This is a genomic window from Streptomyces sp. NPDC088197 (genome assembly GCF_044741185.1).
Taxonomy (GTDB): domain Bacteria; phylum Actinomycetota; class Actinomycetes; order Streptomycetales; family Streptomycetaceae; genus Actinacidiphila.
On record NZ_JBIUSD010000016.1, the window covers coordinates 1 to 115,343 of the forward strand.

Sequence of the window (115,343 nt, forward strand, 5' to 3'; positions counted from 1 at the left end):
GACTTTTGGCACGCTGTTGAGTTCTCAAGGAACGGAAGCTTCCTTCAGACCGTTTCACCGGCCCTCCGGGCTTTCCCTTCGTCGTGTCTCCGACTTTAGCAGAAGTTCACTGGTCGGAATTACCACTCGCGTTTCGGAGACACGGATGCCCGAACTGAGATTTCTCTCGGCTTGGGTGGTGTGTCTTCGTCGAGCGAAGCGACATGGATCCTAGTTGGTCACCAGCGGACCTGTCCAGCTCGTGACAACCGTTCTAACCTACCTCCCCGCCAACCTTGAGTCAACGGTTCACGGTGAGGAACTTTCAGGCGGCCTCACGCGAAGGTCGACGGAGGGGTCTCCAGGTCTTCCAGCTCGATGCCGGGGGCCGCGAGGACCACGTCCCCGGCGATGTGGACGTCGTGCTGATCGCCGGTCGCGAGGTCGTTGACCTGGTATTCGTCCACAGCCAGCGGCCCGTTGTCAGTGGGGTGTGCTGTCCTGGTGATCAAGGACCAGGACTGGTCCACGGTGAGGGGCGCGAGCACGGGGGGCCGGAATGACACGAGACGTACGCGGGTGGCGGGGCCGCCGGGTTCCAGGCGGAGCAGTCGCGCGGTGGCGATCAGGAACGCGGGCGAGGCACCGGTGAAGGCATGGGCGGCGGCGTTGCCCTCCTGGGCGTGTTCGCCGGTGGGGTCGGTACGGACCCAGGTGACGCCGTCGAGCGCGGCTCCGCGTACCTGCCAGGCGGACGCGTGGAGTTCGAGGCGGATGGGGCGGCCGAGCTGGTCGAGGGTGAGGTCGACCGAGCCCGCGTGATCGCCGCCGGGGGTGGTGGTCTGCGCGGTGTAGCGCCAGCCGGAGGGGCCGGTTGCGCAGTGGAAGTGTTCTGCACCGAGGGGGGTGTGGTCGTGTGTGTCGTGGAACGAGTAACGGCCTCGGGGCATGGTGGGGTCTCGGTGTCTTTCGGTGTGCCGGTGACGTGCGAGGCCCCCGCCTCGGACGGGAGACGGGGGCCAGCGCGCGGTGGATCAGTAGCGGTAGTGGTCGGACTTGTAGGGGCCTTCGACCTTCACGCCGATGTAGGCGGCCTGCTCCGGGCGGAGCGTGGTGAGCTTGACGCCCAGCGCGTCCAGGTGGAGACGGGCGACCTTCTCGTCCAGGTGCTTGGGGAGCACGTAGACGCCGATCGGGTACTCCTCCGGCTTGGTGAACAGCTCGATCTGGGCCAGGGTCTGGTCCGCGAAGGAGTTGGACATCACGAAGGAGGGGTGGCCGGTCGCGTTGCCCAGGTTGAGCAGGCGGCCCTCGGACAGCACGATCAACGTCTTGCCATCGGGGAAGGTCCAGGTGTGGACCTGCGGCTTGACCTCGTCCTTGACGATGCCGGGGATCTTCGCGAGGCCGGCCATGTCGATCTCGTTGTCGAAGTGGCCGATGTTCCCGACGATGGCCTGGTGCTTCATCTTGGCCATGTCGGAGGCCAGGATGATGTCCTTGTTGCCGGTCGTGGTGACGAAGATGTCGGCGATGCCGACGACGTCGTCGAGGGTGGCGACCTGGTAGCCGTCCATCGCCGCCTGGAGCGCGCAGATCGGGTCGATCTCGGTGATGACGACGCGGGCGCCCTGGCCGCGCAGCGACTCCGCGCAGCCCTTGCCGACGTCGCCGTAGCCGCAGACCACGGCGACCTTGCCGCCGATGAGGACGTCGGTGGCGCGGTTGATGCCGTCGATCAGGGAGTGGCGGCAGCCGTACTTGTTGTCGAACTTCGACTTGGTGACCGCGTCGTTGACGTTGATCGCCGGGAAGAGCAGCGAGCCGTCCTGCTGCATCTCGTAGAGGCGGTGGACGCCGGTGGTGGTCTCCTCGGTGACGCCGCGGATCTCGGACGCGAGCTGCGTCCACTTCTGCGGGTTCTCCCCGAGGGTGCGGTTGAGGAGGCGGAGAACGAACTGCTCCTCCTCGCTCTCCGCGGTGGCCGGGTCCGGGGCGGCGCCGGCCTTCTCGAACTCGACGCCCTTGTGGACCAGGAGCGTGGCGTCGCCGCCGTCGTCCAGGATCATGTTGGGGCCGCCGGTGGCAGTGTTCGGCCAGGTCAGGGCCTGCTCCGTGCACCACCAGTACTCTTCGAGCGTCTCGCCCTTCCAGGCGAAGACGGGGATGCCCTGCGGGTTCTCCTCGGTGCCGTTCGGGCCGACGGCGATGGCCGCGGCCGCGTGGTCCTGGGTGGAGAAGATGTTGCAGGACGCCCAGCGGACCTCGGCGCCGAGGGCGACGAGGGTCTCGATCAGGACGGCGGTCTGCACGGTCATGTGCAGCGAGCCGGTGATCCGCGAGCCGGCCAGCGGCTGCGCGGCGGCGTACTCGTTGCGGATGGACATCAGGCCGGGCATCTCGTGCTCGGCGAGGGTGATCTCCTTGCGGCCGTAGGCGGCAAGCGAGAGGTCCGCGACCTTGAAGTCGGTGGCGGTGGTGGTCATATGAAGTGCTCCTCGGTGCTGCGGTCGAGGCGGACGTGGATACGGCGCGGCCACGGGGCGTGTACGGGGGTGCCCTCGTGCGGACACACCCGTCCCCTAGCGGCAGCGCAATCCGTCGGAGGCCCTCTCTCCCTCGGCCGGGCATCGCGAGATGACCCGCCCGACCGCCATCAGCAGCGACGTCTGGCTACGACAAAGCTACACCGGACGGGCGGTCCGCCCCAGTGCGCTTCCGGTCACCGGCCGCCAGGAGTCTGGTCCGGGTCGGGGCCCGCGGCGGCGGCCTGCTCGCTGTAGATGTCGGGTTCCAGGTAGACGACGCGGACGAAGGGTTCCGCGGCGCGGATGCGTTCTTCGGCGGCGTCGATGGCGCGGGCGACCTCGGCGGCGGTGTCGTCGTGCTGCACGGCGATCTTGGCGGCGACGAGGAGTTCTTCGGGGCCGAGGTGCAGGGTGCGCATGTGGATGACGCCGGTGACGGTGTCGCCGTCGACGACGGCGGCGCGGATCCTGGCCAGCGAGTCGGGTCCCGCGCCTTCGCCGATCAGCAGCGACTTGGTCTCGGCCGCGAGGACGAGGGCGATGGTGATGAGCAGCAGGCCGATGCAGAGGGTGCCGATGCCGTCCCAGACGCCGTCGCCGGTGGCGAGGGCGATGCCGACGCCGATCAGGGCGAGGACGAGGCCGATGAGGGCGCCGAAGTCCTCCAGGAGGACGACGGGGAGTTCGGGTGCCTTGGCGCGGCGGATGAACTCGGCCCAGGACTGCTTGCCGCGGGTGTGGTTGGACTCCTTGATGGCGGTGCGGAAGGAGTAGCCCTCGGCGATGATCGCGAAGACGAGGACGCCGACCGGCCAGTACCAGTGCTCGATCTCGTGCGGGTGGCGGATCTTCTCGTAGCCCTCGTAGAGCGCGAACATGCCGCCGACGGAGAACAGCACGATCGAGACGAGGAAGGCGTAGACGTAGCGTTCCCTGCCGTAGCCGAAGGGGTGCTCGTCGTTGGCGGCGCGCTTGGCCTTCTTGCCGCCGATCAGGAGAAGCGCCTGGTTGCCGGAGTCGGCGATGGAGTGCACGCCTTCGGCGAGCATCGAGGACGAGCCGCTGAACGCGAAGGCCACGAACTTGGCCACGGCGATGGCCAGGTTGGCGCTCAGCGCCGCGACGATCGCCCGTGTTCCGCCTGACGCGCTCATAGGTGTTGGGGTCCCTTTCGTCGGCCCGGGGTCTGTGTCTTGTCGTACCGGGCGTTGCGGACGCACATTGTTGCAGCCCGTCGGGCTTTTGGTGCGTCAGGCGGCCACGGTGGCCCGGAAGACGGTGCCTTCGCCGGTCAGGGTGGTGCGCTCTCTCGCGGGGACGTACGCCGACTCGCCGGGGGCCAGCGTCAAGGTGGTGCCGTCGCCGTCGCGCAGTTCGGCCCGGCCCGCGGTGCAGAGCAGGATCTGCGGGGTGCCGGAGTCGAGGGTGCGGGCCTGCGCGCCGGGGGCCAGGACGTAGCGGGAGAGCCGGAATTCGTCGATCGGCGCCGCGTACAGCTCTTCGCCGTCGGGGGCGGCCTCGGGGCGCAGGACGCCGGGGTCGCCGGCCTCGAAGCGGACGACGCGCAGGAGTTCGGGGACGTCGATGTGCTTGGGGGTGAGGCCGCAGCGCAGGACGTTGTCGGAGTTGGCCATGATCTCCACGCCGAGGCCGTCGAGGTAGGCGTGCGGGACGCCCGCGCCGAGGTAGAGGGCTTCGCCGGGTTGCAGGCGTACGTAGTTGAGCAGCATCGCGGCGATGACGCCGCGGTCGCCGGGGAAGCTGTGGGCGGCCTGGGCGTAGGCGGCGTAGTCCGCGGCGTAGGGGCTGTCGGTGATGGACAGCCGAGCGGCGGCCTCGGCCGCGGCGGTGACGGACTCGGCCATCGCCTCGGGTTCCGCGGTGAGGACGGCGGCGAGGACTTCGCGCAGCGCCTTGTCCTCGGGGTGGGCGCGGAGGATGTCGGCGTAGGGCGCGAGGGCGGGGACGCCGAGGCCGTCGATGAGGTCGGCGGCGTCGGTGGGGCGGCGGAAGCCGCACAGTCCGTCGAACGGGGAGAGCGCCACGAGCATTTCGGGCTTGTGGTTGGCGTCCTTGTAGTTGCGGTCGGGGGCGTCGGTCGGGATGCCGCGGGCTTCCTCGTCGGCGAATCCGGCCTTGGCCTGCGCGAGGTCGGGGTGGACCTGGACGGAGAGCGGCGCGCCCGCGGCCAGCACCTTGAACAGGAAGGGCAGCCGGGGGCCGAAGCGCTTGACGGTGGTGTCGCCGAGTTCGGCGCGGGGGTCGGCCGCGATCACCGTGTCGAGTGCGACGGAGCCTTCGCCGCGGTCGATCCGGGAGGGCGCGCCGGGGTGGGCGCCCATCCACAGTTCGGCCTGGGGTTCGCCGGTCGGCGGTGTGCCGAGCAGTTCGGGGATGGCGGTGGTGGATCCCCAGGCGTAGGGGCGGATCGTGTTGGTGAGGCGGTTCATGCGGTCATGATCTCTCAGCCGAGGCGACGGTCAGGTAGACGGTGGCGAAATCCGCGAGGGCGATCAGTTCGGCCGCGGTGTCGAGCGGGCCGCCGGGGGCGGCGGCGATCTCGCTGAGCGGGGTGTCGTGGGCGTACGCCTGCTCGCGGGCGGCGGGGGTGGCGGGTCCGGGCTGCTCGGAGTTCTCCTGGAGGAGCACGATCCGCAGGCGCAGTCCCCCGGGTTCTTCGACGCGGTCGCGGAAGAAGTCCTCGGGGTCGGCGGCCAGGGCGAGGGCGCTGGCCTGGAGGGGGCCGTGGACGGTGAGCGCGGCGGGCAGTTCCGCGGTGAGCGCGGGCTGGCCCGCGCGGGTGCCGAGCACGGTCGCGAAGCGGCGGGCGGCGGTGGCGGAGAGCCGGCCCTGGCTCCACAACAGCGGGAGGGCGTCGGCCAGTTCGGCCGCGAGGGTCTTGGCCGGGTTGGTGTACGTGGCGATGGCGGGGCCGCAGCGGGCGGCGACCTCGTCGAGCCGGTCGGCGACGCCGTACAGCGCCTGGGCGGGTGCGCTCAGCAGGCCGATCCGGTCGGCGAGGGCGAGCAGCGGGGCGAGGAGCGCCCAGAAGGCGCCCGCGTCGTTGGCGGGGTCCTCGTCCGCGGGGTCCGCGCCGTTGCCGAAGGGCGCGGCGAACGGCAGGGCCATGCCGTGCACCTGTTCCACGGCTTCGGCGAGCGGTGCCTTGACCGGGGTGACGGCGGCGGCGGTGCAGCCGCGGCGGTATGCCTGTTCCACGAGGTCGGTCAGGCCCTGCTCGCTGCCCTGCGGGGTGATGAGCAGCAGCAGGTCGAGCGGTCCCGCCCAGCCGGGCAGTGTCCAGCGGGACTGTTGCGGGGTGGGTCCTGTGGGCGGCAGCACCTCGACGGGGCAGGTCCCGGAGCCGAGGGCGACCAGCAGGTCGGCGACCGCGGCGGCGTCGGGTCCGCTGGCCGCGAGCAGGACGGTCCGGGGGCGGCCGTCGGGCCGCAGCGCGGTGACTCCGGCCTCTTCGGCCAGGCGCAGCGCGGTGCGTACGCGGGCACCGGCAGCGGCGACGCCCAGCAGCAGTCCGCGGCTGTCCGCGCGGGCCAGCGCTTCGGGGTCCTCAAGCAGCGACTCGTCGAACAACGCGACCTCCCGGTCGGAAGCGGCCTGGTCAGGGTCGGCGGATGGATGGGGCTGACGGACGGTCCGGCGGTCGTGCGGGGGTGTCAGCGGGGGCGGCGGGCCTCGTCAACGAGGAGTACGGGGATGTCGTCGCGTACGGGGTAGGCGAGGCCGCACGTGTCGGAGGTGCAGACCAGCTCGTTCGCGTCGGCGTCCTCGCGGAGCGGGGCGTGGCACGCCGGGCAGGCGAGGATTTCCAGGAGGCTGGGTTCAACGAGCGGCATGGTGGGGTCCTCCGTGCTGGGTGCGGCGAGCGGCGAGGTGCCACCGCGCGCGGGACTGCGGTCGGGATACGGCGGGCGCGTGCTCCGAGCGGTACGGTCCCGGGCCGGGCCGACGGCTCCCGCCGCGTACGTTCTCAGCCTATAGCCGTAGCGCCCGGCCCCGAGTGCGGCCTGTGGATAACTCCGGGCGCGCCCATGCGGTGACCGCGCCCGTACGGTGACCGCGCCCATGCGGTGACCGCGCCCGTACGACGACCGGACCCGTACGACACCAGGCGCGTACGACGGCCGGCCCGCGTAGGCCCCACCCCGCGTCGGGCCCGCGAGACCACGCGGGCTCAGGTCCTGACGATCGCCAGGACCTGGTCCCTGACGCGGGCCACGCCCTCCGCGTCGCGCGCCTCGACGTTCAGCCGCAGCAGCGGCTCGGTGTTGGAGGCGCGGAGGTTGAACCACCAGTCGGCGGAGGTGACGGTGAGCCCGTCCAGCTCGTCGAAGGTGACGCCGTCCTGGCCGGCGAAGGCGGCGCGGACCGCCGCGGTGCTCGCGGCCTGGTCGGCGACGGTGCTGTTGATCTCGCCGGAGCCCGCGTAGCGGTCGTAGGCGGCGACGAGGGCGGACAGCGGGCCGTCCTGGGCGCCGAGGGCGGCCAGCAGGTGGAGGGCGGCGAGCATGCCGGTGTCGGCGTTCCAGAACTCGCGGAAGTAGTAGTGCGCGGAGTGCTCGCCGCCGAAGACGGCGCCGGAGTCGGCCATTTCCTGCTTGATGAAGGAGTGGCCGACACGGGTGCGCACCGGGACGCCGCCGTGTTCCCTGACCACCTCGGGCACCGACCACGACGTGATCAGATTGTGGATGATCGTGGCGCCGGGGTGCTTGGCCAGTTCGCGGGCGGCGACCAGGGCGGTCACCGCGGACGGGGAGACGGGTTCGCCGCGCTCGTCCACCGCGAAGCAGCGGTCGGCGTCGCCGTCGAAGGCCAGGCCGATGTCGGCGCCGGTCTCGCGGACCCGCGCCTGGAGGTCGACCAGATTCTTCGGGTCGAGCGGGTTGGCCTCGTGGTTGGGGAAGGTGCCGTCCAGTTCGAAGTACATCGGCACCAGGTCGACGGGCAGCCCGTCGAGGACGGTGGGCACGGTGTGGCCGCCCATGCCGTTGCCCGCGTCCACGACCACCTTGAGCGGCCGGATTCCGGAGAGGTCGACCAGCGAGCGCAGATAGGCGGCGTAGTCGCCGAGCACATCGCGCCGCACCAGGGTGCCGGTTTCCACGTCGACGGCGGGGACGCCGTTCTCCAGCCACTTCTCCGCGAGCCCGCGGATGTCGGCGAGGCCGGTGTCCTGGCCGATGGGGGCGGCGCCAGCGCGGCACATCTTGATGCCGTTGTACCGCGCCGGGTTGTGACTGGCCGTGAACATGGCGCCGGGCAGGTCGAGTTGCCCGCTGGCGAAGTACAGCTCGTCGGTGGAGCACAGGCCGATCCCGGTGACGTCCGCGCCGCGGGAGGCGGCACCGCGCGCGAAGGCGGCGGACAGGCCGGGGGACGAGGGCCGCATGTCGTGTCCGACGACGATCGCCGTGGCGTCGGTGACCGTGGCGAAGGCGGCGCCGAAGATCTCGGCGAGCGGCTCGTCCCACTGGTCGGGTACGACTCCGCGTACGTCGTAGGCCTTGACGAGCTGCGACAAATCGGCCACTGCACACCTCTGGTGAACTCTGGTGAAGGGTCGGAACGGCGCCGGTGGGCGGCGCGGTGGAGTTTCCAGCACAACCTACCCCGATGGGGTGAGCGGAGTTTTTCGCCGCCGCCGCGACGCGAGGGGTGGCGTCACGGGAGCCCCGAAAGGGTCAACGGGACGGCGCGAGGGGCGGCTTGCGCGAGGTGGGGACCGCGGGGTGGGGACGGGAGGTGAGGCCGGCTGCTACTGCTCGGGCGAGCGGAGCACGCGCAGATGGCCGCGGCGGGCCACTTCGAGCGGGTCGATGTCGCGCGGGCCAGGGCCCTGCTGGCGGCGCTCCTGGGGGCGGGCCGCCTCGCGCACCGCGTTGGCGAGCGCTTCGAGGTCGTCGCCGCTGGGCCCGACGGGACCGGTGTCCGTCGCCAGGCGGACGACTTCCCAGCCACGGGGCGCGGTCAGCCGCTCGGAGTGCTCGGAGCACAGGTCGTAGCAGTGCGGTTCCGCGTACGTGGCGAGCGGTCCGAGAACGGCGGTGGAGTCCGCGTAGACGTACGTCAGCGTCGCGACGGCGGGACGGCCGCATGCGGTGCGCGAACAGCGACGTACAAGGCTCACGAGGTTGGACGGTACCGCACTCTTGAGCGGGCCGCGACGACTCTCCGCCAGCTCACCCGGTCGTGTCGTCACGTGCCCCCGGAATCGTGCCGTGTGACGGCCGCCGCGCTGACCTGCGCGGACGGAAAACACATGGCAGGCGCGGGGCGGCGGTGCGGGAGAAGTACGACACGCGGTCACGGCCGTGACAGGCGGCGGCTGGCGCATATGCGTCTGATCTATGGCCAGATGCTGACTGCGTGGTGTCCGTCCTGTGCGCACCCGGCGGGAGGGCTAGGCTCATCGCTGATGGAAAGCTCGGCACCTCCTCCTTCCGCACCCCGTCCGCGCCACCGCGACCGCCACGGACGTGGGATGCGCGGGCCCATCGCGCCCCCGCAGGTGCCGCTGGCGCTCAGCCGCGCCGACGCCTTCGACGACCTGGTGCGCGACGCCGCCGACCGGCTGGAAAGGCGCTGGCCGCAGCTCGCCGACGTCGAATTCGCCGTCCAGGAGGTGCCCTGGCCGCAGGACACCCCGCCGGCGGACGACGACACGGTGCCGCTGGGCCGTCTCATCGGCGCGGGCAAGGACCGGCCGAGCCGCATCGTGGTCTACCGGCGCCCGGTGGAGATCCGCGCCAAGACCCGCGACGAGCGGGCGCTCCTGGTGCACGAGATCGTCGTGGAGCAGGTCGCGGAGCTGCTCGGCCTGTCCCCCGAGAACGTCGACCCGAAGTACGGCGAGGACTGACACGGCCCGGCGCGGCCCCGACGCGGACCGCCCGCATATGGTGCGGCCCGCGAGGACCGCACCATATGCGGGAAAACGCTCTAGTGGTTGAGAATCCCCAGGTCGGCGCGGGCGGCGGGAACATCCACCATGCCGTGGTCGTCGGACATCGGCTGGATCGTGAACATCGGCACCCCGTCCAGCGGGAGCGCCAGCGTCCGTGAGGCGTAGACGCTTCCGCCGGAGACGCGCTCGACGGTCACGGCGAACGTGCCCTTGCCGGACGCGGGCAGCGGCGGCGGGACGGCGACGGTCGTCCCTGCCTTGACGCTGACCGTCTTCGACACCGGCTCGCCGCCGGAGGATCCGGCCGACGCGGTGATCTTCACACTGGCGTCCTGGCCGACGGCGACCAGCGACAAGGTGGAGCCCTTGGTGCGGTTGTCGGCGACGGTGGAGCGGGTCTCGATCGCCGGGGTGGCGGGCAGGAACGCCATCTCCTGCTTGGCGCCCTTGCCGCGCGTCACCCGCAGGCCCGCCACCACGGGGACCGCCGCGTGGACCTGGCTGGAGGTGATGACCAGCGAACCCGCCTCGCCCTTGGTGAGGTCACCGAGGTCGACCGCGCTGGTCATACCGCTCTTGACGTGCAGCGTCTCGTGTCCCGCCGGGGTGATCGAGCCGGTCGGCGTCGCCAGCTTCAGCGTGAGGTCGGCGTCGTCGGAACCGGCCGCGTACACCACCAGGCGCACGGTCGCGGCGTCGGCGGGGATGCCGGGCAGCACCAGGCTGGTGGCGGGTTCGGCGGCCGGGGTCAGCCAGTCGCTGCCGAGCTTCTTGTCGATGGCCTGAACGGCCGCGCCGACCCGGCCGCTGCGCGCCACGACGTGCACGGTGAGGTCCTGCGCCTTGTCCGCGACCAGGGTGGACAGCAGCACCGGCTTGGCGGACTTGCCCGCCACGGTGACGCCGTCGCCGGTGGACGCCTTCAGCAGGCCGTCCTTGCCGTACAGCTCGATGTCGACGACCGCCGGGGTGTCGTCGGGGTTCACCAGGTGCAGGAAGTCCTGCCGGTCGGGTCCCGTGCTGGCGCCCGCGAACCAGAATTCGCTGTCCGGCGCCACGCAGGACGCGCCGAGCAGGCCGCGGCCCGCCCCGGTGTCCACGACGGTGGTCTGCTGGACGGTCCAGCCGGGCGCGAGCGGCCCGTCGGCCGTACCGATCAGCGCGGGCGCGTCGGGCTTGTCGGTGGAGCTGGTGGCGGGCTTGCCCGCGGCCTTCAGCGGGGTGAGCGCCTTGCCCTTGGGCGTCGCGGGGACCAGTTGCGCGCTGCCGGAGCCGGTCGCGCCCGCCGTCCCCTGCGGGGTGAACGAGGTGTAGGTGGTGTTGGCGAATTCCGACGAGGACGGCGCCGGGCACAGCAGATTGCTGCGCTGTACGGGCAGCCGGGCCGCGGAGGCCACCGGCGCGGTGTCCCGGTCGCCGCCGCCGGACACCACGGCGGCGCCGGTCAGTACGGCCAGGGCGGCGACGGCGCCCGCCAGGGAGATCGTGCTGCGGTTCACTGGTGGTCGCTCCCGTCGCGGCGCTGGTCGTCTTCGGCGTAGTACGGGGCAGCCGGGTCGGGGTACGCGGCCGGGTCGTAGGGCTGCTGTCCGCCGTACGGCGCCTGCCCGTCGTACTGCTGCTGCGGCGGCTGCTGCTGGTCGTAACCCGCCGTCTCGTCGTAACCGGCCGCCTCTTCGTGGCCGGTCGTCGCGTACGGGTCGTAGGGCGGCGGGGGCTGCTGCGGGTAGCCGTACTGGTCGGTGTAGCCGACCTGCTGCTGCTCGTACGTGCCCGGCTCCGCCGCGTACTGCTGCTGCCCGTCCCACTGCTGCTGGGCGGGGTCGGTGCCGTAGCCGGGGTCTTGCCGCGGGTAGCCGTAGAACTGCTCGCCGGTGTCGGGGGCAGGTACCGCGTACGGGTCGTAACCGCCCTCAGAGGGGTCGTACGGGGTCTGCGGCGGTGCGTCGGGGCCCGCGGGCCCGTCCTGGCCCTGCCGGCCGTGGTGGGCCTGCTGGGCCGCGTAGGCCGCCTGCTCCTGGCCCTCGGCCTCCGCGGTGTCGGGATCGGCCGCGGCGGCCTCGGCGTCGGCCGCCGCCTGGAGGCGGCGGGCGCGACGGCCCTCGCCCGCACCTTGTACGGGAATCTGGACGGCGCTGGGCGCGTCGGCCTCCGGCAGGTCGTCGTCGATCTCGCGTCGGCGGCCCGGCAGGGCCAGCACGATGACCACGAGCAGCAGCAGTCCCTGCGCGCCCAGCCAGAAGGTGTGGGTGAACGGCTCCTCATAGGTGACGTCCAGACGGCCGCCGGTGGCGGGCAGCTGGAAGCCCTGCGCCCAGCCGTCGACGGTCGTTCTGGGCAGCGCGGATCCGTTCAGGGTGGCCTGCCAGCCGGGCGCGGCGGAGTCCGCCAGGCGCAATACGCGGCCTTCGGGACCGGCGGGCACCGTGGTGTGCGCCTCGACCTTGCCTGCCGCGACGGCGACGGGCTGCGCGCCCTTGCTGGTGATCGCGATCCTGGAGACCGCGTCGTTGACGCGCCACAATTCGCTGCCGTCCGCCTGGCTCACCCGGGACAGGCCGGGGGTGCTGTCCAGGACGCGGCCCACCGAGCGCGGCGCGCCCTTCTGCGCCAGTACGTAGCGGATGGCGTATCCGGTGAGGCGGCTGCCCTGGTCGGCGCCGGAACCCGCCACCAGGTTGGCGACGACGGTGTCGAGTTCGCTGTCGCGGGACGCCTCCGCGGCCAGTTCGGCGTCGCCGATCCGCGCGCCCGCGCCGCGCACCAGGGAGTACGAGATGCGGCCCGCGGTGCCGTTGAGCACCAGGGTGCGGGCCTGGTCGCGGGAGGTGCTCTCCTCGGCGACGAAGGCGGGCACCTGCTGCGGGTCCTGGCGCTTGATGGGGCCGTTCGCGCCGTCGGCGACCCAGGTGAACGCGGCCAGCAGCGGCGCGAGGGCCGCGGCCAGCGCGATCAGGCCCGCGACAGGCTGGCGCCAGCCGAAGCCGCTGGCGGCGATCCGCTCCTTGGCGCCTTCCGCGCCGATCGCGGCGGCGGCCAGCAGGGCGAGACCGTAGACGAGGGTGGCGGGGCCCGCCCACGCCTTGGTGTTCTCTATGACGGCGAAGAGCAGTCCGGTCGCGGCGGCGGCCCAGGCGGCGACGATCGCCGGGCGGCGGGTGTCGCGCATCAGGGCGGCGAGCGCGGCCAGGACGACGCCGATCAGCAGGAAGGCGGCGCCCGCCTTGGGTCCGCCGGGGCTGAGCATCAGCAGGTCGATGCCGGAGACGCCCTTGTCGCCGTACGGCAGTCCCGCCTCGTGCAGCAGGCGTCCGGGGTGCGCGAGCAGCGTCAGCGACCAGGGGGCGAGCAGCACGATCGGGGTGATCAGCAGGGCCGCGAAGCGCAGGAGCTGCGGGACCAGGAGCTGCTGCTGGCCGCGGGCCATGCGCCAGCCGAGGGTGGCGGCGGCCAGCGTCAGGGCGATCGGCCAGGTGACCGGGGTGAAGGCGGTGGTGAAGGTGAGCATCAGCGCCAGCGCCCAGGTGGAGCGCCAGCCGGGCCGTGCGCCGCGCTCGATCGCGCCGTCGCCGAGCTGGAGGCCCGCGGCGCCGACGGCGGCGCGCGCCATCAGCGGCAGCAGGATGGCCAGGACGGCGGTGCCGAGCCGTCCGGTGGCCAGCGCCCCGGTGGCGGCGGGCAGGAAGGCGTACGCGACCGACGCCCAGGCGCGCAGCAGGCGCGACTCGACGAGCGGGCGGGAGGCGAAGTAGGCGGTGATCCCGGCCAGCGGCACGGAGGCCACCAGCAGCAGGGTGAGGGTGAGTCCCGTGGAGCCGAAGAGCACGGTCGCGAAGAGCGCGAGGACCGCGATGTACGGGGGCGCGGCCTGGGTGCCGCCGGTGCCCAGCGCGTGCCAGGAACCCGTGTAGGTGCCCCACAGGTCGGAGGCGCCGGGGTCGGCGGGCAGCAGGGCGCCGCCGAAGAGGGCTCCGCCGCCGAGCAGTGAGCGGCAGGCGGCGAGCGAGACGACGAGCAGGACGGCGAAGAGCACGGGGCCCGGCTTGCGGGCGACGCGCTTGAGCCGCGCGAATTGCTCGACTTCCAGGAAGTCGCCGTCCTCGTCGCCCGGTCCGGACTCGACGGAGCCGCCGTGGCGTCCCGCGGCGGCGGACGCGGCGTCCGCGCGGCCCGCGATGTTGCTGACGACCTGGTCGACGGTGGCGCGTACGGTCGCGCCGGGCGGCGGGAAGAGCGGTCGCAGTTCGGAGGGCGGTACGGTGCCGCGGCCTCTTCTGCGTCTGGCGGCCAGCACCCGTCCGGGGCGCAGCAGGACGCCGAGCAGTCCGACGATCTCGTCGACGGCCTGTCCCGGCACCTTGCCGACGAGATAGGCGAGCGTGCGCAATATGGTGCCGACGGCGATCCGCAGCATCACATAGGGCAGCAGCGGGCCGCGGGTGTTGGCCAGCAGGGTGTAGACGGCGCCGGCCTTGTCGACGCGGTGCGGGTTGACCGAGGAGCGGCCCGCGCAGTCGACCGGACGGCGCTCGCGGGAGGCGGCCTCGGCGTGCCACATGACGGCGTCGGGGGCGACCAGCACGGTGTGGCCCGCCGCTTGGGCGCGCCAGCAGAAGTCGACGTCGTCGCGCATCAGGGGCAGCCTGCGGTCGAATCCGCCCAGCTCCTCCCACACGTCGCGGCGCACCAGCATGCCCGCGGACGACACGGCGAGCACCGGGCGGGTCTGGTCGTGCTGGCCCTGGTCCTGCTCGCGGCGTTCGAGCGCGGTCCAACGGCGACCGCTGCGGGCGATGCTGACGCCGACTTCGAGGAGCTGCCTGCGGTCGAACCAGCTCCGCAGCTTGGGGCCGATGATCGAGGCGGACGGCGAGGCGTCCGCGGTGCGCAGCAGGGCGGCGAGCGCTCCGGGGTCGGGCTCGCAGTCGTCGTGCAGCAGCCACAGCCACTGGACGGGGTCGCCGTGCGGCTGCTCGGGCTCGTCGTACGCGTCGTCGTTCCAACTGCGGCTGACCGGGTCCCAGCCGCTGCGGCGTCCCAGGTACGGCAACTGCTCGGCGCTGAGCGGCGCGGCGACCCTGGCGGCCTCCTCGACGGCGGCGCCGAAGCCGGTGCGGCGGGCCAGGTGCAGGACGCGCTGGTCGCCGAGGGAGTCGGCGAGCAGCCGCGCGGAGTCGTCCGCGCTGCCGGTGTCGGCGGCGATCACGTCCTGGACAGGGCGGTCCTGGGAGAGCAGGCCGGCGAGGGCTTTGGGCAGCCAGCGCGCGCCGTCGTGCGCGACGAGCACGGCGGTGACGACGTGGCGCGGGAACTCAGGGATGCCGGCCGGGAAGAAGGCCGGTGCTGGGCTGTTCACGGACATCGAGGTTCGGGCCCCGGTTCGCTGGACTGCGGTTGACGCATCGGCCGCCGGCGGCGGGGAACGTCTCGGACGGGCCCCCACACTAACGGCTTACACCGGGGGCTCCGTCCGAGTGTGAGAACAACGGCAGCCCGCCTCCCGTGCCGGTGGGCGCGGAAAGCGGGCTGTACGCGGGCTGGAAGCGGGGTGTGCGGGAGCTGTGATCGGGCCGGTGCGCGGTGCCGCGCGAGGGGTCGGGGGCGCGGTCAGGGCTCGGTCGGCGCCCTGCCGCGGACCCGGTCCTCGGACCGGTCGTCGGCCCGGTCGCGTGGTTCAGACGACGCCCTTCTTCAGGCGGCGGCGCTCCCGCTCGGACAGGCCGCCCCAGATGCCGAAGCGTTCGTCGTTGGCCAGGGCGTACTCCAGGCAGTCGGAACGGACTTCACAGGCGAGGCAGACTTTCTTCGCCTCACGCGTGGAACCGCCCTTTTCCGGGAAGAACGACTCGGGGTCGGTCTGCGCACACAGCGCGCGCTCCTGCCAGCCGAGTTCCTCGTCGGCCTCTTCGGCCAGCAGCAACTGGAACTGCTCGGTCATGCGCGCCCCTCGTCTGTCGTGCTTCCCCGTGATGTTGCCGTCACCATGAGCGGCCTAACGACACGAGTGAAATTACAAGTGTGCCGATCCGGGCCAGTCAAGCCGAGATCTGCTATTGGGCCCGTTATTCACTCCGCTGAACCAAGAGGTGACAGAAAGTGTTGATATCGGCCTAAAATCCGGTATCCGTCAACCATGGTCCCGCCGATCCACCGTTCACACCTCGTCAGACGCCTTGGCGACGCGCCACGTTCCGCCATTCGGGTGAAGCGTTGTGGATCACATTCCGATCACAGAAGCACAACAGCACAACGTGCTCTTCATGCGGTTGGGCACCACATATCCGCACACTTCTGCGCACAAACCTTTCACCAACCGTTCCAGCCGGATCAGGTGAAAGATTCGCGACATTCCGGACATCCGGTTGACAAGGTACGGGCGGGACCGGTCTCCTTGACGGCATGCCTGCTGAGCACCACGCGCCTACCCGGACTCGCCGTCGCGAGTCCCGCTGCGTCGCGCTCGCCCAGAGCTGTTGTCGTTCCTGTTGTTGCCGCTGAGCCCCCTGCCCAGGACCTGTCACGGACCTGGCACCGCCTAGCCACTCGCGCATCACGAGGAACACACCTTCATGTACAGCGATGTCTCGATCGCCGGTGACCCGCTCGCCCTTCCCCACCTGCTCCCCCCGGTGCCGCAACACCCACGCACCGTTGCGGAGTTCGCCGGGCTCGCCCGCTCCATCGCCGCCGACCGCGAGCGATGGGCCCCCCAGGTGCGCTACGACGCCACCACCCGCTGGTACGCGCGGCTGCGCCGCGGACCCGGCTACGAGGTGTGGCTGCTGAGCTGGCTGCCCGGTCAGAGCAGCGGGCTGCACGACCACGGCCTGTCGTCCGGTGTGCTCACCGTGCTCCAAGGCGCACTGCGCGAGCGGGCGCTGCCGGATGCGAGCACGGGGGCCTCGGGCGGCGTCGGCCGCGAGGTCAACCGGGTGCTGTCGGCGGGCGCGCAGCGTGCCTTCGCGCCCGGTTACGTCCACGAGGTCGTCAACGACGCGCTGGAACCCGCGGTGAGCCTGCACGTCTACTTCCCCGGCCTCACCAAGATGACCCCGTACGCCTGCACGTCCGCCGTCCCGCGGGCCGATACCTCACGGGCCGCCGCGGCGGGCTGACAGACTGGGAACCATGCGAATCGTGGTTCTGGCCGGAGGTATTGGAGGGGCGCGCTTTCTGCGCGGCCTGAAGGCAGCGGCGCCGGAGGCGGAGATCACCGTCATCGGCAACACCGGAGACGACATCCATCTGTTCGGTTTGAAGGTCTGCCCCGACCTCGACACCGTGATGTACACCCTCGGCGGCGGCATCCACGAGGAGCAGGGCTGGGGGCGGGCCGAGGAGACCTTCGCGGTCAAGGAGGAACTCGCCGCGTACGGCGTGGGCCCCGAGTGGTTCGGTCTCGGCGACCGGGACTTCGCCACCCACATCGTGCGCACACAGATGATCGGCGCGGGCTACCCGCTCAGCGCCGTCACCGAAGCGCTGTGCGCCCGCTGGAAGCCCGGCGTGCGGCTCATCCCGATGTCCGACGACCGGATCGAGACCCACGTGCTGGTCGAGATCGACGGCGAGCGCAAGGCCGTTCACTTCCAGGAGTACTGGGTACGGCTGCGCGCCTCCGTCCCCGCGCACGCCGTCGTGCCGGTCGGCGCGGAGGGCGCCAAGCCCGCGCCCGGCGTCCTGGAGGCGATCGGCGAGGCGGACGTCATCGTCTTCCCGCCGTCCAACCCCGTCGTCAGCATCGGCACCATCCTCGCCGTGCCCGGCATCCGCGAGGCCATCGCCGAGGCCGGGGTGCCGGTCGTCGGCCTCTCCCCCCTCATCGGCGACGCCCCCGTGCGCGGCATGGCCGACAAGGTGCTGGCCGCCGTCGGGGTCGAGTCGACGGCCGCGGCCGTCGCCGCGCACTACGGCTCCGGGCTGCTCGACGGCTGGCTGGTCGACACCGTGGACGCCGCCGCCGTCCCCGAGGTCGAGGCCGCCGGAATCCGCTGCCGGGCCATCCCGCTGCTCATGGACGGCCCCGAGGCCACGGCCCAGATGGCCAGGGAGGCGCTGACGCTCGCCGAGGAGGTACGGGCATGAACGCGCCCCGCTACGAGGTGTTCGCCGTCCCCGGCATCGGCGAGGTGCAGCCGGGCGCCGACATCGCCAAGCTCATCGCCGCCACCGGGACCGAACTCGCCGACGGCGATGTCCTGCTGGTCACCTCCAAGATCGTCAGCAAGGCCGAGGGCCGGATCGTCAACGCCGACGACCGCGAGGCCGCCATCGACGCCGAGGCCGTACGCCTCGTCGCCCGCCGCGGACCCACCCGCATCGTCGAGACCCGGCACGGCTTCGTCATGGCCGCGGCGGGCGTCGACGCCTCCAACACCGCGGCGGGAACCATCCTTCTGCTCCCCGAGGACCCCGACGCCTCCGCCCGGCGCGTCCGGGACGGCCTCCGCGAGATCCTCGGCGTACGCGTCGGCGTCATCGTCACCGACACCTTCGGGCGGCCCTGGCGCGAAGGTCTCACCGACGTCGCCATCGGCGCCGCCGGGGTCCGCGTCCTGGACGACCTCCGCGGCGGTCTCGACAGCCACGGCAACCTCATGTCCGTGACGGTGACCGCCACCGGGGACGAGTTGGCCGCCGCCGGGGACCTGGTCAAGGGGAAGGTCGGGGGGTTGCCGGTGGCCGTCGTACGGGGGCTCGGCGAGGTCGTCGCCGCCGAGGGCGCTCTCGCCGACGGCGACGATTCCGGCGCGCGGCCTCTTGTGCGGGCCGCCGCCAACGACATGTTCCGGCTCGGCACCTCCGAGGCCGTACGCGAGGCCGTCTCGCTGCGGCGGACGGTACGGGAGTTCACCGACGACGCGGTCGACCCCGCCGCCGTTCGACGTGCCGTCGCGCTCGCCGTCACCGCGCCCGCCCCCCACCACACCACTCCGTGGCGGTTCGTTCTCCTGGAGTCGGCCGAGACACGGGAGCGGTTGCTCGACGCCATGCGGGACGCCTGGGCGGCGGACCTGCGGCGCGACGGTTTCTCCGAGGAGTCCGTGGCACGGCGGCTTCGGCGGGGGGACGTGCTGCGGCGCGCTCCTTATCTCGTCGTGCCGTGCCTTGTCGCCGACGGGGCTCACGCCTATCCGGATGCGCGGCGGGGGGCCGCGGAGCGGGAGATGTTCGTGGTGGCGGTGGGGGCGGCCGTCGAGAACTTTCTTGTGGCGCTTGCCGGGGAGGGGCTTGGCTCCGCGTGGGTTTCCTCGACGATGTTCTGCCGTGACGTCGTCCGCGACGTCCTTCGGCTTCCCGCCGATTGGGATCCCATGGGGGCCGTGGCCATTGGGCGGCCGGCCGCCGCGCCGGCCGTTCGGCCGGCTCGCGATTCCGCCGCCTTCATCGCCGTTCGCTGAGCCCCCTCCGGGGGGGTGTCTTTGCCCGCCCGCCCACCCGTGCGGGTGTGTTGTCGTCTGCGGGTGCCGCTTGTGCCTGGGTCGGTGCCGGTCCGGGGCACCTCCTCGAAATGCGGCTACCTGGCCTTGCTCATTCGGCACCCTTCTTGTCACCGCATTTCTGCGGGGGCACCCCGGCCCGTCCCCTCCCGATACGTCGGCGTCCACCCGCCGGTGGGGGTGGCCGGGAGAGGGGGGTGGGCCGAGGTGCGGGGACGGCCGACGGTCCGCCGTGGTGCCGGGGCGGGCGTGGGTGGGCTCCGGTACGTCGGCGTCCGACGGTCCGGTGAGGGTGCTGGCGGGGGGGCTCCGGTACGTCGGCGTCCGGCCGCCGGTGGGGGTGCTGGGAGGGGGGTGGGAGCCCCGGCCCCTGCACGCCCGACGTCCAGCCGGGGACGAAAGGATTCGGGTTGGGGCCCGGGCGTCTCCGCCAGCGGCCGTCCGGGCGGGTGGGCTGGACAGGGGGGCCGGGGGGTGGGCCATGCACCGCCCGGCTCCTCGTTCGGGTGAAGGGGGCGGGGCCCGGGTCTTGCGGGGTTTGACGGTTCGGCTCGGGCCCGCAACCTGACGGCCGCCGGAGGGGGTGGGGGGGCTGGGGGGTTAAGCGGTCACCTGGTCCTCAGGGCGGGTGTGGGGCTCGCCGCAGGGGTTTTGTGGGGCTCTTGGAGGAAGGGCCCGAGCATTCCGACTCACCGGGAGGGGGCACCGGCGCAGGGCGGCACGCCGGAAAGACCCCTTACCCTCCCCGGCAACCCCCACCGGCGGGCGGACGCCGACGGACCGGGAGGGGACGGGCCGGGGTGCCCCCGCAGAAATGCGGTGACAAGAAGGGCACCGGATACAGGAGACCAGGTAGCCGCATTTCGAGGAGGTGCCCCGGACCGGCACCGACCAGGCACAAGCGGCACCCGCAGACGACAAAACACCCGCACGGGTGGGCGGGCGGGAAAAGACAAAGGGCAAGAGGGCTAGCGGCCAGGAGGGTTGGGGGCCAGGCGGGGGGCGCGGCGGGGCGGGGCGGGAGAGTTGAGGAGGATGAGGCGGGCGGCACGGTGCCGCTGCCCCGCGTAGGGGGCGAGAAGACCGAGCATGACCTCATCGGAAGAGCGGCGCTCCCCCGTGAGGGCGTACCCGACCCGATGCGGCAGGTGCAGGTCCCCGACCGTCACGGCATCGGCGGCCCCATGACTGCGCTGAAGCGTCTCGGCAGCCGTCCAGGGCCCGATCCCGGGCACCGTCTGGAGCCGCGTGGCCGCCTCGCCGGGTGGAAGGGCGGTGAGCCCTTCGAGCGAGGAGGCGGCCCGGACGGCCCGCAGGACGGTGGAGGCGCGCTTGTTGTCGACCCCCGCCCGGTGCCAGTCCCAGGACGGGACCAGGGCCCACCCCCGCGCGTCGGGCATGACGCGCATGCGCTCGGCGCCCGCCGGCCCCGGCGCGGCCTCCCCGTGGCGGTGGAGCAGAAGCCGCCAGGCCCAGTACGCCTCGGTGGTGGTGACCTTCTGTTCCAGGATGGAGGGGATCAGCGATTCGAGGACGAGCCCGGTACGGGTCAGCCGCAGACCGGGGTGGCGCCGGTGCGCGGCGTGCACGAGCCGGTGCCGGGGCGTGAACGCGGCCGGATCGTCGTCGGCGCCGAGCAGCGCGGGCAGCGCGTCGAGCAGCCACTGGCCGCCGGGTCCCCACGCGTGGGCCTCGATCGTGGCGGGACTTCCGGTCAGGCGGAGGGTGCCCGCGCCGTCGGGCGTGCGGCTGGCCCGCCAGACGGTGCCGTCCGGGTCGATCCGGAAGGCGGGGTCGCCGTAACCGCGGCAGAGCGGGTTGAGGGTGAGCCGGATGTCGAGCGGCCCGGAAGGCGACCAGGACCGGGTACGCGGAGCCGCGGGAGCCGCCGATGACACCGACGCCGCGCAAGCGGCGGTGGCGGTGGTGGAGGCGGGTCGGGGTCGCGGGAAAGGCACCCGGCGAGCGTATCCGCCCCCTCCGACGCACCCGCCGCCCCGCCCCCGTAAAGCCGAGCACCCCGCCCTACTGGTCCGACGAGAACCGCACCGCGCCCGCCGGAATGCGGGCTCCGCACCAGATCCGGACGCCGTCGCGCAGTTCGTTGTCGGGGCCGATGTGCGCGCCGTCGCCCACGACGGCGCCGTCGAGGACCGTGCGGGCGCCGATGACGGCGCCGATGCCGACGAGCGAGTCGCGAACGACGGCGCCGGGCTCGACGGTGGCGCCGGACAGCACGGTGCTGCCGTCGACGCGGGCGCCGGCCCCGATGACGGCGCCCGTGGAGACACAGGTGCCGCCGGAGAGCTTGGCGTCGGCGGCGACATGGGCGCCGGTCAGGACGAGGTGGTCGCCGCCGAGGCCCGCGACGGCGGGGGACGGCGCGTGGCCGAGCACGAGGTCGGCGGAGCCGCGGACGAACGCCTGCGGGGTGCCGAGGTCGAGCCAGTAGGTGGAGTCGACCATGCCCTGGAGGTGGGCGCCGGCGGCGAGCAGGTCGGGGAAGGTCTCGCGTTCGACGGAGACCGGCCGCCCGGCCGGAATGGTGTCGATGACCGAGCGGGTGAAGACGTAACACCCCGCGTTGATCTGGTCGGTGACGATCTCCTCCGGCGTCTGCGGCTTCTCCAGGAAGGCCGTGACGCGGCCGTCGGCGTCGGTGGGGACGAGGCCGAAGGCGCGCGGGTCGGCGACCTTGGTCAGGTGCAGCGAGATGTCGGCGCCGGTGGCGCGGTGGGTGCCGACGAGGGCGGGGAAGTCGAGGCCGGTGAGGATGTCGCCGTTGAGGACCAGGACGGGGTCGCCGGGCGCGGAGCGCAGCCGGTGGGCGACGTTGCGGATGGCTCCGCCGGTGCCCAGCGGCTCGGTCTCGGTGACGTATTCGAGGTGCAGGCCGAGCGCCGAGCCGTCGCCGAAGTGCGGTTCGAAGACCTCGGCGAGGTAGGAGGTGGCGAGCACCACGTGCTCGACCCCGGCGGCCCTGGCGCGCGCGAGCTGGTGGGTGAGGAACGGGACTCCGGCCGCCGGGACCATCGGCTTCGGGGTGTGCACGGTCAGCGGCCTGAGCCGGGTGCCCTTGCCCCCGACCAGGAGGATCGCTTCGGTTGCCGCAGGGCTCTCCACGGGGCTCTCCACGGGGCGCTCCGCGCTGACGGCGGAGGCGGGGTGTGCTCGCATGGCAAGCATAGTGACATAAGCCGTAAAGATGAGTATTCACGAACTGACGGACAGTCGGCCGCGCCGCCACACTGACACCCGTACGGACGAGCCGAGTCGGACGGGCCGACTCGGACGAGCCGAGTCGGGCGGGGACGCCACCCGCGACGGCCGCACGGGGAACCGGCCCCCGTACCCGTACGGGCACAGGCCGTCGTGATCGCTGGGGGTAGCCTGACACGCGTGACGCCGACCGCCAACACGCCCGACACGCCCCGCACGCCCCAGGGCCCCGCGACTCCCGCCGGGCTGCTCGACGCCGCGCTGCGCGGTGATCCGGGCCGCCCGCTGGTCACCTTCTACGACGACGCGACGGGTGAACGCGTCGAGTTGTCGGTGGCGACCTTCGGGAACTGGGTGGCGAAGACCGCGAATCTGCTCCAGGACGAGTTGGGCGCGCAGCCCGGCGACCGGCTGGCGCTGCTGCTGCCCGCGCACTGGCAGACGGCCGTGTGGGTGCTGGCCGGTTTCTCGGCGGGCGTCGTCGTGGCGCCCGGCGGCGATCCGGCCGGTGCCGACCTGGTGGTCAGCGGCCCGGACACCCTGGACGCGGCGCGGGCCTGCGGCGGCGAGCGGGTCGCGCTCGCGCTCCGGCCGCTGGGCGGACGCTTCCCGCAGCCGCCCGCGGGCTTCGTCGACTACGCGGTGGAGGTGCCGAGCCAGGGCGACCGTTTCGCGCCCTACGCGCCGGTCGGCCCGGACGCGCCCGCGCTCGTACTGCCGGACGGCGGGGGTGTGCTGACCGCGTCCGAGGTCGTCGCCAAGGCGCGCGCGTCGGCCGCCGCGCTCGGGCTCGGCCGCGGCGGACGGCTGCTGTCGCCGCTGTCCTTCGACACGTGGGACGGGCTCGCGGCCGGGCTGCTCGCGCCGCTCGCCGCCGACGCCTCCGTGGTGCTCTGCCGCCACCTCGACCGGCTGCCCGAGGAGCAGTTGGCCAAGCGGAAGGACGCCGAGCGCGTCACCGTATCTCTGTAGCGGTCACGTGCCCCGGCCTCGCCGGACGCCCCTGTCGTCACTTCCGTCACAGCTCGTCAACAGCTGTCTGTGGATTTCGGGTACCCAGGCAACCAACCACCGTATTCGGCTGTCTGAACGAATGCCGGGCGGGTAATCGCAAGCCTGTCCCCGGTAACCGGCGACTTCCGAGAGACGGGCCCCGACGTGACCACGCCAGCAGAGCCTCCGCAGGGTGACTCCGTTCCCCCCGCCTCCGACGGCTCCGACGACGCGTCCGGCACACAGAAGGCGCGGTCGGACGAGCCCGCCGAGCCGACGACCGAAGCGGAAGCAGAACCAGAGGCAGAGGCCGAGACCGAGACCGAAGCCGAGGCTGAGGCAGAACCAGAGGCCGAGACCGAAGCGGACGCGGACGCGGGGACGGAACCGGGCGCCGATACGGAAAAGGCCGCGGAGCCGGCTGCCGATACGGAGACGGATACGCCGCCGGTCGAAGGCCCCGCCGCCGCCCCGGCGGAGGAGCCCGCCAACCCCAAGAACTGGCGCTGGCTGAAGGTCGTCGCCCTGTGCACCGCCGTACTCGTACTGGCCTGCGCGGGCACCGGCTGGTACCTCTACCAGCGGCTCAACGGCAACATCACGACCGACACCGCGACCGAGAACGACCTGAAGGTGCACGCCTCCGAGCGCCCCACGCAGGGCCCGACGGAGGCCCAGAACATCCTGCTGATCGGCTCGGACAACCGCGGGAACGGCAACAGCAAGTACGGCCAGGACAGCGGCACTCAGCGCTCGGACACCACGATCCTGCTGCACATATCCGCCGACCGGAAGAGCGCCACCGCCGTCAGCCTCCCGCGTGACCTGATGACGCACGTGCCGCGTTGCACCCTGCCGAGCGGCAAGGAGGACCACGAGCGGTTCGAGCAGTTCAACTGGGCGTTCGAGTCGGGCGGCGCGGCCTGCACCATCCGTACGGTCGAGAAGATGACCGGCATCCGCGTCGACCATCACCTGATCGTGGACTTCAACGGCTTCAAGAAGATGGTCGGGGCGGTGAACGGTGTCGATGTGTGCCTGGCCGAGCCGGTGCACGACACGTACGCGCACCTCGACCTGCCCGCGGGACGGCAGACGCTCAACGGCGAGCAGGCGCTGGGATACGTACGCGCCCGGCACGGCATCGGCGACGGCAGCGACACCATGCGGATGGACCGCCAACAGGCGTTCCTCGCCTCGCTGTTGAAGAAGGTGAGCAGCAACGGCGTGCTGCTGAACCCGACCAAGCTCTACCCGCTGCTGTCGGCCGCCACCTCGTCGCTGACCGCCGACCCCGGCCTGGACTCGCTGAGCGAGCTGTACACCCTCGCGCACAGCCTCCAGCAGATACCGACCGGGAACGTGCACTTCCTGACCGTGCCGCGCGAGCAGTACGTCAACGACATCAACCGCGACCAGCTCGTCCAGCCCGCCGCCGACACCCTCTTCAAGACGCTGCGCGACGACCGGCCGGTGAACGTGTCGGACAAGGCACCGGACAGCGGAGACGGCGGCGGTGACAGCGCGGGCGGTACGCGTACGCCCGGCACCCCGTCCGCGGGCTCGACCTCTACGGCCACGCCCACGACCACCCCCACGGGCCCCACGTACCGCGGGACGACCGCGGACCGCGACATCTGTGGCAAGAGCGGGTGAAATCCCGCTAAAGAGTCCACCTGGTCGGCAGGCGGGATCGGCAGCTTTGTCCGGTTGTAGGGGCGCTCGATTTGTCACGGGCGCGCATCGGCGCTGAACTGTGGGGCTAGTGTGAGCGATCCGGCCGATCCCGGATGGAGGACCCGAGCGACCGTGGACACGCAAGGCCGTAGGAACATCGACCCGGCGGACCAGTGGGTCCTGGACCCGGCGACCGGTACGTACCAGTTGCGGCTGGAGCCGGACGCGGCGCCGAGGCCCACCGTGCCGGGGCAGAGCGGTCATCGCGACGCCTCCCCCGCACCGCGGGACGCCGGGCGCGGCCAAGGGCGCGACTCAGCTCCTACCGCAGGGGACGACGACGCGACCGGGGCCGGGACCGGCCCGACGGACAGCCCCGCCCCGCCCCCCGGCGGCCGGCGCGCGGCCCGCCTCGCGGCCAGGACCGGTGCCACGACCTCCACCACCGGCTCGGCGCGACTGGGGGGCGGCTCGGCCGACGTGTCCACGCCGACCAGCCGTCGCAAGGCGAGGACCAAGAAGTCCCGTAAGAAGAAGGTCCTGTTGTGGACCGCGGGCACGGTGAGCTTCGTGCTGGTGGCGGTCGGCGTCGGCGGCTACCTCGTCTACCAGCACTTCAACAACAACATCACGACGGTGGACGTCGGCAACGCGGGCAGCAAGGACGTCACGCACACCGGTCCGATGAACGTCCTGGTGATCGGCACGGACAGCCGGGTCGGCCTCGGCAAGAAGTACGGCGACGCGGGCAGCGTCGGCCACGCGGACACCACGATCCTCTTCCATGTGTCTGCCGACCGCAGCAACGCGACCGCGATGAGCATCCCCCGCGACATCGTCACCTCCATCCCCGACTGCCCGACGAAGCAGAAGGACGGCAGCACCAAGACGGTTCCGGGCACGCCCGCGCAGCTCACCACGCCCAAGTTCAACGAGAGCCTGGGCGTGGACGGCCGCGACCCCGGCTGCACCATGCGCGCGGTGACGGCGATGACGGGGCTGCCGATCGACCACTTCATGATGGTCAACTTCGAGGCGGTGAAGGCCCTGTCGACGGCCGTCGGCGGTGTCGACGTCTGCCTCGCCCGGCCGCTGGTCGACCCGAAGTCCCATCTGAACCTGAGCGCGGGACCGCACAACATCCAGGGCGAGACGGCGCTGGAGTTCGTAAGGACCCGGCACGCGCTCAAGAACCAGAGCGACCTGGACCGGATCAAGCTCCAGCAGAACTTCCTGAGCGCGATGATCCGGAAGATCAAGTCGAGCGGCACGCTGACCAACCCGAAGAAGCTGTTCACGCTGGCGGACGCGGCCACCAAGGCGCTCACCGTGGACAGCGCGATCGGCAGCGTGAGCAAGCTCACCAGCCTGGCCAAGGACCTCAGCGAGGTGGACGAGAAGCACATCAGCTTCACCACCCTGCCGGTGCTCGACAACCCGAACGAGAAGGTGCACGCCACCGTCGTCGTCGACCCGGTCAAGGCCCCGCAGCTCTTCGCGCTGATCAAGAACGACGTGTCGCTGACCGCGGTGAAGAAGCCGTCCGCCACGCCCGACCCCCGGCTGAACGGGCCGAAGGCGACCCCGCACGACACCCGCGTCAATGTGCTCAACGGCAGCGGGACCTTCGGCGCGGCGCAGAGCACCGTCAACTGGCTCCAGAACACCCAGGGCGTCAACCGCTCGGCGAACGGCGGCAACGCGCCCGCCACCGCCAGGACCGTCCTGGAGTACGCGCCGAACCAGGCCGACCAGGCGCGTTCGCTGGCCGCGATGATGGGGCTGCCCGCCTCCGCGCTGAAGCAGGGCACGACGGACGCGGCGCCGCTCGCGTACATGAAGCTGACCCTCGGCAAGGACTTCACGGCGCCCGGCACCCCGATCGGCCCGCCCACCGCGGCTCCCTCGGACCTCCCGAAGACCGAGGCCGCCGACACGGCGTGCGTGAAGTGAGGTCACGGATGTCGCACACGCGATGAACGCGGTGAATACCGTAAACGCGGTGAATGCGGTCAATACGGCGAATGCGGTGACCGCCGTGACCTCCGTCACCCTCTGACGTGATCCGGGCGGGCGCCGGAGTCCCGGCGTCCGCTAATTGACGATCTCCGGGTGCAACTCCTCGCCGCTCACAGCCGTCTGACAGTGGGGCGACCCAGTATGACCCGGGTAGGGCGGCGCGTCGGCGTGCACCGTCCGTACACCCCGCGCGAAGGCGCGCGGCCGGTCACCGTGATGACGATGCGCGCCACAGGGAGGTTCGGGATGCGCGACGGGACAGTGGGAGGGAACGGCTTCGGTACGGCACCCAACCCGGACCACCGGGGATGGGACGAGAGCCTGTACCGGGACGACGCCCGCGCCTACGCGCCCGGCGCGCCATCAGGTACGGACTCCGGCGGCGACGACGGCGCGGGCTCCGGCGCGGGACCGGACGCCGACCCCGCCTCTTCCGACGGCGGGCAGGAGCCACCCGAGCGAATACCGGGCCAGCGCGGCGCGGCGGGCGGTGGCGGTCACCGGCGCGGCGGCTCACGGCGGCGCACGAAGAGCCGTAAGCGCAGGGTCCTGAAGTGGGTGTCCATCGGCGCGGCGGTCGCGGTGCTCGGCTCGGCGGGCGCGGCCTACGGCTACTACGAGTACCTGGCGGGCAAGATCCGCAAGGGCGAGCGCGTCAGCGGCAGCTCGACCGTGGCGAAGACGAAGGCCAACGCCGCCGGCAAGACGGCGATGAACATCCTCATCCTGGGCTCCGACAGCCGCAACGACCCCGAGGATTTGAAGCTCGGCGGCGCCAAGAACACCGTGGGCGACGCCGCCCGCGCCGACGTGATCATGATCGCGCACCTGTCCGCGGACCGCAGCAACATGTCCGTGGTCAGCATCCCGCGCGACACCCGCGTCAACATCCCGGCGTGCACCGACCCCAAGACGCACGAGAAGTTCGCGCCGGTCAACGACATCATCAACGCGTCGCTCGGCCGCGGCGGCGCGGGCTGCACTCTGGCCACCGTGCAGAATCTGACCGGCGTCTACATCGACCACTGGCTGACCATCGACTTCTCCGGTGTGGTGAAGATGGCCGACGTCGTCGGCGGCGTCGAGGTCTGCGTGAAGCAGAATGTGGACGACCACTCGACCCCGGCCCAGCCCGGCGGCTCGCACCTGCACCTCAAGGCGGGCAAGCAGAAGATCTACGGCGAGACCGCGCTGAAGTGGCTGCGGACCCGGCACGCCTGGGGCAGCGACGCCGCGCGGGCCAAGGCGCAGCACATGTACATGAGCGCGCTGATCCGGCAGTTGCGCAGCCAGAACCTCTTCACCGACCCGGGCAAGCTCAACAAGATCGCGACCACCGCGATGGAGGCGTTCGAGGTCTCCAAGGAGATCGGCACCCCGAAGAAGCTGTACGACCTGGGCATGCAGCTCAAGACCGTGCCGTCGGACCGCATCACGATGCTGACGATGCCGCACGACGCGGACCCGAAGGCCCCGCTGGCGCACTACATCCCGTCGGCGGACGCGCCCCAGGTCTGGTCGCTGCTGCGCAACGACGTGGCGATGGACGGCAACGGCAAGGCGAAGACCCCGGCGAGCGGGGCGCCCGCCACGACACCGGCCACGACCGCGCCGCAGGGCCCGGCCGCCGCGGCCTCCGACACCATCGCGGTCTCCGTGGTCAACGGCACCGCGGGCACCTCGGACGGCGTGGCCACGCCGAACCGCGCGGGCGGTATCGCCACCACGCTCAAGACCGCGGGCTTCACCAAGGCGGAGGCGAGCCAGCAGACCAAGCCGAGCCCCGGCACCTCCCTGACGTATCCGACGAGCAGCGGTGACCAGGGCAAGGCCGACGCCACGGCGGTGGGCAAGGCGCTGAAGATCCCGGCGGGCAATGTGAAGGCGTCCGCGGACGTCGACACCATCACCTTGACCATCGGCGCGGACTGGAAGACCGGTACGGACTTCAGCAAGACGCTGCCGAAGAGCGGTTCCGTGCCGACGACGGCGGAGGCGGTGAACGGCGCGGACACGACCGGCTGCATGGAGGTGCTGCCGATCTACCGCTGGTAGGACGCGGGTGGGAGAGGGCGGGACCGGCAGGCGGTACGACCGGCCCGCGCGGGGAGCGGCTCACGCCTCCGCGCGGGCCGTCTCCGTCTGCTGGCCGTCCTGCTGGCCCTGCCCGTCCTGCTGGCCCTGGTGTCCGTCGTGCTGTCCCGGCTGGCGCGGCTCCCCGTCGCGCACCGCGGGGCGGCGGCTGGCGATCACCCGGCGGGCCAGCGAGCGCGGGCTGGTGAGGAAGCCGTAGCCCCAGCACATGTGCATGGTGGCCAGGGCGAGCGGGATACGCAGCCGGGCGCCGAAGGACAGGCCGCGGCCCGCCGGGAGCGAGCCGACGGTGATGGCGGCCACGTACGCGGCGGGCACCAGCAGCGCCCACGGGGTGACGGCCGCGCCGACGACGATGCCCGCCGCGTTGGCGAACAGGGCGACGGGGGCGGCCAGGTAGCGCAGGTTGACCGAGCCGCGGTGGTAGCGGGTGACGACGCGGCGCCAGCGGCCGTAGTCCTTGTACTGCTTGGCGAGCGCGCGCACAGTGGGGCGCGGCCGGTAGGAGACGCGCAGTTCGGGCGAGAACCAGATGAGGTGGCCGGCCTCGCGGATGCGGTAGTTCAGCTCCCAGTCCTGGGCGCGGATGAACTCCACGTTGTAGCCGTCCTGCCGCTCCAGCACCTCGCGGCGGAAGACGCCGAGGTAGACAGTGTCGGCGGGGGCGGCGGCGCCTCCGGTGTGGAAGGCCGCGTTGCCGACGCCGATCTTCGACGTCATGGCGGCGGCGACCGCGCGCTCCCAGTCGTTCTCGCCCTCGGCGTGCATGATGCCGCCGACGTTCGCCGCGCCCGTCTCGTCGAGGAGGCGGACGGCGGTGGCGATGTAGTCGGGCGAGAGCATGCCGTGCCCGTCGACGCGTACGACGACCGGGTGCCGGGACGCCTTGATCGCCGCGTTGAGCGCGGCGGGGGTGCGGCCGGTGGGGTTGGGCACCGTGTGGACCCGCGGGTCGGCGGCGGTCAGCTCGGCGGCGATCGCGTCCGTACCGTCCGTGGACGGGCCCAGCGCGATGACGACCTCCAGCTCGCCCGGATAGTCCTGCTCCAGGATGTGCCGCACCGAGTCGCGCAGATGGCGCTCCTCGTTGAGCACCGGCATGATCACGGAGACTGCCGGGGGCGCGGGGTTCTGCGGCGCGGCGGCACGGGTGGCGGGGTCAGGAGCGGCGGCGTTCATCGCGGCAAACGTTACCGCTAATGGGGGACCCCAGCGCGTGGGGTCAAGACCTACTGTCCTATTTGTCCCTAGCCTGAACGGGTCCGCACGCCCCTGTCACCGCACGGAGGGATTCCCTGTGCCGCCCACCCGTGTGCCGCCCACCCGAGTGCCCCCCGCGCGCCGACGTCCGCCGATCCGCTGGAGCACCCGGATCATCGGCGGCCTGGCCCTGCTGATCATCACCGCGAGCGGGGTGGGCCACGCCGTGCTGAACGGGGTCAGCGGCGCGATCGACCGGGTGGACGCCTTCGGCGGGATGGAGGGGCGTCCCGACGGGTCCAAGGGCACCAACTTCCTGCTGGTCGGCACGGACGGCCGCGACGGCCTGGACCCGGCGACGAGGAAGGCGTACCACCTGGGCGGCGCGCCCTGTCACTGCACCGACACGATCATGCTGGTGCACCTGTCGGAGGACCGTTCGCACGCGAGCATCGTGAGCATCCCGCGCGATACGTACGTACGTCTGCCGGACCAGCCGTCGGCGGACGCGTCGTCCTCCGGGTCCCCTCCGGCGAGCGCGTCACCGCCCGGCACGCCGTCCGCCACGCCCCCGGCCACGCCGTCCGGCACGGCCTCCGGTACGGCGGGTGCCGCGCCCGCCGCCGAGGTCCAGGCGGACACCCACCCGGCGAAGATCAACCAGGCGTACGCGGACGGCGGCCCGAAGCTGACCGTCCGTACCGTCGAGCAGATCACCGGTGTGCACATCGACCACTACCTGGAGGTCGACTTCACGAGCTTCATGAAGACGGTCGACGTCATCGGCGGCGTCCCGGTCTGCACGACGCGCCCGCTGAAGGACTCTTACACCGGCCTCGACCTGCCGGTCGGCACCACGAAGCTGGACGGCGGACAGGCGCTCCAGTACGTACGCGCCCGGCATCTGGACGCGGCGGCGGATCTGGGGCGGATGCAGCGGCAGCAGCGGTTCGTGGCCCAGGTCATCCACAAGATCACCAGCGGCGGGACGCTGGCCAACCCGCTGGAGCTGAGCCGGGTCGCCTCGACCGTGCTCGGGTCGGTGCGCGCCGACCAGAACCTCAAGGCGGGTGACCTGATCGCGCTCGCGGAGGGCATGAAGGGCCTCACGGCCAGCTCGTCGGAGTTCGGCTCCGTGCCGCTGAGCGACACGGACTACTCCGTCCCGGGCGTCGGCTCCACCGTGAAGTGGGACACCGCCAAGGCCGGGAAGATGTGGGCGGCGATCCGCGCGGACCGGCCGCTGGCGGTGCACCACAAGACGGCCAGGAAGCACAAGGGCGTCAAGGTGGACGTGGACCCCGCGACCATCAGGGTCTCGGTCCAGAACGGCACCGACACCAGCGGGCTGGCCGCCGCCGCGCAGAAGGCGCTGGCCGCCACCGGTTTCGCGACCGTCGGCACCCCCGGGACGTCCGAGCACCCCAGCGCGCGGACCGTGATCCGCTACGACCCCCGTTGGGACCGCTCCGCGCAGTCCCTCGCCACCGCGCTGCCCGGCTCCGAGCTGGTGGCCGTGCCCGGCCAGGGCAAGACGATGAAGGTGGTCCTCGGCTCCGACTACAAGGCGGTCACGCCGGTGACGGCGGACGACGGCGGGGCGTCGGGGACGATGGACTCCGCGCTGACGGGTGACGAGGTCGGGTGCTGACCGGAGGAGGTGCCGATCGGACCGGGCGCTGACCGGATGAGGCGCTGACCGGACCTGACGCTGATCGGATGGGGTGCTGATCGGACCGGTTGCTCAACTGACCGGCTGCTCAACTGATCCGCTGCTGACCGGATCGGCTGCTCAACGGCCTGAGGGCCGGACGGCCGGGGGTCTCGGGGTGCGTCCCCGGGGCCCCCGGCCGTCTTTCCGAACCGTTCAGGACACGCCCTGGTCGTCCAGGCCCTCGGCCGCGCGGCGGCGGCGCAGCTCCACGATCGCGCGGCGGCGGGCCAGGCGGTGGGTGCGGCGGATCTGGGCCTCCTGCCAGCGGCGGCGGTCGCGGTCGGTCTCGGGCAGGACGGGCGGTACGTGCCGGGGCTTGCCCTCGACGTCGACCGCGACGAAGACGAGGTAGGCGCTGGCGACCTGCTTGGCGACGCCCGACTCGTTCCAGCGCTCGGCCATGACGCGGACGCCGACCTCCATGGAGGTGCGGCCGGTCCAGTTGACCTGGGCCTTCACGGCGAGGAGGTCACCGACCCTGACCGGTTCGAGGAAGATCATCTCGTCCATCGCGCCAGTGACGGCGGGGCCGCCCGAGTGCCGTCCCGCGACGGCGCCCGCCGCGTCGTCCACCAGCTTCATGACGACGCCGCCGTGGACGGTGCCCAGCAGATTGGTGTCGTGCGCGCTCATGATGTGCGAGAGCGTGATGCGGGACGCCGAGGTCGGCTTGCCCGGGAGCGCCGCGCCGTCGGGAGCGGGGACGTCGGACGTGGCCAGGGCCTCAGGTGCCCCCAGGGCCTCAGGCGCCGCCAGGGCCTCAGGCATGGCCGGGGTTTCGGGGGCGGCTGGGCTCTCGGGGACTGCCGGGCTCTCGGGGGTGGGGCGATCGATCATGACAGCAACCTTATGTCCGTTGCGAAACGGTCGCGGCCGGTGGCCGAATGCATCGGGTCTGCTACAGAACCGCCGTGGATTCCCGGTCGTCGCCCGAGGCCGGGCACACTTTCCACCATGAACGGTTGGAGCGATGACACCGAGCAGCGCCGCGGCGCCGAGCCGCCGCTGCCCCCTGAACTGTCGCCGCGCCGGGCCGCCGCCGCGGCGGGCGGGGTACCGCCGCAGCCCGTCCGACGTCCCGGCCCCGCGGGACCCGCGGGCCCCGGCCGAGGCGGCCAGGGCGGAGGCGGCTTCGGCCCGCCCCCGCCCGGCGGGACCGCCACCGGCCCCCGCAGGCCCCGCTGGAGCACCCGCAAGAAGATCGGCATCACGGCGCTCGGTCTGGTCGTGGCGCTGCTGGTGGTGTCCGTCTCCACGTACTTCTGGGCCGACTCCAAGGTGCGCCGCGAGGTCGACCTGAGCAAGGTCGAGGACCGCCCGCCGACGGGCAAGGGCACCAACTATCTGATCGTCGGTTCGGACAGCCGTGAGGGGCTGACCAAGCAGGACGAGAAGGACCTGCACACCGGCGCCGCGGACGGCCAGCGCACCGACTCCATGATGATCCTGCACACCGGCGGCAACGGGACCACCATGATGAGCCTGCCGCGCGACTCGTACGTCACGATCCCGGCCTTCACCGGCCAGAAGTCGGGCAAGCGGTACGCGGCCTCCACGCACAAGCTGAACCGCGCGTACTCCGACGGCGGCCCCGAGCTGCTGACCCGCACCATCGAGTACAACACCGGCCTGCACATCGACCACTACGCGGAGATCGGCTTCTCCGGGTTCGTGAACCTGGTGAACGCGCTCGGCGGCGTCAACATGTGCCTGGACAAGCCGCTGAAGGACAAGGCATCGGGCGCCGACTTCGCGGCGGGCTGCCAGAAGCTCAACGGCAAGCAGTCGCTGGCCTTCGTCCGGCAGCGGCACCAGGAGGCCGACCAGGACCTCGGCCGGATGCGCAACCAGCAGAAGTTCCTGTCGACGCTGGCCCACCAGGCGGCCTCGCCGACGACGATCCTCAACCCGTTCAAGCTCTACCCGGTGATCGGCTCCGGGCTCGACACGCTCATCGTCGACAAGAAGATGAGCCTGATGAACCTGGCCTCGATGTTCTGGGCCATGAAGGGCGTCACGGGCGGCGACGGCAACTCCGTCACGGTCCCGATCGGCAACGCCAACTACATGACGCCCAATGACGGCGACGCCGTGAAGTGGGACATGACGAAGGCGAAGACGCTCTTCGACGAGCTGAAGAACGACCAGAAGGTGACCGCCACCAAGTAGGTACCGGGCGGGCACCGACGGGACGGCACACACCGAAGGCCCCGGCCCCCGCGGCGAATCGTCGCTGCGGGGGCCGGGGCCTTTGGTGACGGTACGGAGTCTGCTGCCTCGGGGTCTGATCCTCGAAGGTCTGACACCTCGGGGTCTGACGCCTCGGGCTCAGATGCCTCGGGCTGGACGCCTCGGGCTCAGACGGCGGCCGGGGCTCCGGTCACGGCGGGCACCCACTGGTCGAGCTCGGTGCGCCAGTAACGGGCCACGTTCAGCCGGGTCGGCTTGGGCTCACCGGGGAGCTGGAACTTCAGCGAGCTCCACAGGGCGTTCCGCTTGACCTCGGACACCAGGCCCGCGGCCTCGGCGCGCGGTATCGCGGCGACGAGCTCCTTCGGGCGGGAGCTCATGCGGCCCGCCTTGTGGAAGACCACGGCCTGCTCGGTGACCGTGACGAAGTAGTACTTCACGAATGCCTGGGCGATCAGGCCGAGCGAGTTGATCAGCCACGGGCTCGGTCCGGTGACCGTGTGGATCGTGGCGATCGGACGGTCGCTCGGGTTGATCTCCGCGATGGCCTGAGCCACCTGCTCCTGCATCGTGGACTTGCGAATGGCCATAAAGGGTCCCCCTGCTTCAGGTGTGTGGACGATTGCCGCGACGCCGTCGGATGACGACGGCGTCGCAGCGTATCGCCTGCTGCCTGTCAGGTACGCGCAGGGTTTGCATTGATACACGCCGGTGACGAACGAGACCTCAGCGACGCGTAGTTGGCCGGATCGTGACCTTAGTGACGCGCACCGGCCGTACGACGACGCAGGCCGTAGACGGCGCCGCCGCCGACCACCACGAGCGCGCCGGCGACACCGGCGATCATGCCCGTGTTGCTGCCGCCGCCGGTCTCGGCCAGGTCGGTGGTGCCACCGGCCGCGGGCGAGGGAGCGTTGGTGTCGTCAACCGCCGCCGCGCCGCTGGTGCTCGGCGTCGCGGTGGGGGTGTCGGACGGGGCCGTCGAGGGCGTTTCGGTCGCCGGCGTGGTCGGCGTGTCCGACGGAGTGTCGGTGGCCGGCGTGGTCGGCGTGTCGGTCGCGGGCGTGGTCGGGGTGTCGACCTTGCACGCGGTCTCCGGCGTCTTCACGTCCGTGGTGCCGACCTTCTGGCCGGAAGCCTTCACGACGGTGACCGTGTACGTCGTGGACGGCGACCAGTCGACCGGGAAGTTGACGGTGACGCCCTGGCGCGTCCCGGTCAGGTTCTCCTGGTGACCGACCTCGGTCTGCCCCTGCGACACGGTGATGTTCACCAGCGTGTGGGAGTAGTCCTTGTTGGTGACGTCGATCGAGCCCTTGCCGTTGTCGCACGAGGCTTGGGCGGAGAACTCGGAGATGCTGCAAGCGAACGCGTTGCCTGCAACGCCCAGCGCGAGCGCGGCTGCGGCGGAGGCAACGCCGATGGTACGCACCGCGATTGCGGTACGGCGGGATATGGACACGTCTTCCCTTCACGGGATCGGATCACAAGCGCGGAAAGGGCACACAAGGGGCGGGATCGAACTCCCGCGCCATCTGTGGCCCTCAAACCTCTACAAGCCGCCGCGTCCGCTTGTCAATTGATCGCAAACCGCCCGCTAAACGGCGCCGGGTGACGATCCCCCCCGCCCGAACCACCGGACTACACCGGATAGTCGGACATAGCGATCTTCCCCCGATCGTTGTACTGAACCCCCCGAAGCGCCCTCCCCCGTCACCCACTTCACCCCCGTCACCCGCCTATCACCACCCCCCGCCCTAGGGGAGGTTTCGCGCCATCACGATGCGCTGGACCTGGTTGGTGCCCTCGTAGATTTGGGTGATTTTGGCATCGCGCATCATGCGCTCGACGGGGTAGTCGCGGGTGTAGCCGTAGCCGCCGAGGAGTTGGACGGCGTCGGTGGTGATGTCCATGGCGACGTCGGAGGCGTAGCACTTGGCGGCGGCGCCGAAGAAGGTGAGGTCTTCCTCCTTGCCGCCGGCCGAGACGCGTTCTGACCTGGCGGCGGCGGCGTAGGTGAGCTGGCGGGCGGCTTCGAGCTTCATGGCCATGTCGGCGAGCATGAACTGGATGCCCTGGAATTCGGCGATGGCCTTGCCGAACTGCTGGCGCTCCTTGACGTAGCCCTTGGCGTAGTCGAGGGCGCCCTGGGCGATGCCGATGGCCTGGGCGGCGATGGTGACGCGGGTGTGGTCGAGGGTCCTCATCGCGGTGGCGAAGCCGGTGCCCTCGGCGCCGATCATGCGGTCGGCGGGGATGCGGACGTTGTCGAAGTAGACCTCGCGGGTTGGGGAGCCCTTGATGCCGAGCTTCTTCTCGGGGGCGCCGAAGGAGACGCCCTCGTCGCCCTTCTCGACCACGAACGCGGAGATGCCCTTGGAGCGCTTGTCGGGGTCGGTGACGGCCATGACCGTGTAGAACTCGGAGACGCCCGCGTTGGTGATCCAGCGCTTGACGCCGTTGAGCACGAAGGTGTCGCCGTCGCGTACCGCGCGGGTCTTCATGCCCGCCGCGTCCGAGCCGGCCTCGGGCTCGGACAGCGCGTACGAGAACATGCCCTCCTTGCGCGCCAGGGCGCCGAGGTACCTCGTCTTCAGCTCCTCGGAGCCGGAGAGCTGTACGGGCAGCGAGCCGAGCTTGTTGACCGCGGGGATGAGGGAGGAGGAGGCGCAGACCCGCGCCACCTCCTCGATCACGATGACCGTGGACAGCGCGTCCGCGCCCGGGCCGTCGTACGCCTCGGGGACGTGGATCGCGTGCAGGTCGTTGGCCTCCAGCGCGTCACGGGCCTCCTGCGGGAAGCGGCCCTGCTCGTCCACCTCGGCCGCGAACGGCGCGATCTTCGCCTCCGCGAGGGAGCGGACCGCGTCCCGGAGCATGTCGTGCTCCTCGGACGTACGGAAAAGGTCGAAGTCGGAGGATCCGGCCAAGGTGTCTCACTCCCCGAGTGCAGCGCTAACTACCGTTAAGTAACCCAATGATCCTAGGCCCGCGCCCGCGGCGCCACCTACGTGACGTTCATGACACCCGCGGAACACCGCACGACGCCCTCCGACGCCCCGCAACGCCTCACGACACCTTGTCGCCGAGCCGGTCGACGGTGTTGTTCGCGAGATAGTCGCTCATCGTGTCGTTGCGGAGCGCCTGCCACAGCTCGGAGGAGCCGTTGGCGTCCAGCAGCACCACGGACTGCTTCTTGATGGTGTCGAAGCCGGAGATCGGCGCGTTCATGAACACCATGTCCGAGGAGCGCACATCGCGCATGTTCCACACCAGGTCGCGCAGATCGCCGTTGGACAGCCTGTCGTCCACGCTCACCACGGACGTCACCTGGTCCAGGGTCCGCTTCAGCTTGAGCGGATTGGAGAAGGTGCCGCCGGAGAGCATCTTGGACAGCACGGCCCGCAGGAAATTCTGCTGCCGGTGCGTACGGTCCAGGTCGCCGCGCGGCAGGCCGTAGCGCTCGCGTACGTAGTCGAGGGCGTCGTCGCCGTTCATGTGGTGGGGGCCGGCCGTCCAGACCCCGCCGGGGCCGTTGCGGCGGTCGACCGTCTTGTCGACGGTGATGTCCACGCCGCCGACCGCGTTGGTCAGATTCTTGAAGCCGCTCCAGTCGATCACCGCGAGGTGGTCGACCTTCACCTTGGTGAGCCGCTGCACGGTGTCGATCAGCAGCGGCGGGCCGCCCCAGGAGAAGGCCGCGTTCAGCTTCGCCTGGCCGTGGCCGGGGATGCTCACCCAGGAGTCGCGCGGCAGCGAGACGACGTACGCGTGTTTGTGGTCGGCGGGCAGGTGCACGAGCATCATCGTGTCGCTGCGCTGGGCGCCCGGCTTCCACTCCGGCGCCTTGGCGTTCTTGCCGGTGGTCGGCAGGTCGGACCTGGCGTCCAGGCCGACCAGCAGGAAGGTCTGGCTGCCGCTCTTGGACGCCTGCGGCTGCGCGGCGGCCGGTACGTCGGTCGGGAAGGCGTTCGGGATGCGCTCGACGCGGCCGGTGTAGTGCTGGAAGGCCCAGTAGGCGGTGCCGACGACCAGCAGCACACCGGTGCAGAGCAGGATCACGGCCGCGTACAGCACGCGGCGGGTACGGCGGCGCCGCCGGGTCGTGCGCGCCGGGCTGTCGGGGCCGTCAGGACCGTCGGGCGCGAGGCCGTCCTCCGCATCCGGCTCAAGTGCCGACTCCGGCTCCGGCTCGGACCCCGGCTCGCGCTTGACGGCCGATATCCGCCCCGATATCCGCCCCGTTATCCCCTCCGGTTCCGGCGACCGCCTCTCGTCCGGCCCCCGGTCCGGCCGCTGATCCGGCGTCGTCACGTCCGTTCCGGTCGGGACCGTCCCCTCGTCCGTCCCGCCGCCTCTGCCGCTCGCGTCACCCACGATTGCACCCCACCCCTCGACCCACCCCTTGGATATCTGCACGCATTGTGGACCCCCGGCCCCCCGACCACCCACTATTTGGTCCGCGCGGTCCCTACTATGCTCTGCGCATGCCTCTGAAGCTCACCGTCATCGGCACCGGTTATCTCGGCGCCACCCATGCCGCCGCGATGGCCGAGCTCGGTTTCGAAGTGCTCGGCCTCGACATCGTGCCGAGCAAGATCGAGATGCTGTCGCAGGGGCGCGTCCCCATGTACGAGCCGGGCCTGGAGGAACTGCTCGCGAGACATGTGGCCGGGATCGAGGGCTCCAGCGGGCGGCTGCGCTTCACCACCTCCTGGGAGGAGGTCGCCGAGTTCGGCGACGTCCACTTCGTCTGCGTGAACACCCCGCAGAAGCACGGCGAGTACGCCTGCGACATGAGCTACGTGGAGAACGCCTTCTCCTCGCTGGCCCCGCATCTGCGGCGCCCCGCGCTGGTGGTCGGCAAGTCCACCGTGCCGGTGGGCAGCGCGGCCGGGCTGGCGGAGCGGCTGCGCGAGACGGCCCCGGCGGGCGCGGACGCGGAGCTGGCGTGGAACCCGGAGTTCCTGCGCGAGGGCTTCGCGGTGCAGGACACGCTGCACCCGGACCGGATCGTGATCGGCGTGACCAGCGAGCGCGCCGAGTCACTCCTTCGGGAGGTTTACGCCGGACCGCTCGCAGAAGGCACGCCGTTCATCGTCACGGACTACCCGACGGCCGAACTCGTCAAGACCGCGGCCAACGCCTTCCTCGCCACCAAGATCTCCTTCATCAACGCCATGGCCGAGGTCAGCGAGGCGGCGGGCGGCGATGTCGCCAAGCTCGCCGAGGCGATCGGGCACGACGACCGGATCGGCCACAAATTCCTCAGGGCCGGGATCGGCTTCGGCGGCGGCTGTCTGCCCAAGGACATCCGCGCGTTCATGGCGCGCGCCGGTGAGCTGGGCGCCGACCAGGCGCTGACGTTCCTGCGCGAGGTCGACTCCATCAATATGCGGCGCCGCACCAGCATGGTGGAGATGGCCCGCGAGGCGGTCGGCGGGAGCCTGCTCGGCCGCCGGATCGCCGTGCTGGGCGCTACCTTCAAGCCGGACTCCGACGACGTCCGCGACTCCCCCGCCCTCAATGTGGCGGGCCAGATACACCTCCAGGGCGGCCAGGTCACGGTCTACGACCCGAAGGGCATGGAGAACGCCAAGCGGCTCTTCCCGACCCTGCGTTACGCCCCCACGCCGCTGGACGCCGTCCGCGGCGCCGACCTCGTACTGCACCTGACCGAGTGGCGGGAATTCCGCGAGCTGGACACCGCCGCCCTCGCCGACGTGGCCCGCGAGCGGCACATCCTCGACGGCCGCAACGCGCTCGACCCCGCGGTCTGGCGCAAGGCCGGCTGGACCTACCGCGCGATGGGCCGCCCCTCCGCGTAACCGACGACACCCGCGGGGCCCGTACGCGACACCACCGCGTACGGGCCCTCGTGCGTGCGCACGTGGATGACCGGCCGTACGGGCCGCCGCACGGGCCGCCGTACCGGAAGGGAACGGCAGGGCGTCACGAGCCTCAGCGCGTACGGCTGCGGTACGCCCGCATCTTGGCGCGGCTCCCGCAGATCGCCATCGTGCACCAGCGGCTGCGGCCCGAGGGGCTGCGGTCGTAGTAGACCCACCGGCAGGTGTCGGCCGCGCACGCCTTGAGGCGGGGCCAGGTGCCGTCCGCGACGGCCGAGACGACGACGGCGGCGACGCGGGCGGTGAGGGCCGGGGGTCCGGTCAGGCCGGGGGCGGGGCGTACGGCGGCGGCGCCCTCGGCGTCGACGGTCAGACGCAGCGGCGCGCGGGACAGCAGGCGTTCCAGCGCCTCCAGGGTGGCGGGCGGTACGTCGACGCCCGCGTGGGCCTGGCAGACGTCGCGCAGCGCCTCGCGCAGGACCAGGACGTCGGCGAGCCCTCCGGGGCCGAAGCCGGGCCCCTCGATGCCGCGCTCCCCCGCCCAGGCGGCCAGCTCCGCCGGGGTGCGCAGCGCGTCGTCGCCGCTCTCCAGGTCGACGGTGTTGACCAGGTCCTGGACCAGCCGCAGCGGTCCAGGCGCGGGACTGCGTTCTCCGGGCTGCTCCACCCTTGAAACGTTACCGCCACTCCGCCATGATGAAGTAACCGTTACCGGCTGAGACCGCTGTACTGGTAACCGCTGTACTGGTAAGCGCTAACCGCTGTCCGGCGACCACGGCACCGGCCGGTGGCACGGCAGCCCACCACGAGAGGAATCCGTCATGATCGGCACCTTGGGCGCGGTCGTCCTGGACTGTCCCGACCCGCGCGCGCTGGCCGCCTTCTACGCCGAGCTGGTCGGCGGCACGGTCGACGCGTCGGAGGACGACTGGGTCGACCTCAACCGCGAGGACGGCCAGCGCCTGTCCTTCCAGCTCGCCCCGGCCCACCGGGCGCCCCGCTGGCCCGACCCCGAGCGCCCCCAGCAGTTCCACCTCGACATCGCTGTGGAGCGCGCCGCGATGGACAGCGCGGAGAAGCAGGTGCTCGCGCTGGGCGCGACGCTCCTGGAGGGCGACCTGGACGGCGCGCGCAACTGGCGCGTGTACGCGGACCCCGCCGGGCACCCGTTCTGCCTCTGCGCCTGCTGAACGGCCGCCGTCCCCCGGCGGCCCCGCCGCCGTCGCCCCGCGGTCACCGCTCCGCCCCCTGGTCATCGGCCGTCCGACGCCCGGCCGTATTCCGGCCGTTGCATCCTGCTCGCGGTACTACGATCCGGTAGGCGCGTGACTGGCGGGGACGACCGAGAGCGGTGGCCATGCTCCGAACTCCACTGCGGCTGCGGGCATCCCTGCGACGACCACCGGGGGAAGCCGCACCACTGGAGCAGCGAGAACGAATACATCAGGGGGACGAGGGGCGGGAAGAGGGGGACGGCGACGAGGGGGACGCCGGGGAAGCGGCCGGGCGACCGGCCCGCAGGCGTACGCGGGTGCCGTGGCGCACCCTCGCCGGGCTCATACCCGTGCTGCTCGTCGGCGGCTGGGTGTCGCAGCACTGGTCGCTGATCGAGACCGGCTGCCGTGACCTGCTGGCCGCCAACCGTGGCTGGCTGCTGGCCGCGCTCGCGGCGACCGGCCTCGGCTGGGTCGCCAACGCCGTGGCCCGGCAGGGCACCGTGCTCGAACCGCTGCCGCCCGCCCGCCTGTTGGCCACGCAGTTCGCCGCGTCGGCCGCGGGACAGCTCGCCCCCGCCGGGATCGGCGCGAGCGCGGTCAATCTGCGCTTCCTGCGCACCCAGGGGCTTCCGCTGCTCCGCTCGTCGGCCGCCCTCGCGCTGTACTCGCTGGCGGAGTCCGTCGGCCGGGTGACGCTGCTGCTGGTGCTGCTCGCGCTCTTCCCGCACGCGCTGCACCTGCGCGGCCTGCTGCCCGACGGCAACGCGCTGCTGCTCCTCGGGCTGCTGGCCGTTCTCGTGCTCGGCGCGGCGGCGCTCGCGCTGGCGCTGCTCCGGCCGCTGCGCCGTACGATCCGCGACTTCCTGGCGGCGGCACTCACCGACGCCCGCACGCTGCACACCCGGCCGTCCCGCGCGCTCGCGCTGTGGGGCGGCTCGCTGGCCTTCCCCGCGCTCCAGGCCGCCGGTCTCGCCGCGGTCACGCTCGCGCTGGGGATACCGGTCTCCGCCGCGCACGTCGCGCTCGCGTATCTGCTCGCCACGTGTCTGGCGGCGGCCGTGCCCACGCCCGGCGGGATCGGGTCGGTCGACGCGGCGCTCGCCCTGGCCCTGGTGGCGGCGGGCGCCTCGACGACCGCCGCCGCCTCCGCCGTGCTCGGCTACCGCATCGTCACGGTCTGGCTGCCGCTGGTGCCCGCCGCGCTGACGCTGGGCGCGCTGGTGCGGCGCAAGGTGCTCTGAGCGGGCGCCTTCGCCTCCACGGGGTCAGGCGCGCGGGCCGTCCAGGGCCGCGATCGTCGCCGTCGAGGGGCCGCGCCGGGCGCGGATCGCCGCGGCGGCCGACTCGGCCTCGCGCAGCACCCGTACCGCGTTCTGCCAGGTCAGCTTGGCGATGTCCGGGTCGGACCAGCCGCGGGTGAGCAGTTCGGCGATCAGGTGCGGGTAGCCGGAGACGTCGGCGAGGCCGTCGGGGGTGAAGGCCGTGCCGTCGTAGTCGCCGCCGATGCCGATGTGGTCGACGCCCGCGACGGCCCGCATGTGGTCGAGGTGGTCGGCGACGGTGGCCGCCGTGGCGGCCGGGCGCGGGTGGGCGGCCTCGTACGCGCGCTGCACGGCCATGCCGTCCGGGGTGGTGTCGAGGTGGTGCAGGCCGTGGGCGCGCATGTTCTCGTCGGCCGCCGCGGTCCACTCGATGGCGGCGGGCAGGATGAACTTGGGCACGAAGGTCGCCATCGCGACACCGCCGTTGGCGGGCAGCGCGGCCAGGACGTCGTCGGGGATGTTGCGCACGTGGTCGCAGACGGCGCGGGACGAGGAGTGCGAGAAGAGCACCGGGGCCTCGGCGACCCGCAGCGCGGCGCGCATGGTGTCGGGCGAGACGTGGGAGAGGTCCACCAGCATCCCGAGCCGGTTCATCTCGCGCACGACCTCCTCGCCGAAGGCGGTGAGACCGCCCGCGACGGGCTTGTCGGTCGCCGAGTCCGCCCACGGTGTGTTGTCGTTGTGCGTGAGCGTCATGTAGCGGACGCCGAGGTCGTACAGGCCGCGCAGCGTCCCCAGCGAGCAGTCGATGGAGTGGCCGCCCTCGGCGCCCATCAGGGAGGCGATCCTGCCCTCGGTACGGGCGGTCTCCATGTCGTCGGCGGTCAGCGCGAGCCGCAGGTCGGCCGGGTAGCGGTCGGCCAACCGCCGTACGACGTCGATCTGTTCGAGCGTCGCGGTGACAGCCTCGCCGCCGGTCAGCTCCACCGACACGTACACCGACCAGAACTGCGCGCCGACGCCGCCCGCCCGCAGCCGCGGGATGTCGGTGTGCAGCCGGTCGCTCTGGTCGGCGGCGATGTCGAGCCGGTCGAGGTCGTACGCCACCTGTTCGCGCAGCGCCCACGGCAGGTCGTTGTGCCCGTCCACCACGGGGTGGGCGGCGAGCAGTTCGCGGGCGTGCGTCAGGTGGTCCACGTCGTACCTCCGGGTGGGGAGCGGGTGTTGGCGTCGGCGGCCGGGAGCCGAGGGCGGCGGCCCTTGCGGGCCTTGCGGGGCTACGGGCCTACGGGCTTACGCGCCTTGCGGGTCAGAAGCCGAAGCCGCCCGCGCCCTTCGCCTTCGCGCGCAGCCGCTTGCCCTTCTCCGTCGCCTGCTCGTTGAGCGACTGCTGGAACTCCCGCATCCGGGTGAGGAGTTCGGGGTCGTGGGCGGCGAGGATGCGGATGGCGAGCAGCCCGGCGTTGCGGGCGCCCGCGACCGAGACGGTGGCGACCGGGACGCCCGCGGGCATCTGGACGATGGACAGCAGCGAGTCCATGCCGTCGAGGTACTTCAGCGGCACGGGCACGCCGATGACCGGCAGCGGGGTGACGGAGGCGAGCATGCCGGGCAGGTGGGCGGCGCCGCCCGCGCCCGCGATGATGGTCTTCAGGCCGCGGCCGTCGGCCTGCTCGCCGTACGCGATCATCTCGTGCGGCATGCGGTGCGCGGAGACCACGTCGACCTCGTAGGGCACCTCGAACTCGTCGAGGATCTGCGCGGCGGCCTCCATGACCTCCCAGTCGGAGTCCGAGCCCATCACGACGCCGACCAGCGGGCTCCCGGCGGAAGCGGCGGGGTTACTCATCGATCGTTCCTCGCAGATAGTCGGCCGCGTGCCGGGCGCGCTCGCGCACGTCCGCCAGGTCGTCGCCGTAGGTGTTGACGTGGCCGACCTTACGGCCGGGCTTCACGTCCTTGCCGTACATGTGGATCTTCAGACCCGGGTCGCGGGCCATGCAGTGCAGGTAGGCCGCGTACATGTCGGGGAAGTCGCCGCCGAGCACGTTGGCCATGACCGTCCAGCGGGCGCGCGGGCGCGGGTCGCCGAGCGGCAGGTCGAGGACGGCGCGCAGGTGGTTGGCGAACTGCGAGGTGACGGCGCCGTCCATGGTCCAGTGGCCGCTGTTGTGCGGGCGCATCGCCAGCTCGTTCACCAGGATGGCGGAGCTGCCGTCGGCCGCGCGGGTCTCGAACAGCTCCACGGCGAGGTGGCCGACCACGCCCAGCTCGCGCGCGACGGTCAGCGCGAGCTGCTGGGCCCGCGCGGACAGGGCGTCGGACAGGCCGGGCGCGGGCGCGATCACGGTGTCGCACACCCCGTCGACCTGGACGGACTCCACGACCGGGTACGCGACGGCCTGGCCGTGCGGCGACCTGACGACATTGGCGGCCAGCTCCCGTACGAAGTCCACCTTCTCCTCGGCGAGCACCGGGACGCCCGCGCGGAAGGGCTCGGCGGCGTCGGCCTCGGAGCGGGCGATCCACACGCCCTTGCCGTCGTAGCCGCCGCGCACGGTCTTCAGGACCACGGGGTAGCCCCCGGCCTGCTCCTCGGCGAACCGGGTGACGTCGGCGGGGTCGGTGACGATGCGGTTGACCGGGCAGGGCACGCCGATCTCGGCGAGGCGGGCGCGCATGACGCCCTTGTCCTGGGCGTGCACCAGCGCGTCGGGCCCCGGGCGTACGACGACGCCGTCCGCCTCCAGGGCGCGCAGGTGCTCGGCCGGTACGTGCTCGTGGTCAAAGGTCAGCACGTCGCACCCCTGGGCGAAGGCCCGCAGGGTCGCGAGGTCCCGGTAGTCACCCACGGTCACGTCGGCGACCACCTGGGCCGCCGAGTCCTGAGGGGTGTCGCTGAGAATCCTGAACCTGACGCCGAGCGGGATGCCCGCCTCGTGGGTCATGCGGGCGAGCTGGCCGCCGCCGATCATGCCGACTACCGGGAATGTCACGTTTTTTCCTGCCGGAGGTGCGCGGGCTGGTACTCGTAGGGGGTGCCACCAGGGTATCCGCCACGCGGGGACACGAATGACCGGCTCCGATCGACGTAGCTCCGTACGGCACGGTTAACATGTGGTGGAGACAACACGGAGACACGGGGCGACACGCAGGGGCACCGACCGTGCCCCCTCGGCACCCGGTTTCTCAGCGGATTCCACCCCGTTCCCACCCATGACGGCACCCGCCCCCCACCTTCCACAGACAGGGCCGAGCGATCACCATGAGCGGACTGCGAGAGCTGCGTTCCCGACTGCGGCTGTTGTACCGCGAGATCGCGAAGTTCGGGGTCGTCGGCGCCGCCGGTGTGCTGGTCAACATCGGGGTGTTCAACCTGGTGCGGCACAGCACCGAGCTCCAGACCGTACGGGCCAGCATCCTGGCGACCGTGGTGTCCATCGCCTTCAACTACGTGGGCTTCCGGTACTTCACCTACCGTGACCGCGACAAGGCGGGCCGCACGAAGGAGCTCAGCCTCTTTCTCTTCTTCAGCGCCATCGGCCTGGTGATCGAGAACGGCGTGCTCTACACGGCGGTGTACGGCTTCGGCTGGGACAGCTCGCTCCAGGCCAACATCTTCAAATTCGTCGGCATCGGCGTGGCCACGCTCTTCCGCTTCTGGTCCTACCGGACCTGGGTCTTCCGGGCGCTCCCCGCGCGCGAGGCCGTGGAGCAGGCCGAGGCGTTCCTGGCCGACGGCAAGGGGCCGAAGGCGTCCGGTGCGACCGCCAGCGCCGCTGTCAGGGCCCGGCAGGCCGCGGCGGCCAGGGAAGACGACCGCTTCAACTGAGCGGCTTCTCTTCCGGCCGCCTCAGCTCACGGCGTCCTCAGCTCACGGCGTCCTCAGCTCACGACGTCCGCGCGGGGCGGCGGTGACGGGATCTCGCGGGACAGGAAGAGCGCGAAGACCGGGGGCCGCTGCTGGAGCAGTTCCAGCCGTCCGCCGTCCGCCTCCGCCAGGTCGCGGGCGACCGCGAGGCCGAGCCCGGTGGAGTTGCGCCCGCTGACCGTCCGCTCGAAGACCCGCCCGCCGAGGTCCGGCGGCACGCCCTGCCCGTCGTCGGTGACCTCCACGACGGCCTGGTTGCCGGTGACGCGGGTGTGCAGGGTGACGGTGCCCGCGCCGTGCATCAGCGAGTTCTCGATCAGCGTGGCGAGCACCTGCGCGACCGCGCCGGGGGTGCCGACCGCGCGCAGCCCCCGGGTGCCGGAGCGCGCGATGGTCCGGTTCTCGTTCTGGTACGCGGGCCGCCACTCCTCGACCTGCTGCTTGATCACCTCGTCGAGGTCGAAGTCGACGGCGGAGCCGCTGCGCGGGTCGCGGGCGTTGGTCAGCAGCCGCTGCACGACGTCGGTGAGCCGCTCGACCTGGCCGAGCGCGATCGTCGCCTCCTCCTTGACCGCCTCCTGGTCGTCGGCGGTCGCCACGATCTCCTCCAGCCGCATGGACAGCGCGGTCAGCGGCGTACGGAGCTGGTGGGAGGCGTCGGCCGCGAGCCGTCGTTCCGCGGTGAGCATGCGGCCGATCCGGTCGGCGCTGGCGTCCAGGACGTCGGCGATCCGGTCCAGTTCCGGGACGCCGTAGCGGCGGTGCCGGGGGCGCGGGTCGCCGGAGCCGAGCCGCTCGGCGGTCTCGGCGAGATCGGTGAGCGGGCTGACCAGCCGGCGGGCCTGGAGGACGGCCAGTATCACGGCGGCCAGCACCGCGAGCAGCGCGACCGCCAGGATCACCAGCAGGGTGCGGCCGATCTCCTGGCTGACCTTGGAGCGCGGCTCCTCGACCAGCACCTTCTCGCCGTGGCCGCCGGACTGCCGGGACGCCAGCACCCGCCCCTTGGGCTTGTCGCCGAGCGTCACCTCGGGGTGGCCGGACACCTGCACCACCGCGTAACGGTCGGCGGCGATCTGCCGGTCCAGGCCCTTGGCGGTGATGCTCTCCCCCGCCAGGATGCGGTTCTCCACGATGCCGACCAGGCGCACCGCCTCGGAGTCCACGCTCTCCTGGGCGCTGCTCTCGATCGTCCGGGTCTCCACGATGACCAGGGAGATCCCGAAGACGGCGATCACGACGAGCACCACGGCCAGCGTGGAGGAGATCAGACGGCGGCGCATGGAGCCAGCGTGTCAGTTCTTCTCGAACCGGAAGCCGACGCCGCGCACGGTGGAGATGTAGCGGGGGCTGGCCGCGTCGTCGCCGAGCTTCTTGCGCAGCCACGAGATGTGCATGTCCAGCGTCTTGGTCGAGGACCACCAGGTGGTGTCCCAGACCTCGCGCATGAGCTGCTCCCGCGTGACGACCCGGCCCGCGTCGCGTACGAGCACACGCAGCAGGTCGAACTCCTTGGCGGTGAGCTGGAGCTCGTCGTCGCCCATCCACGCCCGGTGCGACTCGACGTCGATCCGGACGCCGTGGGTGGCGGGCTGGGTGGACTCGGTGGTGCCGCGGCGCAGCAGCGCCCGCACCCGGGCCAGCAGCTCCGCCAGGCGGAACGGCTTGGTGACGTAGTCGTCCGCGCCGGCGTCCAGGCCGACGACGGTGTCGACCTCGTCGGCCCGCGCGGTGAGGACCAGCACCGGGAAGGTGTGTCCCTCGGTACGGATCCTGCGGCACACATCGAGGCCGTCCATGCCGGGCAGGCCCAGGTCGAGCACCACCAGATCGACGGCGCCGAGCAGTGCCGTCTCCAGAGCGGTGGGTCCGTCCTCGCGCACCTCGACCTCGTAGCCCTCTCGGCGCAGTGCGCGCGCGAGCGGTTCCGAGATGGATGCGTCGTCCTCGGCGAGAAGTACGCGGGTCATGGGCTTGATGGTAGTCCGCACCGGGCGCCGGGGAGGCGGTGGTACGAAGAGCCGCCCCACGCCACCCGCCGCGCCCCCTGCGGCGGCCGGATTCCGGGGGCCGCAGGAGGGTTTACGACGAGGGACGAAGACGGCAGAGGAACGCGCGAGCGGGACCACCTCACATTGGAAACGGCCGGCGCTCCCGGCCGGTGGGCCTCGCCCGCTGGTTTCAGCCCTTCGCGTTGTGCGATATTGGAACAATGGATGAGTGGACGTGGGCCGACGTAGGCGCGAGAGTCGCAGAGGCACGGTCCGTCCGTGGCTTCAGCCAGGAACAACTGGCGGAGACCACCGGCATGGACCGGTCCGCCATCGCGAAGATCGAAGTCGGCGGGAGAAAGCTGAACTCGCTTGAACTGGCGGCCATCGGTACCGCGCTGGACCGGCCCCTGTCATGGTTCGTCACTCCACCCGCGCCGGTCGTGGCCAGCAGGCGTGCCCAGCCGACGCAGCGGGACGACAGAGCAGGCGAGTACGAACTGGAGGACTGTCTGCGTGATCTGCGTACGCTGGTCGACGCCGCGGCCCTCGGGACGGCCAGCCGCGGTGGACCGGTCGCTCCCTTCACCGCCGACGACGCCCCGGCCGTCCTCGCGGCCGCGAGCGATGCCCGGTCCCGGCTGGGAGCAGACCCCGGCAAGCCGCTTTTGAACCTGGCCAACTGTGTGGAGCGGACAGGTCTTTACGCCTGGTCCACCCCGATCGGGCCGCAGGGGGTCGATGGGTGCTACGCGGCCCTGGGCGACCTCGGAGTCGCCGTCATCAACAGCACCCTGGACGCGGGCCGACGACGCAGCACCCTGGCCCATGAATTCGGGCACCACATCCTCGCCGACGCCTACTCCGCCGACTGGGGCGTCGACACCAGCGACCACGAACGTGCCATCGACGCTTTCGCCGCAGCCCTCCTTTTCCCGCCTGGTGCCACCGACCGCTACCGGCAACTGCGCGAGGAGCACAGACTGCGTCCGGCCGTCATCGTCCTGGCAGCCGAGTACCGGGTGAGTTGGTCCGTGGCCCTGCGCCAACTGCGCGGCTACGAAGCGATCGACAGCGACGAGTACCGCAGCCTCGATCGAAGCTCACCCACGCGCGCCGACTACATGGAGGCGGGGATACAGGTCGTGGAAGAACTGCCCGAGGGCCATGTGCCCACCGGTGTCAGAGCGGCAGCCGTGCACGCCTACCGGACTTACAAGATCTCCGCCACCCGCTCCCTTGAGATCATCCGGGACAAGCAACTGCACAGGGAAGACCTCGGCCAGCCCCACCCGGTTCCGCTGGAGGCGCTGCGCGGGGAAGTCGGGGCCTTCCTGCCATGACGGACACGAGCCTGGTGTTCGACAGCTCGCCGCTGAACTATTTCGCCCGTTCCGGTCAACTGGAGGTGCTGGCGAAACTCGTCGAAGGCCGAACCTGCCTGCTGACCAACGCCGTCGCGCACGAGATCCGGCGCGGAGCCGCCCGCCACAGCCGTCTGCACCTGGTGGGAGCCCAGGTGTGGCTGACCGAATCCAACGACGACTCGCTGGAATTCCTCGCATTGTTCAGTGCGTTCCACAACCGTCTCGGTGGCGGCACGGGAGACACCAAGGACCTTGGTGAAGCAGCCACTCTCGCTTACGCCCAACTACACGGGTGCACCGCCGTCATCGACGACCGGGCCGGTCGGAACGTCGCGATCGCCCATGGGGTACCGGTTTCGACTACGCTCCAACTGATCTGCCACGGCCTGCGCGGCGGCCTCCTCACGGAGCACCAAGCCTGCGCGGTCGTCGACGCGTTACGGGACGCGGAGGCGTTTCTGCCGTGCGACGGCTCGGACTTCATCGAGTGGGCCAGAGCCGAAGGACTGCTTGATCCCACCTGACCGGGACGAAAACTCCAGCGGGCGCTCCCGCGGAACCTCGCTTGACGGGCAGTCACAACCGAATCGGCCGGATTGTTCGACGCCCTGTCCGCACAGTCGTGTTCCCAACTGTCCGAGCACCGCCTGCGACACACTCGCCGCTGAAGCCGTACTCGACGGCGCGCTCACACAGCCGCGCGTAGCGCCGGTCCGGGGTTCACGTCGGCCGACGCTACGTGGTCCCGCGGGCCGCGACAACAGCCCGTCGCCCGGCTGATGTCGCGGGCCGTCCTGCGCGGGTCAGCGGCGGAGGAAGCGGCGCCAGGGGGTGAAGGTGAGGACGGCGGCGCCGAGGAGGAGGGCGGTGGCGGCGACGTAACCGAGGGCGCGGAGGGGGCCGTTGGCGTCGGAGCCGGTGGCGGCGAGGTCGCCGCCCGTGGTGGAGCCGGTGGTGGAGCCGGTCGTGCTCGAACCGCCGGTCGTGGAGCCGGTGGTGCCGCCGGTGGTCGTGGAGCCGGTCGTGCCGCCGCCGGGGGCGGCGGTGGTGTCGAGGGTGAGGGAGACCGGGGCGGCCTTCGTGGGCGTGCAGGTGGCGACGGCGGTGCCGCCGCCGGTGAGTTTGATGACGAGAGTGCCGGGGCTCAGCCCGACCTTGCCGGTTTTGCCGGGCACGAAGCGGCCCTTGATGTCGTCGATGGTGATGGGCGCGTTCTGGGCGAAGGCGGTGCTGTTCGGGGAGCCGGTGAGGGTGAGGGAGCCGGTCTGGGCACCGCTGAGCAGCACGGTGATACTCGGTGTGATCATGCCCTTGCTGATCGGACTCGGGCTGTCCATCACGCTGTTGCCGAACTTCACGGTGAGGTCGTAGCCGGAGGACGCCTTCGCCGCGTCGATCTCGACCTTCGAGGTGGCCGACTTGTCACCGATCAGCGTCTTGCAGGCGTACGGCACGTCCACGGACGTCCCCTTGAACGAGGTGCTGCCCGTCCCGCCGCCTGTCCCGCCGGACGTGCCTCCGGACGTGCCGCCGGACGTGCCGCCGGACGTGCCCCCGGTGGTCGTACCGCCCGAGGTTGTCGTGCCGCCCGTCGTCGTACCGCCCGAGGTCGTCGTGCCGCCCGTGGTCGTACCGCCGGAAGTCGCGTCCCCCTCCGTCACCTTGATCGTGGTGGCGACCGGCACGGCGGCCGTGGGGGTGCAGACGGTGTCGGTGGAGATCGGGTAGCTGACGTTGATGGTGTAGGCGCCCGGGGAGAGGGTGATGTCACCGGCCTTGGTGAGCTTGAGGGTGCCGGTCATGTCGGAGAGCTTCATTTCGCTGTTCTTGGGGATGGCCGGATTCCGGCGCGGGCCCTGGACGTCGAGGGTGCCGGTCTGGGCGCCGCCGAGTGTGACCTTGCCGGACGGCTGCACCTTGTCGGCGGGCAGGTCGATGATGTCGGGGTTCTTGGAGGCGGCCTGGACGGTCTTCCAGGTGACGGTGACCGTGTCGCCGACCTTGGCGGTGGCGGGCGCGGTGATGTCGGCCTTGGTGGTGCCGTCGATGGGGCCGAGTCCTGACGCGGCCGGGGGCACGCACCTGGTCGCGAAGTCGGATTCCGCGGCGTGCGCGGCCCCCGCGGTCATCAGCACCGATCCGCCGCCGAGCAGCAGGGCGGCCACGGCCGCGGACGCGCTTCGTCGTATGGTCACGGGCTTCCTTTCGAAGGGGGGCTCGGGGCGGGGCTCTCGTCGGCTCCGGGTCCGGACCCGGGCCCGGAGCCGGACCCGGGCCCGGAGCCGGACCCGGAGCCGGAGCCGGACCCGGAGTCGGAGTCGGAGGAGCGCGGCGGCACGGAGCCGCGCAGGGCGGGCAGGGCGCCGTGGGTGAACCAGGGCAGCGGGCCCGCGTCCGGCGCGTACGAGGGCCGCGGGGGTGCGGAGGCCGGTGGCGGCGGTCCGGGCGGCGCGTGGCGTCCGCGCGGGACGGCGGCCTTCAGCGGCAGGTGGGCCAGTACGGTCGCCGGGTGCCACGCGGGCCGCCCGCCGGGCACGGCGGCCACCGCGCCGGGCCTGAGCCGGTCGACCGCCAGCATCCCGAGCCGGAAGACGGCGGCCGGGACGACCAGGAAGAGCAGGATCCAGAAGAGGGTGACGCCCCACGGCCGCCCGACCGACCACGCCTCGGTGACCAGCACCTTTCCGCCGTAGCGCAGCTGTACGGTGTACGCGCCGTGCGCGCCGGAGCCCAGCTCCACCGGGAAGCCGATCCGCTGTTTGCCGCCTGGCGCGACCGTGCCGTGCCACTGCTGGCGGTCCCACTGGGGTGCGTAGACGCCGTGCGAGGCGCCGATGTCGAAGGCCGGGTCCTTGACAGCGCCCGAGCCCAGATTGCCGACGGTGAACACGAGCGTGCGGTGCGCGGGCGCGCCGAACCAGGTGAGCAGTCCGCCGCCGCCGCGCAGCCGCGCGGTCAGTACGGCGAGCCTGCCGGTGCCGGTCCGCGCGGGCAGCGGCGCGGTGGGGTGTCCTGTGACCGTGAACGGCGCGTCCACGGTGAGCTGTTCACCGGTCACCGTGGACACGTGGATGACGCAGGGGCACGGCTTCGGCGGCGCCACGACCGGCAGCCCACGGCTGAACTTCCCCGCCGCGTCGGTGGTGACGGCCCGGCCGGAGGCGTTGGCGCAGGAGTTGGTGCCGCCGATCGCGTCCTGGCCGCAGAGCAGGATGGCCAGCAGGGTGCCGGGTTTCCAGCCCGCGCCGACCACGGTGACGTCGCCGCCGGGGCGGGCCGCGCCGGGGTGCGCCACGACGGTCGGCGCCGTGGCGGCGGCGGGCGCGCGGAGCACGGCGGAGTCGGCGGGCGCGCCGAGCGCTGCCGGTGCCGCGACGGCCGAACCGGCCGTCAGGACAAGGGCGGTGAGGAAGGCGAGGACCGGCCGCCGGAGCCGTGCCCGCCGCCCGAGGCCCAACCGCCGTCCCAGGAGCCCGCTTCGCGTCGCCCGCACGTCAGCTCCCGCCCGTCGGCGCGCCGATGACGGCGGTGCCGGGCCCGGAGTCCGCACCCGTATCCGCACCTGAGGCGGTGTCCCCGCCCGTGCCCGCACGCGGACCGGGGCCCGTGTACGTATCCGAAGCGTCCGGCACCGCGTCCGGCCCTGCGCCAGATGCCGCCGCCTCAGCGGCTTCCGCCGCCGGGTGCCGCGACCGCCGGCGGCGTACGTACCAGACGGCCGACACCGCGAGTCCGGCCAGGACGAGCGCCACCGCGAGCCAGGGTGCGACGAGGTACGAGGCGGTGCCGCGCTCGTCGACGCCGCCGGTCGCGGTGCTGACGGTCAGCCGGACCGAGACGCGGTCGAAGGCCGGGGCGTCCGCCCACTTCTCGGTGAGGCTGACCTGCTGTCCCGGCAGGAGTTCGAGGGGCAGGTCGCGGGCCGGGCGGTTGAGCAGGGTGCGGCCGAACAGGCCGGTGGCCTTGACGGCCAGGCGCGGCGAGAGGGTGACATTGCCGCGGTTGACCAGCGTGTAGTGGATGGTGGCGGCCGTGCTGCCGGTGCCGGGAAGCAGCGGGTCGCCGTGGCTGACGGTGAGGTGTTCGACGGAGAGCGCGGCCAGGCTCGGCCCGCCGACCCGCAGGTAGACGCGCGCGCCGACCGCCCGGCGCACGCCGACCGCGACCTTGCCCGAGCCCTCGTCGGTCCGGGTGTCCAGGGCGACGATCGCGCCGGGGTGGTCGCCGGGCGAGGCGTTGGCCGGGACGGCGAGGGTGAACGGGATGTCGGCGCGGGTGCGCGGCGGCACGGTCAGCGTGGTCTTGGCGAGCCGGATCCAGGTGCCGACGTCGCGGTTGGTCTCGTCGGGGCCCCGGACGGCGAAGCCGCCGTCGCGCGGGGTGTTGTACGCGTCGGCGCCGTAGAGCCTGAAGGTCATCGGCGCGGTGGAGAGGTTGGAGACCGACACCTTGTCCTTGACGGTGGTGCCGGGGTCGGCCTGGAGGGTGAAGAACTGCCGTTCCTGGCCGGTGGCACTGGGGTCGGCGGCGCCCGCGGCGGGGGCGGGGAAGACCGACCAGCGCCCGTTGTCGGCGGCGCCGGCCGGTCCCGCCGCCGGACCGAGGAGAGCGGCGAGGCCGACCGCCACGACGGCCCCGGTCGCGGTGAGCGCGCGCAGGCCCGTGGCCGCCGCGGACCGTGCCCGCGCCCGCGCCCGTCCGCGAGGAAGTACGCCCGGAGGTGTCCCCGCGGGTGTCCCCGCAGGTGTGCCCGCGAGCACGTCCGGAAGCGGCGGACGGGGCCGCACGCGTATCCGCGTACGCGTCCGCGCGTCGGCCCCGACCCGGGCGGCCCGCGGGCGGGACCGGGACGGCGGCGGTGACCACGACCGTGCTCGCGACCACGACATCCTCGTCAACTCCCTCGGTCGGCAGCAGTATCTGACTGTGCGTCAGGTCAGGGTCAGGGTCAAGACTCCCGAGTAGGTTCCGGCGGGGCTGAACCGCGGAATGTCGAGTGAGAGACCGGCGTCGACGGTGAACTCGCCGCCGGTCGCGGTGGCGTCGGGCGCGGAGGCCAGGGTGGCTCCCGTACTGCCGACGGAACCGGCGCTGCCCGCCACGCAGTTGCTCGGGCTGCCCGTCGCGGTCGCGCAGGCGGGTGTCCAGCCGAGCTTGTCCGCGCCGATCCGCGACCCGTCCGGGCCGGTGAAGTCGCTGACCTTGCCGGTGAGCGACCAGCCGGTGGAGCCGCCGCGGAAGTCCGTGACGGTGACGGTCCTGAGCGCGCCGCTGGACGTGCCGCCCGTGCCGAAGTCGACGGGCGTCATGGTGACCGTGTCACCGGCCTGCGTCATCGACAGCGTGCCCGGGACGACCGACGCCGTGACCTTCTGCGCGCCGGGCGGTACGGGGGTGTTGTCATTGACGGCGTACGCGGCGGGTCCGGCGGCGGTCGCGGGGTCGTACGCGCCGCCCTCGTACGCCACGATCCCGGTGGTCGCGGGGTCGTTGACGGTGAGCGACGCCGTGAAGCCGCCGTAGGAGTCGGCGGTGGCCGTCGTACGGTCGGCCGTCCCGTCGGCGCCGGAGCGGCCCGCGATGGTGACGGTGGCGCCCTCGGTGAAGTGGCTGCCGGTCACCCTCACCGCCGCGCCCGGGTCGCCGGACGCCGAACTCAGCGCGATGGCACGGTTGTTGGTCGGCACCGAGCCGCTCGCCGTGACCGTCTCGGAGACCGGCGCGGGCGGATTCGTCACGGTGCAGACGGTGTCCAGCTCCAGGATGTAGCTGGTGTGGATGGTGTAGTCGCCGGGCGACAGCGTGATCGTGCCCGCCGCGGTGGCGGTGAAGCTGCCGTGCATGACCAGCGCGGGGAAGGCGCCCTTGCCGGGGATCGGCGGGTTGCTCTTGGGGCCGTCCACCGTGACGGCGCCGGTCTGCGCGCCGCCGAGCACCACGACGGCGTGCGGTGTGACCACGTCGGCGGGCAGGGCGATGTCGGTCGGGTTGCTCGCCGCGGCCCGGCTGAGCGTGTAGGTGACGTGGACGGTGTCGCCGACCTTCGGCGTCGCGTCGTCCACGGTGACGGTGGCGGTGGACGTGCCGTCGATGGGCGGCAGCCCGGCGACGGCCGGCGGGACGCAGTGCGTGGCGAAGTCGACCGGGGTGTTGGCGTGCGCCGAGGCGGCGAGCACCGTCCCGCCGCCGACGACGAGCGCCGCCGTACCGACGACCGCCACGAGCCGGCGCGCGACGGTGGCTGGTCTTCGTGGGCCTCGGCGGCCCGGCGCCCTGCGCGAATGAGCGTTCATGTCGTCCCCTTGATCCATATTCATGACGCGGCGTCCCATTTCCCGCGCCGACGGTGGCCATTGAGGCCGGGCGGTCAAGAGAAGTCAATGGAGAGCGCCGACCGTATGTGACGATCCGTCAGGTCGTCAGACGCGGCGCCGGGTGCGGCGGGTCAGCCAGAGCGCGCCACCGGCCCCGAACAGCAGCACCGTGCCGCCGAGGGTGCCGAGGGCGACCACGCCGTCGTCGGAGCCGGTCTGCGCGAGGTTGCCGCTCGAACCCCCGCTCGTACCGCCGGAACCCGACGAGCCGCCGGAGCCCGTCGTACCGCCGGACGCGCTCGACCCGCCGGAACCGCTCGATCCGCCGGAACCGCTCGATCCGCCCGCCGCCTTGACGGTGAGGGTGAGCGACACCCCCGGCTTGGGATCGGCCGTGCAGGTCGTCGTCGTGCCCAGCGCCAGGATGGTCAGCACGCCGGGCGTGAAGGTGACCTTGCCGCTCGCCTTCGGGGTGTACGTGCCCGACAGATCGGTGATCTTGATCGGCGTGTTGGCCGGGATCGGGGCCGGGTTGGACGGTCCCGTCACCGTGAGCGAACCGCTGTCCGCGCCGCCGAGCAGGATCGTCGCGTGCGGGTTCATCGCCCCCTTGCCCAGCTCGATCGGACTGGACGAGACCCCCTTCTGGAAGGTCATCTTCAGGCGGTACGACGAACCGCTGGGCGTGGCCGCGATGTCGATCGGCGAGACCGCGCTCTTGTCGCCGATCGGCGTCTTGCAGTGGTAGTTGACGTTCACCGTGGCCGCCTGCGCGGCTGGGGCGCCGGTCATGACGACCGCCCCCGCCGCTATCCCGGCCACCACGAAACCCGCCCTGGTCCTGCTCATCGGCCCATCTCCCTCCGCCGCCACCCGCACCGGCAGATCTGACGGCACATCAGATTTGGCGTGAGGGTACGCCGGTGAGGTCGGAGAGGGAAGAGAGGCGTCGCACCGACGGAAACCGGGCGCGCGAAGGCGGACCCGCAGGCGCGCGAAGGCGCGCGTGGGCGTACGGGAGCAGGCATGCGTGCGCGTACGGGAGCACGCGTGCGCGGAGGAAGGCGAGCTCGGGCGTACAGACGGCGAGCGCGCGCGTACGGAAGCACGCGTGCGCAGACGGGAACGCGTCAGGGCGGGCGCGTACCGGTGCGGGCGTACGGGCGCGGCCGTACGGAAAGGTCCGCCGCGACCGGGAGAGGTCCGGTCGTGGCCGCCGGGCGGCGGCCGTCGCGGTTACGCCGGTGCGGCCAGTTCCGCCCAGACCGTCTTGCCCGGCCGGTCGGCCTCGCGGATCACGCCCCAGTCGAGGCAGAGCCGCTGCACGATGAACATGCCGTGGCCGCCGGGGCGGCCCGCGCGGTGCGGGGTACGGGGCGACGGCTCGCCGGGGCCGCTGTCGACGACTTCGAGGCGCAGCGACTTGGGGTTGCGGCGCAGCCGCAGCTCGTCGGGGCCGCCCGCGTGCAGGCATGCGTTGGTGACCAGCTCGGAGACGACCAGCAGCACGTCCTCGGCGGCGGCTCTGCGGTCCGCGCTCGCGGCGGGCAGCCAGCCCCAGTCGCGCAGTGCCTGCCGGGTGAAGTCACGGGCGCGCGGAACAATGCCGCTCTCGCCCGACAGCGCCAGCTTCCGCACCGGTTCGTCGGGACCGGCCCGCTCGGGCGCCGACACGTCGGACTCACCCTCGCCCGAATCCGAGCCGCGGTCGTCCGCAGCGTAAGGCCGGGTGGTGCTCATCAGCGCCTCACCTCACGGATGTCCAACAGGTGTCCGTCGGTCTTCTTCCCGGTCGATCTCCGGGAACACGTCTGGGAGCCCACCAAACATCGTCCCGCAGGAAATCGCCACTCACGTCCCATGGCCCCCGTACGCACCCCGCTACTCCTGAAGCGCCTGGTCCAGCGTGGCGTGCACGGTGAAAACCGTGTCCGCCCCGGTGATCTCGAAAACGCGGGCGACCGTCGGCTGCATGGCGGCCAGATGGACGGCCCCCCCGGCGGCGTCCGCCCGCAGTCGCGCGCTCAGCAACACGTTCAGCCCCGTGGAGTCGCAGAACTCCAGGCCCGAGCAGTCGATCACCAGCCGGGTGGTGCCTGCGTCGAGAGCCGCGTCGAGCGGCTCGCTCAGCAGGTCAGCGGTGTGGTGGTCCAACTCGCCCGTGGGGGCGAAGACCGCGGATCGGCCGTGGTGTCCCACCTCGACACGCAGCCTTCCCAGGTCGGCCGTGCCGACCACATCGCGGTCCATGTGCGCTCCTCTGTGCGTCCGTGTTGACACGCCCCCCGACCCTACGCTTTTCGCAGATGGCGCGGTAGTCGGAGGTCGCGGGCCCGGCAGGAACGGTCCCGCGGACCGTACCTCACCCGTTCGAGGGAATTTGCGACCGGCCGGGGAATCGGGGTAGGGGTGGAGATACGGCACCGCTCCATCCATCGCCGCGAGTGGTCGCGAAAGGTCTCAAGAGAGGGAGGAGCACATGACACCCCGGCTGAGCCTGGATCATGCGCACGAGCAGCTCAAGGGCCTTGAGGGACTTCCCGAGATCCCGCCGTACGACCGTATAGGACCGGTCGACGCCCGCGCTCTGTCGAAGACGCTCTTCGCCCGCCTCCAGGCGCTGGAGGAGGGCACCACCGAGTACTCGTATGTCCGCAACACCCTGGTCGAACTCAATCTGGCGCTGGTGAAATTCGCCGCCTCGCGCTTCCGCACCCGCAGCGAGCCGATGGAGGACATCGTCCAGGTCGGCACGATCGGCCTGATCAAGGCGATCGACCGGTTCGAGCTGAGCCGCGGTGTGGAGTTCCCCACGTTCGCGATGCCGACGATCATCGGTGAGATCAAACGTTTCTTCCGTGACACGAGCTGGTCGGTACGGGTGCCGCGGCGGCTCCAGGAGCTGCGGCTCGACCTCGCCAAGGCGGGCGACGAGCTGGCCCAGCAACTGGACCGCTCCCCGACCGTGCGGGAGCTGGCCGAACGCCTCGGCCTGCCCGAGCACGAGATCGTCGAGGGCATGGCGGCGAGCAACGCCTACACCGCCAGTTCGCTGGACGCCCAGCCCGCGGAGGACGACCCGGAGGGCGCGCTGGCCGACCGGATCGGCTACGAGGACCACGACCTCGAGGGCATCGAGTACGTCGAGTCCCTCAAGCCCCTGATCGCCGGGCTCACACCGCGCGACCGCACCATCTTGTCGCTCCGCTTCGTCGCCAATCTCACGCAGTCCGAGATCGGCGAGGAGCTGGGCATCTCGCAGATGCACGTGTCACGGCTGCTGTCGCGCACGCTGGCGCGGCTGCGCCGCGGACTGATGGTCGAGGACTAGGGCCTGTCCGGCGGATCACGAACGGCCCCTTCGCCCCCTGGCACGCCCGCCCGCCGCACAGGCCCTAAGCAGCCTCCCCCGGGCGCTCAGGCGCGCTCCTCGGCGCTTCAGAGGCGCTTCCCGGCCTGCCACACCGCCGCCGTCAGGGGGACTCCCGGGCGGTAGGCGAGGTGGACGTGGCTGGGGGCGTCCAGCAGGTGCAGATCGGCGCGGGCGCCCGGCGCGACCGAGCCGACGTCCGTACGGCGCAGCGCCCGGGCGCCGCCGAGGGTGGCGGCCAGGACGGCCTCGTCGGGCGTCATGCCCATGTCGCGGACCGCGAGGGCCACGCAGAAGGCCATGGAGCTGGTGAAGGACGAGCCCGGGTTGCAGTCCGTGGACAGCGCCACCGTCGCGCCCGCGTCCAGCAGCCGCCGGGCGTCCGGGTAGACGGCCCGGGTGGAGAATTCGGCGCCGGGCAGCAGCGTCGCGACCGTACGCGGCGCGCTGGCGAGCGCGTCCACGTCGGCGTCCGTCAGATGCGTGCAGTGGTCGGCCGAGGCCGCGTCCAGCTCGACGGCGAGGCGCACGCCGGGGCCGTACGAGAGCTGGTTGGCGTGCACGCGCGGGACCAGTCCGCGGGCCGCGCCCGCGGTGAGGACCGCGCGGGCCTGGTCGCCGTCGAAGGCGCCCTCCTCGCAGAAGACGTCGATCCAGCGGGCGTGCGGCGCGCAGGCGTCCAGCATCTCGCCGGTCACCAGGGCGACGTACGCCGCCGGGTCGTCGGCGAACTCCGGGGCGACGACATGGGCGCCCAGGTACGTCACCTCGTCGGTGTGACCGGCCGCGATCCGCAGCGCGCGGGCCTCGTCGTGCGTGGTCAGGCCGTAGCCGGACTTGGTCTCCTGCGTCGTGGTGCCCTGCCGCAGCGCCTCCGCGAGGTAGCGGGCGACGTTCGCCGACAGTTCGTCGTCGGTGGCCGCGCGGGTGGCCGCGACCGTGGTGCGGATGCCGCCCGCGGAGTAGGGGCGGCCCGACATCCGGGCGTGGAATTCGGCGGTCCTGTCGCCCGCGAAGACCAGGTGCGCGTGGGAGTCCACGAAGCCGGGGAGCAGCGCCCGGCCCCCGGCGTCGTGGTGACTGTCAGTGGCGGGTGCTTTGCTGTGGGTACCGGTCCAGACGACGCGGTCGCCCTCGATGACGACGGCGGCGTCCTGGATCAGGCCGAGGGGGTTTTCCGGGGTGCGGAGGGAGGGATCGTTGGTGACCAGACTGCCGATGTTGGTGATGGCCGTGCTGTGCGCCGGGCCGCTCGGGGCGCTGGTCGCCGGGCTGCTGGTCGCCGGGCTGCTGGTCATCGCGCGGGGGTTCTCCTTCGGACGCGGGCACGGGGGCGGGGGCGGTGTGCCGGGGGACGGGCTCGGGCTCGGTGGGCGCCCCGCGAGGGGGTTCGGATTCGGGCTCGGGTTCCGGCTCGGACTCAGCGGGTGGCCGCGATGGCCGCTGCCAGGGCGGCGGGCACGTCCTCGACGAGCTGATGCCGCCCGTCACGGACGATCTGCCGGCCGCCGACCACGGTGGACGTCACATCCGCGCCCGTGGCCGCGAATACGGCGGTCTCCGCGCCCAGCCGGGGCAGGGGTCCGGCGGTGCGGACGGAGTCCAGCGCGATCGTGGTGAAGTCCGCGGCGCAGCCCGGTTCCAGGCGGCCCGCGTCGGGTCGGCCGAGGCTCGCGTGACCGTCCTCGGTGGCGGCGCGCAGCAGTTGGGCCGCGGTCCAGTGGCCGCGGGCGCGGGTGCGCAGCCGTTCGTTCAGCTCCATGGCGCGCGCCTCCTCGAACAGGTCGATGACGGCGTGGCTGTCGCTGCCCAGGCTCAGCGGGCTGCCCGCCGCCTTGAGCCGGGGTGCCGGGCCGATGCCGTCGGCCAGGTCGCGTTCCGTCGTGGGGCACATGCAGACGGTGCTTCCCGCGCGCCCGATCAGGCCGATGTCCTCACCGGTGAGGTGCGTGGCGTGCACGGCGGTGGCGGTCGGCTTCCAGAAGCCGGAGTCCGCGAGCAGCCGGGCCGGGGTGCGGCCGTGCACCGCGACGCACGCCTCGTTCTCCGCGGGCTGCTCGGACAGGTGGATGTGCGTCGGCACGCCGTCGGTCCAGCGGGCGAAGGCCGTGTAGCCGTCGCTCGCGGAGAAGGCCCGCACCGAGTGCAGCGCGGCGCCGATCGTCGCGTGGCCGCCGCCCTTGAGCTGCGACCAGCGCTCGTACCAGCGGTCGGCGGTGCCGTCGCCGAAGCGGGTCTGCGGTCCGGCCAACGGCGCGTAGCCGTTCCGGTTCAGGCCGCCGTGCAGGTAGACGGTGTCGAGCAGCGTGATCCGGATCCCGGCCGCGCCCGCGGCGGCGATCAGGGCCTCTCCCATGGCGTTGGGATTGTCGTACGGGGTGCCGCCCGGCTGGTGGTGCAGGTAGTGGAATTCGCCGACCGCGGTGATCCCGGCCAGCGCCATCTCGGCGTAGACGGCGCGCGCGAGGTCGAAGTACGTGTCGGGGGTGAGCTTCTGCGCGACGCCGTACATGAACTCGCGCCAGGTCCAGAAGGTCCCGGAGCCGACTTGCACGGTGCCGCGCAGGGCCCGGTGGAAGGCGTGGCTGTGGGCGTTGGCCAGGCCGGGCAGGGTCAGGCCGCGCAGGACGGTCGCCCCGGCGGGCGGCGCGTCCACGCCTGTGCTGACCTCGGTGATGCGTTCGTCCGCGACCGTGAGCGCGACGCCCGGCTCGACATGGGTGCCGAGCCAGGCGTGCTCCAGCCAGTACGTCACCTGCACGCGAGACCTTCCAGTACGTCGGCGAGTGCGGTCACACCGGCGACGCAGTCGTCCTCGGCCGCCGATTCGGCCGGGGAGTGCGAGACGCCGGTGGGGTTGCGTACGAACAGCATGGCGGTTGGGACGGTCGCGGACAGGATGCCCGCGTCGTGTCCCGCGCCGGTCGGAAGGACCGGTACGGGCGCGGCGCCGCCGAGCAGCGCGGTGAGGCGGTCGCGCAGGTCGTGGGCGAATTCCACCACCGGGGTGAAGGATTCGCGGACGACCCGCACGTCCACGCCGTCGCGGGCGCCGCGCTCGGTCGCGGCCTGCTCGATGGCGGTGACGACCTCGGCGAGGGTGGCCTCGTCCGCGGCGCGCGAGTCGAGCCAGCCCCGAACGAGTGAGGCGATGGCGTTGACGCCGTTGGGTTCCACGCTGACCTTGCCGAAGGTCGCGAGGGCGCCCGCGAGGCGGGCCTTCTTGCGGGCGGCCAGCACCGTGTTGGCGTAGGTCAGCATCGGGTCGCGGCGGTCCTCCAGGCGGGTGGTGCCCGCGTGGTTGGCCTCGCCGGTGAAGTCGAACCGCCAGCGGCCGTGCGGCCAGATCGCCGAGGCGACGCCGACCGCGTCGCCCGACAGGTCCAGGGCGCGGCCCTGTTCGATGTGGAGTTCCACGAAGGCGCCGATCCGGGCGAGGCGTTCGGCGTCGGGGCCGATCGCCTCCGGGTCCTGGCCCGCCGTCTCCATGGCCCGGGCGAGGCTCACGCCGTCCGCGTCGCGCAGTTCCCTGGCGCGCTCCAGGGTCAACTGGCCCGCGCTCAGCCGGGAACCGGCGCAGGCGACGCCGAAGCGGGCGCCTTCCTCGTCGGTGAAGTTGACCAGGGCCAGGGGGCGGGTGGGGGTCGCGCCGCGGGCGCGGAATTCGTCGAGGGCGGCGAAGGAGGAGATGACGCCGAGCGGGCCGTCGAAGGGGCCGCCGTCGGGGACAGAGTCCAGGTGGGAGCCGGTGACGACGGCGTCGCCCGCCGTCGGGTCGCCCTGCCAGGCCCACTGGTTGCCGTTGCGGTCGACCTCGTAGGTCAGGGCGCGGGACTCCGCTTGGGCGCGGAACCAGGCGCGGCAGTCGGTGTCCGCCGGGGTCCAGGCGTAGCGGCGGTAGCCGCCGGTTCCGGTGTCCCGGCCGACCGGGAGGAGGTCGCGCCACATCGCGTGGAAGGACGCGCCCGCGGCGGGCTGTTTCGCCCCTGAGCCGTTCTCCCCTGGCCCGCCCCTTCCCGGAACCGGGGGCTCGGCCCCTGGACCCCGCTCATCGAACGCCGAGGCTGAATTCGTGCTCATTCGGTCTCCCGCATCGGGACGCGCACGCCGCGCTCGGCGGCCACCTCGTCGGCGCGGTCGTAGCCCGCGTCGACGTGGCGGATGACGCCCATGCCGGGGTCGTTGGTGAGGACGCGGCGGATCTTCTCGGCGGCGAGGGGCGTGCCGTCGGCGACGGTGACCTGGCCGGCGTGGATGCTGCGGCCGATACCGACGCCGCCGCCGTGGTGGATGGAGACCCAGGAGGCGCCGGAGGCGACGTTGACCATGGCGTTGAGCAGCGGCCAGTCGGCGATGGCGTCGGAGCCGTCGAGCATGGCCTCGGTCTCGCGGTAGGGGGAGGCGACGGAACCGGCGTCGAGGTGGTCGCGGCCGATGACGACGGGGGCGGCGAGGGTGCCGTCGGCGACCATCTCGTTGAAGCGCTCGCCCGCGCGGTCGCGTTCGCCGTAGCCGAGCCAGCAGATGCGGGCGGGCAGGCCCTGGAACTGGACGCGTTCGCCCGCGAGGCGGATCCAGCGGGCCAGCGACTCGTTCTCGGGGAAGAGTTCGAGGATGGCCTTGTCGGTCTTGTGGATGTCGGACGCCTCGCCGGACAGCGCGGCCCAGCGGAAGGGGCCCTTGCCCTCGCAGAACAGCGGCCTGATGTAGGCGGGGACGAAGCCGGGGAAGGCGAAGGCCCGCTCGTACCCGGCGAGTTGGGCCTCGCCGCGGATGGAGTTGCCGTAGTCGAAGACCTCGGCGCCCGCGTCCTGGAAGCCGACCATGGCCTCGACGTGCGTGGCCATGGACTCGCGGGCCCGCTGGGTGAATTCGGCGGGCTTCTCGGCCGCGTAGGCGGCCATGTCGGAGAAGTCGATGCCGAGCGGGAGGTACGCGAGCGGGTCGTGGGCGGAGGTCTGGTCGGTGACGATGTCGATGGGGGCGCCCATGGCGAGCAGTTGGGGCACCAGTTCGGCGGCGTTGCCGAGGACGCCGATGGACAGCGGGCGGCGGGCGTCGCGGGCCTCGGTGGCCAGCCGCAGCGCGTGCTCCAGCGAGTCGGCCTTCACGTCGAGGTAGCGGTGCTCGATACGGCGGTCGATGGCGCGCGGGTCGACGTCGATGCAGAGCACGACGCCGCCGTTCATGGTGACGGCCAGCGGCTGGGCGCCGCCCATGCCGCCGAGTCCGGCGGTGAGGGTGATGGTCCCGGCGAGCGAGCCGCCGAAGCGCTTGGCGGCGACGGCGGCGAAGGTCTCGTAGGTGCCCTGGAGGATGCCCTGGGTGCCGATGTAGATCCACGAGCCGGCGGTCATCTGGCCGTACATGGTCAGGCCCAGCGCTTCGAGGCGGCGGAATTCCTCCCAGTTCGCCCAGTCGCCGACGAGGTTGGAGTTGGCGATGAGGACGCGCGGCGCCCACTCGTGGGTCTGCATGACGCCGACCGGGCGGCCGGACTGGACGAGCATCGTCTCGTCCTGCTTGAGGCCGCGCAGGGTGCGGACCATGGCGTCGAAGGAGTTCCAGTCGCGGGCGGCCTTGCCGGTGCCGCCGTAGACGACGAGCTTGTCGGGGTGCTCGGCGACCTCCGGGTCGAGGTTGTTCTGCAACATGCGCAGCGCGGCTTCCTGCTGCCAGCCCAGCGCGCTCAGTTCCGTACCGCGCGGTGCGCGTACCGGCCTCGGTCCCGTCATCGGTGCGGCCTCCTCGTCGTCGGCGCACCCGGTGTGGGTGCATCCATTCACATCCTGACTAGCTGAATAGCTCTAGTCAACAAGGTGCGGTCGCGCGGCCCCGGTGAGATCGGCGCGACCACTCCTTGAGCCGGGTTGGCGGGCGCGGGCGGGGAGGTGGTGGGATGGATGTCATGACGGATGAACTGGGAATACGGCGGGGGCACGCGCTGCGTGCCGCAGTGGAGCAGGGACTGGTCGGCGAGGCGGAGCCGGTCGTCGGTCTGCTGGACGTCACCGGCATCGAACGCTCGGCGACGGCGCTGCACGCCGCCTTCGCGACGCCGGGCGTGGCCGTCACCCACACCTTCGCCGTCAAGGCCGCCTCTCTCGTCCCGGTGCTCGCGCTGCTCGGCGAGTGCGGGCTCGGCGCGGAGGTCGCCAGCCCCGGCGAGCTGGCGCTGGCGCGCGCCGCGGGCATCCCGGCCGACCGGACCGTGCTGGACTCCCCCGCCAAGACCGTGGCGGAGCTGCGCGAGGCGCTGGAGCTGGGCATCGCCGTCAACGCGGACAATCCGCAGGAGCTGGCCAGAATCGACGCGCTGCGCCTGGCCGGGGCGGAGTCGGCCTCCCCCGTCGGGCTGCGGGTCAACCCGCAGGTGGGCGGCGGCACGATCGGCGCGATGAGCACCGCGACGGCCACCTCGAAGTTCGGCGTGGCGCTGCGCGACCCGGGCGCGGAGGAGTGGGTGCTGCGCGCGTACGCCGAGCGCCCCTGGCTCAACCGGCTGCACACCCACACCGGTTCGCAGGGTGTGCCGCTCGAACTGATGGCGGCGGGCGTGCGGGCCGCGTACGAGCTGGCCGAGCGGGTCAACGCGGCGGCCGGGCGGCAGCAGGTCAGCGTGCTCGACATCGGCGGCGGCCTGCCGGTGAACTTCCGCTCCGACGACGTCGCGCCGTCCTTCGCGGACTACGCGCGCGTGCTGCGCGCCGAGGTGCCCGGCCTCTTCGACGGGCGCTACGGCATCGTCACCGAGTTCGGGCGCTCGCTGCTGGCCAAGAACGGCACGGTGCTGGCGCGGGTGGAGTACGCCAAGTCCGCGGGCGGGCGGCCGATCGCGGTGACGCACGCGGGCGCGCAGGTGGCCACCCGTACCGTCTTCGTCCCCGAGGCGTGGCCGATACGGGTGCTGGCGCTGGACGGGAAGGGCCGCGAGAAGGACGGCGAGCCGGTCGTGCAGGACGTGGCGGGGCCGTGCTGCTTCGCGGGCGACCTGGTCGCGCAGGGCCGGGCGCTGCCGCTGCTGGACGCGGGTGATTTCGTCGCGCTGCTCGACACCGGCGCGTACTACTTCTCGAACCACTTCGCGTACAACTCGCTGCCCCGGCCCGCCGTCCACGGCTACACCGCGGACAGCACGGGCTCGGTCACCTTCGCTCAGGTCAGGACCGCCCAGACCCTGGACGACCTGGTCGCGGAGAGCGGCGGCGCCCTGCCGCCCCTGCGCCGGGGCTGACGGCGACGACCGGGCGGTCGCCTTCACTTAGCGCAGGGGCAGCCCGGTGCCGGGGCCGACCGCCGTCACACGGGTCAGCACCGCCCGGCGACAGCCACCGGGCGGCCGCCTTCACCTAGGTCAGGACCGCCCGGTGCCGGGCCGACCGCCGTCACCCGGCGGTCACCATCCCTCGGGTCAGGACCGCCCAGGGCGGCCACCCGGCGGTCACCATCCCTCGGCTCAGGACCGCCCGGCGCGCGGACGGGCCGGGCGCGCGGAGCGGCGGCGCGGCGCCGGGGCCGCGACGGGGTTGGCGGCGGTCACCGGGCCGCGGCGGCGACCGCCGCCGGGGGCCGCGTCGCCCGCGGCGATCCCGGTGAGCTGGTAGGCGGCGCCGTCGCCGTCCGGGCGGACCCACAGCAGGGCGTCCTGGGAACGCTCGATCCGGGCGATCCTGCGGGACTTGGCCCACAGCCCGGCGCCGATGCCGCCGAGCAGCATGCCGCCCGCGCAGGGCAGCGCGAGCGACGAGGCCGCGGCCACCACGAAGGCGGCGAGCAGCCACCACCTGCGGCGGCGCAGCCAGGCGCGGGCGGTGACCCTGCGGTCCTGGAGGAAGACGCTCTTCGCCGCCTTGGTCGCGGCGCTCGCCCGCTCGGCGTACCGGCCGCCGCGTACCGCGTAGGCGGTCACGGCGGCGACGATGAACGCCACCGCGCCCGCCATGACGCCGATCCGGCGTCCCGTCGGGCTGAAGGTCACCGCCGTGCCCGGCACGGCCGCGATCACCCCCGCCCACCACAGCCAGCACGCCGCCGCGCGCACCGTCACTGCCACCCGTGCCAATGTGTAGGCCCCGCGCACCACGTCGCGCCTCCTCCTTCGCTGCCGTCCTTCGCCACGGCATCACCCAGCAAGTGGTGGGGAGGGTACTCAGTGTTTCTCAGATTTTCGTTAAGAAGTGCGGCTTCCGGCCCGGAATCATGCGGATTCGCCGCGGGCGGGGCGACCCCGGACCCATGAGACGGCACCGGGCCCTGAGAACGGCACCAGGCCATCAGAACGGCGCCCGAGGCGCTACTCGGTGAAGACGCCCCGCGCCGCCGCCCGGGCGTCGAATTCCTCCAGGCGCGCCTGGGCGTCGGGGAGGGCGTCGCACATGGACTCCAGGAGGACGCGGCCGAGGAGCATGGGGGCGCAGGCGGTGTCGAAGGCGAGGCCGGTGCCGACGGCGGCGGGGAGGAGGAGGTCGGTGTGGGCGGCGACGGGGGCGAAGGCGCTGTCGGCGACGGTGACGACGGTCAGGCCGGCCGCGCGGGCGTGGGCGAGGGCGTCGACGACCTCACGGGGGTGGCGGGGCAGCGCGAAGCACAGGAGGGCGGTGGCTCCGGCGCGCACGGCCGCGTCGAGCCGGTCGGCGAGCATCGTGCCGCCCTCGTCGAGGAGCCGCACGTCGGGGTGGACCTTGGCGGCGAAGTACGCGAAGCCGCGGGCCTGGGCGCCGGCCGCGCGCAGGCCGAGGACCGGGAGCGGCCGGGACGCGGCGAGTACGGCGCCCGCGCGGGTGGCGGGCCCGGTGTCGCCGAGCAGTTCCGCGAGGTGCCGCAGATTCTCGATCTCGGCGTGCACGGCCTGCTGGTACTCGTTGTACGCGGCCGTCTCCGGCTCCGCGGGCGCGGGCGCGACCTCGCGCAGGTGGCGGCGGAGCGCCGGGTAGCCGTCGAAGCCGAGGGCGACGGCGAAACGGGTGACCGACGGCTGGCTGACGCCCGCCAGTTCCGCCACCTCCACGCTGGACAGGTACGGCGCCTGCGCGGCCTTACGCACCAGGCAGTGCGCGATCCGCCGCTGGGTGGGCGTGAGGCGGTGCGCCTCGAAGAGTTTCAGCAGCCGGGCCGAGGCGCCGCCCGCCGCGTCCCGCGCCGCCGCGTCGCCGCCCGTCACCACGTCGCTCTCCGTCACCGCACCGGCCCTTCGCCGTCCCCGACCTTCGCCGCCCAGCCCATCGTGACCCCGTCCACCGGCTCTTATTCACTGGGACAAGACTCTGCATGACGATATGCAGTCCGGGCAAGGCTACGGTGCCTGGGCGCCCGGCAGGTCGCGGTTCTCCTCGACCCGCAGGGGGCGCTCCTCGGTTCGGTGCGGGCGCTCTTCGGCCCGGAGGGGGTGCTCCTCGGCCCGGAGGGGGTGCTCCTCGACCCGGCGGGAGTGCTCCTCGGCGACGGAGCTGCGGATCACGCGCGAGGCCGACAGCGCGTGGCGGCGGTGGACGACGGCCAGGACGATCGCGGTGGCGATGGCGATCAGGTGCTCGCGGCCCGCCAGATTCGGCTTGATGACGGACTCCATGACCATGGAGCCGCCGGTGAAGAAGAAGACGATGGGCGCGCGCTGCGTGATCGACAGATACGTGAAGAGCCCGACGACGGCGGCCGACGGCCCGGTGTCGAGGATCGCCCCGGCGTCGGGCGGCAGCCCGAGCCCCCACCAGCCGGTGCCCATCGCGATCATGGCGCGCGCCATCAGGGTGCCGACCAGCGTCGTGGTGTACGCGATCACCAGCGTCCTGGCCCGCCCGAGTACCAGCTCGGCGAGCGCGAAGGCGAGGAAGAGTTGCGTCATGCCCGCCCACACGGGCAGGTCGAGCGCGGGGACGTACAGCGAGACCGGTGTACGCAACAGGGCCAGCGGCAGCGGCAGATCGGCGTAGACACCGCCGACCACGCGCACCACGGTCGCGCCCGCCCTGCTCTGCGCTATCCCGTGGAAGAAGATCACCCCGAGCCCGGCGAGGAACGCCAGGGACAGTCCGGGCAGCCCGCGGCGCAGCAGCTCACGCACCGGCGCGACGACGATCCCCTGCCACTCGCCGCGCACGGTCCGCCAGATCAGCCGCAGGGCTCCCCGCAGTGCCGTCCCCACCCGCTCCGCGGCGCCCCGACTCCCCTCGCGGACCTTGCCCGGCACCCGACACCGCCCCCTCTCCCGCTCCCAAACTCCGCCCACAAGCGTATAGACGCGTCTATCCGCCGGACATCCGCCCCATGCGGACCATGACGTAGGACGCCGTCAGGGTTTGCGAGGTTTACCCACCCGCGTCCTCGACCGGCACGGCGAAGGGGCCGGGCAGGCGGTGAACACCTGCCCGGCCCCTTCAGAAGCCGGAGCGAGTCGGACATAAAGGACGAATGGTGCGGACCGAGCGGACCGCACCGCGCGGGGTCAGCGGTGGCCGGACTCGTCCAGTTCGCGCTCGGGAGCGGGACCGCCGGGTGCGGCCGCGCGGGTGCGGTCGGCGTGGCCGGGCCACCAGGCCGCGTGCCCCATCAGGGCGGTGAGGCTGGGGGTGAAGAACATGGCCATGACGAAGGCGGCGACGATGATGCCGAAGGCCACGGCGAAGCCCATCTGGGTCAGGAAGGCGTTGCCGGAGAGCATCAGGGTCGCGAAGGTCGCGGCCAGGATGAATCCCGCGGCGCCGATCGTCGGACCCGCGTGCCGCAGCGCCATGCTGGCGGCCTCGCGTGGCTCGCGGCCTTCCTGCGCCTCCTCCCGCAACCGGGCGATCATGAGGATGTTGTAGTCGGTGCCGATGGCGACGACGAACAGATACATGATGATCGGCAGCAGGAAGATCAGCCCGTCGCCGCGGCCGAAGATGAGCACGGTCGCGCCGAGGGTGGCGCCGAAGCCGAGGGCGACGGACGCGATGAGGTACCAGGGCGCCACGACGCTGCGCAGCAGCAGTCCCAGGATGATCATGATGAGGATCGCGGCGACCGGGAAGACCGTCTTGTAGTCGTGGTTCACCGCCGCGTTGATGTCCTTGAAGATCGAGGACGAGCCGCCGACGAGGGCCTCGGTGCCGGGCGGGGCGTTGTCGTGCGCGACCGTGCGCACATCACCCACCGCGGCGATCGCCTTGTCGCTGGCCGACTCGTACTTCAGGGTCACCGTGAAGTTCGCGGTGGTGCCGTCCTTGTTGAGGTCGTTCTTCTGGTCGAAGGAGACGTCCGCGACGCCGTCGACCTTCTTCAGCTTGTCGGCGTACGCGGTGTAGTCGACCGAGCCCAGCGGCTTGTTCGAGGTGCTGGTGAGGAAGACCGAGGTCGGCTCCGCCGCACCGGCCGAGTACGCCTTCTGGAGGGTGTCCTGGACGACCATCGACTCCTTGGTCTTCGGGATCGACCCGGACGCCAGGTCGTAGGACGCCTTGTAGCCGAGGGTGCCGAGCGCGAGCAGCAGCATGACGAGACCGGAGACGATCGCCACCATGCCGGACCTGCGGCCGACGACCCGGCCGATGGCCGCGAAGCGCGCGTCGGAGGGCTCCTGCTGCCACTTCTTGCCGGGCCAGAACAGGGCGCGCGGCGGGATCAGCGAGCAGATCGCGGGGAAGAGCGTGAGGCCCGCGATCAGGGTGACGGCGACCAGGATGGCCAGCGCCGGGCCGAGCTGGGTGAGGAAGCCCAGGGTGGACAGCGCCAGCGCCAGAAAGGAGATGATGACCGCGCCCGCCGCCGAGGCGATGGCCTCGCCGACGCGGGTGACGCTGTTGATCATCGCTTCCTTGGGTTCGTCACCCGCCCGCAGCCGTTCTCGGTAGCGGAACATCAGGAAGAGGAAGTAGTCGGTGCCGACGCCGAGGACGACCACGATCAGCAGCGCCGAGATGGAGCTGTTGGCCTGGAGTCCGAAGATCTTGGTGGCGTCCGCGATCAGCGCGTTGGCGACGGTGAAGACGACGCCGGTCAGGATGACCAGCGGCATGATCGCGATGAGCGGCGATCTGAAGATGATCGCCAGCGTGATGATGATGATCAGCAGGGAGCCGACGAGCGCCACGGCGTCCGACGTCTTGCCCGCGTCCTGCTGGTCGAGGGCCTGGGCCGCCTGCCCGCCGACCTGCACCTTCAGATCGGTGCCCTTGGCGAGCGCCGTGGAGTCGTCACGCAGCGCCTTGGCCGCGTCGGCCTGTTTGGGCTGACCGGCCGTCTCCTTGTTCATCTGGACCAGCGCGGTCTGGTACTTGCCGTCCTTGGACGCGCTGCCCTCGACGACCTTCTGGACCTGGTCGATCTTCTTCTTGCCCAGCTCGTCGGTGATCTTGGTGATCTCCGACTTGTCGGCGTCGGTCAGCGCCGCGCCGTCCGTGCGCTGGTAGAGGACGATCGCGGCCGGGGTGAAGGCGGCGGGGAACGCCTTCTCCTGGACGTCCATCGCCTTGATCGACTCGTAACTGCTGGGCAGGAAGCTGCTCTCGTCGCTGTTGGACGGGAGACTCGGTGCGGTGGCGATGATCGCGACGGCGGCGATCAGCCACGCGACGATCGTCCATACGGGATGGCGGACGACGGTGCGTCCGATGCGGTGGAACATGCGGTGCTGCCTCCATGGCAGGGCGTATCACCGCCACCCTTTGGAGCGGGGCCCGGGTATCGGCGACCCGGGCGGCGTGTACCGGCCGCCCGGTGGTGTGCAAGGGGGTGGACTTATAGGCCAGGAGCCTACTTGCCGCCCGGCAAGCGGCAACTCCGACCCCCGTATCCCTACCTTTTTCATACGGGCGGCAGCAACTTCTTTTGCGGCTTCCCCATCGCGTTGCGCGGCAGTTCAGGCAGGAAACGGACCATTCTGGGCCGCTTGTGGACCGACAGCCGGGTGGCCACGTAGTCCGTCAGTTCGGCCGCCGTCACCCCGTCCGCGACGACGTACGCGACGATCTGCTGGCCGAGGTCCGCGTGCGGCGCGCCGACGACGGCGGCCTCCCGTACCGCCGGGTGGTCGAGCAGCGCGTTCTCCACCTCGCCCGCGCCGATCCGGTAACCGCCGGACTTGATCAGGTCGGTGGAGGCCCGGCCGACGATCCGGTGCGTGCCGTCCTCGTCCACGCTCGCGATGTCGCCGGTACGGAACCAGCCGTCGGCGGTGTACGAGGCCGCCGTCGCCTCGGGCCGCCCGAGGTAGCCGTCGAAGAGGGTGGGCCCGGTGAGCTGCAACTCGCCGACGCCGTCGGCGGATTCGGCGATCCGGGTACGGATGCCGGGCAGCGGGGTGCCGACCGCGCCGGGACGCCGCTCCCCCGCGGCCCGCGCGCTCAGGGTGATCAGCGTCTCGGTCATGCCGTACCGCTCCACCGGGGCCTGGCCGGTGAGCGCCAGCAGGTCGCGGAAGACGGGCGCGGGCAGCGGCGCGCTGCCGGAGACCAGCAGCCGGGCCCCGGACAGCGCGCGGGCGGCGGCCTCGTCCCGCACCACCCGGTGCCAGACGGTCGGCACGCCGAAGTAGAGGCTGCCGCCCGCCGCCGCGTACGCCTGCGGGGTCGGCCGTCCGGTGTGCACCAGGCGGCTGCCGGTGCGCAGCGCGCCGAGCACGCCGAGGACCAGGCCGTGCACATGGAAGAGCGGCAGGCCGTGCACCAGGGTGTCGTCGGCGGTCCACTGCCAGGCGGCGGCCAGCGCGTCCAGGTCGGCGGCGACGGCGGCCCGTGAGATCAGTACGCCCTTGGGCGGGCCCGTGGTGCCGGAGGTGTAGAGGATCAGGGCCGGCCCCGGCGCGGGCGTCCCGGTGAAGTCGGCGCGCTCGGCGAAGTCCACCGGCAGCGTCCGGGCGCCGGAGTCGCGCAGGACGTGCTCGCGCTCGGCCGGGCCCGCGTCCGGCGCGAGCGGCACCACCGGCACCCCGGCGAGCAGCCCGCCGACCACGGCCGCCACCGTCTCCAGCGACGCCGTCGCCTCCACGACGAAGGCCCCGGTCCCGGCCGCCCGCCGCGCGACCGCGCCCGCGGCGCCCAGCAGTTCCTCGTACGAACAGGACCGGCCGTCCACGGTCAGCGCGTCCGCCCGGTCCCGGCCCTCGTACAGCGCCGTGAGCAGGGGGACGGCGGGCGGCTGCGGGACGGGGGAAGGCATACGGGAATCTCCTCGCGGACGGCTGGCCCCCGGCGCATTCGGGGGCTAACCCCAGTGTCGCCCACCCCCCGCTGTCCGTACGGTGTCCGCATGGACGCCCGCGACCCGGAACTCAACAAGGAACTCTCCGCCACCTTGCAGGCACGCAAGGACCTCGGAGCGGAGTACGAGTCGGAGCTGGTCGACTCGTTCATGGAGAAGGTGACAGAGCGCGTCGACAGCCGCGTGGAGCAGCGCGTACGGCGTGAGCTGGCGCAGCAGCAGACGTCGTACGCCCGCGCCGACCGCCGCCCGATCGGGCCCCCGCAGCCCAGCGCGCGCTTCGCCCGCTACGGCTTCGCCGGGTTCACGATGATCGCCGCCATCCCGCTGTCCGCGATCGGCGCGGTCAACGCCGGTACGGCGGGCCTGTTCATCACCTGGGCGGGCATCGTGGGCGTGAACGTCGCCCAGGGCCTGAGCAGCTTCCTGGTCCCGCGCTCGAAGCGCGACGACGACAAGGACGATTGGGCCTAGGGCCGGACAGGCCCTGGCCGGCCGGGCCCCGCGCCGAAGAACCCGCACCCGTACGGTGCGCCCTCGCGATCGGGCCGGCGAAAGAGTTAGCGCGGGAACCGCCGCACCCCCGGAACAAGGCCGGAGGGCGGGACGACGGCGGTTCCCGCGGTGGACGCGGGCTGGGTCAGGGCCGAGCACTCGCGTCCAAGGGTCACCATGGAGTCCGGGAGCCGCTCCGGAAGTCCTTGGCGCCACATTCAGTTGTGCCGACCGGCCGGTGTCCCGTGCCTTTCGACATCCCCTAATGTGCCGGACGCTTGTTAAGCCCGTGCTGCGCGGACGTGTCGCGGGTGTACCAGTTCCGCGAATCCCCGCCCGCGCCGCGGACACCCGCCGCACACGGCCCCCCGGCGGCTCAGACGCCGCTGTGCCCGGCCAGGAAGGTGAGCAGGTCCTGCCTGCTCACGACGCCGGTCGGCTTGCCCTCCACCAGCACGATCGCGGCGTCGGCGCTCTCCAGCACCGTCATCAGATCGGCGACCGGCTCGCCCGAGCCGACCTGCGGCAGCGGCGCGGACAGGTGCTTGTCCAGCGGGTCCTCCAGCGTGGCGCGCTTGGTGAACAGCGCGTGCAGCAGGTCGCGTTCCACGACGGAGCCGATCACCTCGGCGGCCATCACGTCCGGGTGCCCGGCGCCGGGCTTGACGACGGGCATCTGCGAGACGCCGTACTCGCGCAGCACCTCGATGGCCTGGCCGACCGTCTCGTCCGGGTGCATGTGGACGAGCTGCGGCAGCCCGCCGTCCTTGTGCGCGAGGACGTCGGCGATCCGCTGGTTGCCGCCGCTCTCGTCGAGGAAGCCGTGCGAGCTCATCCACTCGTCGCTGAAGATCTTGGAGAGGTAGCCGCGCCCGCTGTCCGGCAGCAGGACGACGACCACGTCGTCGGGGCCGAGCCGCTTGGCGACCTCCAGCGCGGCGACGACCGCCATCCCGCAGGAGCCGCCGACCAGCAGGCCCTCCTCCTTGGCCAGGCGGCGCGTCATCTGGAAGGAGTCCTTGTCGGAGACGGCGACGATCTCGTCGGCCACCTCACGGTCGTACGCGGTCGGCCAGAAGTCCTCGCCGACGCCCTCGACCAGGTAGGGCCGCCCGGAGCCGCCGCTGTAGACCGAACCCTCGGGGTCGGCGCCGACCACCTGGACGCGGCCTTCGCTGGCGTCCTTCAGATAGCGCCCGGTGCCGGAGATGGTGCCGCCGGTGCCGACGCCCGCGACGAAGTGGGTGATCCGCCCCTCGGTCTGCTCCCACAGCTCGGGGCCGGTGGAGTGGTAGTGCGACAGCGGGTTGTTCGGGTTGCTGTACTGGTCCGGCTTCCACGCGTTGGGCGTCTCGCGGACCAGCCGGTCGGACACGTTGTAGTACGAGTCCGGGTGACTGGGATCGACGGCCGTCGGGCAGACGACGACCTCGGCGCCGTACGCCCGCATGACGTTGATCTTGTCGGTGGAGACCTTGTCGGGGCAGACGAAGACGCAGTGGTAGCCCTTCTGCTGCGCGACGATGGCCAGGCCCACGCCGGTGTTGCCCGAGGTGGGCTCCACGATGGTGCCGCCGGGCTTGAGATCGCCGCTGCGTTCCGCGGCCTCGATCATGCGCAGCGCGATGCGGTCCTTCACCGAACCGCCGGGGTTGAAGTATTCGACCTTGGCCAGGACGGTCGCCTGGATCCCCTCGGTCACGCTGTTGAGCCTCACCAGCGGGGTATTGCCCACGAGGCTGATCATCGAGTCGTGAAACTGCACCGTATGTCTCCGGGTTCTCCGTGATGGTGGGGCCAAGCCTAGGGCGTGTCCGCAAGGTCTCGTCTGGCTGGCGGCGCCTGGCGGGCAGGTCCAGGACGGGGGAAGCGAACCGCGGGCGAAACGTGGACGACGCGGACAGCGTTGACGTTGCTGATGGTCCCTGACGGGGCACCAGGTTCATGTACCAAGTAACCAGGACCGATACGCGTGCGTACACGCAGTAGGCCGGTGGAGTCAGTGGGAGGTGACCGGCTCGATGTCGAGGGCGAGGGTGGCACGGCGGATCGCGACGGCGGCGGCGTTCGGAGGCGGCGGCATCAGCCTGCTGGGCGGGGCCGCGATCGGGGTGCTGCTGACCGAGGCGCGGCTGGCCAAGCGGATGGTCGGCGGATCCGGCGCGGTCGCGCCGCGGGCGGACGGGAGGTACGGCTCCGCGTTCGCGCACCGGACCGGCGAGACGCCGCTGCGATTGGGCTTCCTGGGTGATTCCACGGCGGCGGGTCAGGGCGTGCGCCGGGCCAGGGAGACGCCGGGCGCGCTGCTGGCCTCCGGGCTCGCCGCGGTCGCCGAGCGGCCGGTGCAGTTGGTGAACGTGGCGCTGCCCGGCGCGCAGTCGGACGACCTGGCCCGTCAGGTGACGCTGCTGCTGGAGTCGGGCGCTCCGGTGCCCGAGGTCGTGGTGATCATGATCGGCGCCAACGACGTGACGCACCGGATGCCGTTGGCCACCTCGGTCCGGCTGCTGTCGGACGCGGTACGGCGGCTGCGCGAGGCGGAGTGCGAGGTGGTCGTGGGCACCTGTCCCGACCTGGGCTCGGTCGAGCCGGTCTACCAGCCGCTGCGCTATCTGGCCCGCCGGATGAGCCGCCAGCTCGCCGCCGCGCAGACCATCGCGGTGGTGGGCCTGGGCGGCCGTACGGTGTCGCTGGGCGCGCTGCTCGGCCCGGAGTTCGAGGCCAGGCCGCGCGAGCTGTTCGGCCCCGACAACTTCCACCCGTCGGCGGAGGGCTACGCGACGGCCGCCATGGCCGTACTGCCGACGTTGTGCGCGGCGCTGGGGCTGTGGCCGGACACCGACGACGAGCGGCCGGACGCGCGCCGCGGCGAGGGCTTCCTGCCGGTGGCCCAGGCGGCGGCCGAGGCGGCCTCCGAGGGCGGTACGGAGGTCACGGCGGCACGGGGCGCGGTGTCCGGTCCCCGCGGGCGCTGGGCGCTGATCAAGCGGCGCAGGCGGCGCGGACTGCCGGCGGAGGACGAGCGGCACCCGGAGGCGGCGGCCGAAGGGGTGGGAACGGGCGGAGCCGGGTAGGACCAGCCACGGAGCGGGGTAAGCAAGCGCTCAGAAAGAGGCCCGCATCACAGGCGGTCTCTGATGACTCGCTGCGCTACGTGGCGGTAGCTTCCCCAGGAGTCCCGAGAATCCCGCAGCCTCGACGAGGAGTGTCGCGATGCCAGAAGCCGTCATCGTCTCTGCCGCCCGTTCGCCCATCGGGCGCGCCTTCAAGGGGTCGCTGAAGGAGCTGCGTCCCGACGACCTGGCCGCCACGATCATCAGGACCGCGCTGGACAAAGTCCCGCAGCTCGACCCGCGCCAGATCGACGACCTGATGCTGGGCTGCGGTCTGCCCGGCGGCGAGCAGGGCTTCAACATGGGCCGGATCGTGGCCGTGCGGATGGGCATGGACCACCTGCCGGGCTGTACGGTCACCCGCTACTGCTCCTCGTCGCTCCAGACCACGCGGATGGCGCTGCACGCCATCAAGGCCGGCGAGGGCGACGTCTTCGTCTCGGCGGGCGTCGAGATGGTCTCGCGCTTCGCGAAGGGCAACTCCGACAGCCTGCCCGACACGATGAACCCGGTCTTCGACGAGGCCAGGGCCCGTACGCAGCAGCGCGCCGAGCAGGGCAGCGCCGAGCTGGGCGACTGGCACGACCCGCGTGAGGACGGCGCGGTGCCGGACGCGTACATCGCGATGGGGCAGACGGCGGAGAATCTGGCCCAGCTCAAGGGGATCACCCGGGAGGACCAGGACGAGTTCGGCGTGCGGTCGCAGAATCTGGCCGAGGAAGCGCTGAAGAACGGCTTCTGGGAGCGCGAGATCACGCCCGTCACGCTGCCCGACGGCACCGTGGTGTCCAAGGACGACGGTCCGCGGGCCGGGGTGACGCTGGAGGGCGTACGGGGCCTCAAGCCGGTCTTCCGCCCCGACGGCACGGTCACCGCGGGCAACTGCTGCCCGCTCAACGACGGCGCCGCCGCGCTGGTCGTGATGTCCGACACCAAGGCGCGCGAGCTGGGCATCACGCCGCTGGCCCGCGTGGTCTCCACCGGCGTGTCCGGGCTCTCCCCCGAGATCATGGGCTACGGCCCGGTCGAGGCGTCCCGGCAGGCGCTGTCGCGCGCGGGCCTGTCGGTCGGCGACATCGACCTGGTCGAGATCAACGAGGCGTTCGCGGCGCAGGTCATCCCGTCCTACCGCGACCTGGGCATCGACCTGGACCGGCTGAACGTCAACGGCGGCGCCATCGCCGTCGGCCACCCCTTCGGCATGACCGGCGCCCGCATCACCGGCACCCTCATCAACAGCCTCCAGTTCCACGACAAGCAGTTCGGCCTGGAGACGATGTGCGTCGGCGGCGGCCAGGGCATGGCGATGGTCATCGAGAGGCTGTCGTAACGCGCCGTCGAAGCCCGTCATCCGGCCATTTTGTGACCTTCCGTGATCACTCGGCTTCGTAACGCACAGTTGTGACGTAAGTCGCAATCAAATCGCCCCCAGGATGTGATTTTTCCTGGGGGCGATGCGTTTTCGCAGGTCAGAACGGTCATACCCGGATGGCCTAGGACGACAGACCCGGCCAATTCGTGACTTTCCGCACTGCAAAGGCCAGGGGTTTACCGGCAGAGTGTTGGGAGGGGAAAGTTTCACCCACCGCTTCGGTGGGCATTGCTCGGGTCGCGCGTCAGTCGGGAGAACGTCAGTGAGCGCCAACTTCACCGTCCTGCTGGTCGCCGCGGGTATCGCCGTGGCCGCGGGTTCCGCCGCCCTGCTCTCCGCTCGTGGCATGCGCCGCGAGCTGTCCGCCCTGCGTCAGGACCTCGCCGGTCTGAGTGTGCCCGGACCGCGCGCCTCCGCCGGGGACATCAGGTCCGCCGTCGCCGACGCGCTCGCCGACGAGCGGGAGCGGGAGCTGGCCGAGGCCCGTGCCTTCTGGGCCGAGCAGGAGGCCCGCGAGACCGCCACCGACGGCACCTTCTTCCGCGGCGGCGCCTACGGCGCCGGCGCCGAGGGTCCCGCGGCCGGTGACTACGAGGTCCCGCCGGTGCTTCCCTACCTGCCCCGTCAGGCCGACCTCGCGGGCCTCGAGGCGGCCGGAATCGAGACGGGCGGCCTCGAAGCGGCCCACGAGCCCGAGGCGTCGGAGGCGACCCTCCCGCTGCCCGGCACCTTCCCGCACCCCTCGGGTCCCGACTACGCGCCGTCCCCGGTCGTCGCGTCCCAGGACCAGACCGCCGAGCGCCTCGCCGACCTCGCCGACGGCCGCGTCCCGCTGACCGACGTGCGCCCCGGACCGCTCGGCACCCTCGACGTGTACGTCTTCGCCGACGGCACCACCTTGTGCATGACCCCCGGCCACCGCGAGACCGCGGTACAGCTCTCCGACGCCCTCGACCGCGGCGAGGTGCCCGTGCTGCGCGGCGGCTCCGCGATAGCGGGCGCGTACGCGCTCACCTTCGCGTACGGCGACGAGAGCGTGTACGTACTGGCCGACCGGGTCGTGGCCTCGCTCTGAGGCGAACTCACTCCGGGGCCGGACTCACTCCAGCGCGGGACGCCGGTTTCCGGCCCTGACCGGCTCAGCCGATCGCCTTCGCCGCCGCCGACACCCGCTGGAGGGCCGCGGCGCACACCTCCGCCGTACCCGCCGGGTCGGCTTCCAGGGCCGCCGCCAAGTCATTGCCCGCGACGGCCAGTTGATCACCGACGGTGAAGACGCCGTCGTCGGGCAGCTCGTACGGCTCCCGGCCGGGGAACTCCAGCGCCTGCGCCTGCCGCGCCAACCACCGTGCCAGCGCGAGCCCTTCGGCCGCCGCGCCCGCCTGGAGGCGGCGCTGCGGAAGCGCCCGCAGCCGTCCCGCGAGGCGTTCGACGGAGGGGCGCAGAGGAGTGCGATCGGCCATGGTCGTGACCCTACCGGCGCGCGCGGACCGGCATCGCACCCATATCCGCACGTCCGGGGTGGTTGCCAACGGGGGAAGGCTCGGGCACGGTGGGGTAACCGGACCACCTACCGGAGGCGCCGATGTCCCAAACGCACTTCTCCGCCGAGACCCACCGCAATCTGCTGGACCGCATCCCGCACTGCACAGGCCGCGAGGTCAGCGACTGGCTGAGAGACCTCGCCGACGGCCCTTCGTTCTTCCGCTTCGACGACAAGGTGAGCTGGCTGCGCAGCGAGCACGCCCTCTCCTACGGCCACGCGAAGGCCCTCGTCCACGAGTACGACCTGCGGCGGGCCGCACGCAATCTGATGTAGCGCCCGCCAGGCCCCGCCCCCTCCCTCCACAGACACCGACGGGCCGCCGGGAAGCGACGCTTCCGGGCGGCCCGTCGCGATGACGCGGACCGTGTGCGCTAGTCGCGCAGGATCGAGAGCAGCCGCAGGATCTCCAGGTAGATCCAGACCAGCGAGACGGTCAGGCCGAAGGCCGCGAACCACGACTCGTTCTGCGGGGCGCCGAAGCGGATGCCGTCCTCGACCTGCTTGAAGTCCAGGGAGAGGAAGAAGGCGCCGAGGCCGATGCCCAGCAGGCAGAAGACGATGCCCAGCGGGCCGGTGGTCAGGCCCAGGCCGTTGCCGCTGCCGAAGGCGTAGAACAGCAGGTTGACCACCATCGCCAGCAGGAAGCCGACCGCGATGGCCATGCCGATCCGCGCGTAGCGGGCGGTGACCCGGATCAGCCGGGTCTTGTACGCGAACAGCATGCCCGCGAAGACCGCCATGGTGCCGAGCACGGCCTGGACGGGCGCGCCCTGCCACCGCTCGTTGTACATGTTGCTGATCACGCCGAGGAAGACGCCCTCGAAGATCGCGTACCCCAGGATCAGGGCCGGCATCGGGGTGCGCTTGAACGACTGGACCATCGCCAGCACGAACGCGATCAGCGCCGCGCCGATGGCCAGGCCGTAGCTGTCGGGCAGCGCGAACCAGCCGAGGATCGCGCCGAGCACGACCACGCCGAGCGTCATCGCGGTCCGCATGACGACGTCGTCGATCGTCATCCGGCCGGTCTGCGCCGGACCCGCGGCGGGACCGGCGTACATCTCCTCCATCTGCTCGGGGGTGAGGGGCTGCCCGTCGGCCGCGTACGGGTTCCCGCCCTGTTGGGGCTGGGCGGCATACGGGTTCCCCGCTGGCTGCCCGTAAGGGTTTCCGCCCTGCTGCCGGGCACCCTGGGCGCCCTGCGCACCGAATCCGGCGTACGAGTCCCCGCGGGTGAATCCCCGCCGGGAGAAGACCGGGTTGCTGCTCCTCATTTCACTCCTCCAAGACCGCGTGCTGCGGCTCCGCTTGCGTCAAGAGTAATGGCTTGGCAAAAAGCCGAGCTACGCCTGGAGGAGGATCTTCCCCCAGGACGGACCCTCAGTCACGTCGGCGCCGGAAGAGTCCGCGGCGGGGCGGACCCGCGGCGGCGGTTTCCGCGGCCGTTTCCCGCACGGCTTCCGCTTGTTCGCCTTGCTCGCCCTGTTCGGCTCGTTCGGCTCGTTCGCCTTGCTCGGCGTGTGCGTCCGAGCGGCGGACGGCGGCCAGCAGGTCACGGGCGAGGCTCGTATAGGTGTCGTCCAGCCAGGGGCAGAGCAGCACCAGGCGGCACAGCGAGCCGAGGACGGTCACCTCACGGGTCTGGTACGCCTTCGCCGCGTCCAGCATCCGTTCGGTCAGGCGCAGGCCGACGTCGGCGCGGACGGCCGGGTCGCCCCAGGCGGTGGCCACCATGGCGAAGGCCGCCGTCTCGTTGACCCAGTCCTCGGGGCCGTGCAGCAGGTCGAGCAGGACCGCGCGGCGCCGGGAGTCCTCCCACGGCTCGTCGGCGCGGTGGTGGGCCACGCCCAGGCAGGCGAAGGTCTGCACGGCGCGAATCCACAGCTCGGGGCGGTGGTCGCGCAGGAAGCGGCCCTGGTCGTCGTCCGGCGGCTGCGGCGGGTGGGCGAGGACGCCGAGCAGGTCGTCGAGGCCGAGCCCGGCCAGCCGCACCGCGTGGTCGTACGCGGCGGGCAGGTGCGGCCAGCTCACCGAGGCGGTGTCCTGGACCAGCCCCGCGGCCTCGGGCGACGGCGGCGCGACGGCGGGCAGCGCGGCCAGGCCCTCGTACCGCCAGATCCGGACGGCGACCTCGGCGGTCGGCTGCCGGGGGTCGGGGTCGCCCGCCGCGTCGTTGACGAGCGTGCCGCCGGGCAGCGCGAGGGCGAAGGCGAGGGCGGCGCTCGGCGGTTCGACCGCGGAGGCGGACAGCTTCGCGCCGCCGCCGGACCGGATCGCCTGCGCGTCGGGGCTCTCCAGGATCTGGTGCAGGACGTTGACGGTCGCCTCGGTGGCGCTGTCGACCACGCCGAGCCACGGCTGCCACTCGCTGTGCCGGGCCAGGACGGTGCCCGCGTAGGGGTGGTCGGGGTGCTCGCGCAGGTGGTCGGTGAGGGCGACGAGATGGGCCGGGTCGCCGTCGGCGGCGTAGCGGACGCCGTGCACGGCCGGGGCGGCCTGCGGGTGCCGCGGGTCCGCGGTGACGGCCCGCTCGGCCCACGCCAGGCCCTGCTCGGCGCGGCCGGTGACCGCGTACAGCTCGGCGATGTCGACCATCAAGGAGAGGTCGGAGTCGTCCCTGGCCATCTCCTCCTCCCAGACCCGCAGTGCCTCGTCGGGGCGGCCCGCGGCGCGCAGCGCGTAGCCGAGCATGACGCTGGGCACGTGTCCCGGCTGGACCCGGCCCGCCTGCCGGGCCCAGGCGATGGCGCGGTCGTGGTCCTCGAAGCGGCGGGCGAGTCCCGAGCCGATGGCGGCGAGCTGCGCCTCGTCCGGGTGGCGTTCGACCACCGCGCGGGTCAGGTCGTAGAAGGGCCGCAACGCGTCGCGGGCGTGCTCGGGCACGGGGTCGGGCAGCGCGCCGCCGACCGCGCGGGCCAGCGCCTGCGTCATGACCTGCGGCGGCAGCAGTTCGGGCAGCCGGTCCTGGGTGAGCCAGGCGACGTGCGACCACGGCCGGTCGTACTCGGCGCGTACGGCGGCGGCGATCAGGCCGACCGCCTCGGCCCACTCGCCGCAGGCGGCCTGGAGGTGCGCCCGGCAGACGACGGCGCCGATGTAGGGGTGGTCGAGCGGGAAGAGGTCGAGCGCGGCGCGCGGGCCGCCCGCGCGGGTGGCGAGTTCGGTGAGCGCCTCGTGGGTCTCGGGGAGCAGCGGGTCGATGGCGACGGCGTTGCCCAGATGGCTCGCCGCGTGCGGCAGGTCGCCGCCGTCCATGATCAGCCGGGCCAGTGCCGTCTCGCCCTCGGCCGCCAGCCGTTCGTCACCGCCGCCCGCGCACAACTCGGCGTCCCCCGCGTGCAGTTCGTCCATCTCTCCCGCCCCTCCGTCGCGGCGCCGGCCCGCCTGGGGCCGGACTCGGACAGCTACGACCTGTCCGCGCCCGACCGTAGTACCCGCGCGTGTCGAACACGGTCACCGGGGTGTCACGGACGTGACCCGGAACGCACCGCCACACCGGCACGCGCAGTGGACGGTGGGCGCCGCGCGCGGTATTACTTGAGGGTGCAGACGAACACACGTTCGAACGTCAGGGAGCAGGCCATGCCACGCCCCGACCACACCCGCGCGCTGCACGCCGCCCTGCTCACCGCGGCGCGCGGCCTGCCGGTGATCCCGCTGTCCCGGACCAAACTGCCCGCCATCCGCTCACCGCACCGCGACGAGCCCCGTACGAGTGACTGCCGGGGCGCGTGCGGGCGTCCGGGACACGGTGTGTACGACGCGAGCACCGACCCGGCCCGGATTCGCTCCCTGTTCGCCGCCGCGCCCTGGGCGACGGGGTACGGGATCGCCTGCGGCCGGGCGCCGCACCATCTGATCGGCCTCGACCTCGACGTCAAGCACGGCGCCGACGGCGTCGCGGCGCTCACCGCCCTGGCCGCCGCCCACGGCTTCGCCGTGCCCGACACGGTCACGGTGCTCACCCCCAGCGGCGGACGCCACCTGTGGCTGACCGCGCCGACGCAGGTCCCCAACTCGGCGGGCCGCCTGGCGCCGGGCATCGACGTGCGCGGCGAGGGCGGTTACGTGGTCGGCCCCGGCTCGCGTACGGTCGCGGGCCGCTATCTGCTGGCGCCCGGCACCGCGGGCCATCCGCTGGCGTCCGCGCCGTCCGCGCTGCTGCTGCTCGCCGCGCCGCCACCGCCGGTCGCGCCGCCCCGCGATGCCTCCGCGCCGCGCCACCCCGCGGAGAAACGTGCCGCCGCGCTCGTCCGCTTCGTCCTGGATTCACACGAAGGAGAGCGCAACGGCCGGTTGTTCTGGGCCGCGTGCCGGGCGTACGACGCCGGTCTCGGCGAAGCGCTGGCACCGGCGCTGGTGACGGCGGCGGTGCACACCGGGCTGAGCGAGCGCGAGGCGGCGGCAACGGTGGCCTCGGCGGCCCGCCCGCGTACCTCCCCGCACCCGTAACCCCGGAACGAGGCACCCCGACGCCCCGGCACCCCGGCACGGGGTGCGGACCTCGCACCGGTCGGGTCGTACGGCTGCTGACCGGCTGCCCGCGACCGGGGTACGCACCGGCCTTCCCGGGCATGACGTGTACACCAGCTCACACCATGGGGGCCCGCATGCTCCACATCCTGATCGTCGCCGCGGTCATCGCCGCCATAGTCATCGCCATAGCCCTGGCCGTCACCGGCCGCCGCGGCCGCATCCGCTGAGGCCCGCCTCACGCGGGGGGGGGCAGCGCCCGTCGGCTCCGGGGGGCGTGGGGGCACCGTGCTGGCACGGTGCCCACCGGGCGGTCCTCTGGGTGGAGCGGGGTCACCGCCGGTGAGGGCGGTGGTGCCCGGAGCCGGACTTGAACCGGCACGCCCCCGAGGGGCAGCGAGGTTTAAGCTCGCCGTGTCTGCGTTCCACCATCCGGGCCGGCGAGGCGCAGTGAAAAGCGTATCGGGGTTGGAGATCCCGAACAGGGCGCCCAACCGGCCATGTTGTCTTATTTTAGGGGTTACTGACGGGGTGTTAGTACGAGTTCCAGGGTTCTTGGGCTGAACAGGCACCGTTCACAGCAGTATCAGTCGCCACGCACAAGTGACGCGAAATCGCTCTCCGCGACCGGATCTCGCCCTCCGCGCTCAGCCGGGCCCCGCTCAACTCGCCTCAGCACCACCCAAACCCAGCACAGCACAAACCCAGCCGGCTCGGCGCAACAGGCTCAGCTCAGCCGGGCTCGGCTCAGCCGGCTCGGCTCAACAGGCTCAGCTCAACCGGGCTCAGCTCAACCGGGCTCAGCTCAGCCACGCCGTGCGGGTCGCGGGCATGCCGGGGTCGCCGTCGGGGGCGGTGCGCACCGCGAGGACCTGGTTGACCCCGATCCGGTTGCGCTCGAAGGCCAGCGCCGAGGCCGCCATGTAGAGCCGCCAGACCCGGGCGCGCCCGGCCGACGTGGCCCGCGCGGCAGCGCCCCAGGCGTCCTCCAGATTGCGCACCCAGGCGCGCAGCGTGCGCCCGTAGTGCTCGCGCAGCGCCTCGACGTCCCGCACCTCGAACCCGGCCTCCTCCAGCCGGGCCACCGTCGACCCGACCGGCGCCAGCTCCCCGTCGGGGAAGACGTACCGGTCGATGAACTCGTCGATGCGGTACGACTCCTCGTCGCGCAGCGGGCGGCGCGCGATCTGGTGGTTGAGCAGCCGCCCGCCCGGCCGCAGCAGTCCGTACAGCGCCTGCGCGTACTCGCGGTATCGCTCGCTGCCGACGTGCTCGGCCATGCCGATGGACGAGATCGCGTCGTAGGGGCCGTCCTTGACGTCCCGGTAGTCCTGGACGCGGATGTCGATACGGTCGGTGAGCCCGGCCTCGGCGATCCGCTTGCGGGCGAAGGCGGCCTGCTCGGTGGAGAGCGTGACGCCGGTCGCGTGGACGCCGTAGTGCTCGACGGCGTGCAGCACCATCGACCCCCAGCCGCAGCCGACGTCCAGCAGCCGCATCCCCGGCCGGAGGCCCAGCTTGCGGCAGACCAGGTCGAGTTTGGCGGACTGCGCCTCCTCCAGCGTGGTCTTCTCGCCCTCCCACACCGCGCAGGAGTAGACCATCGAGGGGCCGAGGACCAGCGAGTAGAAATCGTTGCCCACGTCGTAGTGGTGGGCGATGGCCGCCTTGTCGCGCGGCCTGCTGTGGGCGATCCCGGTACGGCGGCGGACCTCCTCGGGCGGCGGCGGGGGCGGCAGCCCGGGCCCGGCCAGCGCGAGGGCCGCGCGGGCGACGCGGTAGTTCGCCGGGTCGCGCAGGACGCCCGCGGTACGGCGCACGGCGGCGGCCGTACTCTGCGCGGGCCCTTCCTCGCGCTCCCAGAACAGCCCGGACAGCAGGCCGAGCGCCTCGTAGAAGTCGCCGTCGACATCGAGGTCGCCGGAGACATAGGCGCGGGCCAGGCCCAGCTCGCCGGGCTTCCACAGCAGTCGGCGCAGCGCGCGGCGGCGCCGGATGACGAGGACGGGGGCGCCGGGCGGCCCGGCCTCGCTGCCGTCCCAGGCGCGCACGCGCAACGGGAACGGAGTCGAGAGGGCGTGGTCGGCGAGTTCGACGATTCTGTGAGCCGCGTCAGCCATGCTTCCGAGCGTACGACTGAAAGACAGTCTCCGCTGACGAATCTACGTTGCGGATACATGCATTTTTTCCGGGCCGCTCACCGGCGGCGGCGCGGGCGCCGCGCGGCGGAAGCGGAGGACGCCGCGCGGGTGCGCGGGACGGGCGGCGAGGCGCCGCCCCGACCGGACACGGCTGGGCGTCCGGCGGCTCGGGGGCAGGCCGCGCGGGCAGGTCCCGGAAACGGCGCCGGGTACGCCGAAGGGCGCCCGCACCACGGATGGCGGGCGCCCTTCGGACGGTGCAGCGGGTGCGGCGCGCGCGCCGCGGCGCGTCAGGACGCCTTGGCGGGTTCCGCCGTCTTCTCGGCGGGAGCCGGCACCGCCGCGGCCGGAACCGGAGCGGGGCGGGCGGCCTCGTAGAACTCCTCGCGCGGGTTCTCGATCGCGCCGAGCGAGACGACCTCGCGCTTGAGGAACATGCCGAGCGTCCAGTCGGCGAAGACCCGGATCTTGCGGTTCCAGGTCGGCACGGCCATGCCGTGGTAGCCGCGGTGCATGTACCAGGCCAGCCGGCCCTTGACCTTGATCTTGGCCTTGCCGAAGACGATCATCGCGACGCCCTTGTGCAGGCCGAGACCGGCGACGGCGCCCTTGTTCGCGTGCTTGTACTCCTGCTGCGGGAAGCCGCGCATTCCGGAGACCACGTTGTCGCCGAGCACCTTCGCCTGGCGGAGCGCGTGCTGGGCGTTCGGCGGGCACCAGGCGCCCTCGCCCGCGGCGAGGTCGGGGATCTGGGCGTTGTCGCCCGCGGCCCAGATGTAGTCGCTGCCCTGCACCTGGAGGGTGGGGGCGGTGTCCACGTGACCGCGCGGGCCCAGCGGCAGACCGAAGCGGGCGAGCGCCGGGTTGGGCTTCACACCGGCCGTCCACACGATGGTGGAGGCGTCGACCTCCAGGCCGTTGGCGAGCACCACGTGCTTGTCGACGCAGGACTTCATCGACGTGCTGAGGTAGACCTCGATGCCGCGCTCGCGCAGGTGCTCCAGGCCCCACGTGCCGAGCTGCGGGCCGACCTCGGGGAGGATCTTGTCCGCCGCGTCCACCAGGATGAAGCGCATGTCCTCGCGCTTCACGTTCGGGTAGTACTTGGCCGCGTCGCGGGCCATGTCCTCGACCTCGCCGATGGTCTCCGCACCCGCGAAGCCGCCGCCGACGAACACGAAGGTCAGCGCCTTGCGGCGGATGTCCTCGTCGGTCGTGGAGTCGGCCTTGTCGAGCTGCTCCAGGACGTGGTTGCGCAGGCCGATGGCCTCCTCCACGCCCTTCATCCCGATACCGTTCTCGGCCAGGCCGGGAATCGGGAAGGTACGGGAGACCGCGCCGAGCGCGATGATCAGGTAGTCGAACGGCAGCTCGTAGGACTCGCCCACGAGCGGCTCGACCGAGGCGACCTTGCGGTCCTGGTCGATGTCGACGACCCGGCCGGTGAGCACCTCGGCCCCGGGCAGGACGCGTCGCAGCGGGACGACGACATGCCGCGGGGAGATGCTGCCGGCGGCAGTCTCAGGAAGGAAGGGCTGGTACGTCATGTACGAGCGCGGGTCGACGACTGTGACGGTCGCCTCGCCGTACCGCATCTTCTTCATGATGCGACGCGCCGCGTACAGGCCGACGTAACCGCCGCCTACTACGAGGATCCGTGGACGCTCCGTGGTGCTCATGGCGACAAGTATTCAGCACGTCCCAGGGGGGTGCTCGTGAGCCCCTTCACAAGGTACTGGACACCCTGTGCTATCCTGCCCGGCTTCATGACCAGGGCCTATCTGACCTGCGCGGACTCCTCCGCACCGCCCGCTCCGGCCACCGCCTCTGAGCAGCGCTGATCGATCACCGCTCATCCGTCGTTCCGACGCCCGTCACACCGCCGAAACACTCTCCCGCCAAGGATTCAGGGGGTTTGACACGCGGTCACCTTGGAAAATTTGGGCCGCGGGGCGGGAACTTCATGTGAAGAGTTTCACAAAGCTTTTCCGGAGGAGGGTCCTCCGGCCGGGTCATCCGGCCCCCGTGCGGGTGAAGACGTGGGTCGTCCGGGTCCCCGGCGCGGCCTCCATCGTATGGGTCCAGTGCAGGAAGCCGGCCTCCTGAAGCTGCTGGTCGAGCCCGTCGTCGCCGTGGGAGTAGAGCCGGAATTCGGTCAGCGCGGGGAAGCACTCGCGGAGCCGTTTGAGGTAGTCCGCGACCTCGCCGACGCCGAACACCATGTCGGACCTGACCGCGAGGACGGACAGCCCCGGAAAGCGCTCCGCCAGCAGCCGCGGATCGAGCGTGGCCGGGGCGGCCCGCACCGACAGCAGCCATACCGCGCGCCGCGCTTCTGCGGGCCACAGCCCCGCCATGCGCCACGCGCTCAGGCCGCAGTCGGGACAGGCGCAGTCGTCGAACCACAGCTCCTGGACGCCCGGCGCCGTCGGCGCCGGGAACCGGTCGTGCCGGACGGAACCGTCGAGGGACAGCACCAGCAGGGCGGGGGGCAACTCGAGGCCGGACAGGCCCGGCTCGGGGTCGACCAGACGCAGTGAGCGCAGATTCCGCAGCCGCCGGACGACCGCGTAGCTGTCGGCGGCGCCGTCGACCGTGAGGTCCGTGACGCCGGTCAGCCGGTGGAGATGGGGCAGCTCGTGCGGCCCCACCGTCAGCGGCCCGAGCCAGGACAGTTCGGAGAGCACGACATGGGCGAACTCCGCCGTGTCGAAGTCGGGCCACATGCCGACCAGCCGCCGCTCGGTCTCCAGGTCGGGGACCGCGGCGAAACGGGCCAGCAGCCGCATGGCGGAGGGCCCGCCGACCAGGCGGCAGGTCTCCAGGATCGCCCGCACCACGCCGGGCGCCAACTCGGGCCGGGGGCCGGGCATCTGATCGAGCACCACCTCGCCGAGGTTCGCCAGCGCCGCGGCCTGCGCCGGATTCTGCGGGGGGATCAGCTCCGCCGCCCGCCGTCTCGCCTCGTCGACGACGCGCGGGTCGATCGCGGTGCCGTCGCCGACGCAGTCCACGGCGAGAACGGTCAGCCGCAGCCGGTGGGCCTTGTCCCGACGGGCCCGTTTCAACAGGGACTTGATCAGGTGATCGCGCTCGGAGTCCCGCGCCCGCCCGGACACCATCACCACGACGTCCTGCCACTGGTCCTCGTGCGCGTGCTTGATCAGCAGGGCCAGATCGCCGTCGTTGAGCAACTGGTCCGCCGCCAGGTACTCCTGGAAGGTGCGGTGCACGAAGTCCACCGAGTCGTGTGCCGGGGCGCGCAACAGCCCCGATCGCTCCAGCAGTTGGCGGGCCACGGCGGCGGATTCCTCGGGGTACTGCGCCGAGTCCGCGAGGTACGCGGCCACCCGCCCGGTGAGCTGGGCGAAGGAGATCTCGGTCAGATCGTTGCGGATCATCCAGTACGCGAGCCTGCGCAGCAGCATCTCCTGGACTCCGCTGCGCAGCCGCGGGCCCTCCACCGCGATGTTCCGCTGCTGGTCGCGGCGGACCAGCAGCATCTCCAGCGCCGCGTCGTACACCTTGACCCGGTCGTCGGGAAGCTGCATGTCCCGGTCCCAGTGCAGCGCGCAGAGCAGGGCGCACAGCAGCGGGTTCCCGCCGAGTCTGCGCAACTCGCGCCGCTCGGACAGGCTGCGCACGAGAGCGTGCTCGTACGTCGTCAGGCGCGCCCGTTCCTCCGCGTCCTCGGCGGTGGACCGCATGGTGGTGTGCCAGTGCTCGATGAACTGGTTCTGGTCCGACGGACTCATCGGGGCCAGTTCGAAGGAGGCGAAGCCCATCGGGGCGAGCCAGCGTTCGGTCACGGCCGCCTGCCGCGAGGTGACGACATACCGGCAGTCCGGGTATCCGCTGGTCAACTCGCGCAGCCAGTCGCGGACTTCGTCGCGGCGGCTCGCGGGCAGTTCGTCCACGCCGTCGATCAGCACCAGGCTGTGCGCGGAGTCCAGCGCGTCCCGGACGAAGCCGTCCGGCGCGACGTCGGCGAGCGTCCTGGCCGCGTAGGTCAGGAAGTCCTCGGGGGCGGGCAGCGGCCGTTCGGCGAAGTGCCGCAGCGGGAGGAAGAACGGCGTCGCGCCGTTCCACCGGCCCATCGGCTCCGGCAGATCGCCCCGAATGGCCCCCACGGCAAGCCACTTGAGCAGCGTGGTCTTGCCGGAACCGGCGTCTCCCCTGATCAGCACCCGCTTGGCGGCGTGGATCGCCTCCTGCACGCGCTGGGCGCTGCCCTCGCCCTGGACGGTGAGGCTGATGTACGACGTGCTCATCCGGTAGCGGAAGTCCGAACGGCGCAGTGTCACACCGAACAGCTCCATCGTGTCCAGCAACGTCTCCACGCACGGGTGGTACTTGGCGAGGAACGCCTGCTCGGCCGCGGTGCGTACGGCCGCGGCCGACGGCGCCGGTTCCCCGTCCGCCGCGGCCTTCGCCGTCAACGTCGCTTCCCGCTCGGCCGACTTGGCCCGCACCCACCGCTCGCGGCACTCGCGCCGGACGGCCTCCGCGCGCTCCCGGCCGCCGCCCTCGTGGAGGACGCAGGCCACCGCGATCGAGACGGCGTCATCGACCGAGGGCAGGCTCTCGCCCTGCAACGCCCGGCCCAGCGTGGACTTCGGTACGGGGCGGCCGCGCGGTACGGCGCCGGTCAGCCGGGCCAGGACGGCCAGCGACGGGTCGCCCGCGTGGGCCCGTAATCGTGCCAGCCACACCGCGAAGTCGGCCGCCGCCGACAGGTCCTCCGACTGATCCATGCCCCGCCGTTCCGGTCTGCCCAACCCTGTCCAGCCCTGCCCGAGCCCGTCCAACCCTGTCCAACCCTGTCCAGCATCTTCCCGCGTGCTGGAGGCGGTGTCCGGGCTCCGGCTCAACTCGTCACGTACACAGAGAAGAAGGGGAAGGACATCGTGACGGTCATCGAGACGGCGGCGGCAGCCGCGCGGACGGAATTCAGCTGAGAAAGTGTGCCGGCGCTCGCCCCGGGAGGCCCTTCGCCGGGCTTCCGCGGGGCCGCCGGGGACGTGCGGGCGGCCCCCCGGCGGACTCCCCCGGCCGGGTCGGACCAGGCCCGCAGGCGGCGCGTGAAGGGGTCGCCACAAAGGCTCTGACCTGGGCTTTCATGCCCGATGGGCCTAGCGTTCTCCCTGTCGGAAACGCCGGAGAAGACCGGAGAAGAGGGGGCTGGCGTGGAGCGGGACATCAGGTCGGTGGAGGACGTACTGAGGCTGCTGGACGGGCTGTTCGCCGCGGACGCGGACCGGTGGACGGCAGGGGCCGCCGGGTGGTGGGACGGGTTCTACGGGGACCGGGAACGCGGAGTGCCGTTCTTCGTGGACAAGCCGGACGAGAACCTGGTGTCCTGCCTGGACCGGGAGGTGGTGCGGCCGGGACGGGCGTTGGACCTGGGGTGCGGGCCGGGGCGCAACGCGGTGCTGCTGGCGCGGCGCGGCTTCGAGGTGGACGCCGTCGACCTGTCACCGGCCGCCGTGCGATGGGCGCGGGAGCGGGCGCGCGCGGCCGGGGTGGAGGGAATCCGCTTCCACGAAGGGGACGCCTTCGCGCTGAGCGAGGGCGGCGACGGCGACGGCATGGGCATGGGCGCGGGCGCGGGCGCGTTGAGCGGGCCGTACGACCTGGTCTGCGACTCCGGCTGCTTCCACCATCTGCCGCCGCACCGCAGGATCAGCTATCTGGCGCTGCTCGACCGCGTGCTCGCCCCCGGCGGGCATCTCGCGCTCACCTGCTTCGCCGCGGGGGCGATGGGCTCGGAACTGCCCGACGCGGACTTCTACCGGGACGCGCGGCTGCACGGCGGCCTCGGCTACACCCCCGAGTCGCTGCGCTGGATCTTCTCCGGCCTGACCGAGGTCGAACTGCGCCGCATGCGCGACGAGCCGAAGGACTCCCCGCACTTCGGGGAGCCCTTCCTCTGGACGGCCCTGTTCCGCAGGGACGGCTAGGGCCTGTCCCGGCCCGCCGACTCCGCCACCGCGTACGCGATCCCGTCGAGGATGTCGTGTTCGCTGACCACGACCTCCTTCGCGCCCGTGCGCTCCATGATCCGCAGCAGCACCAGCGCGCCCGCGCCGATCACGTCCACGCGGCCCTCGTGCATCACGGGGATCGCGGCGCGCTCGGCGTGGGTGGCGGCCAGCAGCCGGGCGGTGATCTCCGCGACCTGCTCGACGGTGATACGGGAGTGGTGGATCGCGGCGGAGTCGTACGCGGCCAGGCCGAGCGCGATGCCCGCGACGGTGGTGACCGACCCGGCCAGACCCACGAGCGTACGGGCCCGGTCGAGGGGGACGGCGCGGGCCGCCTCGTCCAGGGCGGCGTCGATGTCGGCGCGGATCGCGGCCACCCGGTCGCCGGTCGGCGGGTCGACGACCGCGCCGTCCGCCACCAGGTGCCGTTCGGTCAGACGGACGCAGCCGATGTCGACCGAGCGGGCGGCGGTGACCGTGTCGTCGCCGAGGACGAACTCGGTGGAGCCGCCGCCGATGTCGACCACCAGATACGGCGTGTCCAGGGCCTCGGCACCGGTCAGGCCGCGGGTGGCGCCGGTGAAGGAGTAGGCGGCCTCCTGGTCGCCGCTGATCACCTCGGGCTCGACGCCGAGGAGGGAGACGACTCCGCGTACGAAGTCGTCCCGGTTCTCCGCGTCGCGGGACGCGGAGGTCGCCACGAAGCGGACGCGGTCCGCGCTGACGCCGTGCTCCGCGATCACCTCCGCGTACTCGCGGCAGGCCGCGAAGGTCCGCTCCAGCGCCTCGGGGGCCAGCCGCCCCGTGCGGTCCACGCCCTGGCCGAGCCGGACGATCCGCATCCTGCGGTCGAGGTCGGTCAGCGCGCCGGTCGCGGGGTCGACGTCGGCGACGAGCAGCCGGATCGAATTCGTCCCGCAGTCGACGGCCGCCACGCGGACGGTCGTGCCCCGCGGCCCGTCGGTCGCCGTAGCGGTCGTCACGCGGACTCCTCCGTCTCGGGGGCGGTCGCGGTCGCGGTTCCGGTTCCGGTCCCGGTCGCGGTTACGGTTCCGGTCCCGGTCCCGGTCTCCGTCGCGGGGGCGACGCACGGGCCCTTCGCCCACCACTCGGGCAGCATGGCGATGGCCTCGTCGCCGAGCGGGTTCACGCCGGGGCCCGCGGCCAGGGAGTGGCCGACGAGCACGTGCAGGCACTTGACGCGGTCCGGCATGCCGCCCGCGCTGGGGAAGCCCTCCAGGACCTCGATGGCGTCGCGCCGCGCGATGTAGTCCTCGTGGGCCGCGCGGTAGGCCGCGGCCAGCTCCTCGTCCTCGGCGAGCCGGGCGGTCATCGTCTTCATCACGCCGTCGGCCTCCAGCGTGCCGATCGCGGACGCGGCGCGCGGACAGGTCAGGTAGTACAGCGTCGGGAAGGGCGTGCCGTCCTCCAGCCGGGGCTGGGTCTCGACCACGTCCGGGTTGCCGCAGGGGCAGCGGTGCGCGATCGCGCGCAGGCCGCGCGGCGGGCGGCCGAGCTGCGCCGTGAACGCGGCGACGTCCGCGTCGGTGGGCGGGGTGGGGGCGGTGGGCTCGGGGTGCTTCGTCATGGGCCGTTCTAGGTCGGGGGCGGTACGCGGGGGGCGAGGGGTCAGTGCCGGGGCGCGGCGGCGGCGTCGGCGTGGTCGAGGCTGTCCCACAGATTGTCGTACCAGGGGCGGTGTGCGGCGGCCTCGTTCGTCGTCCGGTGGTCGGCGGCGGCGTCCCCGGTCGGGGCCGGCGCCGCCACGTTGTAGCCGGTCTCGCCGGGCAGGACGAAGTGCAGGTGCTCGCGGGCCTGCGTCCGTACGTACTGCGGGTCCTGCCAGCGCGCCTTCTCCTCGCGGAGCTCCTCGACCCGCTGGCGGGCCTTCTGGGCCTCGCGGCGCTGGTCGGCGATGTCGGAGCGCTGGGCGATGTACTGCCGCGTCGGGTAGGCGAGCGCCACGACCAGGGCGCACAGCACCAGGGCGAGCAGCGCCGCGCGGCCGGTGAGCTTGTTGCGCCGCGGCGGGCGCCGCTTGGCCGCCGCCCGGTACACCCGGGCCTGCGCCTCCTGGCCGATGGCCTTCAGCCGGGCCGAGGTGGAGAACCGATCCGCCCCCACGCCGTGTCTCCCCTCGCCGTCCTCGCACGCCGTCGCGTCCACACGCTGCCGTACGGGCGCGCACGCCAGTACGTCCCCGCCCACGGTACGGGACCGGGTGCGGGGACGTACGGAGGCCGGGGCCCGGAAACGGACGGCTCAGTGCTTGAAGCGGGGGAACGCCGAGCGACCCGCGTACACGGCGGCGTCGTCCAGGATCTCCTCGATCCGCAGGAGCTGGTTGTACTTGGCGACGCGCTCGGAGCGGGCCGGGGCGCCGGTCTTGATCTGACCGCAGTTGGTGGCGACGGCCAGGTCGGCGATGGTGACGTCCTCGGTCTCGCCGGAGCGGTGCGACATCATGCACTTGTAGCCGTTGCGCTGGGCCAGCTCGACGGCGTCCAGCGTCTCGGTGAGCGAGCCGATCTGGTTGACCTTCACCAGCAGCGCGTTCGCCGTGTCGTTGTCGATGCCCTTCTGCAGGCGCTCGGGGTTGGTGACGAACAGGTCGTCGCCGACGATCTGCACCTTGCTGCCGAGCTTCTCGGTGAGGACCTTCCAGCCCGCCCAGTCGTCCTCGAACAGCGGGTCCTCGATGGAGACCAGCGGGTAGGAGGCGACCAGGTCCTCGTAGTACTCGGTCATCTCGGCGGCCGAGCGCTCCTTGCCCTCGAACTGGTACTTGCCGTCCTTGTAGAACTCGGAGGCGGCGACGTCCAGCGCGAGCGCGATGTCCTGGCCGGGCGCGTACCCGGCCTGCTTGATGGCCTCGATGATCAGGTCGAGCGCCTCGCGGTTCGAGCCGAGATTCGGCGCGAAACCGCCCTCGTCGCCGAGGCCGGTGGACAGGCCCTTGGTCTTCAGCACGCCCTTGAGCGTGTGGTAGACCTCGGCGCCCCAGCGCAGCGCCTCGGAGAAGGACTCCGCGCCGACGGGGGCGATCATGAACTCCTGGATGTCGACGTTGGAGTCCGCGTGCGAGCCGCCGTTGAGGATGTTCATCATCGGCACGGGCAGCACATGCGCGTTCGGGCCGCCCAGGTAGCGGAAGAGCGGCAGGTCGGACGCCTCGGAGGCGGCGTGCGCCACGGCGAGCGAGACGCCGAGGATCGCGTTGGCGCCGAGCGAGGACTTGTCGGGCGTGGCGTCCAGGTCGAACATCGCCTGGTCGATCAGCCGCTGCTCGGTGGCGTCGTAGCCGACCAGCTCCGGGCCGATCTGCTCGATGACGGCGAGGACGGCCTTTTCGACGCCCTTGCCCTGGTAGCGGTTCTTGTCGCCGTCGCGGAGTTCGAGGGCCTCGAATGCGCCGGTGGAGGCGCCGGACGGGACCGCCGCGCGGCCGGTGCTGCCGTCGTCGAGGCCGACCTCGACCTCGACGGTGGGGTTGCCTCGCGAGTCGAGGATTTCCCGGGCTACGACGACGTCGATGGACGGCACGAGTGTCTCCTTCAGTCCTTCTGAGATGTCTCTGTCTTTTTCGACCTGAGCCTAACCGTCTTCGGTGTCGCGCCCGGTACCGAGCCCGGACCCTGAGACGGAAAAAGGCCCCGGCCGGGCACGCTCGGGGGAGAGTACGTGCCCGGCCGGGGATCACATCCCGTGGCCTCAGCCCAGGTGCAGGTGCTGGCCCGGGTAGATCAGGTTGGCGTCCTGCACGATGTCCTTGTTCAGGTCGAACAGGTGCTGCCAGCCGCCGGAGACGTGGTGCGCGGTGGCGATCTTGGAGAGCGAGTCGCCGGAGACGACGGTGTACTCGCCGTTGCCCTTGCCGTGGCTCTTGTGGTGGGTGACCGGCGCGGAGGTCTCGGCCGGGGCCGGGGTGCTCTGCTGCTGCGACGGCTGCGAGGAGCTGTCGGAGGAGCCGGTGTTCGAGGAGTCCGAGCTGCTGGAGCTGGAAGACGACGACGAGGAGGACGAGGACGAGGACGGCGACGAGGTGTCGACGTTCGCCGCGGAGCCGCCCGAGGTCAGGTTGCCGGCGCCGGCGCAGGCCCAGGCACCCGGGCCCTGCATGGCGAGCAGCTTCTCGGCGGTGGCGATCTGCTGGTCCTTGGTGGCCAGGTCGGCGCGCGCGGCGTACTGGGTGCCGCCCGCGGCCTCCCAGCTCGACTGCGAGAACTGGAGGCCACCGTAGTAGCCGTTGCCGGTGTTGATGGACCAGTTGCCGCCGGACTCGCACTGGGCGACGGCGTCCCACGTGGAGACGGAGGCGGCGGAGGCGGAGGTGGCTCCGAGGAGCGGTACGGCGATCGCGGTGCCGGTGACACCGGCGAGCGCGGCGATGCGGACGAGCTTGGACGTACGGCGGTGCTTAGCCATGGTTCGTGTCCTCACCGACGCCTGCGAGGTGAGCTGTCGGGTTCGGGCGTGAGTTGCCCGGCCGGATCCGCGACCGCGGATTCCGTGCTTAACCCCGAGCCGGTGCGTTCCGCAGGCTGCGTGCCGTACGAACGTGACCGGCGAAAGACCTTGGGTCCCCCGCTCCTGCCTACGGCGCTTTCGCGTCGACTGTTCCCGTCGGTCGGCGGCAGGACTCGGCGTTCCTGACCGGCGGGGCCCGCTGTGGCGAGCGATGACGACGCTAAGCACAGGCGCCGGAAAGGACAAACATCCGCGTTCCGCCCGCGCACCGCTCCCGCCCCCAGGGCGGGTTCAGAGAATCGCAGGTCACAGGGGCCGGTTTCAGCGCTCTGCGAGCGGGCGGTCACAGGGGCGGGCGAGAGGCTTGTCACACGGGCCGCGGAGGACGTCGTACGGTTCGTCCGGTTTGCCCCCGCGGCCGTGACGGACGGTCAGGAAGACGCGGAGCCCTCAGCCGAGGTCAAGTGTCAGGATCTGACCCGGTTTGATGAGGTTCGGGTCCTGGCCGATCACCTGCCGGTTGGCGTCGTAGAGACCGCTCCAGCCGCCCTGGACGTGGTGGCTGGAGGCGATACCGGCGAGCGAGTCGCCGTACGCGACGGTGTAGTCGTGGCCGCCGTCGGCGCTGTGTCCGGTGTCGCTGGCGCCGGTGGCTCCGGTGCTGCCGTCGTCCGAGCCCTTGCCGATGTCCGTACCGCTGTCCGCGCCCGCGTCCGCGTCCGTGACGGCGGTCAGCTCCGTACGGGTCGCCTGGTCGGCCGCGGCCAGCTCGGCGTCGGTGGGCACGTACGGCTTCGCGTGGCGGCCCGTGCCGGGCGTCGCGGGCGCGTCGGCGGTGGGCGAGCCCGGAGTGGTCCGCGAGCCGTCACCGGGCGACGTGGGGGTGACGGGGGCGGTGGGCGCCGTGGGCGTCACCGGGGTGACCGTCGAGCCGTCGGCGGGCCCGGTGGGGGTGTCCGTCCCCGGCGCGGTCGGGATGATCGTCGGCAGCGACGGGTCGGTGTTCGAGCCCCCGGTGCCGCCGGAGCCGCCGGTCGTGGCGTCGCCGGAGGGCGGGGTCGAGGCGGACGGCGCCGGGGTGGTGGGGGTGGCCGCGGGCGTGCCGCCCGCCACGGGCGGCGTCACGGCGTCCAGCAGCCCCGTACCGTCCTCGCAGCCGGGCCAGGCGTTCGGCCCGAGGTCGGCGAGCATCCGCTCGGCGACGGCGATCTGTTCCGTCCTGGACGCGAGGTCGGGGCGTGGCGCGTACGCCTGGCCGCCGTAGGCGTTCCAGGTGTCCTGGGTGATCGCCAGGCCGCCGTAGAAGCCGTTGCTCGGGTCGGCGCTCCACAGGCCGCCGGTCTCGCATATCGCGACTTTGTCCCACGTGCTGGAGTCCGCGGCGTGCGCGGCCCCCGCGCCGAGGAGCGGGAGTGCGATCCCCGCGCCGGTCGCCGCGACGGTCACCATGGCCGCCGGGGCCTGTCGCGGTCGGCGGTGCCGGCCGTTCCCGGACGAGAGCATGCGGTCGCCTTTCTCGTAAGCCTTACGCGCCGGAGCGCGGTGCGTGACGTGACGGCGGCGGGGAGCGGGCCGGAGCCCGCCGACGTTGCTGGTGCTGTTGCTGCTGTTTCCGCTTCCGCTTCCGTGACGTCCGCCGCGTCTGGCGCGAGCCGTCCGCGAGAGGTGGCCGTCCGTACGCACCGTGCCCGTACGAGCGACCGCGCTTCTCGCGTTGACCGCAGAACGTAGCGGTGTTGGCCAACGGATCACAAGTCGGTGTAGCGATCATCACGTCGCGATCACGACCGTGACGCGCCGTCACTTCTGTTGCGCGGCCTCGGCGGTGAACGACACCGGCAGCGTACGCAGTCCGCGCATGATCAGTCCGCCGCGCCAGCGCAATTCGGCCGGATCCGCCGCGAGCCGCAGGTCGGGGAGGCGGGTGAGAAGGGACGCGAGCGCCGTCCTGGCTTCCAGCCGCGCCAGCGGCGCGCCCAGGCAGTAGTGGATGCCGTGGCCGTAACCGAGGTGGGGATTGTCACGCCGGGCCAGATCGACGGTATCGGGCGCGTTGAAGCGCGCGGGGTCGCGATCGGCCGCCGCGAGTACCACCAGTACGGGGTCGCCCGCCGCGATCGACTGACCGCCGAGGCTCAGGTCGCCGGTCGCGTAGCGCCAGGTGGCCAGCTCCACCGGGCCGTCGTAGCGCAGCAGTTCCTCCACCGCGGTCTCCAGCAGGCCGGTCTCGCCCGCGGCCAGCGACTCCTGGAGGCGGGCGCGCTGCTCCGGGTGGCGGAGCAAGGTGTGCACCCCGTTGCCGATGAGGTTCACAGTCGTCTCAAAACCGGCGAAGAGCAGGATGAAGGCCATGCCGGCGGCCTCGTTCTCCGTCAGGTGCTCGCCGTGGTCGCTCGCCCGGATCAGACCGGAGATCAGGTCCTCGCCCGGGTCTTCTCTCTTACGGTGGATCAGCTCGACCAGATACGCGCGCATCCGCTTCACCGACCGCGCCACTCCGCCGCGCGGGCCGCCGCCGTGCCGGATCATCATCCCCGCCCAGTCCCGGAAGTCGTCCTGGTCCTGCGGCGGCACGCCCAGCAGGTCGCAGATCGCGTAGATCGGCAGCGGGAAGGCGAAGTCGTGGATGAGGTCCGCCTCGCCGCTCGCCGCGAAGCCGTCGATGAAACGGTCCGTCAGCTCCTGCACCCGCGGCCCGAACTCCGCGACCCTGCGCGGGGTGAACGCCTTCGACACCAGGCGGCGCAGCCGCGTGTGGTCCGGCGGATCGATGTTCAGCAGATGCGTCATCAGATCCGCGCTGCGCTCCCCCGGAATCCCGGTCTTCCCCTTCGCCCCCGCCGACTCCGCGTGATGCACCGGATTCTTGCTCAGCCGCCCCTCCGCCAGCGCCTCCCGCGCGTCCGCGTACCGCGTCACCAGCCACGCCTCCACCCCGCTGGGCAACGTGGTCCGCCGCACGGGCGCGTGCTCCCGCAGCCAGGCGTAGGCGGGGTAGGGGTCGGTGGCGAATTCCCACGTGAAGAGGGTGGGTCCGCCGTCGGCCGGGTCGGTGGGGGCGGGGGTGGGGCCGGTGGGCGAGTCGGCGGTGGGGTCGGTGGTGGGGTCGGTGGTGGGGTCGGTGGTGGGGTCGGTCATGCGCCGACGCTATCCGGCCCGGCCGCGTTCCCGGCTCACCGGGACCTGGCCGTTGCGGGGGCGGAGGCCGTTGCGGGGGCGGGGGCGGGGGCGTCAGGGGCTCTCTGAGGTTGTGGACGCCAGGGCGACGCGGCTCAGGCGGTCGGACTGGCGGGTGGTTTCGGGGAGGCGGTAGGCGGGGGCGAGGGTCAGGGTGTGGGCGCAGGCGGTGGCGAGGTCGATGCCGTGGCCGGTGGAGACGTAGACGGGCTTGACGCCGGTCCGGGTGCGCAGGGCGCGGCCGACGGTTTCGCCGCCGTCGAGGAGGTCGGCGTACGCGCCGCGCTCCGGGGCGAGGGCGTCGGGGTCGTAGCGGCCGACGAACGGGGTCTTGGCGACTCCGGCGGTCGGCAGCCCGGTGAGCACGCCCAGGTGGCAGGCGAGGCCGAAGCGGCGCGGGTGGGACAGGCCGTGGCCGTCGCAGAGCAGCAGGTCGGGGGTGGCCCGCAGGGTGCGCAACGCCTCGACGAGGACGGGTAGTTCGCGGAAGGCGAAGAGTCCGGGCACGTACGGGAAGGTCGTGGTCGCGGTGGCCGTGGCGCGCTCGACCACGTCGAGCGTCGCGGTGTCGATGACGACCACGGCCGCCGCGACGAGGTCCCCGGTGCCGCGTCCGTCGCCCGCGTAGGCGACGTCGAGCCCGGCGACCAGGCGGGGCGCGGCCGGTCCGGGGCCGCGGTGGTCGGCCAGCGGGCGCAGCCGGTCCTGGAGCGCCAGCGCCTCCGCCTCGTCGGCCGGCCAGGCGTGCGGCACGTCGACGCGCATCGGGGCTAGCCCGCCTCGGTCGTACGGGGTGGCTCGGCGGTCCGGGTCCGCTCCGCCGTACGGATCGCGTCGCGGTAGCGGCGGGCCGCGTGGCGCAGGGCGGCTTCCGGGTCGAGGCCCGCGGCCTGGGCGGCGGCGGCCTCGGCGAGGAGGTGGTCCCCGAGGGCGGTCTCGTCGGTGGCGGGGGTGGCAGGGGCGGGGGTGCCGTCAGCCGGGGTGCCGTCGGCCGGGGTGCCGTCGGCCGGGAGCGGGAGGTCGGCCTCCCGGGCGCGGCCCGCGAGCTTGGCGGCCAGGGCGAGGGCGGGCGAGGCGAGGGGCACGCCGTCGGTGACCGAGTCGCGGGACTTCTCGACGCCCTTGAGACGGATCCAGTTCGCCCGCACCTGCTCGGGGGTCTCGGCGACCTCGTCGCCGAAGATGTGCGGGTGCCGGTGGACGAGCTTGTCCACCAGTCCCCCGGCCACGTCGTCGATGCCGAACGGCTCCTCGGGGTCGCCCTCCGCGATGGCCGCGTGGAAGACGACCTGGAGCAGGACGTCGCCCAGTTCCTCGCGCACCGCCGCGCGGTCCCCCTCCTCGATCGCCTCGACCAGCTCGTACATCTCCTCGATGCCGTACTTCGCCAGGTCCTCGTGCGTCCGCAGGCTGCTCCACGGGCACTCGGCCCTGATCCGGTCCATCACCTGGACGAGGTCGAGCAGCCGGGCGCCGGGCAGGTCGTACGAGCCGGGCAGCAGCTCCAGGTCGGGCATGGCGACCCGTCCCGAGCCGCCGAGCCTGGCCAGTTCGTCGGTGACGGCCGGGTCGCCCGCGCCGCCGCCGGGCGGCAGATAGACGACCGTACGGCCGCCCGCCGTCGCGTCCACCAGCTCGCGCCCGCCGGGCGTCGCCAGCTCGACCCGTACCCCCGCCTCGCGCAGATACGGGAGCTGCGGATGCTCGGGGTCGGCGCAGACCACGAGGTCGGCCTCGCGCAGCGTCTGCCAGGCGGGCCAGGAGAGCTGTCCCGGCGCGACCCGGTGGCTGGTCGTGAGCAGCACCAGCCGCCCGGGCGCGTTCGCGTCGTCTACGTCGTTCACCCCTCGAACGTACCCCGGACCACCGACATGCCCTGCGGGCGGCCGCTGCACGGACCGCGCGGCCGGGTCCGCCTACGCGCTCGGGTCCGCCGGGGTCGCCGTCTTGGTCACGACCCACGGCTCGTTGGTGGCGCCGACGATGGCCTTCTTGGCGTCCCAGGTGCCGTAGCGCGGGTTGACGTCCACGCCGAGCGACTTCGCGGTCTTGGAGATGACGGCGATGGCCGCCGCGTTCCCGGTGTCGCTGCCGGGCTGGAAGCCGAGGCTCTGGATCAGCTTGCCGACGGCGATGTTGGTCCGCAGGAAGGTGTCGATGCCGGACGGCACGATGTCGTACTGCTGGAGCAGCGCCGCCTCGAACTGGCTCTCGTCACCGCCGAACTGCTGCAACGCCTGCGCGTGCGACTGCTGCACCTCGGCGGTGCTGACCGAGAGCCCGGCGTCGGACACGGCCTTGTCGATCACCTTGTTCTGCACCAGCATGCTCAGCGTCTGCTGCGGCAGCTTGCCGCTCTGCCCGATGAGCTGCGCCGCCTGCGGCGACTTGCTCTGCGCGTCGCGCACCTGGTCGACCTCGTGCTGGAGCGTGGCGATCGAGATCTTCTGGTCCCCGACCACCGCCGCGGCCCCCGGGTGCGCGGGTCCCGAACCGCACGCGGTGAGGGCGGGCGATGCCGCCAGCAGCGCGGCTGCGGCGATCGAGACGGCGGTGCGGCGGCGGACCATGGTGCCTCCCGGCATGGGAACGACCTAGCGGTACTGAAGCGATGATCGAGTACGAGGATATGGACCGGGGCCCGCCGATTTCCAGCACTCGGCGCAAACGGCTCTCCTCGCGGGGGAGAGTACGCCTCGCGGCCGGGCCGCCGCGCACCCGGTGGGCCTCGGACGCTCCCGGGGCGTCCCTGTCGCCCCGCCGCGTCCCTGGCGCCTTTGTCCCCTCTACCGCCGCGCCGCCCGCACCGCCCGCGCCACCCTCACCGCCCCGCCGTCAGACGACGGCGACCGGGCCGTCCCAGGCGTCGCGGTCCACGGTCAGCGTGACGCCGCCGTAGGTCTCCTTGGAGTTGACCAGGAACTGGTGTCCGCGCCGGTGCCCGGTCCACAGATTCGCGGCGAACGGGAAGCCGGAGGTGGTGCTGTTGACGCCGTCGTACTTGGCGTACCAGAAGGCGTCCGGCATGTCGTCCATGGTCGCCTTGGCCGCCGCCACGGCAGCGGCGCTGGACGAGCTGAAGCCGTAGAAGCCCGCCAGGTAACCGCCGGTGTGCAGCGCCCGGTTCCACGCCTGGACGTAGGTGAGGACGGCGTTGTTGCACGAGGTGTCGGAGACGGCGTACGGCTCCATGTCGAGGTAGAGCGCACTGGCCGGGCGCATACCGAGGGCCGCGGCCTTCTTCACCGCGTCGGCGCCGTCGCGCGCGCCGAGCGTGGCCGCGTTGGCCGCCGTGAGCCGTTCGGGGCTGTTGCCGGTCTGGCAGGGCGGCTGCGCGCCGACGTAGATCGGGATGAGCTTCCAGCCCGCCGCGCTGACGGTCGTCACCCACGAGGACGTCAACTGGGGTTGTGCGCAGCCGCGGTTGGCGCCGCCGATGTAGACCGCGGCGGCGCCGTAGGGCGAACCGCTCTTCCAGGACGCCATCTTGCTCGCGCTGGGCGCGGTGCAGGTGTCGAAGGCGAGGCCGGTGAAGGTGCGGACGAAGCCGCTGAACGGCGCGGCCGGACGGCGGGTCTGGCGGGGTACGGACGGCAGGGAGCCGGGGACCGAGGCGACCGGGTTGCCGGGCTTGGCCGTCTGGGCGGCGGCCGGGGCGTGCGACGCGGAGGGGCTGCCGCTCGGGGTGCCGGCCGGGGAGCCCTTCGGGGCCGCGTTCTTGGCGCCGTTCGGTGCGTTGAGGGTGCTCGTCGCGCCCTGCGGGGCGTTCGCGTCGGCGGACCGGTTGGCGGCCTGGCCGGCCGCCGCAGACCCGCCCGTTCCGCCGCCGGACGTGGCGCCCACGGCGAGTGCGCCGCCGCCCCCGACGACGATCACTGCGGCGACTGTCGCGATGACGCGGTACCGCATCGGCTTGGGCAGGCGACGGCTGTTCGACACGGGGTCCTCTGGGGGCTCGGGCGGCGCGATCCACCAGAGGCGATCGGAGTGATCGCGGTGCGCGCGGCCAGCAAAGTATGGCGGGGCCGCGCGCCGTTGACAATCACACCGCGGCCCCCCGGCGTCACCCTCCGCACTGCGCGAGCATCGTGTCCTTGTCCGCGCTGGTCACCGGCAGTTGGTACTTGATCGAGACCTGTGCGACCCGGACCGCGTACGAGCACCGGATCTGCTTGTTCGGCGGCAGCCAGGATGCCGGTCCCGAGTCGCTCTTCGAGCCGTTGGACGGGCCGTCGACCGGGATGAGGTTGAGCGGGTCGTTGGCGATCGACTCCCGCTTGTCCTTGCTCCAGTGCGCCGCGCCCATCTGCCAGTCGTACGACAGCGGCATCACGTGGTCGATCTGGACCGTGGTGGCCTTGGTCTTGGTCCACTTGATGACCCGGCCGGTGTACGGGTCGTTGAGCGTCATCGTCGCGATCACGCACTTGGACGTGCCCTTGTAGTGGACGTCGTCGCCGTCCCGCTTCAGCAGGTCGTTACGCGTGTCGCAGCCGTTGTGCGCGAAGGGGACGGAGGGCGCGGAGTCCATCCACGCGGCGCCGAACTGCGCCCGCGAGTAACCCGTCTTGGGGCCGCGGCCCTTGGTCTTCACCTTGGCGATCAGGTCGCGCGCCTTCTTCTTGTCGGCGTCCGAGGTGATCGCGGCCAGACCGGCCTTCGTCCCGTCCGGGTTGTCCAGCGGGCTCACCGCCCGCCCGTTGCCGGCCGCGGGGCCCGCCGCTCCCGACGGGTTCGCGCTGCCCGTCGGGTCGGCGCCGAGCGTCGTGTCCTTGCACCCCGCCACGCCGATCACCGCGAGCAGGGTCGCGGCGCAGGCGAGGCGCCGGGATATCCGTCTGTCCATGTACGCACCTCGGAGGTCGTCGTCCGGGGACGCAACGGCACCGCCCCCCCTGCCCCTACACAATCACGCCTGCCCCGGCGTGCCCCACTTACGTCGTCCTCATCTCCCCATCTCCCCAGGCTGCCCGCCGAATTGACCGGCCGCCAGGGTCAGCCAGCGCCGCCCCGCCTCCCTCGACCTCTCGCGGATCGCGCCGTCCGCCGCCCCTGACGTCAGGTCGGCGATGTCCCGCCGCTGCGTCTCGTCCTCCCCGGTCAGCAGATCGGCGCCGCAGCGCCGCCCGAGCCGGAACGCCATGTCGCGCAGGACCGACGAGCACCCGAGGACCGGCTCCGCGCCCATGGCCGTGTGCAGCGCCACCGCCCCCTGATACGCGAACGCCCGCGCCCCCGACGCCCCGTCACCCTCGACCAGTTCCCGCATCCCCTCGATGCGCCCGCGCCCCTCCGTCAGCGTCCCGGGCGTCCACAGCGCCTCCAACTCCGCTGCGTACGCCTCCAGATCCGCCGTACGCCCGTCCCCGGCCACCACCCAGAACAAGATCGCCGCCGCCCGCTCGACACAGGCCGCCCCGAACACCGCCGCCTGCTCCCGCGTCGCGCTCCGCGCGAACTCCCCCGTCACCGCTTCCGCCCCCCGACCTTCACTCGATGACATCCCGGAATCTCCGCACATACCTCCGCGCCGGCTCCTGTACCGTCCCGGTCCCACGCTTCCCCCTCCCGTACGGCTCTCATACGGGAGCCAGGTCGTCGGTCTGCCTCCGGCGCTCCTCGCCAGCCAAGCAGACCGCTCTTCCTCCGGGTCGTCACATGAACGAAGAAAGTCGTTCCGGCAGGACGGGACCCCCGTCCCGTGCGTCATCGCGCCGCGAACACCCGCAGGACAGCGGTCAGTTGGCCGCTGTACTCATCACAGGCGGCCTCAAGGCGTCGGCCGACAGGGGACGTGAGGAGATCCGCACCGGCCGGGGCGGCGAGAACGGCGTCGTGACACTCGGCCTCGACGGCGAGGTTCCGTGCGCCGAAGTGCCCTGGCCCGTAGACGCGCTGGTCGATCTCGGTGAGCGATCCCGTCCTGTAGTCGTCGAGGTAGACGGCCATCGCGCGGGCGACGTCGATGATCCGCTCGGTGTCGGCTTCGCTCATCTCGCCGAGGGCGTCCGCGAGCATCAACCAGCCGTTGAGAGCTTCCAGTTGGAAGCTCTCCGCGAACTCCGGCTCGATCTCCGACTCGAACAGCGGGGCGGCGGTCAACGCGGCGACCGCCCGGGCGAACTCCGCACCGCTCCCGCCGTCCGCCACGTCCGCCCCGGCCCGGAGCAGTTCCCCGAGCGCCGCCGGGTCCACTCCCCACTGCTCGGGCATCGCCATACCGACCAACGGCCCCCGCAGTCGCCGCAGCGCGAAATACGCCGCCTGGTAGCGCTGCCCCCGCCCCATGGCCGCGACCTGCGCCGACAGCCCTTCGTTACTCAACCCGTCCGACCGACTCACCGTTCCGCCCACCTACCCGGTCCTCCCGGCACCGACGACGAATTCCGTCCTTGAGCGCTCGTCACACGATCACCATCTGACATCGAACCCTGGGTACCGAGCCGCCCAGTCCTTGGCAACCCGCTTGACGGTCGCCGCATCCACCGCCCTCACGGGTTCACCTCCACTGTCACGTTCACACCTCGCGGTTGATGCAACCTGTGAAATCCCCCAGGACCGCAAGCAGGCAACGGAGTCGCGCTAGTGCTCTGACCGCTTAGAATTCGTCACGCGATCTGCTTGCCTCGGTGCTCTACCAGGACTTCGGACCCGCCCGGTAGGGCTGCTCTCGCTGGCGGCCCGATCGTCTCTGGGTGATGCGCCGCGTGCTTCCGGTACGGTTCGCGGCATGACCGGCGTGTTCGACGTGGCCCAGGCTCTCTACGGCGGAGTCACCGACCAGGGGCGGGCGTGGGCCTTTGTCCGCGGCTTCGCCGCTGCTTGGGACGCACCGTTGACCGAGGATGACGGCACGCCGGCAGCGGAACTGGCGCAAGCCGAGGCGACGCTCGGCTGCTCCCTGCCGGCCGCGCTGCGCGAGGTCTACACGCTCCTGGGTAGGCGGTCCGGCCTGATCGCCAACCAGGATCCGCTGCTGCCGCCCGCCGAGATGTTCGTGCATGACGAGTGCGGCGGTGTCCTCGTCTTCCGTAGCGAAAACCAGGGCTGCGCCTTCTGGGGCGTGCGCCTGCGCGACCTTGAGCAAGACGATCCGCCGGTGTTCGTCCAGGCGCGGCACGGCTGGGTGCCGTTCTTGGACCGGGTGTCTCTGGCCTGCGTCGAGCTCGTACTGAGCGAGGCACTGTTCGGCAGCGGAGGTCGGCTGTACAACGCGTGCGAGCTGCCGGCGGACCTGCTTGGGACGGTGCCTGACCGCTTCCAGCGGGTCGCACTGCCCGATTATCCGATGTGGACAGGGCCGGAGGACTTTCCAGTGCGTTGGTTCTCCGCCCCGGGAAAGCTGCTGCGCCAGGATGGCTTGGGCACCCACAGCTGGCTGCACGTCCGGGGCCGGACCATGGCCGACCTGGAGGCGATCTGCGAGACCGTCCCCGGCCGGTGGGCCCTGGGATACGCCGAGCCGCCGGACGCCGAGCCGCTGCCCTTCTGAAGCGTCATGATGCGGGTCTGTTAGGACGTCTCCAGCAGATGGGGCTGCGGGCCAGAGATTCGAAGGCGTCGTGAAGTTCGGTGCGGCGTTCCCACCGAACAGCAAGTCCTTTGAAGTGGTGGAGCAGGGCAAAGGTCTGCTCCACGACGCGGTCCGACCCAGTGGGATAATTGAGATTAAATTAGCCGCCAGGAAACCAGGACGGAACAAGGGATATCAGCTCTTGGTCCGTGGTACCACCTTCGGTCCAGCTCAACAATTCAAGCTTCATTTTTACTGACCAGCCATACTCTTTGCCGAGAGCGGATGCCGCGTTAATCTTCCTTCCGCCATTTTCCCCGAACGCCCGAAGAAAGGCAGCGATGTCGATAATCGATGCCCCTTCCCGCTGCATGCGGCCTGCCTCTGCGGCCCAGTCATCGATGGACACCCTTGCACCCCTTAGGTCTCGTAAAGATTGGCTCGACCGTGGAGTGTGCCCCTGGCTCGCCAAACACGTTCAAGAGACCGTAGCGCACCGAAGCCGCTTCTCGTAGCCAATTTCCCCGGTCATGCGTGAAGGATTGCCTCTTCCGCTGGCATGCCTTGACCCGTGAGCGCATGAAAGTGGCCCGATTATCCTCGATAAGGTTGCCGTTGATAGAAAGGACTCGATCACCAGAGTAGCCAAGCGCCCCGCGAATAGGTATAAGAGCCAAGCGTCTCTGGTCAGCGTGCGTTTTGCGTTCCGCTGACGTCCGTGGTTTGCGGGAAAACCGTGGTTGTTGCCTTCAACTACTGCCATCATACGGTTCAGCCCAGGTACGGCCCCTCGCGCTGTTCTATGAAGTGCTGGAGCCTGATCGTCCGCTGACGTTGCCGTCAGCGCTGCCGTCAAACCCCCTCCCAGACCACTGCTGCCCCCACCGGATTCTCCAGTGGGGGCAGCAGTGTAATTCCTCAGAAATCCCTACAGGGAATCGTCCCAGCAAGGCATCTCAAACCTCGACCCGCACACCTCCGTGCGAGAAGTCGAGAGATTTAATTCCTATTTCTTCGATCCCTCTCGGATTGGATTCCCACGGCCGGAACCCAACAATCGGACGCGGAGACCCACCTCCCCAAGAATCCCAAGAATCGAAGTAGATCGAAGCTCTGACTATTGGCCCATAAGGACCAACAGCCACGGGCTCCTCAATCGATTGCTGGATGGCGTCCAGCACTTGTCCCACCTGACCAGCATCGACCCTCTCCTGAGTGCTCCAACAACCGAGCCAGGACACCGGCGGCAGTGATTCAGGGGACCGCAGGCATACCCAGGTCCTCTCGGGAAGCTCACCATCCCCACGCAGCACGTACGCCGTGAAGCGTACGGAGGACTCCAGTCGGACAGCCCACGCCTCCACTAGTTCCCTCCAATCATCATTTCAATGAGTGTATCCGGGTGCATCCGCCCATCCAGAACGCGGTTCCTTATTTCCTCGGTTCTGTTATTCCCGTCAGCGATATGCAGCCGGGATCCGGGAAGATTTATATCATCCCCAGGAGCGAAATCCCTGAACCCGGTAATGGGTTCACGCCCATTCGGCCCGCCGAATCGGATCAGGTCGTCATTACTCAGCGAAGTCACACCGCCATGCCCTGCATCGGCGCTGCCATACATCTGCTCGCGAGTCGCAGGGTTCCCCTGGATGCGGTCCAACATCTCACTCGCCTTCGCATAAAAACGCGTCGGCCTCTCATGGACCGGGAGGTCAGCGAGCTTTTCATTGCAGTTGTGGACCAGGACCGGCGTGGCGCCGGCCTCCACGTAGTAGGTGTGGAGGTCGCCGATGGTCAGGTCGTATGTGGTGGTGTGGGCGTGGAAGAGGCGGACGGTGGTGATCTGGGCGGTGCCGGTGGGGGTTTGGAGGAGGTCGCCCTGGTGGAGGTCCTTGGCCTCGACGAAGGCGGACTGGGTCTCGTCGTAGAAGGGGTGGTGGAAGGTGGTGGTGAGGTGGCCGTTCACCGGCGTCGGGGCGGCCGGGGAGACCGCCGCCACCGGGGCCGTGGCCGGGTGGGAGTCGGCCGCGTGGTGGGTCGCGCCCAGGGCGCCCAGGACCGCCGCGGAGGCCGCGAGGCCGAGGGCCGCGCGCCGGACCACCTTCTTCGCGGCGGACGTCACGGCGTTGGCCGCGACCGGCTTCACCCCGACGTCCACGAAATCGTGGTCCGTCGTCGTCACGATCACCGCGGTGACCTTGTGGCTCTGCGTGCCGGAGGCACCCGGCACCGAGTTGACGACGGAGTCGCCCACCTTGATCCGGTCGATGGCCTTGGTGCCGCCGCCCGCCATGAGGACACGGGAGCCGGCCGTGAAGCTGTGGCAGGTCCCGCTGTCGGTGGCCGACTTGGCGGCGCCCGACTCGCCCTGGCGCGCCGCGGTCTGGGTGGCGTCGCCCGCCGCCGCCTCCTCGGCCTCGGTGGCGCCCTTGCCGAACAGCCCGCCGACGGCCTCCATCGCCTTGGGGGCGAACTTGCTGAGCACCTTGCCGCCCAGCGACCCGAGCGCCCCGCCGATCGCGCCCGCGACGGCGCCCGTCACGGCGGAGGTCGCGAAGGCGCCCGCGCTGCACGCCGCGCCGCCCGCCTCGGCGCACTTGAAGCCCTGCTCGACCAGTGACCCGGCCGCGCCCGCGACCGCCGCGCAGCCGATGGAGCCGACGCCCGCCGTGACCGCCTCGCAGCCCATGAAGACGGCGGTGGAGACCACGAAGGACGTGATGGCCGCCGCATGGTGCTTGGCGTAGGTGGCCGCGGTTTTCACGGCCTTGACGGTGGCGTGATACGCGGTTCTGGATGCCTTCGCCACCGCCTTGGCGGTCTTCTTCACCGCGTGGACCACGCGTTTCGCGACCTTCTTGACCGCGTGGTAGGCCGAGTGGACGGCGTGCACGGCGGCGTGGACGACGCGTTTCACCTTGCGCGCCGCGTAGTGGTAGACGCGGCGGGTGTAGCGGACGGTGGCGCGGTAGACGTCCCGCACGTGGTGGACGACCCTCTTCACCACGCGCTTGGCGGCGTGCACGACCTTGTGCACGATCGGCGGCGTGTAGTGGTAATAGGCGTACGAGGCGTAGAAGTTGAAGGAGCTCCAACTGCTGGAGGCGTACGAGGTGGCCGCGTGGTAGGTGCTGCTCACCGCGTGGCTGACGGCGTGGCTCGCCGCGTGCCAGACGCTGCCCAGGCCCCAGTTGCCCGAGGGGTCCGTGCCGTCGAGCGGGTTGTCGCCGACGTACGCGAAGGGGTTGGCCGCCGCCTCGTTCGGCACCGGGTTGACGGACGCGGAGTCCTTGTTCATGAAGGTGCCGGTCGCCGGGTTGTACCAGCGTGACGCGGTGCCGACCTTGCCGGTGTCGGCCTCCGTCCAGCCGGACTGGAAACCGAGGTGGCCGATGAGCCCGTTGTTGGCGGTGACCTTGCCCATCGGGTCGTACGTCGTGGAACCGGCCAGGGTGGTCGCCCCCGGCGCGAAGTTCCCGATGACGTCGTCGTGGCTGTCGGTCAGGGCCAGTTGGCCGGTGCCCGGCGCGGTGCCGCCGTTGATTCCGATCAGTGAGCCGCCGGGATCGTACGTATAGCTGTAGTTGCCGTCCGCGGCGATGGTGTTGTCGGCGCCCGAGTACTGGAAGGCGCGCGAGGACTGGTCGGCCGAGTTGGCGTCGGTGATGTTCCGGCCCGACGCGTCGAGCGTGTACGAGTGCGTGCCCGCGGTGATCTGGTTGTTGTACGCGTCGGTGGAGTAGGCGACTTGGCCGTTGGCGGTGGAGGTGTCCGAGGTCATGGTGCCGCGCGCGGAGTACGCGTAGCTGTGGACGCCGTCCGAGGTGAGCTGGTCGCGGGCGTCGTAGGTGTAGACGTCGGCGCCGACGCGGGTGCGGTTGCCGGAGTCGTCGTAGGAGTAGTTCGTGGTGGCCGTGCCGTTGTTCCACGAGCTGAGGCGGTCGGCCTGGTCGTAGGTGTAGACGTTGTTGGAGGCGCCCGCGACCCCGACGGTGTTCTTCGACGTCAGGTTGCCGTTCCTGTCGTAGCCGTAGGTGATGGCCGACAGTGTGCTGGCGCCCTGCGTCAGGGTGTCGCCGGTGAGGTCGTGCGCGGTGTTGTACGTGAAGGTGCGGGTCTGGCCGCTCGCGCCGTACTTGACCGACGCGGTCTGGTTCAGCGTGTTGTAGCCGTAGGTGAGCGCGGTGCCGGAGGCCGCGTCGTTGAGCGTGGACAGCCGGCCCGCGGTGTCGTATCCGTAGGAGGTGGTGCCGGCCGCGTCCGAGCGGGTCAGCGGTGAACCGTCGTCGTTGTAGGTGAAGTTGGACGAGCCGCCGGAGCCGCCCGCCGACGTCAGGTCGCCGCGGTCGTCGTAGCTGAATGTCTCGTGGGTGGCGGCCTGGTGGTCCTTGGCGCCGGTGGTGCCCGCCTCCGCGGTGTCGGCGGCGGTCACCTGGTTGTCGTGGTCGTAGGTGAAGCTGCGGGTCGCGGTGGCGGCGTCGGCGCCCTGTCCCGAGGCGGTCTTCAGATTGCCGAGCTGGTCGTACGTCATCGTGTGGGTGACGCCGCCGGGCAGCGTGCTGGAGACCAACTGCCCGTCGAGGTCGTAGACGTTGGTGGTCGTGGAGTCGGCCGCCGAGCCGTACTGGGCGGTGGCCGGCTGCTTCACCGTCTCCTGCTGGCCCCACGGGGTGTATCCGTACAGCCAGGAGTTGTTGCGGCCGTCGGTGAACCGGGTCCTGTTGCCCGCCGCGTCGTACCCGAAGGACGTGGTGATCGAGGTGGTCGCGGTGACCGGCTGGATTTCCTGGGTGACGGTGCCCGCCGCGTCGTACGTGAAGTGGCTGGTGTTGCCGTTCGCGTCCGTGGAGGCGGTGAGGTTGCCGACGCCGTCGTAGACCTGGTGGGTCTGCCTGAGCTGCGTGTTGGCGGCGTCGTACTGGGTGCTCAGCGTCGGGTTGCCCGCGACGTCGAAGTCGGTCTCGGTCCAGGTGTTGTCCGGCTGGATCGTCTTCTGCCGGTTCCCCATGAAGTCGTACGTGTACTTGGTGGTGTTGCCCGCGCCGTCGGTGACCGAGGTGACCTCGCTGGCCCGGTCGTACCCGTAGGTGGTGGTGACCCCGGCGGGCGTCGTGGTCGACGCCAGATTCGCGCCGTACGGATTCCCGGTGGTCACCGCGTACGAGTTGGTGGTGGTCAGCACCCGGTTGGAGGGGAAGCGCTCCAGCGTGGTCGCGGTGACCTGCCGGCCGAGGTAGTCCCAGGTGGCCTGGGTGACGGCCCCGGTGCCGTCCGTCACCGAGAGTTGGTCGCCGTTGGTGTCGTACGTGGTGTGCAGCTTGGTGCCGTCCGGCTCGGTGACCTGCGCGAGGTCGCCGAGCTGGTCGTACAGGAAGCCGGTGGTCTTCCCGCCCGGTGTGGTGGAGGAGATCTGGTTGCCGTCGGAGTCGTACGACCAGGTCGACGTGGCCGCCAGCGGGGCGGACGCGCCCGCCGGGGTGTACGGCGGCAGGGTCTCGGAGACCTTGTTGCCGTTGGCGTCGTAGACCGTGGTGGTCTGGTTGCCGGTCGGATCGACCTCTTCGACGGCCTCGCCGAAGGTGTCGAATCCGCTGGTGGTGACCGGCCGTTGGGTGACCGGCTGGCCGCCGCCGGTCTCGACCTGGACGGCGGGTGCGGTGGTGACCGCCAGATTCCCCGCCTCGTCGTAGGAGTAGTCGGTGGTGAAGTTGTCCGCGTCGGTCATCGACTTCGGCAGCCCGCGCTTGTCGTACGTGTAGCGGGTGGTCTGCTCGGTGGAGGAACCGACGGTGCCGCCGGTACGGCCGTTGCCGTACAGCGTGTTGACCTCGGTGCCGGTCAGCGCGCGCGGGTAGACCTGCACGTTGGAGACCGCGCCGGGCAGGAAGTCGGTCGGCGCGCCGTTGTACTTGCCCGCGCCGATGGTCAGCGGGCCGTTCGCGGACCACGGCGCGGTGTTGGTGCCGCTGCCGGACAGCGCGCCGTTGACGTAGATCTGGCTGGCGCCGTTGGCGACGTTGTACACGCCGACCACGTGCGTCCAGGTGTTGGTCTTGGGCACGGCGGTGGAGTACGCGGACGGGAAGGTCGGCGCGGCCGTGTCGGCGCTGGTCTGCTCCATGCTCCACAGCGGCGCGCTGGTGTGCGCGTAGTTGTACTGGAGGTAGAAGGCGCTGGCCGTGGTGCCGCCCTGGGCGACGATCGTCGCGTTGTGGGTCGGCAGCGACGCCATGTTGACCCAGGCGGAGACGGTGTAGGACCCGGCGGTGTTGAGCACCGGTCCGTTGGTGGCGATCTGCTGGCCGGAGGTGCCCGCGAAGGTCGCCGCGTCGCCGCCCCAGGTGACGCCCGAGGCGGCGCCGGTGTAGCCGCTGCCCGAGGTGTCAGTGACGGTGGAGCCGGTGGTCTGGTCGAGCTTCCACCAGGCGGAGGGGTGTCCCGAGGCGTCGCCGTGCAGCGTCTCGGTCAGGGTGTTGCCCGCCGCGTCGTAGGTGGAGGAGGTGGTGCGGTCGAAGCCCGAGGAGTCGTGCTCGTTCTGGGTGGCGACCTGGTCGTCCGGGGTGAAGGACACGCTGGTCACCCGGTCGACGCCGGTCGGGTCCACGGTGGTGCTCGTGGTCCTGGAGGCCGCGTCCACCGTGAAGTTGACGACCGTCTGCCCGTTGTCGGTGGTCTGCGACAACTGGTTCCCGGCCGCGTCGTACGTGGTGGTCTGGAGCACCGTCGAGGCCGTGCCGTCGGCGCTCTTCTTGGTCGCGGTGACCGCCAGGCCGTTGTCGGTGTAGGTGTACGACGTCGTGGCGCCCATCGAGTCGGTCACCGACGCCAGCCGGCCCGCCGGGTCGTACGCCCGCGAGGACTCCGTCAGCGTGGTGGCGGCCTGCGGGCTGACCGGGTCGCCGGTGTACTGGAGCGTCTGGGTCAGCAGGTGCCCGTTGTCGTCGTACGTGTAGTTGGTGACCGTGCCCGACTTGGACACTTCCTGCGTCTTGTTGCCCGACGTGTCGTACGTGTACGTCGTCGTCCCGCCGTTGGCGCCGCCCGCGTTGGCGTTGGCGTCGGTCTGGGTGAGGACGTGGTCGTACGCGTCGTAGGTCTGGGTCTCGGTCCGGGGCGCGTCGCCGCCGCTGAGGTCCTTGACCGTCTGCGAGGTGATGTCGCCGTCGGCGTCGAACACCGTGGTGGTGGCCGCCGCGTGGGTGGCGCCGGTGACCCGGTCGGTGAGCTGCGGGTCGTCCTCCTCGGTGATCTGCCCGGCCTTGTCGTACGTGTAGGACGTGGTCAGACCTGCGGGGTAGGTGTCGGAGACGGCCTTCTTGGTGAGCACCTGCCCGAGGCCGTCGTAGGTGTAGCTGGTGACCAGGCCCACCGCGTCGGTGGAGGAGGCCACGTCGCCGTTGTGGAAGTAGGACACGGAGTTGACCGCGCCGCCGGGCGAGACCGACCGCACCGGCAGGCCCTTGGGCACGTTCCCGCTGTCGGCGGCGGGATAGGTGGCGGTGCCGTCGCTGAACACGGTGGTCGAGGCGCGCCCGTTGGGGAAGCCCGCGACCGGCGGTCCGGTCACCGCGGTCTCGTCGCCGAACGCGTCGTAGGTGTACGAGGTCAGGTACGTGGGGTCGGTCGCCGAGGAGGAGCGGCCGTCCCGCTCGGTGAGCAGCACGTCGTTGC

Annotated in this window: 89 protein-coding genes, 1 tRNA gene, 1 pseudogene and 1 riboswitch (1 of these 92 running past the window's edge); of the genes and pseudogenes, 26 read left to right on the plus strand and 65 right to left on the minus strand. The window is 72.0% G+C overall.

Features of this window, described 5'->3' with window-relative positions; translation table 11 throughout:
* Positions 1 to 314: 314 nt before the first annotated feature.
* From ACIOC1_RS29295 to ACIOC1_RS29330, 8 genes are all read right to left on the minus strand, one after another.
* Positions 315 to 929: a hypothetical protein gene (locus ACIOC1_RS29295; protein WP_401725736.1), complete on the minus strand. Its 615-nt coding sequence runs from the start codon at positions 927 to 929 to the stop codon at positions 315 to 317.
* A gap of 84 nt (positions 930 to 1,013) precedes the next feature.
* Positions 1,014 to 2,465 (minus strand): adenosylhomocysteinase, encoded by a 1,452-nt coding sequence (gene ahcY / locus ACIOC1_RS29300; RefSeq protein ID WP_355350085.1) that lies wholly within the window; start codon positions 2,463 to 2,465, stop codon positions 1,014 to 1,016.
* Positions 2,466 to 2,701: 236 nt separating this feature from the next.
* Positions 2,702 to 3,661, minus strand: coding sequence for a cation diffusion facilitator family transporter (locus ACIOC1_RS29305; protein WP_391052882.1), 960 nt, complete (start codon positions 3,659 to 3,661; stop codon positions 2,702 to 2,704).
* Between the two features lie 96 nt (positions 3,662 to 3,757).
* On the minus strand, positions 3,758 to 4,957 hold the full coding sequence (manA, locus tag ACIOC1_RS29310) for a mannose-6-phosphate isomerase, class I (RefSeq protein ID WP_401856927.1): 1,200 nt from the start codon (positions 4,955 to 4,957) through the stop codon (positions 3,758 to 3,760).
* Positions 4,958 to 4,961: 4 nt separating this feature from the next.
* The gene (locus ACIOC1_RS29315) at positions 4,962 to 6,098 is read right to left on the minus strand and encodes an SIS domain-containing protein (RefSeq protein WP_401856929.1); all 1,137 of its coding nucleotides are present in this window, start codon (positions 6,096 to 6,098) and stop codon (positions 4,962 to 4,964) included.
* Positions 6,099 to 6,181: 83 nt separating this feature from the next.
* On the minus strand, positions 6,182 to 6,361 hold the full coding sequence (locus ACIOC1_RS29320; RefSeq protein WP_188283872.1) for a Trm112 family protein: 180 nt from the start codon (positions 6,359 to 6,361) through the stop codon (positions 6,182 to 6,184).
* 338 nt (positions 6,362 to 6,699) lie between these two features.
* Positions 6,700 to 8,058 carry a phosphomannomutase/phosphoglucomutase gene (locus ACIOC1_RS29325; RefSeq protein ID WP_401856931.1) on the minus strand — a complete coding sequence of 453 codons (1,359 nt, stop codon included), beginning with the start codon at positions 8,056 to 8,058 and terminating at the stop codon, positions 6,700 to 6,702.
* Positions 8,059 to 8,283: 225 nt separating this feature from the next.
* A complete protein-coding gene (locus tag ACIOC1_RS29330) occupies positions 8,284 to 8,706 on the minus strand; it encodes a DUF3499 domain-containing protein (protein ID WP_355350091.1) in 423 nt (140 codons plus the stop codon).
* 237 nt (positions 8,707 to 8,943) lie between these two features.
* Between ACIOC1_RS29330 and ACIOC1_RS29335 the strand changes: the two genes are divergently transcribed.
* The gene (locus ACIOC1_RS29335; protein ID WP_391128880.1) at positions 8,944 to 9,387 is read left to right on the plus strand and encodes a metallopeptidase family protein; all 444 of its coding nucleotides are present in this window, start codon (positions 8,944 to 8,946) and stop codon (positions 9,385 to 9,387) included.
* An 80-nt stretch (positions 9,388 to 9,467) separates the two neighbouring features.
* Here ACIOC1_RS29335 and ACIOC1_RS29340 read toward each other — a convergent pair whose 3' ends face one another.
* The 3 genes from ACIOC1_RS29340 to ACIOC1_RS29350 all read right to left on the minus strand — a co-directional run bounded on the left by ACIOC1_RS29340 (position 9,468) and on the right by ACIOC1_RS29350 (position 15,370).
* On the minus strand, positions 9,468 to 10,931 hold the full coding sequence (locus ACIOC1_RS29340; RefSeq protein ID WP_391052895.1) for a DUF5719 family protein: 1,464 nt from the start codon (positions 10,929 to 10,931) through the stop codon (positions 9,468 to 9,470).
* Entirely contained in the window at positions 10,928 to 14,794 is a 3,867-nt protein-coding gene (locus tag ACIOC1_RS29345; RefSeq protein ID WP_401856934.1) for a glycosyltransferase family 2 protein, read from the minus strand. The genes ACIOC1_RS29340 and ACIOC1_RS29345 overlap by 4 nt, the downstream gene beginning before the upstream one ends.
* 312 nt (positions 14,795 to 15,106) lie before the next feature.
* Complete coding sequence (locus tag ACIOC1_RS29350; protein WP_031519519.1) at positions 15,107 to 15,370, minus strand: WhiB family transcriptional regulator; 264 nt, start codon at positions 15,368 to 15,370, stop codon at positions 15,107 to 15,109.
* Between the two features lie 631 nt (positions 15,371 to 16,001).
* Here ACIOC1_RS29350 and ACIOC1_RS29355 point away from each other — a divergent pair.
* From ACIOC1_RS29355 to ACIOC1_RS29365, 3 genes are read left to right on the plus strand one after another with little or no spacing between them, the layout of a single operon-like run.
* A complete protein-coding gene (locus ACIOC1_RS29355) occupies positions 16,002 to 16,547 on the plus strand; it encodes a cysteine dioxygenase (RefSeq protein WP_401856936.1) in 546 nt (181 codons plus the stop codon).
* A gap of 13 nt (positions 16,548 to 16,560) precedes the next feature.
* Complete coding sequence (cofD, locus tag ACIOC1_RS29360; protein ID WP_355350057.1) at positions 16,561 to 17,517, plus strand: 2-phospho-L-lactate transferase; 957 nt, start codon at positions 16,561 to 16,563, stop codon at positions 17,515 to 17,517.
* Positions 17,514 to 18,833 carry a coenzyme F420-0:L-glutamate ligase gene (locus ACIOC1_RS29365; RefSeq protein ID WP_391052906.1) on the plus strand — a complete coding sequence of 440 codons (1,320 nt, stop codon included), beginning with the start codon at positions 17,514 to 17,516 and terminating at the stop codon, positions 18,831 to 18,833. The genes cofD and ACIOC1_RS29365 overlap by 4 nt, the downstream gene beginning before the upstream one ends.
* Before the next feature lie 1,007 nt (positions 18,834 to 19,840).
* Here ACIOC1_RS29365 and ACIOC1_RS29370 read toward each other — a convergent pair.
* Both ACIOC1_RS29370 and ACIOC1_RS29375 read right to left on the minus strand, forming a co-directional pair.
* Entirely contained in the window at positions 19,841 to 20,830 is a 990-nt protein-coding gene (locus tag ACIOC1_RS29370; protein WP_401856938.1) for a DNA-3-methyladenine glycosylase family protein, read from the minus strand.
* Positions 20,831 to 20,897: 67 nt separating this feature from the next.
* Complete coding sequence (locus ACIOC1_RS29375) at positions 20,898 to 22,049, minus strand: sugar phosphate nucleotidyltransferase (protein ID WP_401856940.1); 1,152 nt, start codon at positions 22,047 to 22,049, stop codon at positions 20,898 to 20,900.
* Between the two features lie 222 nt (positions 22,050 to 22,271).
* Here ACIOC1_RS29375 and ACIOC1_RS29380 point away from each other — a divergent pair, with 222 nt between their 5' ends.
* The 4 genes from ACIOC1_RS29380 (at position 22,272) to ACIOC1_RS29395 (ending at position 28,835) form a co-directional block, all read left to right on the plus strand.
* Positions 22,272 to 23,063 carry a TIGR03089 family protein gene (locus ACIOC1_RS29380; protein WP_391162243.1) on the plus strand — a complete coding sequence of 264 codons (792 nt, stop codon included), beginning with the start codon at positions 22,272 to 22,274 and terminating at the stop codon, positions 23,061 to 23,063.
* A gap of 186 nt (positions 23,064 to 23,249) precedes the next feature.
* Positions 23,250 to 24,740, plus strand: a complete 1,491-nt coding sequence (locus ACIOC1_RS29385) for an LCP family protein (RefSeq protein WP_401856942.1) — start codon at positions 23,250 to 23,252, stop codon at positions 24,738 to 24,740.
* Positions 24,741 to 24,893: 153 nt separating this feature from the next.
* A complete protein-coding gene (locus ACIOC1_RS29390) occupies positions 24,894 to 26,714 on the plus strand; it encodes an LCP family protein (protein ID WP_401856944.1) in 1,821 nt (606 codons plus the stop codon).
* 312 nt (positions 26,715 to 27,026) lie between these two features.
* On the plus strand, positions 27,027 to 28,835 hold the full coding sequence (locus ACIOC1_RS29395; protein ID WP_401856946.1) for an LCP family protein: 1,809 nt from the start codon (positions 27,027 to 27,029) through the stop codon (positions 28,833 to 28,835).
* A 171-nt stretch (positions 28,836 to 29,006) separates the two neighbouring features.
* Here ACIOC1_RS29395 and ACIOC1_RS29400 read toward each other — a convergent pair.
* Positions 29,007 to 30,053 (minus strand): annotated as a pseudogene (locus ACIOC1_RS29400) (glycosyltransferase family 2 protein); the annotation flags it as partial.
* 118 nt (positions 30,054 to 30,171) lie between these two features.
* On the opposite strand from ACIOC1_RS29400, the gene ACIOC1_RS29405 reads away from it, so the two are divergent.
* A complete protein-coding gene (locus tag ACIOC1_RS29405) occupies positions 30,172 to 31,725 on the plus strand; it encodes an LCP family protein (protein ID WP_401856948.1) in 1,554 nt (517 codons plus the stop codon).
* Positions 31,726 to 31,941: 216 nt separating this feature from the next.
* On the opposite strand, the gene ACIOC1_RS29410 is transcribed toward ACIOC1_RS29405, so the two are convergent.
* On the minus strand, positions 31,942 to 32,421 hold the full coding sequence (locus ACIOC1_RS29410; protein WP_391051690.1) for a hotdog domain-containing protein: 480 nt from the start codon (positions 32,419 to 32,421) through the stop codon (positions 31,942 to 31,944).
* 321 nt (positions 32,422 to 32,742) lie between these two features.
* Between ACIOC1_RS29410 and ACIOC1_RS29415 the strand changes: the two genes are divergently transcribed.
* Positions 32,743 to 33,957, plus strand: coding sequence for an LCP family protein (locus tag ACIOC1_RS29415; protein ID WP_355350028.1), 1,215 nt, complete (start codon positions 32,743 to 32,745; stop codon positions 33,955 to 33,957).
* A 188-nt stretch (positions 33,958 to 34,145) separates the two neighbouring features.
* Here the strand turns inward: ACIOC1_RS29415 and ACIOC1_RS29420 are convergent, their stop codons facing one another.
* From ACIOC1_RS29420 to ACIOC1_RS29435, 4 genes are all read right to left on the minus strand, one after another.
* Positions 34,146 to 34,568, minus strand: a complete 423-nt coding sequence (locus tag ACIOC1_RS29420; RefSeq protein ID WP_355350031.1) for a hypothetical protein — start codon at positions 34,566 to 34,568, stop codon at positions 34,146 to 34,148.
* Between the two features lie 167 nt (positions 34,569 to 34,735).
* Positions 34,736 to 35,440 (minus strand): LAETG motif-containing sortase-dependent surface protein, encoded by a 705-nt coding sequence (locus ACIOC1_RS29425; RefSeq protein WP_355350034.1) that lies wholly within the window; start codon positions 35,438 to 35,440, stop codon positions 34,736 to 34,738.
* Between the two features lie 295 nt (positions 35,441 to 35,735).
* A complete protein-coding gene (locus tag ACIOC1_RS29430; protein WP_355350037.1) occupies positions 35,736 to 36,908 on the minus strand; it encodes an acyl-CoA dehydrogenase family protein in 1,173 nt (390 codons plus the stop codon).
* Between the two features lie 139 nt (positions 36,909 to 37,047).
* Positions 37,048 to 38,292: an LCP family protein gene (locus ACIOC1_RS29435; RefSeq protein ID WP_401856951.1), complete on the minus strand. Its 1,245-nt coding sequence runs from the start codon at positions 38,290 to 38,292 to the stop codon at positions 37,048 to 37,050.
* A 173-nt stretch (positions 38,293 to 38,465) separates the two neighbouring features.
* Between ACIOC1_RS29435 and ACIOC1_RS29440 the strand changes: the two genes are divergently transcribed.
* Positions 38,466 to 39,806: a UDP-glucose/GDP-mannose dehydrogenase family protein gene (locus ACIOC1_RS29440; protein ID WP_355350043.1), complete on the plus strand. Its 1,341-nt coding sequence runs from the start codon at positions 38,466 to 38,468 to the stop codon at positions 39,804 to 39,806.
* Between the two features lie 133 nt (positions 39,807 to 39,939).
* Here ACIOC1_RS29440 and ACIOC1_RS29445 read toward each other — a convergent pair whose 3' ends face one another.
* Positions 39,940 to 40,494, minus strand: a complete 555-nt coding sequence (locus ACIOC1_RS29445) for a CGNR zinc finger domain-containing protein (RefSeq protein WP_401856954.1) — start codon at positions 40,492 to 40,494, stop codon at positions 39,940 to 39,942.
* A 154-nt stretch (positions 40,495 to 40,648) separates the two neighbouring features.
* Here ACIOC1_RS29445 and ACIOC1_RS29450 point away from each other — a divergent pair, with 154 nt between their 5' ends.
* A complete protein-coding gene (locus tag ACIOC1_RS29450) occupies positions 40,649 to 41,017 on the plus strand; it encodes a VOC family protein (protein ID WP_355347022.1) in 369 nt (122 codons plus the stop codon).
* A 341-nt stretch (positions 41,018 to 41,358) separates the two neighbouring features.
* Positions 41,359 to 42,285: a lysylphosphatidylglycerol synthase domain-containing protein gene (locus tag ACIOC1_RS29455; RefSeq protein WP_355347019.1), complete on the plus strand. Its 927-nt coding sequence runs from the start codon at positions 41,359 to 41,361 to the stop codon at positions 42,283 to 42,285.
* 24 nt (positions 42,286 to 42,309) lie between these two features.
* Here ACIOC1_RS29455 and ACIOC1_RS29460 read toward each other — a convergent pair whose 3' ends face one another.
* The 3 genes from ACIOC1_RS29460 to ACIOC1_RS29470 form a co-directional block, all read right to left on the minus strand.
* Positions 42,310 to 43,503, minus strand: coding sequence for a dipeptidase (locus ACIOC1_RS29460; protein ID WP_401856956.1), 1,194 nt, complete (start codon positions 43,501 to 43,503; stop codon positions 42,310 to 42,312).
* Between the two features lie 112 nt (positions 43,504 to 43,615).
* On the minus strand, positions 43,616 to 44,155 hold the full coding sequence (gene purE, locus ACIOC1_RS29465; RefSeq protein WP_355347013.1) for a 5-(carboxyamino)imidazole ribonucleotide mutase: 540 nt from the start codon (positions 44,153 to 44,155) through the stop codon (positions 43,616 to 43,618).
* Complete coding sequence (locus ACIOC1_RS29470) at positions 44,148 to 45,281, minus strand: 5-(carboxyamino)imidazole ribonucleotide synthase (RefSeq protein ID WP_391051693.1); 1,134 nt, start codon at positions 45,279 to 45,281, stop codon at positions 44,148 to 44,150. The genes purE and ACIOC1_RS29470 overlap by 8 nt, the downstream gene beginning before the upstream one ends.
* Before the next feature lie 290 nt (positions 45,282 to 45,571).
* Between ACIOC1_RS29470 and ACIOC1_RS29475 the strand changes: the two genes are divergently transcribed.
* On the plus strand, positions 45,572 to 46,138 hold the full coding sequence (locus ACIOC1_RS29475; RefSeq protein WP_355347007.1) for a GtrA family protein: 567 nt from the start codon (positions 45,572 to 45,574) through the stop codon (positions 46,136 to 46,138).
* A 53-nt stretch (positions 46,139 to 46,191) separates the two neighbouring features.
* Here ACIOC1_RS29475 and ACIOC1_RS29480 read toward each other — a convergent pair whose 3' ends face one another.
* Positions 46,192 to 47,460, minus strand: a complete 1,269-nt coding sequence (locus ACIOC1_RS29480; RefSeq protein ID WP_355347004.1) for an ATP-binding protein — start codon at positions 47,458 to 47,460, stop codon at positions 46,192 to 46,194.
* A gap of 12 nt (positions 47,461 to 47,472) precedes the next feature.
* Positions 47,473 to 48,147, minus strand: coding sequence for a response regulator transcription factor (locus ACIOC1_RS29485; RefSeq protein ID WP_188285980.1), 675 nt, complete (start codon positions 48,145 to 48,147; stop codon positions 47,473 to 47,475).
* A gap of 242 nt (positions 48,148 to 48,389) precedes the next feature.
* Here ACIOC1_RS29485 and ACIOC1_RS29490 point away from each other — a divergent pair, with 242 nt between their 5' ends.
* A complete protein-coding gene (locus ACIOC1_RS29490; RefSeq protein ID WP_401856959.1) occupies positions 48,390 to 49,511 on the plus strand; it encodes a helix-turn-helix domain-containing protein in 1,122 nt (373 codons plus the stop codon).
* Positions 49,508 to 50,059, plus strand: a complete 552-nt coding sequence (locus tag ACIOC1_RS29495) for a hypothetical protein (protein ID WP_391051538.1) — start codon at positions 49,508 to 49,510, stop codon at positions 50,057 to 50,059. The genes ACIOC1_RS29490 and ACIOC1_RS29495 overlap by 4 nt, the downstream gene beginning before the upstream one ends.
* Before the next feature lie 279 nt (positions 50,060 to 50,338).
* Here the strand turns inward: ACIOC1_RS29495 and ACIOC1_RS29500 are convergent, their stop codons facing one another.
* The 7 genes from ACIOC1_RS29500 to ACIOC1_RS29530 form a co-directional block, all read right to left on the minus strand.
* Positions 50,339 to 51,730: a hypothetical protein gene (locus ACIOC1_RS29500; protein WP_401856961.1), complete on the minus strand. Its 1,392-nt coding sequence runs from the start codon at positions 51,728 to 51,730 to the stop codon at positions 50,339 to 50,341.
* On the minus strand, positions 51,727 to 52,929 hold the full coding sequence (locus ACIOC1_RS29505; RefSeq protein ID WP_401857046.1) for a hypothetical protein: 1,203 nt from the start codon (positions 52,927 to 52,929) through the stop codon (positions 51,727 to 51,729). Before ACIOC1_RS29505 ends, ACIOC1_RS29500 begins: the two co-directional genes overlap by 4 nt.
* Before the next feature lie 100 nt (positions 52,930 to 53,029).
* Positions 53,030 to 54,322: a WxL protein peptidoglycan domain-containing protein gene (locus ACIOC1_RS29510; protein ID WP_401856963.1), complete on the minus strand. Its 1,293-nt coding sequence runs from the start codon at positions 54,320 to 54,322 to the stop codon at positions 53,030 to 53,032.
* A 144-nt stretch (positions 54,323 to 54,466) separates the two neighbouring features.
* Positions 54,467 to 55,828 carry a beta-xylosidase gene (locus tag ACIOC1_RS29515; RefSeq protein ID WP_401856965.1) on the minus strand — a complete coding sequence of 454 codons (1,362 nt, stop codon included), beginning with the start codon at positions 55,826 to 55,828 and terminating at the stop codon, positions 54,467 to 54,469.
* A 126-nt stretch (positions 55,829 to 55,954) separates the two neighbouring features.
* A complete protein-coding gene (locus ACIOC1_RS29520) occupies positions 55,955 to 56,698 on the minus strand; it encodes a peptidase (protein ID WP_391162263.1) in 744 nt (247 codons plus the stop codon).
* Between the two features lie 387 nt (positions 56,699 to 57,085).
* Entirely contained in the window at positions 57,086 to 57,589 is a 504-nt protein-coding gene (locus tag ACIOC1_RS29525) for an ATP-binding protein (RefSeq protein WP_355346989.1), read from the minus strand.
* A gap of 141 nt (positions 57,590 to 57,730) precedes the next feature.
* Positions 57,731 to 58,099 carry an STAS domain-containing protein gene (locus ACIOC1_RS29530; protein ID WP_355346986.1) on the minus strand — a complete coding sequence of 123 codons (369 nt, stop codon included), beginning with the start codon at positions 58,097 to 58,099 and terminating at the stop codon, positions 57,731 to 57,733.
* Positions 58,100 to 58,328: 229 nt separating this feature from the next.
* Here ACIOC1_RS29530 and ACIOC1_RS29535 point away from each other — a divergent pair, with 229 nt between their 5' ends.
* Positions 58,329 to 59,180, plus strand: a complete 852-nt coding sequence (locus ACIOC1_RS29535) for an RNA polymerase sigma factor SigF (RefSeq protein WP_401856968.1) — start codon at positions 58,329 to 58,331, stop codon at positions 59,178 to 59,180.
* Positions 59,181 to 59,287: 107 nt separating this feature from the next.
* Here ACIOC1_RS29535 and hutI read toward each other — a convergent pair whose 3' ends face one another.
* The 4 genes from hutI to hutU all read right to left on the minus strand — a co-directional run bounded on the left by hutI (position 59,288) and on the right by hutU (position 64,954).
* Positions 59,288 to 60,517: an imidazolonepropionase gene (gene hutI / locus ACIOC1_RS29540; protein ID WP_401856970.1), complete on the minus strand. Its 1,230-nt coding sequence runs from the start codon at positions 60,515 to 60,517 to the stop codon at positions 59,288 to 59,290.
* A gap of 122 nt (positions 60,518 to 60,639) precedes the next feature.
* Entirely contained in the window at positions 60,640 to 61,980 is a 1,341-nt protein-coding gene (locus tag ACIOC1_RS29545; protein WP_355346977.1) for a formimidoylglutamate deiminase, read from the minus strand.
* Entirely contained in the window at positions 61,971 to 63,167 is a 1,197-nt protein-coding gene (locus ACIOC1_RS29550; protein WP_401856972.1) for an allantoate amidohydrolase, read from the minus strand. The genes ACIOC1_RS29545 and ACIOC1_RS29550 overlap by 10 nt, the downstream gene beginning before the upstream one ends.
* 128 nt (positions 63,168 to 63,295) lie before the next feature.
* A complete protein-coding gene (gene hutU, locus ACIOC1_RS29555) occupies positions 63,296 to 64,954 on the minus strand; it encodes a urocanate hydratase (protein ID WP_401856974.1) in 1,659 nt (552 codons plus the stop codon).
* A gap of 173 nt (positions 64,955 to 65,127) precedes the next feature.
* Between hutU and ACIOC1_RS29560 the strand changes: the two genes are divergently transcribed.
* Complete coding sequence (locus ACIOC1_RS29560; RefSeq protein ID WP_401856976.1) at positions 65,128 to 66,453, plus strand: diaminopimelate decarboxylase; 1,326 nt, start codon at positions 65,128 to 65,130, stop codon at positions 66,451 to 66,453.
* Positions 66,454 to 66,675: 222 nt separating this feature from the next.
* Here ACIOC1_RS29560 and ACIOC1_RS29565 read toward each other — a convergent pair whose 3' ends face one another.
* From ACIOC1_RS29565 to ACIOC1_RS29585, 5 genes are all read right to left on the minus strand, one after another.
* Positions 66,676 to 67,272 (minus strand): hypothetical protein, encoded by a 597-nt coding sequence (locus ACIOC1_RS29565; RefSeq protein WP_401310213.1) that lies wholly within the window; start codon positions 67,270 to 67,272, stop codon positions 66,676 to 66,678.
* Positions 67,273 to 67,512: 240 nt separating this feature from the next.
* Positions 67,513 to 68,379 carry a MurR/RpiR family transcriptional regulator gene (locus ACIOC1_RS29570; protein ID WP_355347034.1) on the minus strand — a complete coding sequence of 289 codons (867 nt, stop codon included), beginning with the start codon at positions 68,377 to 68,379 and terminating at the stop codon, positions 67,513 to 67,515.
* Positions 68,380 to 68,511: 132 nt separating this feature from the next.
* A complete protein-coding gene (locus tag ACIOC1_RS29575) occupies positions 68,512 to 69,405 on the minus strand; it encodes a hypothetical protein (RefSeq protein WP_401856978.1) in 894 nt (297 codons plus the stop codon).
* 255 nt (positions 69,406 to 69,660) lie between these two features.
* Positions 69,661 to 71,817 (minus strand): MMPL family transporter, encoded by a 2,157-nt coding sequence (locus ACIOC1_RS29580; protein WP_391162274.1) that lies wholly within the window; start codon positions 71,815 to 71,817, stop codon positions 69,661 to 69,663.
* 179 nt (positions 71,818 to 71,996) lie between these two features.
* Positions 71,997 to 73,349 (minus strand): AMP-binding protein, encoded by a 1,353-nt coding sequence (locus ACIOC1_RS29585; RefSeq protein ID WP_355346959.1) that lies wholly within the window; start codon positions 73,347 to 73,349, stop codon positions 71,997 to 71,999.
* Between the two features lie 90 nt (positions 73,350 to 73,439).
* Between ACIOC1_RS29585 and ACIOC1_RS29590 the strand changes: the two genes are divergently transcribed.
* Positions 73,440 to 73,865, plus strand: a complete 426-nt coding sequence (locus ACIOC1_RS29590) for a hypothetical protein (RefSeq protein WP_355346956.1) — start codon at positions 73,440 to 73,442, stop codon at positions 73,863 to 73,865.
* A 397-nt stretch (positions 73,866 to 74,262) separates the two neighbouring features.
* On the opposite strand, the gene ACIOC1_RS29595 is transcribed toward ACIOC1_RS29590, so the two are convergent.
* On the minus strand, positions 74,263 to 75,651 hold the full coding sequence (locus ACIOC1_RS29595; protein ID WP_355346953.1) for a cystathionine beta-synthase: 1,389 nt from the start codon (positions 75,649 to 75,651) through the stop codon (positions 74,263 to 74,265).
* 256 nt (positions 75,652 to 75,907) lie between these two features.
* Between ACIOC1_RS29595 and ACIOC1_RS29600 the strand changes: the two genes are divergently transcribed.
* From ACIOC1_RS29600 to ACIOC1_RS29610, 3 genes are all read left to right on the plus strand, one after another.
* Positions 75,908 to 76,960 carry an SGNH/GDSL hydrolase family protein gene (locus ACIOC1_RS29600; protein WP_355346950.1) on the plus strand — a complete coding sequence of 351 codons (1,053 nt, stop codon included), beginning with the start codon at positions 75,908 to 75,910 and terminating at the stop codon, positions 76,958 to 76,960.
* 139 nt (positions 76,961 to 77,099) lie between these two features.
* Entirely contained in the window at positions 77,100 to 78,329 is a 1,230-nt protein-coding gene (locus ACIOC1_RS29605) for an acetyl-CoA C-acetyltransferase (RefSeq protein WP_355346947.1), read from the plus strand.
* A gap of 304 nt (positions 78,330 to 78,633) precedes the next feature.
* Positions 78,634 to 79,446 carry a hypothetical protein gene (locus ACIOC1_RS29610; RefSeq protein WP_401856982.1) on the plus strand — a complete coding sequence of 271 codons (813 nt, stop codon included), beginning with the start codon at positions 78,634 to 78,636 and terminating at the stop codon, positions 79,444 to 79,446.
* A gap of 64 nt (positions 79,447 to 79,510) precedes the next feature.
* On the opposite strand, the gene ACIOC1_RS29615 is transcribed toward ACIOC1_RS29610, so the two are convergent.
* On the minus strand, positions 79,511 to 79,834 hold the full coding sequence (locus ACIOC1_RS29615) for a hypothetical protein (RefSeq protein WP_355346944.1): 324 nt from the start codon (positions 79,832 to 79,834) through the stop codon (positions 79,511 to 79,513).
* Between the two features lie 122 nt (positions 79,835 to 79,956).
* On the opposite strand from ACIOC1_RS29615, the gene ACIOC1_RS29620 reads away from it, so the two are divergent.
* A complete protein-coding gene (locus ACIOC1_RS29620) occupies positions 79,957 to 80,190 on the plus strand; it encodes a DUF4287 domain-containing protein (protein ID WP_188285479.1) in 234 nt (77 codons plus the stop codon).
* Positions 80,191 to 80,288: 98 nt separating this feature from the next.
* On the opposite strand, the gene ACIOC1_RS29625 is transcribed toward ACIOC1_RS29620, so the two are convergent.
* The gene (locus tag ACIOC1_RS29625) at positions 80,289 to 81,191 is read right to left on the minus strand and encodes a Bax inhibitor-1/YccA family protein (RefSeq protein WP_355346941.1); all 903 of its coding nucleotides are present in this window, start codon (positions 81,189 to 81,191) and stop codon (positions 80,289 to 80,291) included.
* A gap of 106 nt (positions 81,192 to 81,297) precedes the next feature.
* Positions 81,298 to 83,268 carry a hypothetical protein gene (locus tag ACIOC1_RS29630; RefSeq protein WP_401310233.1) on the minus strand — a complete coding sequence of 657 codons (1,971 nt, stop codon included), beginning with the start codon at positions 83,266 to 83,268 and terminating at the stop codon, positions 81,298 to 81,300.
* A 231-nt stretch (positions 83,269 to 83,499) separates the two neighbouring features.
* On the opposite strand from ACIOC1_RS29630, the gene ACIOC1_RS29635 reads away from it, so the two are divergent.
* Positions 83,500 to 84,369 (plus strand): bifunctional DNA primase/polymerase, encoded by an 870-nt coding sequence (locus ACIOC1_RS29635; protein ID WP_401856985.1) that lies wholly within the window; start codon positions 83,500 to 83,502, stop codon positions 84,367 to 84,369.
* Between the two features lie 373 nt (positions 84,370 to 84,742).
* Here the strand turns inward: ACIOC1_RS29635 and ACIOC1_RS29640 are convergent.
* The 4 genes from ACIOC1_RS29640 to ACIOC1_RS29655 form a co-directional block, all read right to left on the minus strand.
* Positions 84,743 to 84,828, minus strand: a tRNA-Leu gene (locus ACIOC1_RS29640).
* A gap of 362 nt (positions 84,829 to 85,190) precedes the next feature.
* Positions 85,191 to 86,510 carry a cyclopropane-fatty-acyl-phospholipid synthase family protein gene (locus ACIOC1_RS29645; RefSeq protein WP_355346932.1) on the minus strand — a complete coding sequence of 440 codons (1,320 nt, stop codon included), beginning with the start codon at positions 86,508 to 86,510 and terminating at the stop codon, positions 85,191 to 85,193.
* Positions 86,511 to 86,821: 311 nt separating this feature from the next.
* On the minus strand, positions 86,822 to 88,210 hold the full coding sequence (locus tag ACIOC1_RS29650) for an NAD(P)/FAD-dependent oxidoreductase (protein ID WP_355346929.1): 1,389 nt from the start codon (positions 88,208 to 88,210) through the stop codon (positions 86,822 to 86,824).
* A 333-nt stretch (positions 88,211 to 88,543) separates the two neighbouring features.
* Positions 88,544 to 91,285: an NACHT domain-containing protein gene (locus tag ACIOC1_RS29655; RefSeq protein ID WP_355346926.1), complete on the minus strand. Its 2,742-nt coding sequence runs from the start codon at positions 91,283 to 91,285 to the stop codon at positions 88,544 to 88,546.
* Positions 91,286 to 91,717: 432 nt separating this feature from the next.
* On the opposite strand from ACIOC1_RS29655, the gene ACIOC1_RS29660 reads away from it, so the two are divergent.
* Positions 91,718 to 92,491 (plus strand): class I SAM-dependent methyltransferase, encoded by a 774-nt coding sequence (locus ACIOC1_RS29660; protein WP_401856987.1) that lies wholly within the window; start codon positions 91,718 to 91,720, stop codon positions 92,489 to 92,491.
* On the opposite strand, the gene ACIOC1_RS29665 is transcribed toward ACIOC1_RS29660, so the two are convergent.
* The 14 genes from ACIOC1_RS29665 to ACIOC1_RS29730 all read right to left on the minus strand — a co-directional run bounded on the left by ACIOC1_RS29665 (position 92,488) and on the right by ACIOC1_RS29730 (position 106,483).
* Entirely contained in the window at positions 92,488 to 93,498 is a 1,011-nt protein-coding gene (locus ACIOC1_RS29665; protein ID WP_391051597.1) for an exopolyphosphatase, read from the minus strand. The genes ACIOC1_RS29660 and ACIOC1_RS29665 overlap by 4 nt on opposite strands.
* A complete protein-coding gene (locus ACIOC1_RS29670; protein ID WP_401856989.1) occupies positions 93,495 to 94,103 on the minus strand; it encodes a DUF501 domain-containing protein in 609 nt (202 codons plus the stop codon). Before ACIOC1_RS29670 ends, ACIOC1_RS29665 begins: the two co-directional genes overlap by 4 nt.
* Before the next feature lie 41 nt (positions 94,104 to 94,144).
* Complete coding sequence (locus tag ACIOC1_RS29675; RefSeq protein WP_355346914.1) at positions 94,145 to 94,639, minus strand: septum formation initiator family protein; 495 nt, start codon at positions 94,637 to 94,639, stop codon at positions 94,145 to 94,147.
* A gap of 138 nt (positions 94,640 to 94,777) precedes the next feature.
* A complete protein-coding gene (gene eno / locus ACIOC1_RS29680; RefSeq protein ID WP_355346911.1) occupies positions 94,778 to 96,058 on the minus strand; it encodes a phosphopyruvate hydratase in 1,281 nt (426 codons plus the stop codon).
* A gap of 168 nt (positions 96,059 to 96,226) precedes the next feature.
* On the minus strand, positions 96,227 to 96,940 hold the full coding sequence (locus ACIOC1_RS29685) for a transglycosylase family protein (RefSeq protein WP_401856992.1): 714 nt from the start codon (positions 96,938 to 96,940) through the stop codon (positions 96,227 to 96,229).
* A 3-nt stretch (positions 96,941 to 96,943) separates the two neighbouring features.
* Positions 96,944 to 97,127: riboswitch (cyclic di-AMP (ydaO/yuaA leader) on the minus strand.
* Between the two features lie 305 nt (positions 97,128 to 97,432).
* Positions 97,433 to 98,485, minus strand: a complete 1,053-nt coding sequence (locus ACIOC1_RS29690) for a transglycosylase family protein (protein WP_401856994.1) — start codon at positions 98,483 to 98,485, stop codon at positions 97,433 to 97,435.
* A gap of 297 nt (positions 98,486 to 98,782) precedes the next feature.
* Positions 98,783 to 100,120, minus strand: a complete 1,338-nt coding sequence (locus ACIOC1_RS29695) for a cytochrome P450 (RefSeq protein ID WP_401856996.1) — start codon at positions 100,118 to 100,120, stop codon at positions 98,783 to 98,785.
* 93 nt (positions 100,121 to 100,213) lie between these two features.
* A complete protein-coding gene (locus ACIOC1_RS29700) occupies positions 100,214 to 100,924 on the minus strand; it encodes an endonuclease V (RefSeq protein WP_401856998.1) in 711 nt (236 codons plus the stop codon).
* 5 nt (positions 100,925 to 100,929) lie between these two features.
* Positions 100,930 to 102,003, minus strand: a complete 1,074-nt coding sequence (locus tag ACIOC1_RS29705) for a nucleoside triphosphate pyrophosphohydrolase (RefSeq protein WP_401857000.1) — start codon at positions 102,001 to 102,003, stop codon at positions 100,930 to 100,932.
* A 72-nt stretch (positions 102,004 to 102,075) separates the two neighbouring features.
* Positions 102,076 to 102,744 (minus strand): SurA N-terminal domain-containing protein, encoded by a 669-nt coding sequence (locus ACIOC1_RS29710; RefSeq protein WP_355346893.1) that lies wholly within the window; start codon positions 102,742 to 102,744, stop codon positions 102,076 to 102,078.
* 250 nt (positions 102,745 to 102,994) lie between these two features.
* A complete protein-coding gene (locus ACIOC1_RS29715; protein ID WP_391051698.1) occupies positions 102,995 to 103,756 on the minus strand; it encodes a glycoside hydrolase domain-containing protein in 762 nt (253 codons plus the stop codon).
* Between the two features lie 466 nt (positions 103,757 to 104,222).
* Positions 104,223 to 105,005: an HNH endonuclease family protein gene (locus ACIOC1_RS29720; RefSeq protein ID WP_355346890.1), complete on the minus strand. Its 783-nt coding sequence runs from the start codon at positions 105,003 to 105,005 to the stop codon at positions 104,223 to 104,225.
* 99 nt (positions 105,006 to 105,104) lie between these two features.
* Positions 105,105 to 105,662, minus strand: a complete 558-nt coding sequence (locus ACIOC1_RS29725) for a hypothetical protein (protein WP_401857003.1) — start codon at positions 105,660 to 105,662, stop codon at positions 105,105 to 105,107.
* 203 nt (positions 105,663 to 105,865) lie between these two features.
* Positions 105,866 to 106,483 (minus strand): hypothetical protein, encoded by a 618-nt coding sequence (locus ACIOC1_RS29730; protein WP_401857004.1) that lies wholly within the window; start codon positions 106,481 to 106,483, stop codon positions 105,866 to 105,868.
* A 406-nt stretch (positions 106,484 to 106,889) separates the two neighbouring features.
* Here ACIOC1_RS29730 and ACIOC1_RS29735 point away from each other — a divergent pair, with 406 nt between their 5' ends.
* Positions 106,890 to 107,651, plus strand: coding sequence for an SMI1/KNR4 family protein (locus ACIOC1_RS29735; RefSeq protein ID WP_401857006.1), 762 nt, complete (start codon positions 106,890 to 106,892; stop codon positions 107,649 to 107,651).
* Positions 107,652 to 107,832: 181 nt separating this feature from the next.
* Here ACIOC1_RS29735 and ACIOC1_RS29740 read toward each other — a convergent pair whose 3' ends face one another.
* Positions 107,833 to 108,081, minus strand: coding sequence for a hypothetical protein (locus tag ACIOC1_RS29740; protein ID WP_401857008.1), 249 nt, complete (start codon positions 108,079 to 108,081; stop codon positions 107,833 to 107,835).
* 954 nt (positions 108,082 to 109,035) lie between these two features.
* Positions 109,036 to 115,343: the 3' portion of a LamG-like jellyroll fold domain-containing protein gene (locus ACIOC1_RS29745; RefSeq protein WP_401857010.1), read on the minus strand. Its footprint extends 4,564 nt past the window's final position; 6,308 of the gene's 10,872 nt are visible here — the last part of the coding sequence; its start codon lies beyond the right edge, outside the window — the gene reads right to left on this strand; the stop codon is at positions 109,036 to 109,038.

Excerpts from the sequence above, each read along its gene's own strand:
- ACIOC1_RS29495 (WP_391051538.1), top strand. The coding sequence starts at position 49,508 with ATGACGGACACGAGCCTGGTGTTCGACAGCTCGCCGCTGAACTATTTC.
- ACIOC1_RS29345 (WP_401856934.1), bottom strand. The coding sequence starts at position 14,794 with ATGTCCGTGAACAGCCCAGCACCGGCCTTCTTCCCGGCCGGCATCCCT.
- ACIOC1_RS29690 (WP_401856994.1), bottom strand. The coding sequence starts at position 98,485 with ATGCTCTCGTCCGGGAACGGCCGGCACCGCCGACCGCGACAGGCCCCG.
- ACIOC1_RS29475 (WP_355347007.1), top strand. The coding sequence starts at position 45,572 with ATGAGCGGACTGCGAGAGCTGCGTTCCCGACTGCGGCTGTTGTACCGC.
- ACIOC1_RS29550 (WP_401856972.1), bottom strand. The coding sequence starts at position 63,167 with ATGTGGCGCGACCTCCTCCCGGTCGGCCGGGACACCGGAACCGGCGGC.
- ACIOC1_RS29720 (WP_355346890.1), bottom strand. The coding sequence starts at position 105,005 with ATGGACAGACGGATATCCCGGCGCCTCGCCTGCGCCGCGACCCTGCTC.
- ACIOC1_RS29440 (WP_355350043.1), top strand. The coding sequence starts at position 38,466 with ATGCCTCTGAAGCTCACCGTCATCGGCACCGGTTATCTCGGCGCCACC.
- ACIOC1_RS29470 (WP_391051693.1), bottom strand. The coding sequence starts at position 45,281 with ATGATCGGCGGCGGCCAGCTCGCCCGCATGACCCACGAGGCGGGCATC.
- ACIOC1_RS29625 (WP_355346941.1), bottom strand. The coding sequence starts at position 81,191 with ATGAGGAGCAGCAACCCGGTCTTCTCCCGGCGGGGATTCACCCGCGGG.
- ACIOC1_RS29365 (WP_391052906.1), top strand. The coding sequence starts at position 17,514 with ATGAACGCGCCCCGCTACGAGGTGTTCGCCGTCCCCGGCATCGGCGAG.
- ACIOC1_RS29355 (WP_401856936.1), top strand. The coding sequence starts at position 16,002 with ATGTACAGCGATGTCTCGATCGCCGGTGACCCGCTCGCCCTTCCCCAC.
- purE (WP_355347013.1), bottom strand. The coding sequence starts at position 44,155 with ATGAGTAACCCCGCCGCTTCCGCCGGGAGCCCGCTGGTCGGCGTCGTG.
- ACIOC1_RS29375 (WP_401856940.1), bottom strand. The coding sequence starts at position 22,049 with ATGCGAGCACACCCCGCCTCCGCCGTCAGCGCGGAGCGCCCCGTGGAG.
- cofD (WP_355350057.1), top strand. The coding sequence starts at position 16,561 with ATGCGAATCGTGGTTCTGGCCGGAGGTATTGGAGGGGCGCGCTTTCTG.
- ACIOC1_RS29485 (WP_188285980.1), bottom strand. The coding sequence starts at position 48,147 with ATGACCCGCGTACTTCTCGCCGAGGACGACGCATCCATCTCGGAACCG.
- ACIOC1_RS29515 (WP_401856965.1), bottom strand. The coding sequence starts at position 55,828 with ATGAACGCTCATTCGCGCAGGGCGCCGGGCCGCCGAGGCCCACGAAGA.
- ACIOC1_RS29685 (WP_401856992.1), bottom strand. The coding sequence starts at position 96,940 with ATGGCTAAGCACCGCCGTACGTCCAAGCTCGTCCGCATCGCCGCGCTC.
- hutI (WP_401856970.1), bottom strand. The coding sequence starts at position 60,517 with ATGACCAGCAGCCCGGCGACCAGCAGCCCGGCGACCAGCGCCCCGAGC.
- ACIOC1_RS29725 (WP_401857003.1), bottom strand. The coding sequence starts at position 105,662 with ATGTCATCGAGTGAAGGTCGGGGGGCGGAAGCGGTGACGGGGGAGTTC.
- ACIOC1_RS29535 (WP_401856968.1), top strand. The coding sequence starts at position 58,329 with ATGACACCCCGGCTGAGCCTGGATCATGCGCACGAGCAGCTCAAGGGC.
- ACIOC1_RS29700 (WP_401856998.1), bottom strand. The coding sequence starts at position 100,924 with ATGCGCGTCGACGTGCCGCACGCCTGGCCGGCCGACGAGGCGGAGGCG.
- ACIOC1_RS29530 (WP_355346986.1), bottom strand. The coding sequence starts at position 58,099 with ATGGACCGCGATGTGGTCGGCACGGCCGACCTGGGAAGGCTGCGTGTC.
- hutU (WP_401856974.1), bottom strand. The coding sequence starts at position 64,954 with ATGACGGGACCGAGGCCGGTACGCGCACCGCGCGGTACGGAACTGAGC.
- ACIOC1_RS29415 (WP_355350028.1), top strand. The coding sequence starts at position 32,743 with ATGAACGGTTGGAGCGATGACACCGAGCAGCGCCGCGGCGCCGAGCCG.
- ACIOC1_RS29450 (WP_355347022.1), top strand. The coding sequence starts at position 40,649 with ATGATCGGCACCTTGGGCGCGGTCGTCCTGGACTGTCCCGACCCGCGC.
- manA (WP_401856927.1), bottom strand. The coding sequence starts at position 4,957 with ATGAACCGCCTCACCAACACGATCCGCCCCTACGCCTGGGGATCCACC.
- ACIOC1_RS29600 (WP_355346950.1), top strand. The coding sequence starts at position 75,908 with ATGTCGAGGGCGAGGGTGGCACGGCGGATCGCGACGGCGGCGGCGTTC.
- ACIOC1_RS29710 (WP_355346893.1), bottom strand. The coding sequence starts at position 102,744 with ATGCCGGGAGGCACCATGGTCCGCCGCCGCACCGCCGTCTCGATCGCC.
- ACIOC1_RS29580 (WP_391162274.1), bottom strand. The coding sequence starts at position 71,817 with ATGTTCCACCGCATCGGACGCACCGTCGTCCGCCATCCCGTATGGACG.
- ACIOC1_RS29295 (WP_401725736.1), bottom strand. The coding sequence starts at position 929 with ATGCCCCGAGGCCGTTACTCGTTCCACGACACACACGACCACACCCCC.
- ACIOC1_RS29615 (WP_355346944.1), bottom strand. The coding sequence starts at position 79,834 with ATGGCCGATCGCACTCCTCTGCGCCCCTCCGTCGAACGCCTCGCGGGA.
- ACIOC1_RS29560 (WP_401856976.1), top strand. The coding sequence starts at position 65,128 with ATGACGGATGAACTGGGAATACGGCGGGGGCACGCGCTGCGTGCCGCA.
- ACIOC1_RS29585 (WP_355346959.1), bottom strand. The coding sequence starts at position 73,349 with ATGCCTTCCCCCGTCCCGCAGCCGCCCGCCGTCCCCCTGCTCACGGCG.
- ACIOC1_RS29695 (WP_401856996.1), bottom strand. The coding sequence starts at position 100,120 with ATGACCGACCCCACCACCGACCCCACCACCGACCCCACCACCGACCCC.
- ACIOC1_RS29320 (WP_188283872.1), bottom strand. The coding sequence starts at position 6,361 with ATGCCGCTCGTTGAACCCAGCCTCCTGGAAATCCTCGCCTGCCCGGCG.
- ACIOC1_RS29480 (WP_355347004.1), bottom strand. The coding sequence starts at position 47,460 with ATGCGCCGCCGTCTGATCTCCTCCACGCTGGCCGTGGTGCTCGTCGTG.
- ACIOC1_RS29420 (WP_355350031.1), bottom strand. The coding sequence starts at position 34,568 with ATGGCCATTCGCAAGTCCACGATGCAGGAGCAGGTGGCTCAGGCCATC.
- ACIOC1_RS29395 (WP_401856946.1), top strand. The coding sequence starts at position 27,027 with ATGCGCGACGGGACAGTGGGAGGGAACGGCTTCGGTACGGCACCCAAC.
- ACIOC1_RS29490 (WP_401856959.1), top strand. The coding sequence starts at position 48,390 with ATGGATGAGTGGACGTGGGCCGACGTAGGCGCGAGAGTCGCAGAGGCA.
- ACIOC1_RS29525 (WP_355346989.1), bottom strand. The coding sequence starts at position 57,589 with ATGAGCACCACCCGGCCTTACGCTGCGGACGACCGCGGCTCGGATTCG.
- ACIOC1_RS29620 (WP_188285479.1), top strand. The coding sequence starts at position 79,957 with ATGTCCCAAACGCACTTCTCCGCCGAGACCCACCGCAATCTGCTGGAC.
- ACIOC1_RS29590 (WP_355346956.1), top strand. The coding sequence starts at position 73,440 with ATGGACGCCCGCGACCCGGAACTCAACAAGGAACTCTCCGCCACCTTG.
- ACIOC1_RS29645 (WP_355346932.1), bottom strand. The coding sequence starts at position 86,510 with ATGGCTGACGCGGCTCACAGAATCGTCGAACTCGCCGACCACGCCCTC.
- ACIOC1_RS29520 (WP_391162263.1), bottom strand. The coding sequence starts at position 56,698 with ATGAGCAGGACCAGGGCGGGTTTCGTGGTGGCCGGGATAGCGGCGGGG.
- ACIOC1_RS29605 (WP_355346947.1), top strand. The coding sequence starts at position 77,100 with ATGCCAGAAGCCGTCATCGTCTCTGCCGCCCGTTCGCCCATCGGGCGC.
- ACIOC1_RS29350 (WP_031519519.1), bottom strand. The coding sequence starts at position 15,370 with ATGACCGAGCAGTTCCAGTTGCTGCTGGCCGAAGAGGCCGACGAGGAA.
- ACIOC1_RS29650 (WP_355346929.1), bottom strand. The coding sequence starts at position 88,210 with ATGAGCACCACGGAGCGTCCACGGATCCTCGTAGTAGGCGGCGGTTAC.
- ACIOC1_RS29630 (WP_401310233.1), bottom strand. The coding sequence starts at position 83,268 with ATGGACGAACTGCACGCGGGGGACGCCGAGTTGTGCGCGGGCGGCGGT.
- ahcY (WP_355350085.1), bottom strand. The coding sequence starts at position 2,465 with ATGACCACCACCGCCACCGACTTCAAGGTCGCGGACCTCTCGCTTGCC.
- ACIOC1_RS29410 (WP_391051690.1), bottom strand. The coding sequence starts at position 32,421 with ATGAGCGCGCACGACACCAATCTGCTGGGCACCGTCCACGGCGGCGTC.
- ACIOC1_RS29655 (WP_355346926.1), bottom strand. The coding sequence starts at position 91,285 with ATGGATCAGTCGGAGGACCTGTCGGCGGCGGCCGACTTCGCGGTGTGG.
- ACIOC1_RS29305 (WP_391052882.1), bottom strand. The coding sequence starts at position 3,661 with ATGAGCGCGTCAGGCGGAACACGGGCGATCGTCGCGGCGCTGAGCGCC.
- ACIOC1_RS29335 (WP_391128880.1), top strand. The coding sequence starts at position 8,944 with ATGGAAAGCTCGGCACCTCCTCCTTCCGCACCCCGTCCGCGCCACCGC.
- ACIOC1_RS29670 (WP_401856989.1), bottom strand. The coding sequence starts at position 94,103 with ATGACGAAGCACCCCGAGCCCACCGCCCCCACCCCGCCCACCGACGCG.
- ACIOC1_RS29635 (WP_401856985.1), top strand. The coding sequence starts at position 83,500 with ATGCCACGCCCCGACCACACCCGCGCGCTGCACGCCGCCCTGCTCACC.
- ACIOC1_RS29735 (WP_401857006.1), top strand. The coding sequence starts at position 106,890 with ATGACCGGCGTGTTCGACGTGGCCCAGGCTCTCTACGGCGGAGTCACC.